107 protein-coding genes, 2 tRNA genes and 1 pseudogene (2 of these 110 only partly in view) are annotated in these 111854 nt (G+C 63.9%); 40 read left to right on the forward strand and 70 right to left on the reverse strand.

The genetic code is table 11. The annotated features are described in order from the left end of the window. Window positions 1–603 carry the beginning of a magnesium transporter gene (gene mgtE, locus ABGN05_RS26440; protein ID WP_367957027.1) on the reverse strand. The gene continues 816 nt to the left of window position 1, outside the view, so 603 of the gene's 1419 nt are visible here — the first part of the coding sequence; the start codon lies at window positions 601–603; the stop codon falls past the left edge of the window. 336 nt (window positions 604–939) lie between these two features. Here mgtE and ABGN05_RS26445 point away from each other — a divergent pair, with 336 nt between their 5' ends. Beyond that, window positions 940–1449: a cell wall hydrolase gene (locus ABGN05_RS26445; protein ID WP_367957028.1), complete on the forward strand. Its 510-nt coding sequence runs from the start codon at window positions 940–942 to the stop codon at window positions 1447–1449. A gap of 71 nt (window positions 1450–1520) precedes the next feature. Here ABGN05_RS26445 and ABGN05_RS26450 read toward each other — a convergent pair whose 3' ends face one another. The 3 genes from ABGN05_RS26450 to ABGN05_RS26460 all read right to left on the reverse strand — a co-directional run bounded on the left by ABGN05_RS26450 (window position 1521) and on the right by ABGN05_RS26460 (window position 6215). Beyond that, the gene (locus tag ABGN05_RS26450; RefSeq protein ID WP_367957029.1) at window positions 1521–1730 is read right to left on the reverse strand and encodes a hypothetical protein; all 210 of its coding nucleotides are present in this window, start codon (window positions 1728–1730) and stop codon (window positions 1521–1523) included. Between the two features lie 266 nt (window positions 1731–1996). Further along, on the reverse strand, window positions 1997–5731 hold the full coding sequence (locus ABGN05_RS26455) for a reprolysin-like metallopeptidase (protein ID WP_367957030.1): 3735 nt from the start codon (window positions 5729–5731) through the stop codon (window positions 1997–1999). A 399-nt stretch (window positions 5732–6130) separates the two neighbouring features. After that, a tRNA-Leu gene (locus ABGN05_RS26460) sits at window positions 6131–6215 on the reverse strand. A 174-nt stretch (window positions 6216–6389) separates the two neighbouring features. Here ABGN05_RS26460 and lipB point away from each other — a divergent pair. Continuing rightward, window positions 6390–7136 (forward strand): lipoyl(octanoyl) transferase LipB, encoded by a 747-nt coding sequence (lipB, locus tag ABGN05_RS26465; RefSeq protein WP_367957031.1) that lies wholly within the window; start codon window positions 6390–6392, stop codon window positions 7134–7136. Beyond that, complete coding sequence (gene ggt / locus ABGN05_RS26470) at window positions 7133–8899, forward strand: gamma-glutamyltransferase (protein WP_367957032.1); 1767 nt, start codon at window positions 7133–7135, stop codon at window positions 8897–8899. Before lipB ends, ggt begins: the two co-directional genes overlap by 4 nt. Before the next feature lie 225 nt (window positions 8900–9124). Here ggt and ABGN05_RS26475 read toward each other — a convergent pair whose 3' ends face one another. The 27 genes from ABGN05_RS26475 to ABGN05_RS26605 form a co-directional block, all read right to left on the reverse strand. Then, window positions 9125–9808 (reverse strand): ABC transporter ATP-binding protein, encoded by a 684-nt coding sequence (locus tag ABGN05_RS26475; protein ID WP_373695989.1) that lies wholly within the window; start codon window positions 9806–9808, stop codon window positions 9125–9127. Next, window positions 9808–11094 (reverse strand): lipoprotein-releasing ABC transporter permease subunit, encoded by a 1287-nt coding sequence (locus ABGN05_RS26480; protein ID WP_373695990.1) that lies wholly within the window; start codon window positions 11092–11094, stop codon window positions 9808–9810. The genes ABGN05_RS26475 and ABGN05_RS26480 overlap by 1 nt, the downstream gene beginning before the upstream one ends. Further along, the gene (proS, locus tag ABGN05_RS26485; protein ID WP_367957035.1) at window positions 11091–12416 is read right to left on the reverse strand and encodes a proline--tRNA ligase; all 1326 of its coding nucleotides are present in this window, start codon (window positions 12414–12416) and stop codon (window positions 11091–11093) included. The genes ABGN05_RS26480 and proS overlap by 4 nt, the downstream gene beginning before the upstream one ends. Before the next feature lie 446 nt (window positions 12417–12862). Continuing rightward, on the reverse strand, window positions 12863–13132 hold the full coding sequence (locus ABGN05_RS26490; protein WP_367957036.1) for a DUF1467 family protein: 270 nt from the start codon (window positions 13130–13132) through the stop codon (window positions 12863–12865). A gap of 3 nt (window positions 13133–13135) precedes the next feature. Then, on the reverse strand, window positions 13136–13540 hold the full coding sequence (gene mce / locus ABGN05_RS26495) for a methylmalonyl-CoA epimerase (protein ID WP_367957037.1): 405 nt from the start codon (window positions 13538–13540) through the stop codon (window positions 13136–13138). A gap of 31 nt (window positions 13541–13571) precedes the next feature. Continuing rightward, on the reverse strand, window positions 13572–15245 hold the full coding sequence (locus ABGN05_RS26500; protein WP_367957038.1) for a ribonuclease J: 1674 nt from the start codon (window positions 15243–15245) through the stop codon (window positions 13572–13574). A gap of 13 nt (window positions 15246–15258) precedes the next feature. Beyond that, window positions 15259–16089 carry a biotin--[acetyl-CoA-carboxylase] ligase gene (locus tag ABGN05_RS26505; RefSeq protein WP_367957039.1) on the reverse strand — a complete coding sequence of 277 codons (831 nt, stop codon included), beginning with the start codon at window positions 16087–16089 and terminating at the stop codon, window positions 15259–15261. A gap of 4 nt (window positions 16090–16093) precedes the next feature. Beyond that, window positions 16094–17530 carry an NADH-quinone oxidoreductase subunit NuoN gene (nuoN, locus tag ABGN05_RS26510; protein WP_367957040.1) on the reverse strand — a complete coding sequence of 479 codons (1437 nt, stop codon included), beginning with the start codon at window positions 17528–17530 and terminating at the stop codon, window positions 16094–16096. Between the two features lie 11 nt (window positions 17531–17541). Further along, window positions 17542–19059, reverse strand: a complete 1518-nt coding sequence (locus ABGN05_RS26515; RefSeq protein WP_367957041.1) for an NADH-quinone oxidoreductase subunit M — start codon at window positions 19057–19059, stop codon at window positions 17542–17544. 3 nt (window positions 19060–19062) lie between these two features. Then, complete coding sequence (gene nuoL / locus ABGN05_RS26520; RefSeq protein ID WP_367957042.1) at window positions 19063–21060, reverse strand: NADH-quinone oxidoreductase subunit L; 1998 nt, start codon at window positions 21058–21060, stop codon at window positions 19063–19065. Window position 21061: 1 nt separating this feature from the next. Beyond that, window positions 21062–21370 (reverse strand): NADH-quinone oxidoreductase subunit NuoK, encoded by a 309-nt coding sequence (nuoK, locus tag ABGN05_RS26525; RefSeq protein ID WP_072604599.1) that lies wholly within the window; start codon window positions 21368–21370, stop codon window positions 21062–21064. Between the two features lie 11 nt (window positions 21371–21381). After that, entirely contained in the window at window positions 21382–22002 is a 621-nt protein-coding gene (locus ABGN05_RS26530) for an NADH-quinone oxidoreductase subunit J (RefSeq protein ID WP_367957193.1), read from the reverse strand. Between the two features lie 119 nt (window positions 22003–22121). Next, window positions 22122–22613: an NADH-quinone oxidoreductase subunit NuoI gene (gene nuoI / locus ABGN05_RS26535; RefSeq protein WP_367957043.1), complete on the reverse strand. Its 492-nt coding sequence runs from the start codon at window positions 22611–22613 to the stop codon at window positions 22122–22124. A 2-nt stretch (window positions 22614–22615) separates the two neighbouring features. Next, window positions 22616–22807, reverse strand: coding sequence for a hypothetical protein (locus ABGN05_RS26540; protein WP_367957044.1), 192 nt, complete (start codon window positions 22805–22807; stop codon window positions 22616–22618). After that, on the reverse strand, window positions 22804–23850 hold the full coding sequence (gene nuoH / locus ABGN05_RS26545; RefSeq protein ID WP_367957045.1) for an NADH-quinone oxidoreductase subunit NuoH: 1047 nt from the start codon (window positions 23848–23850) through the stop codon (window positions 22804–22806). The genes ABGN05_RS26540 and nuoH overlap by 4 nt, the downstream gene beginning before the upstream one ends. 10 nt (window positions 23851–23860) lie before the next feature. Next, window positions 23861–25942 (reverse strand): NADH-quinone oxidoreductase subunit NuoG, encoded by a 2082-nt coding sequence (nuoG, locus tag ABGN05_RS26550; RefSeq protein ID WP_367957046.1) that lies wholly within the window; start codon window positions 25940–25942, stop codon window positions 23861–23863. Continuing rightward, window positions 25942–26253: a pentapeptide repeat-containing protein gene (locus ABGN05_RS26555; protein ID WP_367957047.1), complete on the reverse strand. Its 312-nt coding sequence runs from the start codon at window positions 26251–26253 to the stop codon at window positions 25942–25944. The genes nuoG and ABGN05_RS26555 overlap by 1 nt, the downstream gene beginning before the upstream one ends. A 6-nt stretch (window positions 26254–26259) precedes the next feature. Beyond that, entirely contained in the window at window positions 26260–26997 is a 738-nt protein-coding gene (locus ABGN05_RS26560; RefSeq protein ID WP_367957048.1) for a helix-hairpin-helix domain-containing protein, read from the reverse strand. Window positions 26998–27073: 76 nt separating this feature from the next. Continuing rightward, complete coding sequence (gene nuoF / locus ABGN05_RS26565) at window positions 27074–28378, reverse strand: NADH-quinone oxidoreductase subunit NuoF (protein ID WP_367957049.1); 1305 nt, start codon at window positions 28376–28378, stop codon at window positions 27074–27076. Window positions 28379–28446: 68 nt separating this feature from the next. Beyond that, the gene (locus tag ABGN05_RS26570) at window positions 28447–29817 is read right to left on the reverse strand and encodes an NADH-quinone oxidoreductase subunit E (protein WP_367957050.1); all 1371 of its coding nucleotides are present in this window, start codon (window positions 29815–29817) and stop codon (window positions 28447–28449) included. Between the two features lie 305 nt (window positions 29818–30122). Beyond that, window positions 30123–30533: a Uma2 family endonuclease gene (locus tag ABGN05_RS26575; protein WP_367957051.1), complete on the reverse strand. Its 411-nt coding sequence runs from the start codon at window positions 30531–30533 to the stop codon at window positions 30123–30125. 53 nt (window positions 30534–30586) lie between these two features. Then, entirely contained in the window at window positions 30587–31777 is a 1191-nt protein-coding gene (locus ABGN05_RS26580; RefSeq protein ID WP_367957052.1) for an NADH-quinone oxidoreductase subunit D, read from the reverse strand. A 40-nt stretch (window positions 31778–31817) separates the two neighbouring features. After that, on the reverse strand, window positions 31818–32009 hold the full coding sequence (locus tag ABGN05_RS26585) for a hypothetical protein (protein WP_367957053.1): 192 nt from the start codon (window positions 32007–32009) through the stop codon (window positions 31818–31820). Between the two features lie 15 nt (window positions 32010–32024). Beyond that, a complete protein-coding gene (locus ABGN05_RS26590; protein ID WP_367957054.1) occupies window positions 32025–32624 on the reverse strand; it encodes an NADH-quinone oxidoreductase subunit C in 600 nt (199 codons plus the stop codon). Next, window positions 32621–32749, reverse strand: coding sequence for a hypothetical protein (locus ABGN05_RS26595; protein WP_367957055.1), 129 nt, complete (start codon window positions 32747–32749; stop codon window positions 32621–32623). Before ABGN05_RS26595 ends, ABGN05_RS26590 begins: the two co-directional genes overlap by 4 nt. Window positions 32750–32754: 5 nt before the next feature. After that, window positions 32755–33336, reverse strand: a complete 582-nt coding sequence (locus ABGN05_RS26600) for a NuoB/complex I 20 kDa subunit family protein (RefSeq protein WP_367957056.1) — start codon at window positions 33334–33336, stop codon at window positions 32755–32757. After that, window positions 33327–33692, reverse strand: coding sequence for an NADH-quinone oxidoreductase subunit A (locus ABGN05_RS26605; RefSeq protein WP_367957057.1), 366 nt, complete (start codon window positions 33690–33692; stop codon window positions 33327–33329). The genes ABGN05_RS26600 and ABGN05_RS26605 overlap by 10 nt, the downstream gene beginning before the upstream one ends. A gap of 264 nt (window positions 33693–33956) precedes the next feature. Here ABGN05_RS26605 and ABGN05_RS26610 point away from each other — a divergent pair, with 264 nt between their 5' ends. Then, a complete protein-coding gene (locus tag ABGN05_RS26610) occupies window positions 33957–35162 on the forward strand; it encodes a winged helix-turn-helix domain-containing protein (RefSeq protein WP_367957058.1) in 1206 nt (401 codons plus the stop codon). 3 nt (window positions 35163–35165) lie between these two features. Here the strand turns inward: ABGN05_RS26610 and ABGN05_RS26615 are convergent, their stop codons facing one another. Together ABGN05_RS26615 and ABGN05_RS26620 are read right to left on the reverse strand one after the other, a co-directional pair. Next, window positions 35166–35573 (reverse strand): DUF6481 family protein, encoded by a 408-nt coding sequence (locus tag ABGN05_RS26615; RefSeq protein WP_367957059.1) that lies wholly within the window; start codon window positions 35571–35573, stop codon window positions 35166–35168. 304 nt (window positions 35574–35877) lie between these two features. Further along, the gene (locus ABGN05_RS26620) at window positions 35878–36081 is read right to left on the reverse strand and encodes a hypothetical protein (RefSeq protein ID WP_367957060.1); all 204 of its coding nucleotides are present in this window, start codon (window positions 36079–36081) and stop codon (window positions 35878–35880) included. A 302-nt stretch (window positions 36082–36383) separates the two neighbouring features. On the opposite strand from ABGN05_RS26620, the gene topA reads away from it, so the two are divergent. The 6 genes from topA to rpmG all read left to right on the forward strand — a co-directional run bounded on the left by topA (window position 36384) and on the right by rpmG (window position 44050). After that, complete coding sequence (gene topA / locus ABGN05_RS26625) at window positions 36384–38999, forward strand: type I DNA topoisomerase (protein WP_367957061.1); 2616 nt, start codon at window positions 36384–36386, stop codon at window positions 38997–38999. A gap of 4 nt (window positions 39000–39003) precedes the next feature. Beyond that, window positions 39004–41328 carry a ribonuclease R gene (rnr, locus tag ABGN05_RS26630; RefSeq protein WP_367957062.1) on the forward strand — a complete coding sequence of 775 codons (2325 nt, stop codon included), beginning with the start codon at window positions 39004–39006 and terminating at the stop codon, window positions 41326–41328. After that, entirely contained in the window at window positions 41328–41762 is a 435-nt protein-coding gene (locus ABGN05_RS26635) for a DUF983 domain-containing protein (protein WP_367957194.1), read from the forward strand. The genes rnr and ABGN05_RS26635 overlap by 1 nt, the downstream gene beginning before the upstream one ends. A 32-nt stretch (window positions 41763–41794) precedes the next feature. Beyond that, window positions 41795–42535, forward strand: a complete 741-nt coding sequence (locus tag ABGN05_RS26640; protein WP_367957063.1) for an NUDIX hydrolase — start codon at window positions 41795–41797, stop codon at window positions 42533–42535. A 13-nt stretch (window positions 42536–42548) separates the two neighbouring features. After that, window positions 42549–43727: an MFS transporter gene (locus tag ABGN05_RS26645; RefSeq protein WP_367957064.1), complete on the forward strand. Its 1179-nt coding sequence runs from the start codon at window positions 42549–42551 to the stop codon at window positions 43725–43727. Window positions 43728–43882: 155 nt separating this feature from the next. Then, window positions 43883–44050 (forward strand): 50S ribosomal protein L33, encoded by a 168-nt coding sequence (gene rpmG / locus ABGN05_RS26650; protein WP_040995604.1) that lies wholly within the window; start codon window positions 43883–43885, stop codon window positions 44048–44050. A gap of 450 nt (window positions 44051–44500) precedes the next feature. On the opposite strand, the gene ABGN05_RS26655 is transcribed toward rpmG, so the two are convergent. Both ABGN05_RS26655 and ABGN05_RS26660 read right to left on the reverse strand, forming a co-directional pair. Continuing rightward, complete coding sequence (locus ABGN05_RS26655; protein ID WP_367957065.1) at window positions 44501–45871, reverse strand: PleD family two-component system response regulator; 1371 nt, start codon at window positions 45869–45871, stop codon at window positions 44501–44503. Between the two features lie 40 nt (window positions 45872–45911). Further along, complete coding sequence (locus ABGN05_RS26660) at window positions 45912–46283, reverse strand: response regulator (protein WP_367957066.1); 372 nt, start codon at window positions 46281–46283, stop codon at window positions 45912–45914. 183 nt (window positions 46284–46466) lie between these two features. On the opposite strand from ABGN05_RS26660, the gene ABGN05_RS26665 reads away from it, so the two are divergent. Beyond that, window positions 46467–46796 (forward strand): DUF3572 domain-containing protein, encoded by a 330-nt coding sequence (locus ABGN05_RS26665; RefSeq protein ID WP_367957067.1) that lies wholly within the window; start codon window positions 46467–46469, stop codon window positions 46794–46796. Window positions 46797–46809: 13 nt separating this feature from the next. On the opposite strand, the gene mfd is transcribed toward ABGN05_RS26665, so the two are convergent. Continuing rightward, on the reverse strand, window positions 46810–50313 hold the full coding sequence (gene mfd, locus ABGN05_RS26670; protein WP_367957068.1) for a transcription-repair coupling factor: 3504 nt from the start codon (window positions 50311–50313) through the stop codon (window positions 46810–46812). Between the two features lie 14 nt (window positions 50314–50327). Further along, on the reverse strand, window positions 50328–50606 hold the full coding sequence (locus tag ABGN05_RS26675; protein ID WP_367957069.1) for an FAD assembly factor SdhE: 279 nt from the start codon (window positions 50604–50606) through the stop codon (window positions 50328–50330). Window positions 50607–50706: 100 nt separating this feature from the next. On the opposite strand from ABGN05_RS26675, the gene recG reads away from it, so the two are divergent. Continuing rightward, the gene (recG, locus tag ABGN05_RS26680; RefSeq protein WP_367957070.1) at window positions 50707–52815 is read left to right on the forward strand and encodes an ATP-dependent DNA helicase RecG; all 2109 of its coding nucleotides are present in this window, start codon (window positions 50707–50709) and stop codon (window positions 52813–52815) included. A 10-nt stretch (window positions 52816–52825) separates the two neighbouring features. Here the strand turns inward: recG and ABGN05_RS26685 are convergent, their stop codons facing one another. The 4 genes from ABGN05_RS26685 to ABGN05_RS26700 all read right to left on the reverse strand — a co-directional run bounded on the left by ABGN05_RS26685 (window position 52826) and on the right by ABGN05_RS26700 (window position 57815). After that, entirely contained in the window at window positions 52826–53506 is a 681-nt protein-coding gene (locus ABGN05_RS26685) for a DUF502 domain-containing protein (RefSeq protein ID WP_367957071.1), read from the reverse strand. A gap of 126 nt (window positions 53507–53632) precedes the next feature. Further along, window positions 53633–55456, reverse strand: a complete 1824-nt coding sequence (glmS, locus tag ABGN05_RS26690; protein WP_367957072.1) for a glutamine--fructose-6-phosphate transaminase (isomerizing) — start codon at window positions 55454–55456, stop codon at window positions 53633–53635. 137 nt (window positions 55457–55593) lie between these two features. Next, entirely contained in the window at window positions 55594–56958 is a 1365-nt protein-coding gene (gene glmU / locus ABGN05_RS26695; protein WP_367957073.1) for a bifunctional UDP-N-acetylglucosamine diphosphorylase/glucosamine-1-phosphate N-acetyltransferase GlmU, read from the reverse strand. A 113-nt stretch (window positions 56959–57071) separates the two neighbouring features. Next, entirely contained in the window at window positions 57072–57815 is a 744-nt protein-coding gene (locus ABGN05_RS26700; protein WP_367957074.1) for a cytochrome c biogenesis CcdA family protein, read from the reverse strand. 313 nt (window positions 57816–58128) lie between these two features. On the opposite strand from ABGN05_RS26700, the gene ABGN05_RS26705 reads away from it, so the two are divergent. Both ABGN05_RS26705 and ABGN05_RS26710 read left to right on the forward strand, forming a co-directional pair. Next, window positions 58129–58671, forward strand: a complete 543-nt coding sequence (locus ABGN05_RS26705; protein ID WP_367957075.1) for a DUF2937 family protein — start codon at window positions 58129–58131, stop codon at window positions 58669–58671. Between the two features lie 220 nt (window positions 58672–58891). Then, a tRNA-Lys gene (locus ABGN05_RS26710) sits at window positions 58892–58967 on the forward strand. A 1134-nt stretch (window positions 58968–60101) separates the two neighbouring features. Here the strand turns inward: ABGN05_RS26710 and ABGN05_RS26715 are convergent. Next, complete coding sequence (locus tag ABGN05_RS26715; RefSeq protein WP_367957076.1) at window positions 60102–60293, reverse strand: hypothetical protein; 192 nt, start codon at window positions 60291–60293, stop codon at window positions 60102–60104. A gap of 927 nt (window positions 60294–61220) precedes the next feature. On the opposite strand from ABGN05_RS26715, the gene ABGN05_RS26720 reads away from it, so the two are divergent. From ABGN05_RS26720 to ABGN05_RS26735, 4 genes are all read left to right on the forward strand, one after another. Next, window positions 61221–62963 carry an adenylate/guanylate cyclase domain-containing protein gene (locus ABGN05_RS26720; protein ID WP_367957077.1) on the forward strand — a complete coding sequence of 581 codons (1743 nt, stop codon included), beginning with the start codon at window positions 61221–61223 and terminating at the stop codon, window positions 62961–62963. Between the two features lie 576 nt (window positions 62964–63539). Beyond that, window positions 63540–63890 carry a hypothetical protein gene (locus ABGN05_RS26725; RefSeq protein ID WP_367957078.1) on the forward strand — a complete coding sequence of 117 codons (351 nt, stop codon included), beginning with the start codon at window positions 63540–63542 and terminating at the stop codon, window positions 63888–63890. 484 nt (window positions 63891–64374) lie between these two features. Further along, window positions 64375–64719: a hypothetical protein gene (locus ABGN05_RS26730; RefSeq protein ID WP_367957079.1), complete on the forward strand. Its 345-nt coding sequence runs from the start codon at window positions 64375–64377 to the stop codon at window positions 64717–64719. A 286-nt stretch (window positions 64720–65005) separates the two neighbouring features. Continuing rightward, a complete protein-coding gene (locus ABGN05_RS26735) occupies window positions 65006–66427 on the forward strand; it encodes a cytochrome P450 (RefSeq protein ID WP_367957080.1) in 1422 nt (473 codons plus the stop codon). Window positions 66428–66442: 15 nt separating this feature from the next. Here the strand turns inward: ABGN05_RS26735 and ABGN05_RS26740 are convergent, their stop codons facing one another. Then, on the reverse strand, window positions 66443–67264 hold the full coding sequence (locus ABGN05_RS26740; RefSeq protein ID WP_367957081.1) for a lysophospholipid acyltransferase family protein: 822 nt from the start codon (window positions 67262–67264) through the stop codon (window positions 66443–66445). A 216-nt stretch (window positions 67265–67480) separates the two neighbouring features. Here ABGN05_RS26740 and ABGN05_RS26745 point away from each other — a divergent pair, with 216 nt between their 5' ends. From ABGN05_RS26745 to ABGN05_RS26795, 11 genes are all read left to right on the forward strand, one after another. Then, window positions 67481–67705 carry a DUF6074 family protein gene (locus tag ABGN05_RS26745; protein WP_367957082.1) on the forward strand — a complete coding sequence of 75 codons (225 nt, stop codon included), beginning with the start codon at window positions 67481–67483 and terminating at the stop codon, window positions 67703–67705. Between the two features lie 200 nt (window positions 67706–67905). Further along, a complete protein-coding gene (moaA, locus tag ABGN05_RS26750; protein WP_367957195.1) occupies window positions 67906–68895 on the forward strand; it encodes a GTP 3',8-cyclase MoaA in 990 nt (329 codons plus the stop codon). A gap of 2 nt (window positions 68896–68897) precedes the next feature. Then, window positions 68898–69371, forward strand: a complete 474-nt coding sequence (locus ABGN05_RS26755) for a hypothetical protein (RefSeq protein ID WP_367957083.1) — start codon at window positions 68898–68900, stop codon at window positions 69369–69371. A gap of 105 nt (window positions 69372–69476) precedes the next feature. Next, the gene (locus ABGN05_RS26760) at window positions 69477–70397 is read left to right on the forward strand and encodes a DMT family transporter (RefSeq protein ID WP_367957084.1); all 921 of its coding nucleotides are present in this window, start codon (window positions 69477–69479) and stop codon (window positions 70395–70397) included. Further along, complete coding sequence (locus ABGN05_RS26765; protein ID WP_367957085.1) at window positions 70397–71605, forward strand: multidrug effflux MFS transporter; 1209 nt, start codon at window positions 70397–70399, stop codon at window positions 71603–71605. Before ABGN05_RS26760 ends, ABGN05_RS26765 begins: the two co-directional genes overlap by 1 nt. Next, entirely contained in the window at window positions 71606–72112 is a 507-nt protein-coding gene (mobB, locus tag ABGN05_RS26770) for a molybdopterin-guanine dinucleotide biosynthesis protein B (RefSeq protein WP_367957086.1), read from the forward strand. It begins immediately after the preceding gene. A 160-nt stretch (window positions 72113–72272) separates the two neighbouring features. Then, complete coding sequence (locus ABGN05_RS26775) at window positions 72273–73064, forward strand: ABC transporter substrate-binding protein (RefSeq protein WP_367957196.1); 792 nt, start codon at window positions 72273–72275, stop codon at window positions 73062–73064. An 80-nt stretch (window positions 73065–73144) separates the two neighbouring features. Beyond that, window positions 73145–73858, forward strand: a complete 714-nt coding sequence (locus ABGN05_RS26780; protein ID WP_367957087.1) for an ABC transporter permease — start codon at window positions 73145–73147, stop codon at window positions 73856–73858. Beyond that, window positions 73855–74685, forward strand: a complete 831-nt coding sequence (locus tag ABGN05_RS26785) for an ABC transporter permease (protein WP_367957088.1) — start codon at window positions 73855–73857, stop codon at window positions 74683–74685. Before ABGN05_RS26780 ends, ABGN05_RS26785 begins: the two co-directional genes overlap by 4 nt. 113 nt (window positions 74686–74798) lie before the next feature. Beyond that, window positions 74799–75668, forward strand: coding sequence for an NAD(P)-dependent oxidoreductase (locus tag ABGN05_RS26790; RefSeq protein ID WP_367957089.1), 870 nt, complete (start codon window positions 74799–74801; stop codon window positions 75666–75668). Between the two features lie 10 nt (window positions 75669–75678). Then, window positions 75679–76377 carry a DNA alkylation repair protein gene (locus tag ABGN05_RS26795; RefSeq protein WP_367957090.1) on the forward strand — a complete coding sequence of 233 codons (699 nt, stop codon included), beginning with the start codon at window positions 75679–75681 and terminating at the stop codon, window positions 76375–76377. Window positions 76378–76393: 16 nt separating this feature from the next. Here the strand turns inward: ABGN05_RS26795 and ABGN05_RS26800 are convergent, their stop codons facing one another. The 4 genes from ABGN05_RS26800 to ABGN05_RS26815 form a co-directional block, all read right to left on the reverse strand. Further along, window positions 76394–76852 carry a DUF302 domain-containing protein gene (locus ABGN05_RS26800; protein ID WP_367957091.1) on the reverse strand — a complete coding sequence of 153 codons (459 nt, stop codon included), beginning with the start codon at window positions 76850–76852 and terminating at the stop codon, window positions 76394–76396. Window positions 76853–76875: 23 nt separating this feature from the next. Next, the gene (locus ABGN05_RS26805; RefSeq protein WP_367957092.1) at window positions 76876–77367 is read right to left on the reverse strand and encodes an Lrp/AsnC family transcriptional regulator; all 492 of its coding nucleotides are present in this window, start codon (window positions 77365–77367) and stop codon (window positions 76876–76878) included. Window positions 77368–77478: 111 nt separating this feature from the next. Next, a complete protein-coding gene (locus ABGN05_RS26810) occupies window positions 77479–78138 on the reverse strand; it encodes a uracil-DNA glycosylase family protein (protein WP_367957093.1) in 660 nt (219 codons plus the stop codon). Beyond that, window positions 78101–78712 (reverse strand): glutathione S-transferase, encoded by a 612-nt coding sequence (locus tag ABGN05_RS26815; RefSeq protein ID WP_367957094.1) that lies wholly within the window; start codon window positions 78710–78712, stop codon window positions 78101–78103. Before ABGN05_RS26815 ends, ABGN05_RS26810 begins: the two co-directional genes overlap by 38 nt. A 166-nt stretch (window positions 78713–78878) precedes the next feature. Here ABGN05_RS26815 and ABGN05_RS26820 point away from each other — a divergent pair, with 166 nt between their 5' ends. Beyond that, window positions 78879–80393, forward strand: coding sequence for a sensor histidine kinase (locus tag ABGN05_RS26820; RefSeq protein ID WP_367957095.1), 1515 nt, complete (start codon window positions 78879–78881; stop codon window positions 80391–80393). Between the two features lie 14 nt (window positions 80394–80407). Here the strand turns inward: ABGN05_RS26820 and ABGN05_RS26825 are convergent, their stop codons facing one another. After that, window positions 80408–81400, reverse strand: coding sequence for a nicotinate-nucleotide--dimethylbenzimidazole phosphoribosyltransferase (locus ABGN05_RS26825; protein WP_367957096.1), 993 nt, complete (start codon window positions 81398–81400; stop codon window positions 80408–80410). A gap of 150 nt (window positions 81401–81550) precedes the next feature. Between ABGN05_RS26825 and ABGN05_RS26830 the strand changes: the two genes are divergently transcribed. Both ABGN05_RS26830 and ABGN05_RS26835 read left to right on the forward strand, forming a co-directional pair. Further along, complete coding sequence (locus tag ABGN05_RS26830) at window positions 81551–81787, forward strand: DUF1289 domain-containing protein (protein WP_367957097.1); 237 nt, start codon at window positions 81551–81553, stop codon at window positions 81785–81787. Next, on the forward strand, window positions 81787–82488 hold the full coding sequence (locus tag ABGN05_RS26835; protein ID WP_367957098.1) for a TIGR02281 family clan AA aspartic protease: 702 nt from the start codon (window positions 81787–81789) through the stop codon (window positions 82486–82488). Before ABGN05_RS26830 ends, ABGN05_RS26835 begins: the two co-directional genes overlap by 1 nt. Window positions 82489–82518: 30 nt before the next feature. On the opposite strand, the gene ABGN05_RS26840 is transcribed toward ABGN05_RS26835, so the two are convergent. The 3 genes from ABGN05_RS26840 to dusA all read right to left on the reverse strand — a co-directional run bounded on the left by ABGN05_RS26840 (window position 82519) and on the right by dusA (window position 86509). After that, on the reverse strand, window positions 82519–83337 hold the full coding sequence (locus tag ABGN05_RS26840) for a sulfite exporter TauE/SafE family protein (protein ID WP_367957197.1): 819 nt from the start codon (window positions 83335–83337) through the stop codon (window positions 82519–82521). 131 nt (window positions 83338–83468) lie between these two features. Next, the gene (locus ABGN05_RS26845) at window positions 83469–85370 is read right to left on the reverse strand and encodes a methyl-accepting chemotaxis protein (RefSeq protein WP_367957099.1); all 1902 of its coding nucleotides are present in this window, start codon (window positions 85368–85370) and stop codon (window positions 83469–83471) included. Between the two features lie 116 nt (window positions 85371–85486). Then, complete coding sequence (gene dusA, locus ABGN05_RS26850) at window positions 85487–86509, reverse strand: tRNA dihydrouridine(20/20a) synthase DusA (protein WP_367957100.1); 1023 nt, start codon at window positions 86507–86509, stop codon at window positions 85487–85489. Window positions 86510–87213: 704 nt separating this feature from the next. Here dusA and ABGN05_RS26855 point away from each other — a divergent pair. Next, entirely contained in the window at window positions 87214–87966 is a 753-nt protein-coding gene (locus tag ABGN05_RS26855; RefSeq protein ID WP_367957101.1) for a tyrosine-protein phosphatase, read from the forward strand. A gap of 35 nt (window positions 87967–88001) precedes the next feature. After that, complete coding sequence (locus ABGN05_RS26860) at window positions 88002–89120, forward strand: phosphotransferase family protein (protein ID WP_367957102.1); 1119 nt, start codon at window positions 88002–88004, stop codon at window positions 89118–89120. 10 nt (window positions 89121–89130) lie between these two features. Here the strand turns inward: ABGN05_RS26860 and ABGN05_RS26865 are convergent, their stop codons facing one another. The 4 genes from ABGN05_RS26865 to ABGN05_RS26880 all read right to left on the reverse strand — a co-directional run bounded on the left by ABGN05_RS26865 (window position 89131) and on the right by ABGN05_RS26880 (window position 92433). Then, entirely contained in the window at window positions 89131–89490 is a 360-nt protein-coding gene (locus ABGN05_RS26865) for a nuclear transport factor 2 family protein (RefSeq protein ID WP_367957103.1), read from the reverse strand. Between the two features lie 147 nt (window positions 89491–89637). Beyond that, window positions 89638–90444: an SDR family NAD(P)-dependent oxidoreductase gene (locus ABGN05_RS26870; RefSeq protein ID WP_367957104.1), complete on the reverse strand. Its 807-nt coding sequence runs from the start codon at window positions 90442–90444 to the stop codon at window positions 89638–89640. A gap of 326 nt (window positions 90445–90770) precedes the next feature. Continuing rightward, entirely contained in the window at window positions 90771–91193 is a 423-nt protein-coding gene (locus ABGN05_RS26875) for a DoxX family protein (RefSeq protein ID WP_367957105.1), read from the reverse strand. A 103-nt stretch (window positions 91194–91296) separates the two neighbouring features. Continuing rightward, window positions 91297–92433 (reverse strand): DJ-1/PfpI family protein, encoded by a 1137-nt coding sequence (locus tag ABGN05_RS26880; protein ID WP_367957106.1) that lies wholly within the window; start codon window positions 92431–92433, stop codon window positions 91297–91299. 122 nt (window positions 92434–92555) lie between these two features. Here ABGN05_RS26880 and ABGN05_RS26885 point away from each other — a divergent pair, with 122 nt between their 5' ends. Further along, entirely contained in the window at window positions 92556–93527 is a 972-nt protein-coding gene (locus ABGN05_RS26885) for a GlxA family transcriptional regulator (RefSeq protein ID WP_367957107.1), read from the forward strand. 138 nt (window positions 93528–93665) lie between these two features. On the opposite strand, the gene ABGN05_RS26890 is transcribed toward ABGN05_RS26885, so the two are convergent. The 10 genes from ABGN05_RS26890 to ABGN05_RS26935 all read right to left on the reverse strand — a co-directional run bounded on the left by ABGN05_RS26890 (window position 93666) and on the right by ABGN05_RS26935 (window position 103159). Continuing rightward, complete coding sequence (locus tag ABGN05_RS26890) at window positions 93666–94319, reverse strand: glutathione S-transferase family protein (protein WP_367957198.1); 654 nt, start codon at window positions 94317–94319, stop codon at window positions 93666–93668. 98 nt (window positions 94320–94417) lie between these two features. Beyond that, on the reverse strand, window positions 94418–94909 hold the full coding sequence (locus tag ABGN05_RS26895; RefSeq protein ID WP_367957108.1) for a VOC family protein: 492 nt from the start codon (window positions 94907–94909) through the stop codon (window positions 94418–94420). 189 nt (window positions 94910–95098) lie between these two features. After that, window positions 95099–96364 carry an RNA polymerase sigma factor gene (locus tag ABGN05_RS26900; protein WP_367957109.1) on the reverse strand — a complete coding sequence of 422 codons (1266 nt, stop codon included), beginning with the start codon at window positions 96362–96364 and terminating at the stop codon, window positions 95099–95101. Then, the gene (locus ABGN05_RS26905; RefSeq protein WP_367957110.1) at window positions 96348–96725 is read right to left on the reverse strand and encodes a YciI family protein; all 378 of its coding nucleotides are present in this window, start codon (window positions 96723–96725) and stop codon (window positions 96348–96350) included. The genes ABGN05_RS26900 and ABGN05_RS26905 overlap by 17 nt, the downstream gene beginning before the upstream one ends. A gap of 122 nt (window positions 96726–96847) precedes the next feature. Next, window positions 96848–97633: a pyrroline-5-carboxylate reductase gene (locus ABGN05_RS26910; protein ID WP_367957111.1), complete on the reverse strand. Its 786-nt coding sequence runs from the start codon at window positions 97631–97633 to the stop codon at window positions 96848–96850. Window positions 97634–98159: 526 nt separating this feature from the next. Beyond that, entirely contained in the window at window positions 98160–99980 is a 1821-nt protein-coding gene (locus ABGN05_RS26915; protein ID WP_367957112.1) for an FAD-binding oxidoreductase, read from the reverse strand. A gap of 1 nt (window position 99981) precedes the next feature. Continuing rightward, a complete protein-coding gene (locus tag ABGN05_RS26920; RefSeq protein WP_367957113.1) occupies window positions 99982–101247 on the reverse strand; it encodes a flavin-dependent oxidoreductase in 1266 nt (421 codons plus the stop codon). A gap of 216 nt (window positions 101248–101463) precedes the next feature. Then, window positions 101464–101889, reverse strand: a complete 426-nt coding sequence (locus ABGN05_RS26925; protein WP_367957114.1) for an SRPBCC family protein — start codon at window positions 101887–101889, stop codon at window positions 101464–101466. A 49-nt stretch (window positions 101890–101938) separates the two neighbouring features. Next, a complete protein-coding gene (locus ABGN05_RS26930; protein WP_367957115.1) occupies window positions 101939–102382 on the reverse strand; it encodes an SRPBCC family protein in 444 nt (147 codons plus the stop codon). A gap of 162 nt (window positions 102383–102544) precedes the next feature. Next, window positions 102545–103159 (reverse strand): TetR/AcrR family transcriptional regulator, encoded by a 615-nt coding sequence (locus tag ABGN05_RS26935; RefSeq protein ID WP_367957116.1) that lies wholly within the window; start codon window positions 103157–103159, stop codon window positions 102545–102547. A gap of 131 nt (window positions 103160–103290) precedes the next feature. On the opposite strand from ABGN05_RS26935, the gene ABGN05_RS26940 reads away from it, so the two are divergent. Next, on the forward strand, window positions 103291–104199 hold the full coding sequence (locus ABGN05_RS26940) for an SDR family oxidoreductase (RefSeq protein ID WP_367957117.1): 909 nt from the start codon (window positions 103291–103293) through the stop codon (window positions 104197–104199). On the opposite strand, the gene ABGN05_RS26945 is transcribed toward ABGN05_RS26940, so the two are convergent. Next, on the reverse strand, window positions 104196–104699 hold the full coding sequence (locus ABGN05_RS26945; RefSeq protein ID WP_367957118.1) for a winged helix-turn-helix transcriptional regulator: 504 nt from the start codon (window positions 104697–104699) through the stop codon (window positions 104196–104198). The genes ABGN05_RS26940 and ABGN05_RS26945 overlap by 4 nt on opposite strands. A gap of 87 nt (window positions 104700–104786) precedes the next feature. Between ABGN05_RS26945 and ABGN05_RS26950 the strand changes: the two genes are divergently transcribed. The 4 genes and pseudogenes from ABGN05_RS26950 to ABGN05_RS26965 all read left to right on the forward strand — a co-directional run bounded on the left by ABGN05_RS26950 (window position 104787) and on the right by ABGN05_RS26965 (window position 106665). Continuing rightward, a complete protein-coding gene (locus ABGN05_RS26950; protein ID WP_367957119.1) occupies window positions 104787–105428 on the forward strand; it encodes a dihydrofolate reductase family protein in 642 nt (213 codons plus the stop codon). Between the two features lie 17 nt (window positions 105429–105445). Next, on the forward strand, window positions 105446–105769 hold the full coding sequence (locus tag ABGN05_RS26955; RefSeq protein WP_367957121.1) for a YciI family protein: 324 nt from the start codon (window positions 105446–105448) through the stop codon (window positions 105767–105769). Window positions 105770–105798: 29 nt separating this feature from the next. Next, window positions 105799–106324: pseudogene (locus ABGN05_RS26960) on the forward strand (dihydrofolate reductase family protein). Between the two features lie 98 nt (window positions 106325–106422). After that, the gene (locus ABGN05_RS26965; protein ID WP_367957122.1) at window positions 106423–106665 is read left to right on the forward strand and encodes a hypothetical protein; all 243 of its coding nucleotides are present in this window, start codon (window positions 106423–106425) and stop codon (window positions 106663–106665) included. Here ABGN05_RS26965 and ABGN05_RS26970 read toward each other — a convergent pair. The 4 genes from ABGN05_RS26970 to ABGN05_RS26985 all read right to left on the reverse strand — a co-directional run. Further along, window positions 106644–109844 (reverse strand): efflux RND transporter permease subunit, encoded by a 3201-nt coding sequence (locus tag ABGN05_RS26970; protein WP_367957123.1) that lies wholly within the window; start codon window positions 109842–109844, stop codon window positions 106644–106646. The two genes, ABGN05_RS26965 and ABGN05_RS26970, sit on opposite strands and share 22 nt — an antisense overlap. Continuing rightward, window positions 109841–110800, reverse strand: a complete 960-nt coding sequence (locus tag ABGN05_RS26975) for an efflux RND transporter periplasmic adaptor subunit (RefSeq protein WP_367957125.1) — start codon at window positions 110798–110800, stop codon at window positions 109841–109843. The genes ABGN05_RS26970 and ABGN05_RS26975 overlap by 4 nt, the downstream gene beginning before the upstream one ends. Window positions 110801–110817: 17 nt before the next feature. Further along, window positions 110818–111018 (reverse strand): YgaP family membrane protein, encoded by a 201-nt coding sequence (locus ABGN05_RS26980; protein ID WP_367957126.1) that lies wholly within the window; start codon window positions 111016–111018, stop codon window positions 110818–110820. A gap of 115 nt (window positions 111019–111133) precedes the next feature. Continuing rightward, on the reverse strand, window positions 111134–111854 hold the 3' portion of the coding sequence (locus ABGN05_RS26985; RefSeq protein WP_367957128.1) for an NAD(P)/FAD-dependent oxidoreductase. The gene runs 587 nt beyond the window's last position; the window shows 721 of its 1308 coding nt (coding positions 588–1308); its start codon lies off the right edge, out of view; it ends in the stop codon at window positions 111134–111136.

Below are 111854 nucleotides of genomic sequence, written 5' to 3' on the forward strand. Positions count from 1 at the left end.
GGTCGGGTCGATGACGAAGATCTGGTAAAAATTCTCCGGGAGGTTCTGGTCCTCGCGCATGTAGTCGATCGTCTGGCCGACCGTCCAGAACGGCGGCACGGCGACGAACTCCGTCTGCATGCGCCGTCCGGCGGTCTCTTCGGGATAATCGAGCGAGCGACGCAACCGGATGCGTTCGGTGAAGGGCAGCTGCGCCAGGATCTCTTCCTGGTCGGCCTCGTCGAGATCCTCGAGAATGTAGACCGCGTCGTCCGAATCGAGTTCCTGGACCGCCTGCGCGATCTGCGCATTGGGCATCGCATCGACGATCTCCATGCGGATCGCCTCGTCGACCTCGGTCAGCGCGCTAAAATCGAAGTCGGCGCCCATGAGATCGACCAGCGCCCTGCGCTGATCAGGCATCAGTGCCTCGAGAAGGTCACCGAGTTCGGATTGGTGGAGGTCCGACACATCACGCTTGAGCGTGACGGTGTCGCGGTCTGCGATGGCCGCGCCGATATGTGCCAGGAAGGAGGCGCGGATGACGCCTTCCTCGTTGTAGATGTCGGCGCCTTCCCGCTGCGCTTCCTCGCCGGCGGTCGCGTCTTCCCCAACCTCCGCCAAATCGCAACTCCCCGATGCCTGCTGGATCGTAAAATGTGCCCCGGTCTAGCGCGCCCGGCGCCCGAACTCAAAGCCTAATGGCGCTGGCCGGAAGGAGGCTCGCCCCTCCCGCTTCCCGCGGCGCGACCTCACCCGTCGAATGGTGCGTGAGACCATCGTACAAACGGCAATTCTGCCCCAGCGGCAGCTCCCTGTTGCCCCGGTTCCGCCGCAGAAACTCCCGCGGAACGCCGCGCGAGCGTCTCTCCGCTTCCCATTTCTCGATGTCTTAAGCGCCGCGCCGCGCATGGGCGGCACGACCATCCGAAACGACAGAAACAGGAAATGGTTCCTCAATTGCAGAAAATACTCGCGTGCCGAGCTTCCCGCCGTTCCCACTCCCTCATCCGTGCAGCGCTTGCCCTACCGCTCTTCACCGCCACCGCGCAGACTGCACAAGCTCAACCCATCATTGGCGAAGCGGAAAAGAAATGCCTCGCGACCGCAATCTACTTCGAGGCGCGGAGCGAGCCAAAGGCCGGCCAGACCGCGGTCGCCCAGGTCATCCTCAACCGGGTGGAGGCACAGACCTACCCTGATACGATCTGCGGGGTCGTGTACCAGAACAAGGAGAAGCGGAACGCCTGCCAGTTTTCCTTCGCCTGCGACGGAAAACCCGACCTGCCGCGCGATACCCAGGCATGGAAGCGTGCCCAGGAGGTCGGTTCGAACGTGCTGGAGGGTCGCGACCTTCTCACAGGGATCGAAGCGGCCACGCACTATCACGCCGACTACGTCAGCCCTTATTGGGCGCCCAAGATGCGCCGTCTTTCCAAGGTCGGAAGGCACATATTTTATCAGGCCTGATTTCCTTCCGACGCGGGCTTCCCCCCGCCCGCGGCGCGGACCGCAGGCTCACCGCGACACTGGTTTAGGGATCAGCTCTCGGCCTTGAAGTTGCGGGCTTCCTTCTCCGCCTCGGCACTGTTCATGCCGTGCTTGCGGATCAGTTCCTTCGCCTGGTTCTGGGAGACGTCGGTCGTCTCCGCCAGGCGCAGCGCGTCGCGTTCTACCTCGGAAGCGGGCAGCTTCCGCATCTCGTCCGCCCGGATCTCTCGATCGACTTTCTCGGGATCTTGGCCGGCCATCGCTTCGGTCTCCTGTGTCTCTGCGGGCACAACCGTGTAGCTGGCGCGCGGTTCCCGAAGCGGAGCCGAACCCGATCAGGATCGGCTACACATATCCGAGCAGCCAAAGAATGATGATGATCGGAAGCGGAATTCCGATCAACCAAAGCAGACCACCTCTGAGCATCGAAGTCTCTCCTGGCGCCAGTGCGCACAGGGGAACTCAGCGCGGGGATTTTGGTTCCCCAGGTGGGCGGTCGACGGTGCCGACTTTGGATGCGCACACGTCAGCGCAACAGAGGCGACTGCGGCTGCGATGTGCCGAACGCAGTGTATGTATAGTCCAGATGCGCCCAATTTCCATCGATCAATGAGCGCAGCCGTACATAGACCGTGCCCCCGTCCGGCAGGTTGGACACCGTTTGCGAGGTGCCGGTCCCCTGGTTGCCGCTGTATATGTTCGAGGAGCCCTTACCGGTCGACCCGACCTGGAGTTCGTACTCGGTAGCGCCGGTGCCAGCGGTCCACTTGAACGTGGCGGAGGAACCGACGCCGGAGCCCGGCATCGGAGTGGTCAGCTCCGCCCTGTTGCCGCCTTCGCCCTCGTAGACATTGTACTCTGGAAACGCAAAGCCCCAGGTGTCGATGGAATACAACGTCACGAATATAGGCCCGACCGAAGGCAATCCCGTGACGGTTTGGCTTGTCTTTTGGAGGTAGCCGCCATCGTAGACGTCAGATGAGCCCTGTCCGGCAGAGCCAACCGAAAGGGAATAGAACGGGTGGCCTTCAGGCGCCCACTCGAACGTCGCTGAGGATCCGAGAGTTGAGCCGGGCCGAGGCGAAACAATGGTCCCGGTAGGCACCCGGAGATATCTGTAGTCGACGTATTGCCAGGATCCGCCTATCAGCGACCACAGTCGCACGTATATGTCGGGCTCGCTTGTCAAGGGTATGCCAGAGACAGTCCTCGATGTATTCTTGCCTTGACTCGCCTCGTAGAGATCGTAGGAGCCGAAGCCCTTGGAACCGACATAAAGCCAATAAGCGGTCACTGCAGAACCAGGAGTCCACTGAAACGTCGTGGTAGAACCAAGTTTTGAACCTGGTACAGGAAAAACCATTACGGCTTTGGGACTTCCGCTTGCATAGGTGTAGTCCCTATAATACCAGAATCCATCATATCTCGACCAGAGCCTTACATAGATTTGGCCGTTGTCGGATGGCAGCCCGTGAACGGTCAACGACGTTATCACGCTTTGTGTTGGTGAACGATAGATGTCGTAGGAACCAGCACCGGTGGTGCCAACGTAGAGCATGTAGCCACTGACATCCTTGCCCTTACTCCAAGCGAATGTGGCCGACGTCCCCAGCTGTGAACCTGTATCCGGGGATGTAATCTCCGCCAGATAGTCCTCTACGGTCTTGTAGGTATAGTCGTTGTACTGCCAACGTGCATTGAGGAGCGACCATAGGCGAACGTAGATTGTGCCTTTGGTTGGAAGACCAGTCACGGTTTTCGATGTGTTGGTGTCCTGACTGCCTTGATAGATGTCCAAAGAACCCGCACCGGTCGAACCCACGTAAAGCCAGTAACCGGTGACACCCGAACCCTCGCTCCAAGTGAAGGTCGCCGTCGAGCCGATCGTCGAGCCCGCCTGTGGTGTCTTCATGACGGCTTTGGCGCCGCCGCCGGCCTTATAGACGTAGTCGTTGTATTGCCAGCCGGCCGAAAACCTCGACCAGAGTCTCACGTAGATCGTTCCACCGGACGGCAAGGCCGACACGAAACCCGATGTCTTGGTACCTTGGTCCGCCTGGAAAATGTTGGAGGAACCAGAGCCTGTGGAGCCGACAAAGAGCCAGTACTGTATGACGCCAGAACCGGTCGTCCACTCAAACGTCTCCGAGGAATTGAGCGTAGCCCCAGGTGTCGGAGACGTCATCACGGCCTTGGGACTTCCGCTCTGATACGAGTAGTCCTCGTACTGCCAGGCACCGGCAATCAACGACCACAGCCGCACATGGATCGTTCCCGCGGATGGCAGTCCAGTCACCGTTCGGGAGTTTCCGAGGCCCTGATTTGCTTGATATATGTTGGATGAACCGACACCCGTTGAGCCGACGAAAAGCCAGTACAGCTTGACGCCACTGCCGGTCGTCCACTGGAACGTCGCCGCTGAACCGAGCGTGGAACCCGGCACCGGAGCCGTCATGACGGCCTTGGTGCCGCCGCCTGCCTTGTAGGTGTAGTCGTTGAACTGCCAGGCTCCGGCAATCAGAGAGTAGAGCCGAACATAGATCGTACCGGTGGCCGGAAGGTTCGTCACGGCACGGGTCGTGCTGGTTCCGTTGCTCGCGGACAGGATGTTCCAGGATCCGACACCGGTCGAACCGACTGAAAGCCAGAAGGAGGTTACACCCGTCCCGGTGGTCCACTGGAATGTTGCGGAGGAACCGAGAGTTGAACCCGGAGTCGGAGACGACATGACGGCCTTGGTGGCGCTGCCGGCCTTGTAGGTGTAGTCGTTGTATTGCCAGGCTCCGGCGATCATCGACCATAAGCGCACATATACGGTACCGCTGGCGGGAAGGTTTGACACCGTCCGAGACGTGCTGGTGCCCTGACCAGCCTGGTAAATGTTGTACGAGCCTACGCCGGTGGAGCCGACATAGAGCCAGTACTGCGTTACGCCTGTGCCGGTCGTCCACACGAACGTCGCCGTGGAACCGAGAGTCGTGCCCGGCCCCGGCTTAGGCGATATGAGGACCGCTTTGGCCGGCGTCTTGTCCGCTCTGAACGCGGCGACCGTGCTTTTTCTTTCACGATGCACGCGCGCCACGTTGTGCGTAGTCACGGTGCCGGTCACGTGCCCGTTGTAGGTGACGTCGGGATTGGAGAAGTTGCCGATTCGCGTGCAGTAGCCGCAGGGCGCGCCGTAGGACTGGATCGTCCGGAACAGATTCTGCGGATGGATGTACCCGTAGCCGTAATTGTAGGGCGGGTTGGATCCGCTGTTGGCGACATCGTGCAGCGCTCCGAAATTGTGGCCGAGTTCGTGCGAGAACGTATGGCTATTGACGCATGTATGCGTCGTTACGGAGAAAGCATAGGCGGCGCTCGAGTTGACCCAGGCAAGGCCGCAATACTCGGTGTGATTGACGAACAGCGCCACCAGATCGGCACCCAGGGTTTCGCGCTGTGCATGGACAGAGGCCATGCCTCCGGCGCCGTCAGTCAGATTGTAGAGCAGGTCGTGATAGGTCTTGCCCGCCTCGCTATAGCCGGCCACCTGCATGGTGCCGACCAGCCGCAGACTGACCTCTGCATTGCTGGCGATGTAGGCCGCGTTGGCGAGGTCCACGCCGAGCTGAATCGTGTTCTTGATGTTGGCGTTGGCGGCAAGTGCTTCGGCCGTATAGGCGCCCAGAATGTCGATCTGCACCGTGGCTGCGGTACCGCCGAGATCGCCGGCCCGATTGCGGGAATCCCGCGGCGAGACCGGCAGCGGCCCGGGCGGATGATCCGGGGGGAAAGCCTTTGGGTCGATTTTAGTCAGGGCGTGCAGACGCCCTCCAAGCGGGGTCAGGCTGTACTGGACGAACCCGTCATAGATGACACCGGTGATCTGGCCGTCCCGCACGACGAGCACCGTCTGCCCGCCCTCCCCGCTTCCCTGTCCGATCCATGTAAAATCGTCCTCGGCGCGTTCGATCCGGTGTGTGAGACCAAGCACCAGCGTGCCCTCGGCCAATGGCACAGCGACAGTATCGCCGCGAAGTGCCGCGGGCTCGGCATCGACGTATTTGAGGTCGGTCTGTGTGGCATCACTGCTGATAGCAGCCGCGCGGCTCTCCTGATCGGCCGTCAGCGCCGGTACAGCCTCCCCGCCAGCATAGGAAAAGAGCCGGTTTTCCTGCGCCCGCGAGCGATCCACGAAAAACAGAATGCAGCAGACGCTCATCAGGATGATGGCAAGGAACTCCGCCGGCGCGACGCCGCGACTACGATCGATTTCCATTACATCCCCCCACCTCAGCCCCGGATCGAACCCTGCCGCCCACAAAAAGCCTCCCACAAGGCATGCGGGATAGAGCGAATCAAAGCATATCAGCGCTCTGCGCTTCCAGTGATCTGCCTATTCGCCCCTAATCGTTGCGATTGCTAAAGTCCTCAAGGAAGTAGACCAGATCAACTCGAACGGAACAAGCCGGTAATTTCATCGGCTGCACGAACATGCCACGCCGTTGCAGATGCGGTGCGGACGGATGGTACAGAACTACGTGATGAGATCGCTACGACGACAGGATCACGGATTCCGCCGCAACTCCCCGAACCATCCGGAACGATCGGCAGAGGGTCGCCGCGAACCGGCGCGAGGAGATGGGGAATCCGCGACGAGGGGGTCCGATAAATGGGATGGTGCGGTCGAGAAGACTCGAACTTCCACGGGTTGCCCCACAGCGACCTCAACGCTGCGCGTCTACCAATTCCGCCACGACCGCACGTGGTAGGAGCCGGAGCTTGCCGGCCCGGCGCACTTAGCAAATCGCCTATCGGGAAACAAGAGCAGCCTTCGCAATAAACGGTATGATCTCGATCCGAATGGCAAGGTGTCCGCGAGCCGGCTGGACCTTGCCTCCCTTTGCCGCCATATGTGGTCCGGAAGGACGTTTCACATGCTTCAGCGCAACCATCTCGGCTTCGATTTCCGGCCCCTGCCCGGCAGCGCGCCGGTGGAGTGGCGGGTGGAGGAGGGGCTGACCGGATACGCCGAGGCGCTGGCCTTCATGGAGGCGCGCGCGGCGGCGATCCGGGCGGGCAGCGCGGGCGAGCTGGTCTGGCTCGTCGAGCATCCGCCGCTCTATACGGCCGGCACCAGCGCCAAGCCAAGCGACCTCATCCAGCCCGACCGTTTTCCCGTCCACCAGGCGGGCCGCGGCGGCGAATACACCTATCACGGCCCCGGACAGCGGGTGGCCTACGTGATGCTCGACCTGAAGCGCCGGCGCGAGGACGTGCGCGTCTTCGTCGGCGCGCTCGAGGAATGGATCATCCGCACGCTCTCCCGCTTCAACGTCAGGGGCGAACGGCGCGAGGACCGGGTCGGCGTATGGGTGGTCCGGCCCGACCGGCCGCCGCTCGCCCCCGGCATCCCCGCCGAGGACAAGATCGCTGCGATCGGCATCCGGCTGCGCAAGTGGGTGAGCTTCCACGGCATCGCCGTCAACGTCGAACCGGATCTGTCGCACTTCTCCGGCATCGTTCCCTGCGGCATCTCCGGTTACGGCGTCACCAGCCTCGTTGATCTCGGCCTGCCGGTCACGATGGGCGACGTGGATGTCGCCCTGAAGCAGGGTTTCGAGGAAGTGTTCGGCGCGGCATCGTCCGCAAGGGTCACCAGCCAGAAGAGCGAACAACGATGAAGCAGGTTCTCGCAACGCTCGCCGCCGTGTCGGCCGCAGCCGTCCTGACGTTCTCGCAACCGGCCTTTTCGCAGCAGACGACCGACGCGTTGGCGCCTGAGGCCGCGACCGGGCAGCAGGCGAAGTCGGCCGTCCGCGCCAGGGAATTCATGGTGGTCGCGGCCAATCCGCTGGCGGCGGAAGCGGGCCTTTCCGTGTTGCGCGACGGCGGCAGCGCGGCGGACGCGCTGGTGGTCGTCCAGACCGTGCTCGGGCTCGTCGAACCGCAATCGTCGGGCATCGGCGGCGGGGCGTTTCTCGTCTGGTACGATGCAGCGACGGGCAAGGTGACCACGATCGACGGACGCGAAACCGCGCCGATGGCCGCCACACCCGAACTCTTCATCGGCGACGACGGAAAGCCGATGGAGTTTTTCGAGGCAGTCGTGGGCGGGCGCTCCGTGGGCGCGCCGGGCGTCGTGCGCCTGATGCAGAAGATCCATGAACGGCATGGGAAAAAGGACTGGGCCCAACTGTTCGAACCGGCGGCGCGCATGGCCGAGGCCGGGTTCACCGTCTCGCCGCGCCTGGCCGCGCTCATCGATGAGGACGCGCCGCTGCTTGCCGCGCAGCCGTCCACGCGCTCCTATTTCTTCGACGGTTCGGGAACGCCTCTCCAGCAGGGCTCGGCGCTCCTCAACCCCGCCTATGCCGAGACACTGCGCACGATCGGCGCCGAAGGCGCGGATGCCTTCTACAAGAGGCCGATCGCCGAGGCGATCGTCTCGGCGGTTCAGGGCCATCCCAACAATCCCGGCAAGCTGTCGCTTGAGGACCTTGCGAACTACGAGGCCAAGGAGCGCGAGGCGGTCTGCGCGCCCTATCGTGGTCTCGACGTCTGCGGCATGGGACCGCCCTCCTCCGGTGCGCTCGCCATCGGCCAGATCCTCGGCATCCTGTCGGAATTCGACCTCGAAGGCCTCGGTCCCGAGGATCCGCAAAGCTGGCGGCTCATCGGCGACGCGACCCGACTGGCCTTCGCCGATCGCGGTCGCTACGTGGCCGACCGCGATTTCGTCGACGTGCCGAAGGGACTGCTGAACCCGGACTACCTGAAATCGCGCGCGGCGCTGCTCAAGCGTCCGGATGGCCTTTCCGCCGAAGCGGCGAAAGCCGGGGATCCGCCATGGGACAAGGCCGAACTGCGCCTCGACGGCGTCTCACTCGAAGTCCCGTCCACTTCGCACTTCGTCATCGTCGATGCCGATGGCAACGTCGCGTCCATGACCAGCTCGATCGAAAACGGCTTCGGGGCGCGCCTGATGACGCGGGGCTTCCTGCTCAACAACCAGCTCACCGATTTCTCCTTCGCGCCACAGGAGAACGGGGAAGCGGTGGCCAACCGCGTGGAGCCCGGTAAACGCCCGCGTTCCTCCATGTCGCCGACCATCGTGCTGCGCGACGGTAAGCCTCTATTTGCGCTGGGCTCGCCGGGTGGCAGCAACATCATTCCATACGTCGCCCAGTCGCTCGTCGGACTGATCGACTGGAAGATGGACATCAGCGAAGCGTTTGCGATGCCCCATTTCTCCAACCGGTTCGGGCGCTACGACCTCGAAGCCGGCACCGCCGCGGCGGAACTTGCCGACGATCTTCAGGCGCTGGGATACGAGGTGCGGACCACCGACATGAATTCCGGCCTGCACGGAGTCGCCTTCCTGGCCGACGGGACGCTGGAGGGCGGTGCCGATCCGCGCCGAGAGGGCGTGGCCGTCGGAGATTGAACGGCGCCGTCAGTAGGCGCCAATCCACATGGCCATGGTGATGATGAAGAGGCTCACAGACACGAGCGAGGCGACGTCCTGGACGATGTCAGTCATGTTCGTTCTCCCGGTTTCGCTTATGTCCCTATAATGTTCTCTTTCCGTTCTTATTTGCAAGCCCAAGCGCCATCCTTCCGGACTCCTCCTGCCAAGTCCGGTTAATGAGGCGTTAAGCGCCCTGAGGGGTCAGAAGTCGACGACCTTGCCTTCCGCCAGCGTGACGCGGCGATCCATACGCGCGGCAAGATCGTGGTTGTGCGTGGCGATCAGCGCGGAAAGCCCGGAATGCCGCACCAGCGCTTCCATCGCGTCGAAGACGTATCCCGCCGTGTGCGGGTCGAGGTTGCCGGTCGGCTCGTCGGCGAGAAGGACGAGCGGCGCGTTCGCCACCGCGCGCGCGATCGCAACGCGCTGCTGTTCGCCGCCCGAAAGTTCTCCCGGGCGGTGTTCGGCCCGGTTGCCGATCTTCATGTAGTCTAGCAGCTGCATGGCCCGGTCCTGCGCTTCCTTCGGCGAAAGCCCCCGCACGAGTTGCGGAATGACGACGTTCTCGAGCGCCGAGAACTCCGGAAGGAGATGGTGAAACTGATAGACGAAGCCGACCTCGTTGCGGCGGATGGCGGTGCGGTCGTCGTCGGAGAGGCGGCCGCAGGACTTTCCGTTCACGATCACCTCGCCGGCGTCTGGTCGCTCCAGCAAGCCCGCTGTGTGCAGCAGCGTCGATTTTCCCGCTCCCGAGGGGGCGACGAGCGCCACCATCTCGCCGCGGTGCAGGGTGAAGTCCGCCCCGTCCAGAATGACGAGCGGTTTCGTCCCCTCGTGGTAGCGCCTGCTGACGCCGACCAGCGCGAGTGCCGCGTCCTCGGCCATCATTCGTACCTCAGGGCTTCCACGGGATCGAGGCGCGCCGCGCGCCATGCCGGAAACAGCGTCGCAAGGAACGACAGCACGAGCGCCATCAGGACCACGGAAACCGTCTCGCTTACTTCCATCTTTGCGGGGAGCTGACTCAGAAAATAGAGTTCCGGGTTGAACAGTGTGGTGCCGGAGAGCCAGGAGAAGAACTGGCGGATCGATTCGACGTTGAGGCACACCACGATGCCGAGGAGGACTCCGGCAAGCGTTCCCACCACACCGATCGCAGCACCCGTCATGACGAAGATGCGCATGACGGATCCGCGCGTCGCGCCCATCGTCCGCAGAATGGCGATGTCGCGGCCCTTGTCCTTTACCAGCATGAAGAGACCGGAAATGATGTTGAGCGCGGCGACGAGAACGATCAGCGTCAGGATCATGAACATCACGTTGCGCTCCACCTCGAGCGCGGAGAAGAACGTGTGGTTCCGCTGGCGCCAGTCGACCATGAAGAACGGCCGTTGCGCGGCCGTCTCGATCAGCGGCTTGATGTCGTCGATGGCATCCGGATCGTCGACGAAGATCTCGATCGACTGTGCCGCGCCTTCCGAATTGAAGTAGAGCTGCGCTTCGGGCAGCGCCATGAAGATGATCGAGGCGTCGTATTCGGACATGCCGACCTGGAAGATGGCAGTGACCGGATAGGCCTTCTGGCGGGCGGTCATGCCGAAAGGCGTGACGTCTCCTTCAGGTGACGTCAGCGTGACACGGTCGCCAAGCGCCAGCCCGAGCGTCTCGGCCATGCGCACGCCGACCGCGACGCCCTCTCCTGCCTCGAAGCCGTCGAGCGTGCCTTGCCGGATGTTGTCGGCGACCAGTTCGACCTTGTTCAGGTCTTCCTCGCGGATGCCGCGCACCAACGCGCCGGTGCCGCCTCCGACGTTGCCGGAAGCAAGCACCTGTCCCTCGACCAGGGGAATGGCATAGCGCACGCCTCCGACGCCATTCAGCCGCGCGGCAACCTCGGCATAATCGTCGAGCGGCCGGTCCATCGGCTGCAGGATCAGGTGCCCGTTCACGCCCAGGATGCGGGTCAGCAGTTCGGCCCGGAAGCCGTTCATCACCGCCATGACGATGATCAGCGTCGCGACGCCGAGCATGATGCCGACGAAGGAAATCGACGCGATCACGGAAATGAACGCTTCCTTGCGGCGCGAGCGCAGGTAGCGCCATGCCACCATCCGCTCGAAAACGGAGAAGGGGCCGGCCCCGCGCGGCGTTGCTGCGGCTTGCGCCATCAGCAGACGCCGAGCTTCGTGGCGGCCTCGGCGATCGCGACCGTCTCGCGTTCGCCGCTCCTGCGGTTCTTGATCTCGATCTCGCCGGCGGCCACGCCGCGCGGGCCGACGATCACCTGCCAGGGAAGGCCGATAAGGTCCGCGGTGGCGAACTTGCCGCCGGCGCGCTGGTCGGTGTCGTCGTAGAGCACGTCCTTGCCCGCCGCCGAGAGTTGCGCGTAGAGTTCCTCGCAGACGCGGTCGCATTCGGCGTCGCCCGGCTTCATGTTGATCAGCGCGAGGTCGAAAGGCGCCACGCTCTCGGGCCAGACGATGCCGTTCTCGTCATGGAATGCCTCGATGATCGCCGCAATAAGCCGGCTCGGACCGATGCCGTAGGAGCCCATCGACACGATGTGCTCCTTGCCGTCCGGCCCGGTCACGCTGGCGCCCATGGGCTTGGAATACTTCTGGCCGAAGTGGAAGATGTGGCCGACCTCGATGCCGCGCGCCGACAGACGGTCACCCTCCGCGATTCCGGACCAGACGTCCTCCTCGTGCATCTCGTCGGTCGCCGCGTAAGGGGTAGTCCACGCCTTCACGATGCCGCCGATTTCGGTGTCGTCGCCGAAGTTCGTATCTGCGCCCGGAACCGGCAGGGAGAGGAAGTCCCGGTGACAGTAGACCTGGCTCTCGCCCGTCTCGGCAAGGATGATGAACTCGTGGCTGAGGTCGCCGCCGATGGGTCCCGTATCGGCCCGCATCGGGATCGCCTGTAGGCCCATGCGGGTGAAGGTGCGAAGGTACGACACGAACATCCGGTTGTAAGCGGCCTTGGCGCCCTCGAAATCGAGATCGAAGGAATAGGCGTCCTTCATCAGGAACTCGCGCGAGCGCATCACGCCGAAGCGCGGCCGCACCTCGTCGCGGAACTTCCACTGAATGTGGTAGAGATTGAGCGGCAGATCCTTGTAGGATCGCACGTAGCTGCGGAAGATGTCGGTCACCATCTCCTCGTTCGTGGGGCCGTAGAGCATGTCGCGCTCGTGCCGGTCCTGAAGCCGCAGCATCTCTGGGCCGTAGGCGTCGTAGCGGCCGCTTTCGCGCCAGAGTTCGGCCGACTGGATCGTCGGCATCATGATTTCCAGCGCCCCGGCCCTGTCCTGCTCTTCGCGGATGATGCGGCAGACCTTGTCGAGCACCCGTTTGCCGAGCGGCAGCCAGGAGAAGCTGCCCGCCGCCTGCTGCCTCACCATGCCCGCCCGTAGCATGAGGCGGTGCGACACGATTTCCGCCTCGCGGGGATTTTCTTTCAGGATAGGCAGGAAATAGCGCGACAGCCGCATGAAGGTTTCCGTCGAAAGGGATGAAGAGACCGCAGAATCGATGGGTCCGGCGCCGGTCTCATTGCACGCGCTTCATAGCTATTTCGTGGCATGTTGGGAACCCGATCCGCCGGCTGGGAGCAACATAGTTCAGTGGTATAACATTAAACATTGGCTGCCTTATCATTGTGCAGTGCAGCACATCATTGAAGCTCGCGAAGCAAAAAAACCCGTGACAATTCAGTGACCCTTGGTCTAGTGTTCGGCCATAAACGAGAGGACGGAAGAGCAATCCGTTTTCCCTACGCGGTCAAAGTCTTGGGAGGATGCGATCTAGGCGCGGTCACTCGCTGCCGCCGGACACCGGAAACGGATCGGACGCGTTACAATTGCAAGGCTTCGGCCTTGCATTTTTTTTGTGCAATCAATCCATTGCGGCCGGGAATTCAGCCAGCGCGAGAAGCCGCTCAGTTGAAGTCCGGCACGAAGCGGGGGATGTCGTCGAAGCTCCATCCGAGCTGGTTCGTCACGTACCAGAGCAGCCCGCTGATGATGAGCGTTACGACCGTCGTGCGCAGCATGGCGCGCCGTACATGCGGCCCACGCGGCGCGCTGGAGGTGGTGCCGAGCGTCACGTCATCCTCGTCGTCCTGCGTGCGCAGGCCGAACGGCAGGGTCGCGAAAAGCACGAGCCACCAGATGATGAAGAAGAGCGCGAGATAGGAGATCCAGGTCACGAATCAGACCTGTTCCAGTTCGACCAGCGTTCCGGCAAAATCCTTCGGATGCAGGAAAAGCACCGGCTTGCCGTGCGCGCCGGTCTTCGGCTCGCCGTCGCCGAGCACGCGGGCGCCCGATGACTTCAGGCGGTCGCGGGCCTCGATGATGTCGTCTACCTCGTAGCAGACGTGATGCATGCCGCCGCCCGGGTTCTTGGCGAGGAAGGCGGCGATGGGCGATCCCTCCCCGAGCGGTTCGAGAAGCTCCACCTTGGTGTTGCCGAGCTCGATGAAGACCACCGTGACGCCATGTTCCGCCAGCGCTTGGGGATCGGTCACCGTCGCGCCGAGCGTGTCGCGATAGATGGCGCTCGCCGCGGCAAGGTCTGGGACGGCGATGGCGACATGGTTGAGACGGCCGAGCATACTTCTTCCTCCGAGACGGCGGCGCTGTTCCTCAGCGCGTGACGAAGACCGTGACGATGGGCTTCTTGCCCCAGGCCTGGTTCGCCGCGTTGCGCACCGAGCGACGCACCGCTTCCAGTACAAGGTCCAGATCCTTTCGCCTGGCGCGCGGTATGCTTTCAATCGCGCCGATCGCCGCATCAAGCATCAGATCCTCGAAATCCTCGCCGTTGCGGTCGACTTGCGGGAGACCGATGGCGACCAGGTCGGGGTCGCCCGCCATTTCGTATTTCTCGTCGAGGACGACGTTCACCGCGACATGGCCGACATAGGAGAGCTTGCGCCTGTCGCGCACGCCGACCGCGTCCTCGCCGCCGACGATCAGTCCGTCCTTGAAGATACGGCCGTACGGCACCTGGTCGACGACGCCCGCCTCGCCCGGCGCCAGCTTCACCACGTCGCCGTTGCGGGCCTGCACCACCTGCGGAATGCCGGACATGGCCCCCAGCGACCCCTGTGCGACGAGATGCGCCGCCTCGCCGTGCACCGGCACCAGGACCTGCGGCCGCACCCATTCGTACATCTTCTTCAGTTCGCTGCGCCTGGGATGGCCCGACACGTGGACCAGCGCCTCGCCGTCCTCGATGATGCGGATGCCCTGTTCGATCAGCCCGTTCTTGATCTCCAGGATCGCCTTCTCGTTGCCGGGGATGGTGCGCGAGGAAAATACGACCGTGTCGCCCGCCGAGAGCGCGAGGTTCTTCATCTCGTCGCGGGCGAGCTTGGCCAGCGCGGCGCGCGGCTCGCCCTGGCTGCCGGTGCACAGGACGACGACGTTCTCGCGCGGGATGAAGCCGTATTCCTCCTCCGAGATGAACGGCGGCAGGCCTTCCAGGTAGCCGAGCTCGGTGGCGACGTCGATCACGCGTTTCAGCGATCGGCCGAGCACGAGGACCTGCCGGCCGGCATCGCGCGCGGCTTCCACCACCGAGCGAATACGGCCGACGTTCGAAGAGAACGTAGTGATGGCGACCCGGCCCGGGGCGGCTTCGATCACCTGGCGCAGGCCCTGCCCCACCGCCTGCTCCGAGGGCGATTCGCCCTCGCGCATGGCGTTGGTCGAATCGCAGATCAGCGCGATCACCCCGGCAGTACCGAGAGCCCGGAAGCGGGCCTCGTCCGTCATGGGACCGATCTCGGGCTCGGGATCGATCTTCCAGTCGCCGGTGTGGATGATGGTTCCGAGCGGAGTCGTCATCGCCAGCGACACCGGTTCGGGGATCGAATGCGAGACCGCCACGGCCTCGATGTCGAAAGGGCCGACGGAGAAGCGGTCTCCGGCCCTGTAGATTTCGACCGGGATCTTCGGTTTCAGGCCGGGCTCGGACGCCCGCTTGGCTTCCAGCAGTCCGGCCGCGAACGGCGTCATCCAGACCGGCACGCCAAGTAGCGGCCACAGTTCGAGCAATGCGCCGTAGTGGTCCTCGTGCGCATGCGTGATGACTATCCCGCGAAGGTTCTTCTTTTCCTCGACGATGAAGCGGATGTCCGGCAGCACGAGATCGACGCCCGGCAGGTCGGGACCCGGAAAGGTCACGCCGCAGTCGACGATGATCCACTGCCGCGCGTCCGGTCGGCCGAAGCCATAGAGCGCAAGGTTCATCCCGATCTCGCCCACGCCTCCCAGCGGCGCGAAGACCAGTTCCTCGCCGTTGCTCTTAGCCATGCCTTTACCTCGCCTAGACCGCGGTAGCCGAAGCGACCGCGCCGAAATGCACGTCGCCCGCCGCGATTCGCCTTGTGCCGCCGTGTATGTCACGCACGACGAACCGGCAATCCTCGTCGATCGTTTCGAATATGCCGCGGACCACCTCTCCTTCGACCCTCACCGCCACTTCCGAGCCGAGGCCGGCGGCACGCGTCAGCCATGCCCGGCGGATCGCGTCCAGTCCCCTGCCCCCGTTCCACGACCGTTCCGCCTGCATCCATGCGTCGGAGAGAGCCAGGAACAGGGTCTCGGCCGTGGCGTCCGAGCCGAGCGCGGAAAGCGACGTGGCGGGATAGGGAACGTCCGACGGATGAGCGACGACGTTGACGCCGATGCCGATCGCGACGGCGAAGCGGCGCTCCGAAAGCATGGCCGATTCCAAAAGGATGCCGGCGAGCTTCGATCCGTCGGCGAGCACGTCGTTCGGCCACTTCAGCTGGAAACGCATCCCCGAAAGGCGGTTCTCACCGGCGTCGGCACCGATCCGCACCGCCGCTTCCGGCGCGACGGCCTTCAGGGCGTCCGAGAGCGCCAGGCCGGCGACGAAGCCGAGGGTCGCCGCCAGCGAAAGAGGGCAACAGTCGACCAGGAGAAGGGTCGCGGCAAGATTGCCCGAGGGTGTCTCCCAGGCGCGGCCGCGGCGGCCGCGGCCGCTTTCCTGCCTGCGCGACACCACCCAAAGCCGTCCCGGATCGCCCGCCCTTGCCTGCTCCAGGGCATGGGCGTTGGTCGAACCGATCGTCTCGAAGGCTTCCAGTCGGTATCCGTCCTGCCGTGCGGTGGGCGCGAGCGCAAATGCCATCGGCTCAGAAGAACGTTCTGGACGCGGCTTCCGCCATCGTTCCGATCGGTCCGCCGATCAGCACGTAGAAGAGGACGAAGGCACCAGATGCGCCGAGCACCAGCCGCAGTTCGCCCGCCATCGGCTGGAAACCGCCGACCGGCTCGTCGAACCACATGATCTTGATGATGCGCAGGTAGTAGTAGGCGCCGACCACGGATGCCAGCACGCCGATCACCGCCAGAGCGTAGAGCCCGGCATCGATCGCCGCCAGGAACACATACCACTTCGCCCAGAAACCGGCGAGCGGCGGAATGCCGGCGAGCGAGAACATCAGGATGGTCAGGATCGTGGCCATCATCGGATTGGTGCTGGAGAGCCCCGCCAGGCTATCGATCTGTTCCACATTGCCTTCCTTACGGCGCATGGCGAGGATGAAGGCGAAGGTGCCGAGCGTCATGACCAGGTAGATCAGCATGTAGATCGCGATGCCGCGGACACCGGCCGACGAATTCGCCGCCAGGCCCACCAACGCGAAGCCCATATGGCCAATCGAGGAATAGGCCATCAGGCGCTTGATGTTGCGCTGGCCGATCGCCGCGAATGCGCCGAGCAGCATGGACGCGATCGAGATGAAGACAATGATCTGCTGCCAATCGAAGGCGACGGGCTCGAAAGCACCCATGGTCACCCGCACGATCAGCGCCATGGCCGCCATCTTCGGCGCGGCAGCGAAGAAGGCCGTGACCGGTGTCGGCGCGCCTTCATAGACGTCCGGCGTCCACATGTGAAACGGCACGGCCGATATCTTGAACGACAGGCCCGCCAGAACGAAGACCAGACCGAACACCAGCCCGAGCTGCCGCTCGCCGGTCGAAAGCGCCAGCGTGATGGCGTCGAAGCCAGTGTTGCCCGTGTAGCCGTAGACCAGCGAGATGCCGTAGAGCAGCATGCCGGAAGACAACGCGCCGAGCACGAAGTACTTGAGACCCGCTTCGGTGGACCGCACCGAATCGCGGTTGATCGCGGCGATCACGTAGGCCGCCAGCGACTGGAGCTCCAGGCCGAGATAGAGCGTGATCATGTCGTTGGCCGAGACCATCAAGAGCATGCCGAGCGTCGACAGCATGATGAGGACCGGAAACTCGAACTTGTCGAAGCGCTCCGCCTTGGCGAAGCCGACCGACATGACCAGCGTTACGATCGAGCCGCCGAGCGTCAGGAACTTCATGAAGCGCGAGAACGGATCGTTGACGAAGGCGCCATCAAAGCCTTCGCCGTGCTCGCCGAAGAACAGCATCCACGCCCCGGCGCCGATCAGAATCGCGACCGCGAGCCCGGTAACCAGCGTGTTCGAGCGCTCGTCGCCGAAGACGCCGATCATCAGAAGCGCCATCGCGCCGATCGCCAGGATCAGCTCCGGTGCGGCGAGCGTCAGGCTCATGGAAAGGTCAGGCGTCATTTCTGGGACCCTTACTGCGCCAGAGCAGCCGCTGCGGTCGCCCGCCCGGCTTCGATCGAGGCTGTCACTTGGCCGACGAGCGCATCCACGGAAGCCGCGGTCGCATCGAGGATGGGCGCCGGATAGACGCCGAAGAAGATGGTCAGCGCCACCAACGGGTAGATCACCGCCTTTTCGCGCGTCGACAGGTCCAGCAGCCCCTTGAGGCTGTCCTTCGTCAGGGCTCCGAAGACTACCCTGCGGTAGAGCCACAGCGCGTAGGCCGCCGACAGGACGACGCCGGTGGTGGCGAAGAAGGCCACCCAGGTGTTCGCCTGGAAGGCGCCCATCAGCGTCAGAAACTCGCCGACGAACCCGCTCGTACCCGGCAGGCCCACATTGGCCATGGTGAAGATCAGGAAGACCACCGCGTATTTCGGCATGTTGTTCACGAGCCCGCCATAGGCGGCGATCTCACGTGTATGCATGCGGTCGTAGATGACGCCGACGCAGAGGAACAGCGCGCCGGAGACAAGACCGTGCGAGAGCATCTGGAAGATCGCGCCCTGGATGCCGATCTCGTTCATGGTGAAGATGCCCATGGTCACGAAGCCCATGTGCGCGACCGACGAATAGGCGATCAGCTTCTTGATATCCTCCTGCATCAGCGCCACGAGCGAAGTGTAGATGATCGCCACGACGGAGAGCGCGAAGACCAACGGCGCGAAGTCGGCGGAAGCGAGCGGGAACATCGGCAGCGAGAAGCGCAGGAAGCCGTAGCCGCCCATCTTCAGGAGGATGCCGGCCAGGATCACCGAGCCCGCGGTCGGCGCCTCCACGTGCGCGTCCGGCAGCCAGGTATGGACCGGCCACATCGGCATCTTCACCGCGAAGGAGGCGAAGAAGGCGAGCCACAGCCAGGTCTGCATGTTGGCCGGGAAGTCATGCGCCAGAAGCGTCGGGATGTCGGTCGTGCCGGCCTGCCAGAACATGGCCATGATGGCCAGCATCATCAGCACCGATCCCAGCAGCGTGTAGAGGAAAAACTTGAAGCTCGCATAGACGCGCCGCTTGCCGCCCCACACGCCGATGATGATGAACATCGGGATGAGGCCGGCCTCGAAGAAGACGTAGAACAGCACGATGTCGAGCGCCGTGAAGACGCCGATCATCAGCGTCTCGAGGATCAGGAAGGCGATCATGTATTCCTTGACGCGCTTCTCCACCGATACCCAGGAGGCCAGGATGCAGAGCGGCATCAGGAAGGTCGTCAGGATGACGAACAGCATGGAGATGCCGTCGACGCCCATGTGGTAGGAGATGCCGGAGTCCAGCCACTCCATCTTCTCGACGAGCTGGAAACCCGGGTTCGAATAGTCGAACGCCGCCCAGACGAACAGCGACAGGACGAAGGTGAACGCGGTGGTGAACAGCGCGACGTTGCGGATGTTGCGCCGCGCGGCCTGTCCCTCGTCCTTGATCAGCAGGATCAGGAACGCGCCGACCAGAGGCAGGAAGGTGACCGTGGAAAGGATTGGCCATTCACTCATGGTCTAGAACGAGCTCCCGAGCATCATCCATGTCACGAGCGCTGCCACGCCGATGAGCATTGCGAATGCGTAGTGGTATAGATAGCCGCTCTGCAGCTTGACGACACGGGCAGTCACGTCGGTGACGCGCGCCGAGACGCCATCGGGGCCGAAGCCGTCGATGATCTTGCCGTCGCCGGTCTTCCAGAGGAATCGGCCGACCCGCATCGCCGGGCGAACGAAGAGGAAGTCGTACAGTTCGTCGAAGTACCACTTGTTCAGGAGGAAGGCGTAGAGGCCGCGATGCTGCGCGGCCAGCCGCTTCGGCGTCTCCGGAGAGCGGATGTAGAACTGATACGCGGTGGCGAACCCCAGGAGCATTGCGACGAAGGGCGCGAGCTTCACCCACAGAGGCACGTAGTGGAAGTCGTGCAGGACGTGGTTCTCGGGGAGCGTGAACAGCGCGGCGCGCCAGAACTCCGCATAGGCCTCGCCGATGAAGAAGTCGTGGAAGATCACGCCGGCGAAAAGCGCCCCGGCGGCGAGGATGAACAGCGGCACGAGCATCACCATCGGCGATTCATGCACGTGGTGCATCACGTCGGCGGTGGCACGAGGCTTGCCATGGAAGGTCATGAAGATCAGCCGCCAGGAATAGAAGCTGGTGAACATGGCCGCCACGACGAGGAGCGTAAAGGCGAAGGGCGCGGCCGCGCTGTGGGCGGCGAAGGATCCCTCGATAATGGCGTCCTTGGAGAAGAAGCCGGCCGTGCCGATGATCGTCGCCGGGATGCCGACGCCGGTCAGCGCCAGCGTGCCGATGATCATCATCCAGTAGGTGTAGGGGATGAGCTTCCGAAGGCCGCCCATGCGCCGCATGTCCTGCTCGTCCGAGACGGAGTGGATGACCGAGCCCGACCCGAGGAACAGCAGCGCCTTGAAGAACGCATGCGTGAACAGGTGGAAGATGGCTGCCGAATAGAAGCCGAGGCCAATCGCCACGAACATGTAGCCGAGCTGCGAACAGGTCGAATAGGCGATGACGCGTTTGATGTCGTTCTGCACCAGGCCGACGGTAGCCGCGAAAAAGGCGGTGAAGGCGCCGATCACGGTGACGAAGAGCAGTGCCGTGTGCGACAGTTCGAAGATCGGCGAAAGGCGCGCGACCATGAAGACGCCGGCCGTCACCATGGTGGCGGCATGGATGAGCGCGGAGACCGGTGTCGGGCCTTCCATGGCGTCGGGCAGCCAGGTGTGCAGCGGAACCTGCGCCGACTTGCCCATGGCGCCCATGAAGAGCAGCAGGCAAACGACCGTAAGTGCCGCGTGACGATCGAGTTCATAGCCGAGGAAGTTCAGCACCGCCGCGCCATGCTCGGCCGCCTCCGCCCCGCCTTCGACGGGGATGAAGGACGTGGTGTTGGCGAAGATGGTGCTGAAATTGATCGAACCGAACAGCACGAAGACGCCGAATATACCCAGCGCGAAGCCGAAGTCGCCGACGCGGTTGACGACGAAGGCCTTGATCGCGGCGGCGTTGGCGGAGGGCTTCTTGTACCAGAACCCGATCAGCAGATAGGACGCCAGGCCCACGCCTTCCCAACCGAAGAACATCTGGACGAGGTTGTCCGACGTCACCAGCATCAGCATGGCGAAGGTGAAGAGCGACAGGTAGGCGAAGAAGCGCGGCCGATGCGGGTCGTGGTGCATGTAGCCGATCGAATAGATGTGAACGAGGGCGGAAACGGTGTTCACGACAACCAGCATGACCACAGTCAGCGTATCGATGCGGAACGCCCATTCCACGTCCAGCGCGCCCGCCTGGATGAAGCGCAGCACCGGCAGGGTAAAGGCCTCGCCCTCGCCCAGCCCGTAGGAGATGAAGGCGATCCAGGACAGGACCGCCGCGACCACGAGGAAGCCGGACGTGATGTATTCGCACGCCTTGGCCCCGAGCGAACTGCCGAACAGTCCCGCGATCAGGAAGCCGAGAAGCGGAAGGAAGACGATGGCGTGGTACATCTCAGCCCTTCATCATGTTGACGTCTTCGACGTCGATCGAGCCGCGGTTGCGGAAGAAGACGACGAGGATCGCGAGCCCGATCGCGGCTTCGGCGGCCGCGACCGTCAGCACGAAGAGCGCGAAGACCTGGCCCACCATGTCGCCGAGCTCGGCGGAGAAGGCGACGAAGTTGATGTTCACCGCGAGCAGGATGAGTTCGACCGACATCAGGATGATGATGATGTTCTTCCTGTTGAGGAAGATCCCGAATACGCCGAGCGTGAACAGGATCGCCGAGACTGTAAGGAAATGCGCGATACCGACTTCCATGAGTTTTCCTGTCAGATTCCCTTGCCCGTCTCGACTTCCACCACCTCGATGGCGGTTTCCGGAGTGCGGGCGACCTGGGCTGAGATCGATTGACGCTTGACGCCTTCCTTGTGGCGCAGCGTCAGCACGATGGCACCAACCATGGCCACCAGCAGGATCATCCCCGCTATCTGGAAGAAGAAGATGTAGTCCGTGTAGAGGAGATCCCCGAGAGCGGCCGTGTTCGATCGCACCGCCAGGGACGGGATCGGGCGCGTGATCTCGCCTGCGAGTTCCGGCGTCAGCGTATAGCCGCCGATCACGATGATCAGTTCCGCTGCCAGGATGAGGCCGACCAGGCCGCCGATCGGCGCATATTGCTGCGCGCCCTGCTTCAGTTCGGCGAAATCGACGTCGAGCATCATGACGACGAACAGGAACAGCACCGCCACGGCGCCGACATAAACGACGAGCAGAATCATCGCTAGGAACTCGGCTCCCGTCAGGAGGAAAAGGCCTGCGGCGTTGAAGAAGGTCAGGATCAGATACAGCACGGAATGGACGGGATTGCGCGAGGCAATCACCATGAAGGCGCTCGCGACCGCTATGAAGGCGAACACGTAGAAGAAGATCGCCCCTAGTCCTGTCAGCAGCATGGGTTCCCCCGGTTATTCGGCGCCGCTTTCGCGTTGCCTGGATGCGGCCTGGCCCCCAAGGCCGAAACCGCGTTGTCCTTAGACGAGCATGCCGCGCTCGTCCATCGTAGGAAGGATCACTTGTAGGGCGAATCCAGAGCGATGTTTCGTGCGATTTCGCGCTCCCAGCGATCCCCGTTCGCCAGCAGCCTGTCCTTGTCGTAGTAGAGTTCCTCGCGGGTTTCCGTCGAGAACTCGAAGTTCGGTCCCTCGACGATGGCATCGACCGGGCAGGCTTCCTGGCAGAAGCCGCAATAGATGCACTTCACCATGTCGATGTCATATCGCACCGTGCGCCGCGTTCCGTCGTTGCGGCGCGGCCCTGCCTCGATGGTGATCGCCTGCGCGGGGCAGATCGCCTCGCACAGCTTGCAGGCGATGCAGCGTTCCTCGCCGTTCGGATAGCGCCGCAGCGCGTGCTCGCCCCGGAAGCGCGGGCTCTGCGGGTTCTTCTCGTGAGGGTAATTGATGGTGTATTTCGGCGCGAAGAACTGCCGCATGGACAGCACGACGGCGCCGAAGAACTCCTTCAGCAGCAGCGACTTCGCGGCTTGGGCCAACGCCGACATTGTCAATCTCCAGCAAAGAGCGGGCCGACAAACCAGCCCACGAGCGGCAGGAGCACGAACTGGCTCAAGCCGGTGATTTGAAGGACGCGCTTGGTCTCGGGCAGGTCCACGCGGGACGCCAGCATGCGTAGCAGCACATAGTCCGCCGCCGCGATGACCAGCCCGACGAGAGCGCCGATCATAGCAGCACTCATGCCACCAGCCCCGTGAACTTCAGGAAGGCGGCGGTGATGACGACCATGGCGAGCGAGATCGGGAGGAAGACCTTCCAGCCAAGCCGCATCAGCTGGTCGTAGCGGAAGCGCGGTACGAAGGCCTTTACCAGCGCGATCATGAAGAACACGAAGCAGACCTTCAGGATGAACCAGATCGCCCCCGGCACCCAGGTGAAGGGTGCGAAGTCGAAGGGCGGCAGCCATCCTCCCAGGAAAAGTATGGTGGTGAGCGCACACATCAAGACGATCGCGACATATTCGCCCAGGAAGAACAGCAGGAACGGCGTCGAGGAGTACTCGATCATGTGACCGGCGACGAGTTCCGATTCGGCCTCGACGAGATCGAAGGGCGGCCGGTTCGTCTCGGCTAGCGCCGAGATGAAGAAGATGATGAACATCGGGAACAGAGGCAGCCAGTGCCAGTCGAGGAAGGTGTTCGGCAGTCCCATCATCGTGCCCACGCCATCGACCTGGGACAGCACGATCGCCGACAGGTTCAGCGAACCGACGCACAGGAGCACGGTAATGATCACGAAGCCGATCGAGACCTCGTAGGAAACCATTTGGGCCGCCGACCGCAGGGCGCCGAGGAACGGGTATTTCGAGTTGGATGCCCAACCGCCCATGATGACGCCGTAGACCTCCAGCGAGGCGACGGCGAAGACGAAGAGAATGCCGACATTGATGTCGGCGATTGCCCAGCCGGGTCCGATCGGGATGACGGCCCACGCCGTCATCGCGAGCACGGCCGTCACCAGCGGCGCCAGCAGGAAGACGCCCTTGTTGGCGCCCGAAGGGATGACCGGCTCCTTGAAGACGAACTTCAGGAGGTCCGCAAAAGCCTGGAAGAGCCCCCACGGGCCGACGACGTTGGGCCCGCGCCTCCGCTGGACCGCGGCCCAGATCTTGCGATCCGCGTAGAGGATATAGGCGACGAAAATCAGCAGCGCGACAAGCAGGACCACCGACTTCAGGAGGATGATCAGCGCCGGCAGGACGTAGATATCGAAGAAAGCTTCCATCGGCCCTGCCCTATTCCGCCGCCTGCCTGAACCCGCCCCGCGCGAGCGCCGAGCACTCGGCCATGACGGCCGAGGCGCGCGCGATGGGATTGGTCAGATAGAAATCCCCGACCGCGGACACGAACGGGCCCTTCTCGGGCTGCCCGCCGCTGCCGGCAATTTTCGCGATGTCGGCCGGATCGCCCGCCGCGATCGCGTCGATTTCGGCGAAATGCGGGTGGTCCGCATAGAGCTTGGCGCGCAGTTGGGCCAGCGAATCGAACGGCAGCTTCTTGCCGAGCACGTCCGACAGCGCCCTCAGGATCGCCCAATCCTCCCTCGCCTCGCCCGGTGCGAAGCCGGCGCGCGTCGTCATCTGTACGCGGCCTTCGGTGTTGACGTAGGTACCGGATTTCTCCGTGTAGGTGGCGCCAGGCAGAATGACGTCGGCGCGATGCGCGCCGGCATCGCCATGGCTGCCGATGTAGATGGTGAAGGCGTCGCCGAAATTGCCCATGTCGATCTCGTCCGCGCCGAGCAGGAAGAGAATGTCGAGCGCGCCCATCATCTGGACAACCGATTTGCCGCCCTCGCCCGGCACGAAGCCGAGATCGAGGCCGCCGACCCGCGAAGCCGCCGTGTGAAGCACCGCGAACCCGTTCCAGCCTTCAGAAACCGCCCCGACGTCGCCCGCGATCTTGGCCGCGAGCCCGAGGATCGCCGCGCCATCGCCACGCATCAGCGCTCCCTGTCCGACGATGATCATCGGGCGCTCGGCTTTCTTCAGCACGGAGATAAACGCGATGTTGTCCTCCGAGAGGCCCTTCAGCGTCTCGGCGCCGGCGCCCAGCATCTCGTAGTCGTAACGCAGATCGCCAACCTCGCCGATCACGCCGATCGGGAAATTGCCGGCCCGCCACCGCTTGCGGATGCGTGCGTTGAGAACCGAAGCCTCGAAGCGCGGATTGGCGCCGATGATCAGAAGCGCATCGGCGCTCTCGATGCCGTCGATGGTGGGATTGAACAGATAGCTCGAGCGGCCGAGCGCGGGATCGAGCGCCGCCCCGTCCTGCCGGCAGTCCATGTTCTTCGACCCCAGCGCCGCCATCAGGAGCTTCAGGGCGTACATCTCCTCGACGGAAGCGAGGTCGCCCGCGATGGCGCCGATCCGCTCCGGCGAGGCTGCCGCGACCCGGTCGCGGACCGCCGCGAATGCTTCGCTCCAGGAGGCGGGAACCAGCCGACCGTCACGCCGCACATAGGGCCGGTCCAGCCGCTGCGAGCGCAGGCCGTCCCAGATAAAGCGCGTCTTGTCGGAGATCCACTCTTCGTTCACGGCGTCGTTGACTCGCGGCAGGATGCGCATGACCTCGCGGCCGCGCGTGTCGACCCGGATCGCCGAGCCGACCGCGTCCATGACATCGATGGATTCGGTTTTGGTCAGTTCCCACGGACGCGCCTGGAAGGCGTAGGGCTTGGACGTCAGCGCACCGACGGGGCACAGATCGATGACGTTTCCCTGGAGCTCGGAGGTCATCGCCTGTTCGAGATAGGTCGTGATCTCGGCGTCCTCGCCCCGCCCGATTAGTCCGAGCTCGGAGATTCCCGCTACTTCGGTGGTGAACCTCACGCAGCGCGTGCAGTGGATGCAGCGCGTCATGATCGTCTTGACGAGCGGGCCGATGTACTTGTCTTCCACCGCGCGCTTGTTCTCGTGATAGCGCGAGCTATCCACGCCGAAGGCCATCGCCTGGTCCTGCAGGTCGCACTCGCCGCCCTGGTCGCAGATCGGACAATCGAGCGGATGGTTGATCAGCAGAAACTCCATCACGCCTTCGCGGGCCTTCTTGACCATCGGCGTGTTGGTGAAGATTTCAGGCAGTTCGCCATTTGGGCCAGGCCGCATGTCGCGAACGCCCATGGCGCAGGAAGCTGCGGGCTTGGGCGGCCCGCCCTTCACCTCGACGAGGCACATGCGACAGTTGCCGGCGATCGACAGCCGCTCGTGAAAGCAGAACCGCGGAATCTCAGCACCCGCCTCTTCAGCCGCCTGCAGCAGCGTGAAGTGGTCGGGTACCTCGATTTCCTTGCCGTCGACCTTGAGTTTAGCCATTATTCGCCCCCGGCGGATTGCGCCGCTTCGTATGCTTTCAGGAGTTCGGTGACAAGGACGCCGTCGATCCGCATCCCGGCAATGCAGGACTCCGTCACCTCGACGTCCGCCATCCTCGTGTTTCTAAAGACCGCACCCGAGAGATCGACATCTTCAAAGACCGATCCGCGAGCATTGACGTTGCTGACGAGCAGCATGGAGAGGTCCGCGTTCGATACCTTCGCGCGCGCCATGGCAACATCGTCGAACAACGAGCCGGAAAGATCGGCTCCAACAACATCCAGCGATTCGGTACGCCCCTCGATCCGCATACGTGGTCAGGCCTTGCCAGCCAGCCGGGCCGCCTGCTTCAACCATTCGTCCCGCACGATGCGGCCCCGGAAGCCGAGTTCCTCGTCGAGCCAGCGAATCTCGGCCCCGGTGAACTCCGCGATCTGCCCGTAGGTCCAAATGCCGAGGCCGTTTAATACCTTCTCGAGCTTGGGGCCGACACCCGCGATCGCCTTGAGATCGTCTGCTACGTCGGGCTTTTCCATCGCGGCAGGCTTCACCAGCGCCTCGCTTGCGGCCGCGACTTCCGCCACGGCCTGACCGGCTTCCTCGGAGGCGCGTAACGGCACGATCGTATCGACCATCGACGACCCGATCTCCGTCGCCGCCTTCATTCCCGCGTCGAGCATATCGCCGGCGACCACTCCCGTATCGGCGGCGATGGTGTCCATTGCGGCCCTGGTGCGCTTGGCCGCCGATTTCGGCGCCTTGTAGGCCGGTACCTCGGAATCCGCGTCGGAGAGCGGATAGGTCGCTCCGGACATCTTCTCGGCCAGTTGCAGCGAATTCGACACCGCGCTCAGCCAGAAGCCGAAGGCCTGTCCCGCCATGCCGGCGCCCAGCGCCATGAAGGCGGCCGGAGCCGCGAACATGCCGGCGGACGCGGCGTCGCCGCCGAAGCCCTTCGGCAGCATCGCCTCCATGTCCTGGCTGATTTTCTTCAGACTGGCTTCCATGGTCCTTGCGTCCGGCATCAGTCCATCAGGCACGAAAAACTTCGACATCGTCATGTCTCCCTTTCGTTGCTTGCTGCCTCGCCCGCCGTCTCCCCGTCACTCCGGCCGTTCGGCCTGTTCTCGCCTACTCCGCCGCGACCAGCACCGGTTCGGCACGGTGCGCGTTGCGGCTGAACTCATCGATGCGGCGCTCGATCTCCGGACGGAAGTGCCGGACCAGGCCCTGGATCGGCCATGCCGCCGCGTCGCCGAGCGCGCAGATCGTGTGGCCTTCCACCTGCTTCGTCACGTCGAGCAGCATGTCGATCTCGCGCTTCTGCGCCTCGCCGCGCACGAGCCGCTCCATGACGCGCCACATCCAGCCTGTGCCCTCGCGACAGGGCGTGCACTGGCCGCAGCTCTCGTGCTTGTAGAAATAGGACAACCTGGCAATCGCCTTCACGATATCGGTCGACTTGTCCATGACGATGACAGCCGCCGTGCCGAGACCGGATTTCAGGTCGCGCAGCGAATCGAAATCCATGGGCGTGTCCATGATCTGCTCGGCCGGCACCAGCGGCACGGACGCGCCGCCCGGAATGACGGCGAGCAGATTGTCCCAGCCGCCGCGAATACCGCCGCAGTGACGGTCGATCAGTTCGCGGAACGGGATCGACATCGCTTCCTCGACGGTGCACGGGTTGTTGACGTGCCCGGATATGCAGAACAGCTTGGTACCGACGTTGTTCTGCCGCCCGAACGAGGAGAACCATGCCGCACCGCGCCGCAGGATGGTCGGAGCGACCGCGATCGACTCGACGTTGTTGACCGTGGTCGGGCAGCCGTAGAGGCCGACATTCGCCGGGAACGGCGGCTTCAGGCGCGGTTGGCCCTTCTTGCCCTCAAGGCTCTCGAGCAGCGCCGTCTCCTCGCCGCAAATGTAGGCGCCGGCGCCGTGGTGAACGTATATGTCGAAATCATAGCCGTTCTTGTTGCCCTTGCCGATCAGGTTGGCCTCGTAGGCCTCGTCGATGGCGCGTTGCAGCGCGTCGCGCTCGCGGATGAATTCGCCGCGCACGTAGATATAGGCCGCTACCGCGCCCATCGCGCACCCGGCGATCAGGCAGCCTTCGACCAGCGTGTGCGGGTCGTGGCGCAGGATGTCGCGGTCCTTGCAGGTGCCGGGCTCCGATTCGTCGGCGTTCACCACAAGATAGCTCGGCCGGCCGTCGGACTGTTTTGGCATGAACGACCATTTGAGGCCGGTCGGAAAGCCCGCGCCGCCGCGGCCGCGCAGCCCCGACGCCTTCATCTCGCTGACGATCCAGTCGCGTCCCTTGGCGATCAGCCCGGCCGTATCATCCCAGTGACCGCGGGCCATCGCGCCCCGCAGCGACTTGTCGAAGCGGCCGTAGATGTTGTTGAAGATGCGGTCTTTGTCCTGAAGCATCGATCAGTTCCGATTCACGTCCCTCGACCAAGGTCGGCCGCGCGTTTCTACGCTGGCGGCGGCCTTCCTCATCTCGGTTTCTTTCCGAACACGCGGATGTACTCAGCCTCGCCGCCATCCGCGAGCGCCTTAGCCTGCCTGACCCAGTCCTCGCGCTCGATCCTGCCGCGGAACCGCAGATAGCCGTCGACCCATCCCCGCTCTTCCGGCGTCCAGGCGGCGATCTGGGTGAAAGTGAATATCCCGAGCGAATGCAGCGTCCGCTCGATCTTGGGACCGACGCCGGAGATCATCTGCAGCTCGTCGGGCGCGGCGGGTCGCTCCATTCCGATCGGCCGGTTCTTGTCGAGGAGCGACGGCTTTTCCGGCTCCTGCGGCTTTCCCTTGCCTTTCGCGGTGCGCGCAAGGGCTACGGTTGAATTGACCTCGCCCACATCGTCGTCGGCCGGCGCGGACTGACCGCCCAGGCTGCTGGCAGTTCTGGCGATCGATAGTGTCGGACCCTCGTTCGGGCTCGTGGGTGCGCCTTCCACCTGTTCGGAGGTCGGCGCGTCGCCCTTCGACGGCTCTCTCGCCGAACGCTGCTTCCTCGTGTCCTCTACGATCGGCTCGGCGGCGTTTGCCGCGGCCTTGTCTTCGTTAGGCGCGGACGCGCTCTCGGCCTTCTCGACTGCCGGACTCACCTTGGTAGGAGACGGCGACTTGATCGCGGGATTCGTTTCGGGAGCAGCGGTCTTCGGCCGGCCGGCTCTCGACGGGCCGACGGCCCCGCCCTCCGCGGGTGCGGCCTTGGCGGAGGGCTGCGGCCGCGAGGCCTTCAGCACGCCCTTTTCGTCCTTGAGCGTGGTGAACCCCGACGCGGGCGCCGAATAGTACCGGTCCGTCTGAGGCCCCGTGCGCACGCTGTCGCCGCGGCCGGCCTCGAACTCGTCGATGATCTCAGCCAGGCGCTGCGGCGTCAGGTCCTCGTAAGTGTCCTTGAAGATCATCACCATCGGCGCGTTAACGCAGGCGCCGAGGCATTCCACCTCTTCCCACGACAGGGTTCCGTCCGCATTGAGGTGGAACTGCTCTGCATGGATCTTCGACCGGCAGATGTCCATCAGCGCTTCGGAGCCGCGCAGCATGCAGGGCGTCGTGCCGCAGACCTGGACATGCGCCCGCGTTCCCACCGGCTTCAGCTGGAACTGCGTATAGAAGGTCGCCACTTCCAGCGCACGGATATAGGGCATGCCCAGCATGTCGGCGACGTGCTCGATGGCGGCTTTCGTGACCCAGCCTTCCTGCTCCTGGGCAAGCATAAGGAGCGGGATGACGGCGGACTGTTCGCGGCCCTGGGGATACTTCCCGATCCAAGTTTTCGCCTCTGCCGTCTTCACCTCGTCAAAGGCGAAGGCGGCTGGCTGAACGGCTGGCTCTGCGAGACGGCGGACGGACATGGCGACCCATGTTTTTGCTGCTTATGTTGCGCTGCGTTCTAACACACGCTCGTCAAAAGGCCAGTGCTTCGACGCCGCATTTTGGGGCGCAAAGCGCGATGAATGCGCACGCTCCGATCCCCTGCGCGCCTGCGAGAATGTCAGGCGGAGACGCCGTTCAGGCGTTCAGCAACTGCTCCACGTCGATCGATAGAAGCCCGGAGGATCGAACAGGGCGACGCCGGACGACAGTATGCTTGTTTCAATCGCTCCGTTTTCCTCCTTCCGGCTCATCCGGACGACGAGTTTCCCGTAGAAATCGATGATCAGATAGTGACGGATGCTGGGATGCGGGAATACTCCGCCACTTTCGTCCCCGTGTCGCTGCGTCCGCTAGACGGGGAAACGACTTCGACCACAAGCACCGGCTCGTCGAGCACCATGGCTTCCGGATCGATCGCGCTGCATTGTATGGAGGCGTCAGGCTGGCGGGAATTGTGTTCGTCGATGACGACCGACATGCCGTCGCCCTTCACGAAGCAGGCGAGCCCGGCATCCCTGACCGCGTTTCGCAACGTCTCCCATGCGTGCATCTTCATGTCGACATGGCGCGATCGCTCCGGCGACATGGCCACCACTTCGCCGTCCACGAGTTCGTACCTGCCGGCGTCCTGCGAGGCGGCCCATTCGAGGAATGCCGCCATCTCCATTCGTTTCGGCATGGTCAAAGCTGTCATGACCAAAGTCTACCACGCCGGACCCGAACCGGCGAATCGATCGAAACGCGTGGCTATCGGTCCACTTCGCCGAACACGATGTCGAGCGAGCCGAGCACGGCCGACACATCGGCCAGCATGTGGCCGCGGCACATGAAGTCCATCGCCTGCAGGTGCGCGAAGCCCGGCGCGCGCAGCTTGGCGCGATACGGTTTGTTGGTGCCGTCGGCCACGAGATAGACACCGAACTCGCCCTTCGGCGCTTCCACGGCCGCGTAGACCTCGCCCTCGGGCACGCGATATCCCTCGGTATAGAGTTTGAAGTGATGGATCAGCGATTCCATCGAGCGCTTCATCGCGGCGCGCTTGGGCGGCACGATCTTGCCGTCCTGGTTCGACACCGGGCCGACCTTGTCCTTGCCGAGGAGCCGTTCCACGCACTGGCGCATGATCTTGGCCGACTGTCGCATCTCCTCCATGCGGATGAGATAGCGGTCGTAGCAGTCGCCGTTCTTGCCGATCGGGATCTCGAACTTCATCTCGTCATAGCACTCGTAGGGCTGCGACTTGCGCAGGTCCCAGCGGGCGCCCGAGCCGCGAACCATCACGCCCGAGAAGCCCCAGTCCCATGCGTCCTGGAGGCTCACCACGCCGATGTCGACGTTGCGCTGCTTGAAGATGCGATTGCCGGTCAGGAGTTCGTCAAGATTGTCGAGCGTCTGGTGGAAGGGATCGATCCACTTGCCGATGTCCTCCACCAGCTTTTCCGGCAGGTCCTGGTGGACCCCGCCCGGACGGAAATAGGCCGCATGCATGCGCGATCCCGAGGCGCGCTCGTAGAAGACCATCAGCTTCTCGCGCTCCTCGAAGCCCCACAGCGGCGGCGTCAGCGCACCGACGTCCATCGCCTGCGTCGTGACGTTGAGGAGATGCGAGAGGATACGGCCGATTTCGGAATAGAGCACACGCACGAGCTGGCCGCGCTTGGGCACATCGATGTCGAGCAGGCGCTCGACCGCGAGGCACCAGGCGTGCTCCTGGTTCATGGGCGCGACGTAGTCGAGGCGGTCGAAATAGGGCAGCGCCTGGAGGTAGGTCTTCTGTTCGATCAGTTTCTCGGTGCCGCGGTGCAGGAGGCCGATATGCGGATCGACGCGCGCCACCACCTCGCCATCGAGTTCCAGCACCAGGCGCAGCACGCCGTGCGCGGCCGGATGCTGCGGCCCGAAATTGATGTTGAAGTTGCGCACATTGTGCTCGGTCATTTTTCCATTTCCCGAACCGCGATGGCCGCCACGGCGGACATCAGCCGATACCCTGCCCCAGAAGGGCCCCGCCGCCGAACAGCCAGAAAGCGAGTGCCGCCACGATCAGCACCACCAGCACCTTGCCCACCGTGTCGTTCACGACCGGGCGCCCGCGAAGCTTCGACACCACGTACCAGACCGCGGCAACGGCGAGAACCGCGACGAGAACGATGAAGAGCAGCCTGGCCATGCCCGGTCGCCAACGCTACTTCGCCTTCTCGTCCCCCGGCAGCACGTAGTCCGTGCCTTCCCAGGGGCTGAGGAAATCGAAGTTGCGGAATTCCTGCTTCAGTTCGACCGGTTCGTACACCACGCGCTTGACCTCGTCGTCGTAGCGGACCTCGACGAAACCGGTCAGAGGGAAGTCCTTGCGCAGCGGATGGCCCTCGAAGCCGTAGTCGGTGAGGATGCGGCGCAGTTCCGGATGTCCGCTGAACAGAATGCCGTAGAGATCGTAGGCCTCGCGCTCGAACCAGTCGGCGCCCGGAAAGACAGGCGTGGCGGACGGGACCGGCGTATCCTCGTCGGTCGCAACCTTGACCCGGATTCGCAGGTTCTGGCGCGGCGACAAGAGGTGATAAACGACTTCGAACCGCTTCTCGCGGTCGGGATAGTCGACGCCGCAGATGTCGATGATCGAGATGAACTGGCACTGCACGTCACGCTTGAGGAAGGACAGCACCTCGACGATGTCGCCGGCGGCGACCGTCAGCGTCAGTTCGCCGAATGCGACGACGGAACTCTCGACGTCGACGTGGAGCCGTTCGCCGATATAGCTGGCGAGATCGTTCAGCGCTTCACTCATTTTTCGATCTTCTTCAACCGCTGGTCAATCAATACCAGTCGCTCCGCCGGCGCCTCGTAAAGCGCCCTGTTCTCTGCCCGCGACTCGCGCAGCAAGCGAACAGTCATGTCATCCGGCTCGGCCATCGCGCCTACCTCTCGATCGTGCCTGTGCGGCGGATCTTCTTCTGCAGCAGCAGGATGCCGTAAAGCAGCGCCTCCGCGGTGGGCGGACAGCCCGGCACGTAGATGTCTACCGGTACGATGCGGTCGCAGCCGCGCACCACCGAATAGGAGTAGTGATAGTAGCCGCCGCCATTTGCGCAGGAGCCCATCGAGATCACGTAACGCGGGTCGGGCATCTGGTCGTAGACCTTGCGCAGCGCCGGCGCCATCTTGTTGGTCAGCGTGCCGGCCACGATCATGACATCCGACTGGCGCGGCGAGGCGCGCGGCGCGATGCCGAAGCGCTCTGCGTCGTAGCGCGGCATGGAAATGTGCATCATCTCCACCGCGCAGCAGGCCAAGCCGAACGTCATCCACATCAGCGAGCCGGTGCGCGCCCACGTGATCAGTGCCTCCGAAGAGGTGACGAGAAAGCCCTTGTCGGCGAGTTCCGAATTGATTTCGCCGTAGAATCGGTCGTCAGAGCCGATCGGCTTTCCGGTGCCGGGGTCGATGATGCCCTTCGGCTTCGGCGCGACGAGGGTCTGGGAACTATCGTTCAATCCCATTCCAGCGCTCCTTTTTTCCACTCATATATGAAGCCGATCGTCAGCACGCCAAGGAAGATCATCATCGACCAAAAGCCGAGCCATCCGATCGCGCCGAACGACACCGCCCAGGGGAAGAGGAACGCCACTTCCAGATCGAAGATGATGAAAAGGATGGAGACAAGATAGAAGCGTACGTCGAACTTCATGCGCGCGTCGTCGAAGGCGTTGAAGCCGCATTCGTAGGCGGACAGCTTCTCCGGGTCGGGATTGCTGACCGCGACGACGAAGGGAGCCGCGATGAGCGCGATGCCGATGACCAGCGCCACGGCCATGAAGATCACGATGGGTAGATACGAAACCAGGAGTTCGTTCATGCCTGAGCCTTCCAGGGCCGCCGCGCCGGGGAAACCTTTGATCCCTCGATACGTCCATGGGTTCGGTCTGGACCGTGCCCGCGGATGCCCGTGTTGCAACGCGGGAGGGTTAGCGCAGCCCGGTTTGCTACGCAAGACAAAGGTTGGCCTCGGTACCCTCGCCCGGCCCTGTCAGCATGGTTCGTGGCGACGCGCCTTTCGGGTTGACGCGACGCCCGGTCGTCTCCCAAACCGGTCGAGCCTCGCAGCACCGCAGGATCACGCATGACGAAGGAAAAACTCTCGCTCGCGGCAGCCCGGCGCGTAGCCCTCGCCGCGCAGGGTTTCCAGCGTGAAAAACCGGAGGGGCCGGTGAGTTACCGGCACCTCAAGTCCGTGCTGAAACACACGGGCCTGTTCCAGATCGATTCCGTCAGCGCGGTGGTGCGCGCGCACTACATGCCCGCCTTTTCGCGCATCGGCGCCTATTCCATGCCAATCCTCGACGATGCAGCCTCGCGTTCTCCCCGCCGGCTGTTCGAATACTGGGCGCACGAAACCTCCTACCTGCCGGTCGAGACCTGGCCGCTCGTCCAGTGGCGCATGGCGAACGCCCGCGACAATCGCGGCATCTACGGACGGCTGGCCGAGTTCGGACGCGAAAAGGCAGACTACGTCGAGGAGATCTTCCGCCGGGTGGAGGTGGAGGGGCCGATTGCTGCTTCGAAGATAGAGGGGCAGAAGGGCGAAGGCGGCTGGTGGGGATGGAGCGACGCCAAGCATGCGTTCGAGTGGCTCTTCTGGGCGGGGCGGATCACCACCGCCAGCCGGCGCGGCTTCGAGCGGCTCTACGACCTGCCAGAACGGGTGATCCCACGCCCCGTGTTCGACCAGCCCACGCCCGAACCTCGCGACGCAATCCGCGAACTCCTGCGGATCTCGGCCCGCGCTCTCGGCGTTGCGACCGCAGCCGATCTGCGCGACTATTTCCGCCTGTCGCCAGCCGAGGCGGACGAACGTATCGCGGAACTGGTCGAGACGGGGGAACTGCAGCCCGTGCGGGTCGAGGGCTGGAGCCAGAAGGCCTTCCTCTTCCAGGACGCGCGTCTGCCGCGCCGGATCGAGGCGCAGACACTTCTCGCCCCATTCGATCCGCTCGTGTGGGAACGCGGCAGGACCGAACGCCTGTTCGGGTTCCGATACAGGATCGAGATCTACACGCCGGCCCACAAGCGCGTGCACGGCTACTACGTCCTGCCCTTCCTTCTCGACGAGGCCCTGGTGGCGCGTCTCGACGTCAAGGCGGACCGGCCAGCCGGAATCCTCCGAGTCCAATCCGCGTTCGCCGAACCGCGCGCGCCGGCGCACACAGCGGAGGCGGTCGGGGTCGAACTGAGACGGATGTCGGAGTGGCTTGGCCTGAGCGGGATCGAGGTCGGTCCCGCGGGTGACCTCGCCCCGGCGCTGGCCGGGGCGATGGATCGAGGCTGAAGATCAGCCGATCTTGCGACCGCGTGCCTTGCGCGCCGCATAGCGGGCGTCGCGCTTGGCCTTGCGGGCGGCTTCCTCCGCGATCTCCAGAGCGGCCCGCTCCGCTTCCTCGGCGGCAAGAACTTCCGCCTGACGACGTTCTTCTTCCTCGCGCGCCTGGCGCTCGGCTTCCTTCTTTGCTTCCAGTTCGGCCTTTTCGCGGGCTTCCTTGGCGAGCTTGGCCTGACGACGGGCCTCGCGCTCCTTCTCGCGCTCGGCACGCGCCTCGGCGATCGCCTTGCGTTCCGCCAGGCGGGCCTGCATGGCGGGATCGTTCTCGTCGGGGCGGTTCTTGAATTTTTCGAGCAGCGCGGCCTTCGCCGCCATGGCGTCTTGACGCCGGTCTATGAAATTATCCCTGTAGTTCTTCAAGTCGTACCTTCTGGTTTCATCAGCACTTTGAGTGGCTCCGCATACATGATGCGGGTTTCGAAGCGGTTCAAGACGACACGGGCCGTGGAAGAACCGCTACCGCAGGCCAGTCAAAATGCGAGACGGCGGCCTGTCTCGCTCCATTGGGAGCGGCGACTCGTGCCGGATATGTCTGATGACTCGCCCGTGCGATACACGCGATCTATTATCGCGAAGGGTATCGGTCAAGACCTTGGACCAATCCTTGACTCCGAATCTGCCGCAGCGGAATGGCGCGAATTCCGGCAGGCCGCGAAAACAGTGATCAATTCGCCCTGGTGCGTCGCTTGCCCGCAGCACTTCGCGACTTCTCGCCCCGCACGATGTCGCCAGCCTCCTGTGACGCCATCTCGATGAGGTAGGCGAGCATGTCGCAGCGTTGTGCCTCGGCCATGGCTCGAAGCTGGCCCAGCATGGTGTGCATGTAGTCAAGCGTCGCCAGGCGGTTGCCGCGATCGTCCTCGGTCATCGGCATCTTTCCTTGGTCGGGAGCCGGACTCGCCATGCAGCGATGCCGACGCAGTTCACTTGGTCGCGCATGCGTGTGCTCGCCGTCACCGCCTGGTTCGAGGTAGAGCACACACTTATCTTAGGTTGCTTTTTATTTCAATTGCAACCTATTGGTCATCCCGCCCCTGTCCTGTCCTAATTCGGGCACCGGGACTTGACCACACGCCAAAGGCCAGCCATGTGACGGGCGAATCTTATCATCGGCGGCGTACTCGGACAGGATCCGGCACAACCGGCGCCACAGGGAAATCCGCATCCGTCATGGACGTCGTCGTCGTCGAATCCCCCGCGAAAGCGAAGACCATCAACAAGTATCTCGGCCGGAACTACAAGGTTCTGGCCTCCTTCGGGCATGTCCGCGACCTTCCGTCGAAGGACGGATCGGTGCGGCCCGACGAGGATTTTTCCATGTCCTGGGAGGTTGACGGCCCCTCCTCCAAGCGCCTCAGCGACATCACCAAAGCGGTGCGGGACGCCGACGGGCTCATCCTCGCCACCGATCCGGATCGCGAAGGCGAAGCGATCTCCTGGCACGTGCTCGAGGTGCTGCGACAGAAGAAGGTGCTCAAGGACAAGCCCGTGCGCCGTGTCGTGTTCAATGCGATCACCAAGCAGTCGGTGCTCGACGCGATGGCCAATCCGCGCGACATCGACGGCCCGCTGGTCGATGCCTATCTCGCCCGCCGCGCGCTCGACTACCTCGTCGGATTCACTCTCTCTCCAGTCCTGTGGCGCAAGCTGCCAGGCGCCCGCTCCGCGGGACGCGTCCAGTCCGTGGCGCTCCGCCTCGTCTGCGACCGCGAAGCGGAGATCGAGCGCTTCATTCGGGAAGAATACTGGCAGATCGCTGCCTTCCTTCAGACGCCCAGGAGCGACGACTTCGAGGCCCGACTGACCGAATACGAGGGCAGGAAGCTCCAGAAGCTCGACGTCAAGAGCCAGGAGCAGGCCGATTCCATAAAGACCATGCTCGAGGGCGCGAGCTTCAAGGCGTTGTCGGTCGAGGCCAAGCCGACGAAGCGCAACCCCGGACCGCCCTTCACCACCTCGACGCTGCAGCAGGCCGCCTCGTCGCGGCTCGGCTTCTCCGCCTCGCGCACCATGCAGGTGGCGCAGCGTCTCTACGAAGGCATCGACATCGGCGGCGAGACGGCCGGTCTCATTACCTATATGCGGACCGACGGCGTCCAGATGGCGCCGGAAGCGCTGACGGGCGCGCGCGAGACGATCGGCAAGGAGTTCGGCGATCGCTACCTGCCCGAAAAGCCGCGCCAGTATACTGCCAAGGCCAAGAACGCGCAGGAGGCTCACGAGGCCATCCGGCCGACGGACTTCTCACGTCTGCCATCCGACATGCGCCAGTATCTCGACGCGGATCAGGCGAAGCTCTACGACCTGATCTGGAAGCGCGCCATTGCGAGCCAGATGCAGCCGGCCGAGATCGAACGTACCACGGTCGAGATCGAGGCAGCCAACGGACAGAAGAAGGCCGGCCTGCGCGCGGTCGGCTCCGTCGTCAAATTCGACGGCTTCATTGCCGCCTATACCGACCAGAAGGAAGAGGACGCCGAGGACGAGGAGAGCCGCCGGCTGCCGGAAATCCGTTCCGGCGAGAGCCTGAAACGCGAGAAGATCGACGCGACCAGGCACTCGACCGAGCCGCCGCCGCGCTATTCCGAAGCCTCATTGATCAAGCGGATGGAGGAGCTCGGTATCGGCCGCCCCTCGACCTACGCCGCGACGCTCAAGACGCTGGAGGACCGCGAATACGTCAGGATCGACAAGCGCAGGCTGATCCCGGAGGCGAAGGGCCGCCTGGTGACGGCATTCCTCGAGAGCTTCTTCGAGCGCTACGTCGAGTATGATTTCACCGCATCGCTCGAGGAAAAGCTCGACGAGATTTCCGACGGAAAACTCGCCTGGAAGGATGTCCTGCGCGACTTCTGGAAGGAATTCTCCGCCTCGGTCGACGACATCAAGGAACTGCGCGTCGGCGACGTGCTGGAGGCGCTGAACCAGGAACTCGCGCCGCTGGTGTTCCCGGCCCGCGAGGACGGAACCGATCCGCGCTCCTGCCCGAAATGCGGCTCCGGCCAACTCTCGTTGAAACTCGGCCGCTACGGCGCCTTCGTCGGCTGCTCGAACTATCCCGAGTGCGGCTACACGCGCCAGCTCGGCGACGCCAACGACAATGGCGAGACGGCCGCCGAAACCGCCGACCGTGAACTGGGCGCCGATCCTCACACGGGCGAGGCGATCACGCTCAAGAACGGGCGTTTCGGCCCCTACGTCCAGCGCGGCGAAGGCAAGGATGCCAAGCGCTCCAGCCTGCCCAAAGGCTGGGCGCCGGAGACCATCGATCATGAAAAGGCCATGGCGCTTCTGTCGCTGCCGCGCGACGTCGGAAAGCATCCGGAGTCTGGAAAGATGATTTCCGCCGGCATCGGCCGCTACGGTCCCTTCCTGCTGCACGACGGTGCTTATGCGAACCTCGACAGCGTGGAGGACGTTTTCTCCGTCGGCATCAATCGCGCCGTTTCCACGATCGCCGAAAAGGCTGCGTCGAGGGGCGCCGGACGCCGCGGCGGAACGCCTGCAGCCCTCAAGGAGTTGGGCGAGCATCCGGACGGCGGCGGCAAGATCACCGTGCGCGAAGGCCGCTATGGCCCCTACGTCAACCACGGCAAGGTCAACGCGACGCTGCCCAAGGGCAAGGAGCCGCTTTCGGTCACCGTCGAGGAGGCACTGGCGCTGATCGCCGAGAAGGCGGGCAAGTCAGGCGGCACGAAGGCTCCCGCGAAGAAGGCGGCGACCAAGAAGACCACGGCGAAGAAGCCGGCAAAGAAGACGGCGACCGCTTCGAAGAAGAAAGACTGACGGATTGGCCAGACGCATCCCAGGCAGCAGGTCGAAGCGCAGTCCCGGCGCCTCGGCGGAGGGTGCGGGAGGCGAAAAGCGCGACTTCCGGCCTTCCCGCGAGGACATCCTCAAATTCGTTGCCGAAAACCCCGACCGTGCCTCCAAGCGTGAGATCGCGAGGGCGTTCTCATTGCGCGGCGACGACCGCATCTGGCTGAAGGCTATCCTGCGCGATCTGCAGTCCGAAGGCATTCTCGAAAAGCGCTCCAGGAAGCTGCACAAGGCGGGCGCCCTGCCGCACGTCACCGTCCTCGACGTCTTCGGACGCGACGAGGATGGCGGCCTGCTGGCGCGCCCGTCGGAGGAACGCGAGGGCTTCGAGAGCGAGATCGTCTCCATCAGCCCTTCCATGCCCGGCAAGGGACCGACACCCGGTGTCGGCGATCGCGTTCTTGCCCGCATCTTTCCGGCAGAAGAGGCGCACGGCGCAGACTACACCGGGCAGATCATCAAGGTATTCGAGAAGCGCCGGGAGACCGCGCTGGGCGTCATCAGGCGTTTCCCGGACGGCAGCCACCGGGCGGAGCCCGTCGAGCGGCGCCAGCCCGAGATGCTGGTCGAGGGCGAATTCCTCAACGGCGCCGAACCGGGCGACCTGGTCGAGCTCGACCCCATGCGCCCGACCCGCTACGGCCTGCCGCGCGGCAAGGTCACTACGATCATCGGCTCGCTGACGAGCGAGAAGGCGGTCTCCATGATCGCCATTCATGCCCACGACATCCCGCACGTCTTTCCGCGCGACGTGGTCGAGGAAGCCGAACAGGCCACGCCCGCCTCTATGGACGGCCGCGAGGACTGGCGCGCCGTTCCCCTCGTCACGATCGATCCGGCCGACGCCAAGGATCATGACGACGCCGTTCACGCCATTGCAGACGAAGACGGTAAGAATCCCGGCGGCGTCATCGTCACCGTCGCCATCGCCGATGTTGCCGCCTACGTTCGGCCGGGCTCGGCGCTCGACCGCGAGGCGCTGAAGCGCGGCAACTCGGTCTACTTTCCCGACCGCGTCGTGCCGATGCTCCCCGAGCGCATCTCCAACGACCTGTGCTCGCTTCGCGAAGGTCAGGACCGCCCTGCCCTAGCCGTGCGCATGACCTTCGCCGCGGACGGACGCAAGCTGCGCCACTCCTTCCACCGCATCATGATGAAATCGGCCGCCCGCCTCGCCTACCCGCAGGCGCAAGCCGCGATCGACGGCGCGCCGGACGAGAAGACCGGCCCGATCCTCGAAGGAACGCTGAAGCCGCTTTGGGACGCTTATGCAGTGCTTTCGCGCGGCCGCAAGGATCGCGGACCTTTGGAACTCGACCTGCCGGAACGCAAGATCCAGCTGAAGCCGGATGGAACTGTGGATCGCGTCGTCGTGCCGGAGCGTCTCGACGCGCACCGGCTGATCGAGGAGTTCATGATCCAGGCGAACGTCTCGGCTGCGGAGACGCTGGAGGCCAGGAAGCAGCCGCTGATCTACCGCATCCACGACGCGCCGTCGCTCGCCAAGCAGGAATCGCTCCGCGAGTTCCTGCAGACCGTCGACCTGTCGCTTGCCCGGGGGGCGCAGCTTCGTCCCTCGCAGTTTAACGCAATCCTTGCAAAGGTCAGGGGCGAGGAGAACGAACTCCTGATCAACGAGGTCGTCCTGCGCTCGCAGAGCCAGGCGGAGTATGCGCCGGGTAACATCGGCCATTTCGGACTCAACCTGCGACGCTACGCGCATTTCACCTCGCCCATCCGGCGCTATGCCGATCTCGTCGTGCATCGCGCACTGATCGCCGCGCTCGGGCTCGGCAAGGACGGGCTGACGCCGGGCGAGGAAGCGCGGCTGGAGGACACTTCGGCACTGATCTCGGCGTCGGAGCGGCGGGCCATGGCGGCCGAGCGCGACACCGTCGACCGGCTGATCGCCGACCATCTCGCCTCGCGCAAGGGCGAGGAGTTCGAGGGGCGCATCGGTGGCGTGACGAAGGCCGGGCTCTTTGTCAGATTGCCGCAGTTCGGCGCCGATGGCTTCATACCCGTGTCATCGCTCGGCAATGATTACTATATCTATGACGAAGCGGCGCATTCGCTGGTCGGAGAAAGAGGCGGAAAAGGCTATCGCCTCGGCGACGCGGTGGAAGTGCGGCTGGCGGAGATCGCTCCGCTGGCGGGATCGATGCGATTCGAGATGTTGAGCGAGCCGCGGCCCTTGCCGCCGGCCACCCGGTCCTTCCACAAGGCGAAGCGGCGGGACCGGCGGCTTTCGTCGCAGACGCCGAGGCGGGCAGGCGCCCGCCCAAGGAGAAAATGATGGAACGACAGGCATTCGGCGCAGAGAACCACTCGGACCGCCCCGCCCGTAGCGCGTGGCAGGCCATGAAGCGCGGCTTTCTCGGACGCTGTCCGAACTGCGGCAAAGGCAGGCTGTTCGCGTCTTTCGCCAGGACGAAAGAAAAGTGCGAAACTTGCGGCGAGGCGTTCCACCACCACCGCGCGGACGATCTTCCGGCCTATCTGGTGATCTTCATCGTCGGCCATATCGTCGTCGGCGCGTTCATGGGCGCGGAGGCGGTCACGCAGCTTTCAATGTGGCAGCATCTGGCGATCTGGGTGCCGGTGACGATCATCTCAGCCATCGCCCTTCTGCAGCCGGTCAAAGGTGCAGTGGTAGGCCTGCAATGGGCCTTCCATATGCATGGTTTCGGCGGCCATCCGGACGAACTCGAAACGCATCCCGAGGCGTGAGGCAGGCGGCCGTGTCGGAGGAGAAGTCGGTCATGGACGGCATGTCCCGCGCCGAGGTCGACAAGGCCGAATCGAAGGATTTCGCGCTCGGCGGCAAGCCCATGCGGCCGCGCGACGCCGCCACGCTCATCCTGCTCGACCGTTCGGGCGACGAGGTGCAGGTGCTGCTCGGACGCCGCCATCGCCGGCATGCCTTCATGCCTGGGCGCTTCGTGTTTCCGGGCGGCCGTACCGACCCGCATGACAGCCGGGTCAAGACCGTCTCGCCGCTGCCGCCGGAAGAGGAACTGCGCATCGCCGGCCACCACGCCCGCGCCTCGCGTGCCCGCGCCCGGGCGATCGCGCTTTCCGCCATCCGCGAGACCTACGAGGAGGCCGGGCTCCTGATCGGCGAGCGGGTTCCCTTCACCTCGACCCGGCCGGGCTGGCAGGGCTTCGTCGAGCATGGGGTCAGCCCCTCGCTCGAACGCCTGCGCTTCGTCGCACGCGCCATCACGCCGCCCGGACGCGTGCGCCGCTTCGACACGCGCTTCCTCGCGGCCTGGCGGGACGACGTCGCCGTCGCCCTGCCGGAAGGCGGACCCACCAACGAACTCGAGGAACTGTGCTGGCTGCCGATCGAGGAAGCCAAGGCGCTCGAGATCCCGGCAATCACGCGCACGGTCCTGGAGGAACTCCAGAAGCGGCTTGCGGACGATCCCGGGCTGCGGCCCGGAGCCCCTGCCCCGTTCTACCGCATGCTCCGCAACCGCTTCATGCGCGATACGATCTGACCCTCGCACCATCATGACGCGCGTTGTTCCATCACACGAGGGTGCGGCGCCGGACAGGGTGCGCTGGCTGTCGCTTGCCGCCGCGATCGCCTCGATCACGGCCGTCGGCGTCGCCATCGGGCTTGGCATCCCGCTGCTCAGCATCCTGCTGGAAGCGCGCGGTCATTCGGCCACCGCGATCGGTTTCAACACCGCCGTCGCCGGAATCGCTTCGATCGCGATGGCGCCTTTCGCCATCCCCATCGCGGTGCGGTTCGGCGTGATCCGCACCATGGTCTTTTCGATAGTCGCCGGCGCGCTCTCATTTGCCGGCTTCTATTTCGCCGCCGAGTACTGGATGTGGCTGCCGCTGCGTGCCGTCATGCACGCCGCGATGACGGTGCTCTTCATCCTCTCGGAGTTCTGGATCAGCGCCTCGGCCCCGCCGCACAAGCGCGGCCTCGTGCTCGGCATCTATGCCACGGTGCTGTCGCTCGGCTTCGCCTTCGGTCCATGGCTCTTCGCGCAGATCGGCAGCGAGGGTTTCGCCCCCTTCGGAGCAGGCGTCGTCATCATCGCTCTCGCCGCCCTGCCGGTCATGATCGCGCGGCGAGAGAGCCCCGAAATCTCCGGTCACGGATCGAGCGCGAGCTTCGGGCGCTACGTCTTTCTGGTCCCGACGGCGACCGCCGCCGTGCTGGTCTTCGGAGCGGTCGAGACCGGCGGCTTCGCGCTCTTTCCCGTCTACGGCAACAGGATCGGCTACGGCGAGGCGGACTCCGCCCTGCTTCTGACGGCCATCGGGCTCGGCAACGTGCTCCTCCAGGTGCCGCTCGGGATGATCAGCGATCGCGTTCGCGACAGGCGCACGATCCTGGCGGCGTGCGCCCTCATCGGTCTCGCCGGCATGATCATCCTGCCGATGGTCGCGGCGAACTGGTATCTCATGGCAGCCGTCCTCTTCGTCTGGGGCGGCGTCGTAGCCGGGCTCTACACGATTGGCCTCGCCCATCTCGGCTCGCGCCTCAGCGGTCGCGACCTCGCCTCGGCGAACGCCGCCTTCGTGTTCTGCTATGGCGTTGGGATGATCGCGGGGCCGCAGGTGATCGGCGCCGGCATGGACATCTTCGGGCCGCACGGTTTCGCGTGGTCGCTCGGCCTGTTCTTCGCGGCCTATCTGGTGCTGGCGCTCTCCAGGATGGTCGGGCGGTAGGACCGCCGAACCGGAAGCGATCGGAACGCCGCCGCCCTTGACTTTCGCCTGCGCTCGTTTATGTCTCCGCGAACTTTCCGCGGACGGTCGAGCCGTCGCGCGCCTCGTGGCGTGAGATCGGAAACCTCAACACTCTGGACGGACGGATACCTGCCATGGCCAAAGCCGCGAACATCAAGATCAAGCTCCTCTCGACCGCCGACACCGGCTTCTTCTACGTGACGAGCAAGAACAGCCGCACCAAGACCGACAAGCTGTCGTTCCGCAAGTACGACCCGATTGCGAAGAAGCACGTCGAGTTCAAGGAAACCAAGATCAAGTAGTCGGCTGGGTTTTCCCGCCGTCGAAGCAGCGCCGCCTCCGGGCGGCGTTTTTCGTTTCGCGACCCTGTCGCGTCGATCGCAACGGCCATCGCCCCGCAACGAAGATCCGCAGCCCCTTCACGGCGCTAAGGATGCAGCTTCACGTTCCTGATGAAGAACAATAAAGGGGGCCGGTCGGCATTCTGACAGCGGTACGAGGAGGCCACTGAGTGTCAGCGCCGACCGGCCAACCCCACGGAACCCAGGAGATGCGGCGGACCTGAGCATCATGGGGTATTCGAACATTGTCTGTGCAGCCGGAACCCCGGCGGCTTTGATCGTTCGATTATTCTCCGCAGACACTCGCGCAAGATTTGGCGGAAATCAACAGATTATTAATCATGTAGCCCGGTCGGCTCACGTTAACGTAAACAAATGTGCCGTGACGGCACATGCCGGGCGGCGGAGGCTTCAGGCGGCCCGTGCCACGACTCGGTTGCGGCCGCCGTTCTTGGCTTCGTAGAGCGCGTCGTCCGCCCTCTTCATCAGGGTCTCGACGCTGTCGCCCGCACGGTTCAGGGTGGCGACGCCGACACTCACCGTCACCGGCACCCCCTCGCCCGCCCCGACCTCGAACACTGCCCGCTCGATTTCCGAACGAACGCGTTCGGCCACCTTCTCGGCGATCGCTCCGTCGGTGTCGGGCATGACGACCACGAACTCCTCGCCGCCGAAGCGGCAGGCAAGATCGATCCCGCGCACGTTTTTGCGCAGCCTGCGGGCAAATTCGCGCAGAACCGCGTCGCCGCCGTCGTGTCCGAAGGTGTCGTTGATCGCCTTGAAGCGGTCGAGATCGGTGATCATCACCGACAGCGGTCTGCGCCGCGACATGGCGCGGTCGAAAAGGGTCTGGAGATGGCTGTCGAGGTAGCGTCGGTTGTGGAGCCCGGTCAGCCCGTCGGTGACGGCCATCTCGATCGTCTGAGTTACTGACGCCCGCAGATGGTCGTTGTAGCGCTTGCGCTTGACCTGCGTCCTCAGCCTCGCGACGAGCTCCTGCTCGTCGACGGGCCGCACGATGTAGTCGTTGACGCCCAGTTCCAGTGCCCGCACGATCCGCTCGTCCTCGCCCATCTCGGCGATCAGGATGATCGGCAGGAAACGGGTGCGGTCGAGCGAGCGCAACTGCGAACACAGGCGCAGCGGATCGAATTCGGCGAAGCCCGTCGAGATCACGACGCAGTCGTAGGGATTTTCCGCTGCCTGGAAGAGGCCGACCTGCGGGTCGTCGGCAAGATCGACGTCCGCCGTCCCCGAGAGTTTCGTCCTGATGGCCGCCGAGGACGACGGCTTCTCGTCGATCAGCAGCACGCGCGGAGAACCCTCGTTCGTGGTCGTGCGCGCGGCGAGCAGTTCCTCGATACCGATGTTGCGGGTGGTGGAGGCGCGCAGCCTCAGTTCGTCCGACAGCATCTTCAGACGCACCAGGCTCTTCACCCGCGTCATGAGCTGCAGGTCGTTCACCGGCTTGGTCAGGAAGTCGTCGGCCCCGACCTCAAGCCCCCGGATGCGGTCCGACACCTGGTCGAGCGCGGTCACCATCACAACCGGAATGTGCGACGTGGCCGGATCGTCCTTCAGGCGCCGGCAGACCTCGAACCCGTCCATCTCTGGCATCATGATGTCGAGCAGGACGACATCCACCTTGCCGTTCTCGCAGGCTTCCAGCGCATCCGCCCCGCTCGCGGCGGTCAACACCTCGAAATACTCCGCCAGCAACCGGGCTTCGAGCAGCCGCAGGTTGGCGGGAACGTCGTCGACGACGAGGATACGCGCTGTCATGGCGTCTTTCCGGCGGAGCGAGAATGCGGACGCCCGGCCATCAGGCGTCGCCCAGGTAGGATTTGATCGTCTCGATGAACTTGCCCACCGAGATCGGCTTCGAGATATAGGCCTCGCAGCCGCCCTGGCGGATGCGCTCCTCGTCGCCCTTCATGGCGAAGGCGGTGACGGCGATGACGGGAATCTTGTGGAGGTCGTCGTCCTCCTTGAGCCATTTGGTGACTTCCAGCCCCGAAACCTCCGGAAGCTGGATGTCCATCAGGATCAGGTCGGGCCGATGGGCGCGTGCGAGATCGAGCGCCTCGAGGCCGTTCCTCGTGCGCACCGTCTCGTATCCGCTCGCCTCGATCAGGTCGCGGAAGAGCTTCATGTTGAGCTCGTTGTCCTCGACGATCATCACCTTCTTGGCCATACGATGCCCCACCCGGCACGATTCTTCAGTCCGCGCCAATGCTCGTCACGGCGGAACATGATTCGGCTTTCGCGGCAAGCTAGCGCGATTTGATTGACGAAACGCAAATCCCGGCCGAAAGCTACTGACGCGGCAAGCGTTTCGCCGTTGCCGCGGCGCGCCGAACCGGGCTATGGCCATCCGATGAAGGATGTTTCGCGACCACCGAACAGGTCAGCCCGCGCGCCGAAACCGGGTCCCGACGCCGAGGCGCTGGCCGTCGGCGCCCTCTCCTTCATCGCTTCCGACCCCGTCCTCATGCCGCGCTTCCTCGCCATGTCCGGCATCGAGGCCAGCGACATCCGCCGCGCCGCCGCTGAACCCGGCTTCCTCGCCGGCGTGCTCAACTTCCTTCTCGCGCACGAACCGAGCCTGATGGCATTCTGCGATGCCACCGGCGCCGATCCCGGTCAGGTCGGCCGCGCGGCGCAGATGCTGCCAGGCGGCGACGAAAACTTCGACCGCTCGACCTGAGCTACGACCCGCTTCAGGCTGCGTCGGCCTTTTCGGCGAGCCGAGCCAGCTGCGTCATCACCACGGCCGCGCCCGCCAGCCGCTTTTCGGGCTTGGGCCAGTCGCGGATGAACACGATGCTCTGGTCCGGCCTTATCTTTGCCAGCGAACCCTGTTCGGCGATCATCTTCACCAGACCCGTGGGGTCGGCGAAAGTCTTGTCGCGGAACTGGATGACCACGCCCTTCGGCCCCGCATCGAGCTTCTCGACGTTGGCCTTGCGGCAGAGTGCCTTGATGAAGACGATCTTCAGCAGGTGCTGCACCTCTTCGGGCAGCGGCCCGAAGCGGTCGATCAGTTCGGCGCCGAAGGAATCGATCTCCGCTGGCGTCTCCAGTTCCGCCAGTCGGCGGTAAAGCGCAAGGCGGAGTTGCAGGTCGGAAACGTAGTTCTCCGGGATCATGACCGCCGTTCCGACCGTGATCTGCGGCGACCAGGAGCCATCGGCGACTTCGCCCGTGCCGCGGATTTCGGCCACCGCTTCTTCCAGCATCTGCTGGTACAGCTCGAAGCCGACCTCCTTGATGTGGCCCGACTGCTCCTCGCCGAGCAGGTTTCCGGCGCCGCGGATGTCGAGGTCGTGGCTGGCGAGCTGGAAACCGGCGCCGAGCGTGTCGAGCGACTGGAGCACCTTAAGCCGGCGTTCGGCGGTCTGGGTCAGCGTGCGGTTGGCGGGCAGCGTGAACAGCGCGTAGGCGCGCGCCTTGGAACGGCCGACGCGCCCGCGCAGCTGGTAGAGCTGCGCCAGGCCAAACATGTCGGCGCGGTGCACGATCAGCGTGTTGGCGGTCGGAATGTCGAGGCCGGATTCCACGATGGTCGTCGACAGAAGCACGTCGTACTTGCCGTCGTAGAAGGCGTTCATGATGTCGTCGAGTTCCCCCGGCGCGATCTGCCCGTGCGCCACGGCGACCTTCAGCTCCGGCACCGATTCGCGCAGAAAATCGTGCACTTCGGCGAGATCGCTGATGCGCGGGACGACGTAGAAGCACTGGCCGCCGCGATAGCGCTCGCGCAGCAGCGTCTCGCGGATGACCAGCGGGTCGAAGGGCGATATGAAGGTGCGCACCGCCATGCGGTCGACTGGCGCGGTGGTGATCAGCGACAGTTCGCGCACGCCGGTCAGCGCGAGCTGCAGCGTGCGCGGGATCGGTGTGGCCGAAAGCGTCAGCACGTGAACGTCGCTCTTCAGGTCCTTCAGCCGCTCCTTGTGCTTGACCCCGAAATGCTGCTCCTCGTCGATGATCAGCAGTCCGAGGCTCTTGAAGCTGATCGCCGCGCCAAGCAGCGCGTGGGTGCCGACGACGATGTCCACGGTTCCGTCCGAAATGCCCTTCTTCGTCTCGGCCAGCTCCTTCGCGCCGACGAGCCGCGAGGCCTGCCGCACCCGGATCGGCAGGCCGGAAAAGCGCTGCGAGAACGTCTTGAAGTGCTGGCGCGCGAGGAGCGTCGTCGGCACGACCACGGCCACCTGGAGCCCTTCCATCGCGGCGAGGAAGGCGGCGCGCAGCGCCACCTCGGTCTTGCCGAAGCCGACGTCGCCGCAGATCAGCCGGTCCATCGGGCGTCCGGCGCCGAGGTCGTCAATGACAGAATCGATGGCGGTCTGCTGGTCCTCGGTCTCCTCGTAGGGGAACCGCGCGGCGAACTCGCCGTAGAGCCCCTCCGGCGGCACCAGAACCGGCGCGCCGCGCATCTGCCGTTCCGCCGCGATGCGGATCAGGTCACCCGCCATCTCCAGAAGGCGCTTCTTGAGCTTGGCCTTGCGTGACTGCCAGGCGCCACCGCCGAGCCGGTCGAGCGGCGTGTCGGCCGCGTCCGAACCGTAGCGCGACAACAGTTCGATGTTCTCGACCGGCAGGAACAGTCGCCCGTCGCCGGCATAGTGGATCTCCAGGCAGTCGTGTGGCGCGCCCGCCGCCTCGATGTTCTTCAGGCCGATGAAGCGTCCGATGCCGTGATCGGCATGGACGACGATGTCGCCCGCCGCGAGCGAGGAGAGTTCAGAGATGAAATCGGCGGCGCGCTTGCGCTTGGAACGCCTGACCAGTCGGTCGCCCAGAATGTCCTGCTCGCCGAGCAGCACCATCCGGGCTGTCTCGAAGCCCGTCTCGACCGGTAGGACCGCGACGCCGGCCTCGCCCGCCGGCAGCTTCTCAAGTTCCGAAAGGGTTTCCACCCGCGTCATGTTGCCGAGGCCGTGTTCGGCAAGAATCTGGCCGAGGCGGTCGAGCGAACCCTCGCTCCAGGCGGCGATCAGGACCTTGCGTCCCGCCGCGCGCTCGGCGGCGACATATCTTACGGCATGGTCGAAGACGTTGGCATTAGGATCGGCGCGCTCTGCGGCGAAGCTCCGCCCTGCCCGGGACTTCGCGTTCAGGATCACCCGGCTACCGGCCGGCGGCGCCTCGAAGGGCGACAGGTCGCAGACCAGCCGCTCTCCCGCTTCCGACACGATGCTTTCGGGAGTCAGGTAGAGACGATCGGGCGGGGTTGGATTGTAGGGTGTGGCGTCCCCCAGGCCCTTCCCCTCGGCCTGCCGCTTCCGCGCCTCGTAGTGGTCGAGGATCAGCGCATGGCGCTCCGACAGCGACTCGTGCGCCAGATTGTCGAAGACCAGCGGGCCTTCCGGCACGTAGTCGAAGATCGTTTCCAGCCGGTCATGAAAGAAGGGCAGCCAGTGCTCCATGCCGGCGAAGCGGCGGCCCTCGCTGATGGCGGCGTAAAGCGCGTCGTCGCGCGAGGGTGCACCGAAGGCCTCGATGTAGTTGCGGCGAAACCGGCTGATCGTGTCGGGTGTCAGCGCCACCTCGCTCGCCGGCTGCAGCGACATCTCCTTGCGCTGGCCGGTCGTTCGCTGGGTCGCGGCGTCGAAGGCGCGGATCGATTCCAGCGTGTCGCCGAAGAAGTCGAGCCTGAGCGGCTCCGGCCAGCCCGGCGCGTGGAGATCGAGGATACCGCCGCGCACCGCGAAGTCGCCGACGTCGCGTACGGTGCCGACGCGATCGAAGCCGTTGGTCTCCAGCCGGTCGATCAGCGCCTTCATGTCGACCTGGTTGCCGGACCGCACCGAGAAGGATTGCGCGGCTAGCACCGCGGCCGGCGGCACGCGCTGCAGGACCGCGTTGACCGTGGTGATGACCACCGCCCGGTGCGGCTTTTCCCTGAGCGCGATCATTGCCGAAAGGGCGTCCAGCCGCCGCGCGGCCGCGTCTGCGCCCGGCGACACGCGGTCGTAGGGCAGGCAGTCCCAGGCGGGAAGTTCCAGCACGGGCAGTCCTGGCGCGGCGAAGGCCAGCGCCTCGATGATGGCCGGAATCCGCTGACCGTCGCGGGCGACGAACAGCACCGGCCGGTCGCCCGCCGCCTCCGCGGCGATCCGCGCCAGCACGAAGGCCTCGAAGCCGTCGGCGACGCCGCCGATCGTCACGGCCCCGGTGCGGCCAGGCTTCAGGCCGAGAGAATCGATCAGGTTCATTTTTTCAGTTGTCGTCAGAAGGGCATGACCTGGCGAAACGCCTGGATCCTGCGGAAGAGCGGATGATCGTACTGCTCGGGAACCGGCGCCTCGCCGGTCATCCATTTCAGGAGGTCGGCGTCGAGCTGGTCGAGCAAATCCTCATATTGGTCGAGTTCGCTGGAACTCAAGGTGTCGATGCGCGCATCGGCGAAGGTGCCGAGTAGGAGGTCCACCTCGCGCATGCCGCGATGCCAGGACCGATAGAGCGCCTTCTTGCGCCTGATCTCCAACCCGCCGCTGCTTCTGCTCATGCCGCTATCGCTCATCCGCCCTGTCGGTGAGCGCATATATAGTGGATCGCGGCGGGAGTCAGCCTTGCATCGGGCAGCCGAGCACATAAGGTCGCTGCCAATGCGCCCCTCCCTCCTCGATCCCCTCTATGCGCCCGCCACTTCGCTGGAGGGCGTCGGCCCGAAGGTTCTCGCCCTCCTGGAAAAAATCGTGCCTGCCGACATCGCCGAGCGCGACCTACGCGTCGGCGACCTGCTCTTCGTGCTGCCGCACTCGCTGATCGATCGGCGCAGCCGGCCCGAGATCGCCGGCGCCGCGCAGGGTGCGATCGTTACGCTGGAGGTCACCATCGACCGCCACCAGCCGCCGCCGCGCGGCAAGGGCAACCAGCCGTACCGCGTCTTCGCCTTCGACGAGACGGGCGAGATCGCGCTGACCTTCTTCCATGCCAAGGGCACATGGCTTGAAAAGGCGCTGCCGGTCGGCGAGCGGTTCCTCGTCAGTGGCCGCATGGAATGGTTCAACGGCCGCCCGTCGATGGTCCACCCCGACCACATGGTCCCGGCTGACAAGGCCGGGGACCTGCCGCTCGTGGAACCGGTCTATCCGCTGACGGCAGGCCTCTCCCCGCGCGTGTTGCGGCGCATCCTCGCCCAGGCGCTCGGGCGCATGCCCGCGCTGCCGGAGTGGCTCGACGGGGAACTGATGCGGCGGCACTCGTTTCCCGGCTTCCCGGACGCGCTGATACGGCTGCACGAGCCAGTCGACGCGCTCGACGTCTCGCTGGACAATCCCGCCCGCCGCCGGCTTGCCTATGACGAGTTGCTGGCGGGACAGGTTTCGCTGGCGCTGGTGCGGTCGCGCATCCGGCGGCTTTCCGGCCGGCCGCTGATTGGCGACGGATCGCTCGTCGCGCGCATCCGCGCCGCCCTGCCGTACAATCTCACGGGATCCCAGGAGAAGGCGGTCGCCGAGATCGAGGCTGATCTCTCCCGCCCGGATCGCATGCTGCGGCTGCTGCAGGGCGACGTCGGCGCCGGCAAGACGGTCGTGGCGCTGCTTGCCATGGCGCGCGCGGCGGAAGCCGGCGGCCAGTCCGCGCTGATGGCGCCGACCGAGATTCTCGCACGCCAGCATCTCGCTACCATCGCGCCCCTTGCGGAAAAGGCGGGTCTGACGGTGCGCATTCTCACCGGCCGCGAAAAGGGCCGCGAACGCGCCGACGTGCTTGCCGGCCTCGCCGACGGGTCGATCCACTTCGTTGTCGGAACCCACGCCCTGTTCCAGGAGAGCGTCTCCTACCGCAACCTGGTGCTCGCGATCGTCGACGAGCAGCATCGCTTCGGCGTCCACCAGCGCCTCTCCATCACCGCCAAGGGCGATGCGCCCGACATGCTGGTCATGACCGCTACGCCGATCCCGCGCACGCTGGTGCTCACCGCCTTCGGCGACATGGACGTCTCGCGCCTGACCGAGAAGCCGGCGGGCCGGCGACCGATCCAGACGGTGACGCTGCCCACCGAACGCCTCGGCGAACTCATCGCCCGCATCGGCCGCGCCGTCGAGGAAGGCCAGAAGATCTACTGGATCTGCCCGCTTGTGGAGGAATCCGAAGAGGTCAAGCTGATGTCTGCCGAGGACCGGGCGAAATCCCTCAGGCAGCATTTCGGCCCGCTGGTCGGCCTGGTGCACGGACGGATGAAAGGCGCGGAGAAGGACGACGCCATGCGCGCGTTCAAGGCCGGCGAGACGCGCGTTCTGGTGGCAACGACGGTGATCGAAGTCGGCGTCGACGTGCCGGACGCCACGATCATGGTCATCGAGCATGCGGAGCGCTTCGGCCTTGCACAGCTTCACCAGTTGCGCGGGCGGGTCGGGCGCGGCGACAAGGCGTCCACCTGCGTGCTCCTCTACGAGGGACCGCTCGGCGAGACGGCAAAGCGGCGGCTGTCGGTCATGCGGGAGACAGAGGACGGGTTCGTCATCTCCGAGGAGGACCTGAAGCTGCGTGGCGAAGGCGAACTCCTGGGCACTCGGCAGTCGGGGACGCCCGGCTTTCTCGTCGCCCGTCTTGAGGCGCATGGCGATCTCCTGGAGATCGCGCGCGACGACGCGCGGCTGCTGCTGGACCGCGATCCGGAACTCGCCTCCGAACGCGGCAAGGCGCTGCGGCTGCTGCTTTATCTCTTCGGCCGCGACGAAGCGGTGCGGCTCCTGCGGGCGGGCTGAGCGCTGCCGGCTACTCCGCCGCCGAGAGAGGCGGCGCGACCCTGGGGCCGGCCTCCCGCGCAAGCTCCTCGGTCTTCTTCTGGTACTCAGGGGTCACCAGGCCGGCCGAAATCACCAGCTTGGCCGCCTCCTCCACCGTCATCGAGAGTTCGATCAGTTCCGCGCGCGGCACATACATGAGGAAACCGGTGGTCGGGTTGGGCGTGGAGGGCAGGAACACCGCGATCGAATCCTCGATGTGCTCGCCGATCCTGGAATTCACCTCCGACTGCCGCTCGCTTGAGATGAAGACGATCGCCCAGGCGCCGCGCCGCGGATACTCGATCAGGCCGACCTTCTTGAAGACGTCGGACTTGTTCGACAGCACCGTCTCGAAGATCTGCTTCAGGGCCCGGTAGATGCTGCGCACCAGAGGCATCCGGTCAAGCAGGTACTCGCCATAGGAGACGATCGTACGACCGATGAAGTTGGCGGTCAGGAACCCGACCAGCGTGATCAGGACGATGGCGACGATCAGCCCGAATCCGGGCACCGCGAACGGCAGGTAATTGTCGGGATTGTAGCGCCCCGGTATGTAGGGTTTCACCCAGGAATCCACCCAGCCGATGAACGACCAGGCGATATAGGCGGTAATGGCGAGCGGCGCCGTGACGACGAAGCCGGTCAGGAAATAATTCCTGATTCGCGTCATGCCACGGTGCTTCGGCTGTTCTGACATAGAGATCAATTCCGGATCGGGACCCTCAGGATAGATAGCCCATCCGGTCGAAATTATGAAACGTCAGAAATAATCCGGGGGTTCCTCACCGCCGAGGCATCATTCGACCGTCACCGACTTGGCGAGGTTCCTCGGCTGGTCGACGTCGGTGCCCATGAAGACGGCCGTATGGTAGGCCAGCATCTGCACCGGCAAGGCGTAGACGATCGGCGCGATGATCTCGGGCATGTCCGGCAGTATGATGGTCTCGAACGTCTCGATCCCGGCGCGCCGCGAGCCCTCCCGGTCGGTAATCAGGATGATCTTCCCGCCGCGCGCGGCGACTTCCTGCATGTTCGACACCGTCTTGTCGAACACGCGATCATGCGGCGCGATGACGATCACGGGCATGTCGCGGTCAATCAGCGCGATCGGGCCGTGCTTCAGTTCGCCTGCCGCATAGCCTTCGGCGTGGATGTAGGAGATTTCCTTGAGCTTCAGCGCGCCCTCAACGGCCATCGGATAGCTCGTACCTCGTCCCAGATAGAGGACGTGCTTGTACTGCGACAGCTTGCGCCCCACGCGGTCGATCTGTTCCTCGAGCTTCAGCGCCTGGGTGGCGTAGCGTGGCGCCTCCGACAGTTCGCGGACGAGCTGCTTTTCTTCCTGTGGTGAAATCTTTCCGCGCTCGCTGGCGGCGCGCACCGCGAGCGACGCGAGCACCGAGAGCTGGCAGGTGAAGGCCTTGGTCGAGGCCACGCCGATTTCGGGTCCGGCGAGCGTGGGGAAGACGCAGTCGGATTCGCGCGCAATCGTGGATTCCTGCACGTTGACGATTGCGCCGATCGGGATTCCTTCGGCCCGGCAGTAACGCAGCGAAGCCAGCGTGTCCGCCGTCTCGCCCGACTGCGAGACGAAGAAGGCCGCGCTCGCCTTCGGCATCGGCATTTCGCGGTAGCGGAACTCCGAGGCGACATCGATGTCGACGGGAAGGCGGGCGTAGCGCTCGAACCAGTATTTCGACACCAGGCCCGCGAGATAGGCGGTTCCGCAAGCAGAGATCGCGATCCGGTCCAGCTTGGCGAAATCGAACGGCAACGGCTCGCGCTTGGCCTTGCCCTCGGCGAAGTCGAGGTAATGCGAGAGCGTGTGGGAGATCACTTCCGGCTGCTCGTGGATCTCCTTTTCCATGAAATGCCGGTGGTTGCCCTTGTCGACCATGAAGCTCGTGCCGATCGACTTCTGGCGGCGGCGTTCCACCGGATCGCCGTTCATGTCGTAGATCTGCATGCCGGCGCGGCGCACCACCGCCCAGTCGCCGTCTTCCAGGTAAGTGATGGCGTTGGTGAAGGGCGAAAGCGCGATCGCATCCGAGCCGAGATACATCTCGCCATGGCCGTGGCCGACGGCCAGCGGCGGGCCGTTGCGCGCACCGATGATCAGGTCCTCGTCGCCGCGGAACAGGATGGCGAGCGCGAAGGCGCCCTCCAGGCGCTTGAGCGCATTGAAGGCGGCCTTTTCCGGCGTCTCGCCGCGATCGAGTTCGCGCGACACGAGATGGGCCACCACCTCGGTGTCGGTCTGCGAGGTGAACTTGTAACCTTCCGCCAACAGTTCGTCCCTGAGGTCGGAAAAATTCTCGATGATGCCGTTGTGGACGACAGCCACATCCTTGCCGAAATGCGGGTGCGCGTTGGTCTCGTTGGGAACGCCGTGGGTCGCCCACCGGGTGTGTCCGATGCCGATCATGCCGTCGAGCGGCTCGTCGCGAAGCCGCCGTTCCAGGTTGATCAGCTTGCCTTCGGCGCGCCGGCGGGCGAGATGCCCGTGCTCGATGGTCGCCACGCCGGCGGAATCGTAGCCGCGGTATTCGAGGCGTTTCAGGGCGTCGACGATGAGGGGGGCCACGGGCGTCGAGCCCACGATTCCAACGATGCCACACATGATGCGCCCGAGACCCCGCAAATTGACCTGCCGATCGACGACGGCGATGATGTAGGCTTGAGCCTAGCCGAACGGTACTAAAAATTCTTTTCAGCGCATGACAGCGTTCGCCGTACCGGCAGCACCGGCTCGCACGGCTACTTCCGCGACGCCCGCTTCTCCTTCTCGGCCTTGTATCGGGCGCGCAGTTCCGGCGCCCTGCCTTCCTTCGTCACCTGCTTCGCCCGCCCGAAGGCCAGCGCGTCGTCGGGAACGTCGAAGGTGACGACGCTGCCGGAGGCGACGTAGGCCCGGTCGCCGATCCGCACCGGCGCAACCAGGGAGGAGTTGGAACCGACGAAGGCTTCCGCGCCGATCACGGTGCGGTCCTTGGTGTAGCCGTTGTAGTTGCAGGTGATGGTGCCCGCGCCGATGTTGGCGTTGGCGCCCACCGTGGCGTCGCCGATGTAGGTCAGGTGATTGATCTTGGCGCCGGCTTGCACGTCGGCCTCCTTGACTTCGCAGAAGTTCCCGACCTTGGCCGTCTCGGCGAGCCGCGCGCCCGGCCGCAGCCGCGCGAACGGGCCGACCTCGCAGCCTTCGCCGATCACGGCCCCTTCGATATGGCAGAAGGCACGGATACGCGCATTGGCCGCCACCTTCACCTTCGGCCCGAAGAAGACGTTCGGTTCGATCAGCGTATCGGCGCCCACTTCGGTGTCGTGCGAAAAGTGCACCGTCTCGGGCGCGACGAGGCTGACACCGTCGAGCATCATCCGGCGCCGGCGCCGCGCCTGCCAGATCGCTTCGGCCTCGGCGAGTTCGGCGCGGTTGTTGATGCCAAGAACATTGTCGAACGGCGCCTCAGTCGCCGCGACCCGCAGCCCCATCGCGCGGGCGATCTCGACGATGTCGGTCAGGTAGAACTCGCCCTTGGCGTTGTCGTTGCCGACCGCGTCGAGCAGCGCAAGCGCGATCCGCCCGTCGATGGCCATCAGGCCGCCATTGCAGAAATTGATCTTGCGTTCCTCGTCAGTGCAGTCGCGCTCCTCGCGTATCGCGACCAGTTCGCCGTCGCGCTCGATGAGGCGGCCATAGCCGGTGGGGTTCTCTGTCCGAAATCCCATGACCGCGACCGAGGCCCCCTCGGCCAGCTTGGCACGGGCGGCGTCCAGCTCCGCGCCCTCGATCAGCGGCGCGTCGCCGAACATGACAAGCAGATCGTCATGGCCGCGCGCGATCGCCTCGCGGGCGGCGAGCACGGCGTGCGCGGTGCCGAGCCGCTCAGCCTGCAGGAAGACGTCGGCATTGTCGATGCGCTGGCGCACCGTCCTCGCCACCGCGTCCGCGCCGTGGCCGACGACGACCGCCAGTGCGCCGCTGCCCGCCGCCGTCGCGGCATCGAGCACGTGGCACACCATCGGCAGGCCGGCGACCGTATGCAGCACCTTGGGCAGAGCGCTCTTCATGCGCGTGCCCTCGCCCGCGGCCAGAATGATGGAGAGACAGCTGCGTTCGCTCATATGAGGAATCATCCGGTTGCCGAAAAAAAGCCGGACCGTCTCTATCACCGCTGCGGGGGCAATCCAATCTGCCTCGCTTGCCGTGGAAACGTGGCGAGCGGCGGCGCCATGCCTCAGCCCAGGTTGCCGAGTGCCGGAAAAGTCTCCAGCAGCCAGTAGGAGGCGCGCTGGATGCCGCCGGTGAGGAAGAGAACGCCAGCCACGACGAGCAGCCCGCCCATGATCTTTTCCACGCGGCCGAGATGGACTCGGAAACGGCCGAGGAAGCGCATGAAGGCGCCCGAAAACAGTGCCGCGACGAGGAACGGTATGCCGAGGCCGAGCGAATAGGCAAAGAGCAGCGCAGCCCCCTCGCCCACCGTCTCGCGCCCGCCCGCCAGCGTCAGGATCGGTCCGAGCACGGGGCCGATGCACGGTGTCCAGCCGAAGGCGAAGGCGAGCCCCATGACGTAGGCGGCCATGGCGCTCGCCGGCTTGCCGCCCGACTGGAACCGCGCCTCGCGCGACAGGAGCGGAATGCGTATTACCCCGAGAAAGTTCAGGCCCATGACGATGATCAGGATGCCGGCGGCGATCCCCAGTTCATGCTGCCACGCGCGCAGCAGGGCGCCGATCGTCGACGCTCCCGCCCCCAGCGCCACGAAGACGGTCGAGAAACCGAGCACGAAGGCGAGCGAGGCGGACAGCAGCGCCGCGCGCGTCCCGCTTGCCTCCTGCTTCGCCTCGCCGCGGAACTCGTCGACCGAAACGCCGGCCATGTAGCAGAGATAGGGCGGCACGAGCGGCAGGACGCAGGGCGACAGGAAGGACAGGGCCCCAGCCCCGACCGCGCTCACATATCCGACATCGACCGCCATTGCGCCTTCGTCCCGCTTCCGAGGCGACGCTATAGAACGGACGACAACGTCGGGCCAGTCACCGTTGCGTGGGCAAATTGTCCCTTCTTGCCCGGAATTCCCCGCCTTGGCGTTGCAACGCTCGCATATCACGCAGAAAATCGAAGCGTCGGAACGGCCGGCCGTCGATGGAGTTGTTTCCGACACGGAGGCGGATCAATGGCGAAGCTTCGTCGACTGGTACCCGTAATGACCGTCGGCGCCCTGCATTCAGGGCGATCCGCGCCGCAGATGGATGGCCCGGCCAGTTCGCTTGGCCGGAGATAGGTCGAAAATGGGTGCCGTCTCGCAAAACCTCGTCTTCGCCGGCTCGATCCTCGGGGCCGTATGCGCGTCGCAGCTTCCCGAGTTCGCGCAGCAGTATCGCCAGCGCATCGGTGGCGCGGTGGAAGAACTGACGCGCACCGTGGAGGGCTTCGATCGGGATGCGTCGGCCAGCGGGCTGTCGCGGCAGCAAGCCCTGGAGCGGCACGACCGGGCGTCCGATACGCTGTTCCGCACGAGAGGCCAAAGCGCCAGACGGTCGATAGAACGCCTGGATCGCCTCTCGCGGCAGCGCGGCGATTTCGTCGAAAGCCCGCCGCTCCTGCAACCGCTGGTCCTTACCAGAGGCGACGGCGAACTTCTCGAAGGGACCTGGCGCGAGTTCCAGCCGGCCGTGCCGGTGACGCTGGCCGGCCTCGGCTGGGGCCTGCTCGGCTTCGTCTTCACCTCGCTGATGCTCTTTGCGACGGGCAGGATGGGCCGCGCCTCCTGGCGAAGCGCCCGGCATTTTCGCGCACGGAGACGCAACACCGTCGACGAAACTGCCAGCTGACGCTTCAGCGCCGACGCGACCACCCCTTGCGGCATTCCCGTGCGAACCGCCACGGGCGCGGATCGATGATCCCGTTGCCTGCGCCCATCCTGCCGTCCCGTTGGCTACAGCGTTTCGCACCGGCTTTCCGGGGGCCAGGCCGATCGGGATTTGCGGTTGACCGGCGAAGCCTTGCTCCCTATGTTCCGCCGCACTTTCCGGGGCGGCCGCCGCCCGTCGGGAGCGCGTAGCTCAGCCGGTAGAGCAACTGACTTTTAATCAGTAGGTCCAGGGTTCGAGCCCCTGCGCGCTCACCAATAAAATCAAAGACTTAGCTAAAATTGAGCCTTCACTAGGCTTTGTCAGTGAGCAGATAGTACGCGAACCACCGGAAAATCGCGGCGCTTTCGTGCGCGGCAGTCGGTAAGGTCACTTGCTCAATTGACTCGCGTTCCTCCAGATTCAGGCGCCTAATGGCTAGGCAACGGAGGAGATGGCGAAATTCTCGAAACCTGGCGACGGATGACGCGCGCCAAGTCGAAAGAAAGGACCATTCACCAAAAAGGAAAACGAGAATGGACCACCTTCGCTACTCGATCATCCTTGGCATCCTGGCTGTCTCGATGGCGGGCGGGGTAGCCAAGGCCGAAGTCAAGCGCGGCGATCCCGGAGCAACATGCACCTCGAGTACAGAGACTATAAAGGGAGAGAAAGCCAGCTGCGAGAGTTGCACGGCTACCAAGTGCGATACCACAGGAGGCCAGGTTTCCAACTGCCGGAAGGAAACGACGAAGACCTGCACGATAAACGGGCGTGTCGTCACACCCGGTGGTGGGAAGTTCGACAATGTCGCTCCACGCGGCAACACGCTCTACCGAAAAGCAAACTAAAGGGTCCCGATCGCGGGATGCAGGTTGCTCTCTCAGCGTCGTGATCTGCATGTCCCGACGGAGTGGAAGGGTGGCGGAATTCACGACCAGCTCCGCGACAGCTAAACGTGCCACAAGATTTCGGGTAAATCCGAGAGTGTGATGGGCCTAGCGGGTCAGGCAATCGCTGCCGCTGTGGGACGCGGAGCAAAAGCCGAAGGGAACGCACTGGTCGACATGCGACCGGCTGGAAAGCGAATGCGCGGCACTTGACGACCGGATCGCATCCGAGCTTTGCGGGCTTTTGGCTCGTTTCGGCGGGGCTGGCCGAGGTTGAGGTTGAGCTCCGGAAGCGCGAAGCCTTCGGCGCGTTGTAGTCGGCCGACTGCATGCAGCCCTCAACAGTGATCTTCCGGACGATACATTTCCATGATGGATCAGTCTGCGGACCCTGCGACGACGATTCCGCACATCACCGGAATCGCGACGCCATTTCGCCCGAAGCACACGTAGATGTCGGGAGACAGTGGCGATTGTTGCGGCCAAATCTGAATAAGCATCGCCAACGAGCCACGCGCTCGACTACTCCGCGCTTGCGAGTTGTTGTAGATCGTCCTCGCCTGTTCCCTCCTGGGCAACGGCGGTCGTCGGGACGGATCCTCCAACCCAAGCGACGACACTGACCAAAGCGTCGTTGAAGGGATCGGTCTGGCTGCGGGCGATCCGCTCAAAATCAAATTCTTCTTCAGGCGTTGCAAGGAATTTTTGTCCCACCAAGCGGACGTTCTGGCGTGCGGGTGGTATCGGATGTGGTGCGGAAATTCGCTCCCACTCCTGCAGGTCCCCAGTGCTTTCCATGCTGCGAAGCGGTTTGCTGAGAATGGGGCCCCTATTCAGCTCGGCGCTTGCACTGCTCCTTCGTTTGGTTCGGCACTGTTCCCGCCGGGTCCGGACTTCGGTACGAGGAGAAGCGGTCACTTCTGTCTGAAGTCGAGCCATTCTGATAGAATGATTCCGACAATCCCCGCCGCGGGTAGCCATGAACCCGTCGCATCCATCACCACGTGCGGCGGCTACAGCCTGCGCCAGCCGAACGCGGACATCTGGCGAGCGCGGCGCAAACTGTGGCTGACATGGTGACTCTCGAACGACCGCACCTGCGCTGGTTGTAAGCGATGTGGCTACAAGAACTGCGGGCAATAGTTTGGCGATAGTCATGGCACAGTACGGCTTCACGGCTCAGCGACTGAGTCGGACGCGTCCCTTCAGCTGTCTACATTGAGGTTGCTGCGTCCGTAATGGCCGACGGCGCTTCGGGTTCCGAGTGACGCATCCAGCTCGCATCGACCGATGCATGGTGAAGCGGCAGTATAAACTGATGCTGTTTTGCCGGAGGTTCGGCAACATCCCGCTGGCCGAAGCCGAGGAGCGCTACCACGCGATGCTGGAAGAACCAGCCATGGCCGCGTGACTCGGAAGAACGGCCTCCGGCAAATTCGGGGCGGTTCAATGCGTCGACTTATCACGGACGTGCAGCCTCAACGCGGGCGCCTGAGCAGCGGTGTCATGAGGTAAGTGTAGCCTTTCGCCTTACAGCTCTTGGCGCGGTTGCAGTCGCTCGCGTGCTGCTGTTCGCGAGGGCTAATGTATTCTGCTGTGCCTATGGTATCTTGCGGGGAACTGGGCTTCCGAGAGGCTTCTTTGGAACGGCGGCTTGCAGCAATTCTATCGGCTGACGTGGTTGGCTATTCGTCGCTAATGGAGCGTGACGAGTCCGGAACCTTCGAGCGTTTGATCGCAATCCGCAACGAGTTGGTCGAACCAAACATCACTCGAAGGCGCGGTCGGATCTTCAAGCTGATGGGCGACGGCATCCTCGCAGAATTCTCCAGCGTCTTGGATGCTGTGGAGTGTGCGGCTTCGCTTCAGGGAGCGATGGCGGACCGCAACCAGAAGGTGGGAGCCAACGAGCGGATAGAATTCCGGATCGGTTTGAATCTGGGTGAAGTCATTGTCGATGGCGACGATCGCTACGGCGAGGGCGTCAACTTGGCCGCGAGACTACAGGAACTGGCCGACCCCGGTGGCATCTGCGCTTCGGAAAAAATAGCTCGCGAGATCGAAAAGCTCGTCGCCTTTCCCATAAGACCCCTTGGTACCCGTCGCCTTAAAAACATCGTCGGGGCGGTGCCGGTCTATAGTATCGTCTGGGACCAGGATGCACGCTCCGACCCCGACCATAGGCAGCACGACCTTCCGAACAAACCATCGATCGCCGTGCTTCCCTTCACCAATATGAGCGGTGATCCCGAGCAGGAGTATTTCGCCGATGGGCTCGTAGAGGACATCATCACAGGATTGTCGAAGATTCCCAGTCTTTTCGTCATCGCTCGGAATTCCAGCTTCGCTTACAAAGGAAGACCGGTGGACATAAGACAGATCTCGAAGGAACTCGGCGTCCGCTACGTGATGGAGGGAAGCGTTCGACGCGCCGGAGACAGGCTCCGGATTACCGGGCAGCTGATCGAGGGCGAAGCCGCCACCCATGTCTGGGCTGATAAGTTCGAGGGAGCGATTGAGGACATTTTCGACCTGCAGGACCGACTGACCGAGAGTATCATAGGAGCGCTCGAGCCGACACTTCGGCGCGCTGAGATCGAACGCGCACGCGGGAAAAGGCCGGGCAGTCTCGATGCCTACGACATCTATTTGCGCGCGCTCCCGCATGTGCACGCCAATACGCCGGGAGACAACGACTGCGCGTTGCGCCTATTGCGCGAAGCCTTGAGCTTGGATCCGGACTTCGCTTCGGCGCATGGCTATGCCGCCTGGGGTTATGAACAGCGCTTCTTGCGTCGAGGCTTCAACGCCGAAGACCGGACTGCGGCGCTCAGACACGCCAACATTGCATTGGCTCTGGGTCTCGACGATCCGTTGCCGTTGTCTCTCGGAGCATTCGTGCAGGCGACGATCACACGAGACCATGATCGAGCCATCTCGGCGCTGGAACGGGCCCTGACGCTGAACCCCAACTCGGCGCTCGCTTATGGGTTCAGCGCAATGGTGCATATGTTCAGCGAAAACTATGAAAGAGCGTGCGATCACGCTTCCAAGGCACTCCGCCTCAGTCCATTTGATCCGATGAACTATCACTCCTATCTCGCCTTGGCCTGGGTGCACTTCTTTCGCCAAGAATATGCCGACGCTGCGAAGTTCTCGAACTTAGGTATCCAAGTAAACCCCGCTTTCAGCATCCTTCACGCCACGCTAGTCGCTAGTTGGGCCAGCCACGACCGCATGGACCTGGCGCGAGCGGCGGCTGCAAGGCTACTCGATTTGGAGGCCAACTGGACGATCGCAGCTTTCGTTCGAATGGAAGTGGTGCGACCAAGACTTATGGAGCAATTCGAAGCGGCAATGCGCAAGGCGGGGCTTCCCGAGTAGGCAAGTCCTGACGCCACATCAACATTCGCTGGAGGTCGGGAGCGATGTATGAAGGTGCCACCCGCGGATGCAGCCTGGCCCTAAGACGCATCGACCGCCGCACTTGGCCCTGCCGTTGTTCAGGCTACCACCTTATATCCCGAGCCGCGCCGCAAGACTCGACCCTCTCACACACGATATGCCGATTCTACGGCGAAGAAGCGCTTTGGCCTAGGTGTACATACTAAAACCGTAGCCGCAGCGGCGTCTTTGTGCGGGGGGCAATTTGCCGAGAAGAAGTGCTGGACGGACCGGCGCGGCATCGTCTGCTTCAAACCCGAAGCGCCACAGCGCATCAACCGCCAGAGGCCGGACATGAAATTCAGCAGCCGTTTGAAGGCCGACGTCAAAGATTCGAATCCCGTCGGGTGCGCGAGTAGCGGAGCGCGCCCGCGGGGGTGCTGGTTTTTGTGAGCCGAAATCAAGTTTCGCTAACATCGTGCAACGACTTGTGTGGGGAACAGGGACGGGGGCGCCGAGTTGAGCGTCCGTTGGGACATGAGCCTCCAGGCTCCATAACAATCAGGAGAATAACCAATGTCCAAAAAATTCACTCTCGCCCTCGTGGTCGCTGCGGCAATTTCCGGCAGCGCTTTCGCCCAGAGCAACAACGCTGGCGGTGGCAACAACAGCCAGTCGGAAGGTCTCGTGAACGTCACGCTTGGTGACGTAGTCCTGCAGGAGATCGCATCTGATCTGAACGTCAACGTCTCTGAGATCCCGGTGACGGTGCAGGTGCCGGTCGGAGTAGCAGCGAACGTATGCGGCGTCGCCGCGAACGTCCTTGCGTCTGACAAGAAGGACGAAGGCGGCGCAGTCTGCGATGCCACCTCCTCTTCTGAAGCTCTGACTCAGGTCGTTCAGCGGCAGATGAACGACCAGGGATAACCACCTGCAGGTTCCGGCGGCATTGCCGCCGGAACCCTTCTGGGGTGGCCTTATCGCTCGTGCAACTGGCTATTCCAGCAACTCAGAACCCAAATCTCTCGCTAGACAGATCGGCACCTTCTCTCTCCTTCATGAGCGCGCACAGGAGATCCCTACCTTTGGGCAGGATTCGTTGTCGCCATCTGTTCACGCGGTTGGCCGCCCGCCTCCACCTCCTGTTTCAGTTCCCAGATCGCCGGCCACGCCAACGAGCCGCGCCTTCTTCTGACCAGTCTTCGCACGCCGCTTACTTCGACCGTCCACTGTTCCAGTCATTCTGATCGATCGCGGCGTAGAGTGCCTTCCCATCCCCGGCTCGAAACGCGAAAGGGGATTGGATGCCTGACCCTTTTTGCCACGAATGCTGCCCCGTTAATGATTTTTTCGCACGACCAATCCCATTGTCATCACACGCGCCAATCGAAACGGGCGCGGAACCGGGGACATGATGGGCATGAAGCGACTGTCGAAGGGAACGGCCTGCCTGTTGATGGCAACGATTGCCGGGTGCACGAGCCTTCCCGCCGATTATGCCGCCACGCTGCCCACGAGCGACCCGAAGTGGCAGACGCCGGAGTGCGAGAAGGCCCGCGTGAGGGCCGCGGAATACAAGGACAAGAACCTCAACGTTGGGGTCGCACTACTCCTCGGTCCATATGGGCTCGCGATGGCGGCCGCCACCAAGGAGAATTCCGAAAAGCAGCGAAGGCGCCTCGCCCGCAACGTGCACATGGAATGCTCGAGCCAGCCGTTGCCGCGGAACCTGCAGAACGACGCGTCTAACGCCTGACGGCGGAAGTCACCTATTCATCATCGCCTCAAGCGGCTACACCCCTTCGACGGACCGGCAGACCCAGACGGTCTTCGCGCAGCCCATCCCCGCGCTTTTCTTGACGCCCCCGCCAAACCTGCCTAATCCCAATTATTGGACTGCCACCGAACCCTGAGGGCAAGGCAGTTCCGCGGGGGCGTACAAACATGACGAAGAAGGCGGCTGCCATGTCGTTGACGATCCGGATCATCCGGTCGCCACTGCCCGGGCAGCACCCGCACCGGTTTCTGCGCGGGGCGGACGGATGACCGGAAGCTCCGAGACGGTCCGCAAGCCTTACGTCCTCTACGGCCATCAGACCTGGCGCTGGTACGCACAGTACCTGCGGGATCCCATTTCCTGCTATCTGGACGCGCGCGAGATCTACGGGCCGGTCGGTGGCCTGGGCAACCCGCTGCCGTTCTGGAAGGGCGGCCGGCAGCACGTCATGGCCTTCGGCGCGGTGCCCAACCGCATTGTCTTCGGGCAGCCGGACCTCTTCCGGCCCGGCGGACAGGTGCTGAGGGGGCCGCGAGGTTCCGCGCAGCGGCGCATGCGAAAGAGTATCTTCGCCATGCATGGCGATGAGCATAACCGGCATCGCCGCGTCATGCAGCCGCCGCTGTCCAGGCTCGCCGTCGCCTCCTATGCGCCCGCGATCGCCGGCCTGATCGATCAGGTCCTCGACCGGTGGGAAGTGGGGAAACCCATCGACGCCTATCACGAGATGCTGACGCTCTCGAACTGGATCGCCGCGCACCTCCTGTTCGGCGAAGCCGATTTCGAACGGTCTCTGGCCATCTGCATGCTGATCCGGGACTGGATCACGCTCGACGTCGAGGTTCGCACCCTCAAGCTGCGGCCGTCGCTTCCCGGTGCTCTCGTCCGACGACTGCTGCGTCACGCCGAGACGCTGGAAGCCGCTGTGCGGCAGCTGATCGAGGAAAGGCGCAGTGCCGGAGCGCCCGGCAAGGACCTTCTGTCCCAGCTTATCGGAGCGCATGGCGACAAGGACTTCGCCATGAGTGACGACGAGTTGGTCGCGCATTCGGTCATCCTCCACGGCGCGTCATTCCTCACCACGGCGAGCACGCTTGCCTGGGCGATGTATCTCCTCGCCCAGAACCCGGCGGTCGCCGCCGCGCTCGACCGGGAGGTGGCGTCGAAACTCACGGCATGGCCGCCCGCAACCGGCGAGATCGACGCCATGCCGCTGCTCGACGGCGTATTGCGCGAGACGTTGCGCCTGCTGCCGCCAGTGCATCACACGCTGCGCACGGTCGCCGCCCCGACCGATGCGCTCGGACTGCAGCTCAGGCGCGACGACCGCGTCATCATGAGTGCCTTCATGAGCCATCGGGAGCCGACGGTCTTCCCGGAGCCGGATGTCTTCGATCCGGCCCGCTGGATGCGCGACCGACCCGGCCCCTATGACTACATTCCCTTCAGCGCCGGCCCCAGGCTCTGCCTCGGGTATGCCTTCGCCACGCTGGAGATGAAGATGATCCTCGCGCGCATCGTCCAGCGCCACCGCGTCGCGCTCGTGCCGCATTCGAAGATCGACGTCATCTACCGCCTGACGCTCTGCCCGAGCGCCGGAGTGCCGATGACGGTGGAGCCGCGCGACGGGGCCTTTTCGGCGGCGCCGGTGAGTGGCAACATCCTCAAGCTCGTCCGGCACGGCTGAAACGGCCCGCCGCGATCACGCGTTGGCCAGAGCCTCGGTCCTGGCGCGCAGATAAGCGATCGCCGCGTCGTTGCTCGGCAAGGCGGCGAGCTCGTCGGCGCCGATTAACGGTCCGGCCGTGATGCGCAGGACCCGGCCGCGCGTCCGGTACATCTCCGAAAACAGGAAGAGGTTCTGCAGCTTCGGGGAGATCGAGCCGAGGAACAGGAACGGCCACGTGTTGCGGCCATGGATGTGAATCGGCATGACGGCCGCTCCCGTGCGGCGAGCGAGCGCGGCGATATGCGGGCTCCATTCGGGATCGCGCGGCCGGCGCTCCGCCCAGTCGAAACGGGCCACCGCGCCGGCCGGGAACACCACCAGCGAGCCGCCGTCCGACAGCAGCCGGTAGGCTTCGCGCCAGCCGCGCAGGTTGCGCCTGCGCCTGGAGCGCTTCCGCTCCGGATCGACCGTGATCAGACGCTCGCGAAACTCCGGCACGTCTCCCAGCACGTAGAATGCCATCAACCGGCTGTCGGGCCGCGTTGGGGTGACGAGCGTATCCAATAGGAAACCATCGACCAGCCCGTGCGGATGATTGGCGACGAAGAGCAGCGGCCCTTCCGCCGGCACGCGGGACAGCGGTTCTCCATCGGTCTCCACCCGCATGTCCAGGCGGTCGAGGAAGTGGCGGGAAAGCGCCGTGGACGTGAACGCGGCAGAGCCCGCATAGATCGCGTTGAAGCGCTCGAAGCCGAGTAGTCGGTCGAATTGCCGCCCCAGCCAGCCTGATACCGCCGCGGGCAGCCGCTTACTCTTCACCCGCAGACGGATCGGCCCGGCGGTGCGGTCCTGCATCTTCGACGTATCCCGACTTCTGTACCGAGCCTAGCGATACCATGACTGCGATACAATTACCGCCCGCGCCGGTGGTCCAGGTGCCCGTCTGCCGGTTCCGGGCCGGATATACTGTGGAAACACCCGCCTCAAGCCTCGGGCAAGGCCTGATCCGTTTGATGGCATACTACCCTAATGTAACCTTCCGAAGCACGGGGTGAGTCGGGGCTTGGGCACATGGGCAGCGTCCTTCCACTTCACGAGCGCGCGGAGTTGATTTCCAGGGTGGCGAGGGCTTTGTCGCGAAAACGAAGACCGGAAGCCGTCGAATATTGGCACCGCATGGCCAAGCGGCTCCTGAGGCTCCAGATCGCGCTCGGCGCGGAGCGGAAGGCAGCCGAAGAAGACCTCCGCCTCCTCCTGCGCGCCATCATCCGCGCGTCAATGCCGGAAAAGTCCTGAAGCACTTTCCCCGATCGGCCCGGCGCCACTCCGGATGTGTGCAGCGGCGCAGCCGCAGCCGCGGCGATGGTTATATTGCTTCGGATACAGCGAATCGCCTGACCATGACTTGACGACCGGCCATCCGGGCACGACATTCAGGTCCGGAGACCGCCTTCGGGCGTCCAGGGAAGGAAGCGATGGATTTCGGCGCAAGCACGATGATCGACCCGTTCGGGCGGTCGATCGACTATCTGAGAGTGTCGGTCACGGACCGGTGCGACTTCCGCTGCACCTATTGCATGGCCGAGGACATGACCTTCCTGCCCAAGCGGGACCTGCTCTCGCTGGAGGAACTCGATCGGCTCTGCACCACCTTCGTCGAGAAGGGCGTCCGGAAGCTGCGGCTGACCGGCGGCGAGCCGCTGGTGCGCAAGAACATCATGCACCTTGTCCGCCAGCTGTCACGCCATCTCGAAAGCGGCGCATTACGCGAACTCACTCTCACCACCAACGGTTCGCAACTCGCCCGCTTCGCAGGCGAACTTACAGCGTGCGGCGTGAAGCGGATCAACGTCTCGCTGGATACGCTCGATCCCGTGAAGTTCCGCACGATCACCCGCTGGGGCGATCTCGCGCGCGTCATGCAGGGCCTCGACGCCGCGCAGGCCGCGGGTATTGCCGTCAAGATCAACGCCGTGGCACTCAAGGGCTTCAACGACGCCGAGATGCCAGACCTGATGCGCTGGGCGCACGGGCGCGGCATGGACCTGACCGTCATCGAGACCATGCCGATGGGCGAGATCGACGCCGACCGTACCGACCAGTACCTGCCGTTGTCTCTGCTGCGCGCGAACCTGGAGCGGCAGTTCACCCTAACCGACACTCCCTACAAGACCGGGGGCCCTGCCCGTTACGTCGAGGTCGCCGAGACCGGCGGCCGGCTCGGCTTCATCACGCCGATGACGCACAATTTCTGCGAGAGCTGCAACCGTGTGCGGCTTACCTGTACGGGCACGCTCTACATGTGCCTCGGCCAGGAGGATGCCGCCGACCTGCGCGCGCCGTTGCGAGCTTCGGAAGGCAACGAACTCCTCTCGCGCGCCATCGACGAGGCGATCGGGCGCAAGCCGAAGGGGCACGACTTCGTCATCGACCGGCGCACGAACCGGCCGTCGGTGTCCCGGCACATGAGCGTGACCGGAGGATGATCATGGCCCTCGCCCGCAGATTCGTCATTCTTGCGTCCGTGGCGCTCGCGGCTGCCCCCGCGCTCGCCGACACCCTGACCTACCGCAACGCGCGCTTCGGGACCTCGCTTTCCTTCCCCGCCGAGGTTTTTTCGGACCAGATGGAGGCGCCCGCAAACGGCGACGGGATGACGTGGCTGTCGGCCGATGGCGCCAGCCTTGCCGTCTACGCCTCCAACAATGCGTTGAACCTCTCTCCTACGGAATTCGCCGATCAGGCGAGCCAGGGCCAGGGCGAATTCGAGGTGACTTACCGCCGGGTCGCGGACGACTGGGTGGTCCTCTCGGGCTACGAGGAGGGAAAGATCTTCTACTATCGCTTCGAGTTCGGCGCCGACTCCGTCATCCACGCGATGCTGCTCAAATACCCGCCCACGCTGCGGGACAAATACGATCCGCTGACCGGCAAGCTGGGTTCAAGCCTCGAAGGACCCTGACTATCCCATCGAGGCGCTTTCCTTGCGCCTCTTCTGGCCCACTCATTGACGGTTGCGAAATCAACGCCCGGTGCTACATGCCGTGACAAACGGATTGAAGCACCCTTGGCCCTCTCTCCCAATCTGCGCGGCGCGCTCTTCATGGCGGTCTCCATGGCGGGGTTCACCATGAACGACGTCCTGACGAAGGTCGTCAGCGATTCCATGAACATGGCGCAGATCATGCTCATCCGTGGGGTGTTCGCGACCGTCCTGATTGGTGTTCTCGCGTGGCACAGGGGGGCTTTCCGGGTCCCGCGCCACATGCTCGACCGCTGGATGGTCCTTCGCGCTGTCGGCGAGGTGGTCGCGACGCTCTGCTTCCTGACCGCACTCGCGCATCTTCCGATCGCCAACGTCTCCGCCATCCTCCAGGCGCTGCCGCTCGGCGTGACCATGGGAGCGGCGCTGTTGTTTTCCGAGCCGGTCGGCTGGAGGCGCTGGCTGGCGATCGGCGTCGGCTTTGCCGGGGTCCTCGTGATCGTGCGGCCGGGACTGGAAGGCTTCAGCGTCTATTCCCTGTTTGCGCTGGGCTGCGTCCTTGCCTGCGTTGTGCGCGACCTCGCCACCAAGCGCATCGACGCCGAAGTGCCTTCGCTGTTCGTCTCGACCGTGACAGCCTGCGCCGTCTCGATCACTGGAGCCGCGCTCGTGGTGCCCTATGGCGGCTGGACGCCGGTGGAACTCGCGGATGCCGGTCTTCTCTTCGGCGCCGCCGTGCTCCTGCTCTTCGGCTACCAGTTCATCATCCTGTCGATGCGCACGGGCGACATCTCCTACATTGCGCCATTCCGCTACACCGGCCTGCTTTGGGCCATCCTGCTCGGGTATCTCGTATTCGGAGACGTGCCCGACGCGGCGATGAGCGTCGGCGCTACGATCATCATCGGTTCGGGCCTCTACGCGCTCTACCGTGAACAGATTGTCGGGCGCACGAGGCCTGCGGCCGCGAGCACCAGCCCGGCAATGGCGCCGGACGGCCTGTGATGGACGCAACGCCTCCGGCCATCCGTTCGCCGCACATCCTCACCCTGGTCATCGCCACCTCCACCGGGGCGCTGGCGATGAACGTGTTTCTACCGTCGCTGCCCGCGATCGCGCGCCATTTCTCGGCCGACTACGCGATCGTGCAACTGATGGTCTCTCTCTATCTGGCCTCGACCGCCGTACTGCAGCTGTTCATCGGCCCGGCGTCCGACCGGCTTGGCCGCAGGCCGGTCATGCTGGGTTGCTTTGCCGTGTTCCTGGCGAGCACGGCCGTGGCGATCTTCGCGTCCACCATCGAATTTCTTCTCGTGTGCCGCGTGCTGCAGGGCTTTTCTGCCGCCGGAATGGTTTTGTCGCGCGCCGTCATCCGCGATACGGTCGGAACCGGCGAGGCGGCGAGCCGCATCGGCTACGTGACCATGGGAATGGCGCTCGTGCCGATGATCGCACCCATCATCGGCGGCTTCCTGGACGAGATATACGGCTGGGAGTCCACCTTCGTGTTGACGCTCGCCCTCGGTCTCGTGGCAACGGCCATCGTCTATTACGACTTGAACGAGACGAACCATTTCCCCTCGTCCAGCCTGTCGGCCCAGTTCAGTGCCTATCCCGAGCTCCTGAAGTCGCGCCGCTTCTGGTCATACACGCTGACCGCCGGTTTCACCTCCGGCGCGTTTTTCGCGTTCCTTGGCGGTGGACCTTTCGTATCGAGCGAGATCCTCGGCCTGGCTCCCTCCGGCTATGGCCTCTATTTCGCGCTGATTTCGATCGGCTATATGATAGGCAATTACATGACCGGTCGCTACTCCGGGCGCGTCGGTATCAACATCATGATGCTTTCGGGCAACGTCCTCGCCTCAGTGGGCGGCTTGGCATCCATCGTCCTGTTCTGGCTGGGTTACTACCATCCGTTCTCGCTGTTTGGCCCGGCCATGCTCGTCGGCGTGGGGAACGGACTTACCTTGCCCAACGCGGTCGCCGGTATCGTGAGCGTGCGCCCGCGTCTCGCAGGATCTGCCTCGGGTCTGGGTGGCGCCATGCAGATTGGCGCCGGAGCGGCGCTTTCAGTGGTCTCGGGCGCATTCCTCACCGTGGAAAGCGGGCCCTATCCGCTTCTCTGGGTCATGCTGCTCTCCTCCATCGCGGCCGGCTGCATGGCACTCTATGGCATGTACGTCGACCGCGTGTCGGGTCCTCTGGGTCGATAGATGAAACGGCGCGTCTTCGGCATCACGGGCTGGAAGAACTCGGGCAAGACGACGCTCACCGAACGGCTCGTCGCCGAGTTCCAGGCGCGGGGCTATTCTGTCGCGACGGTCAAGCATGCCCACCACAACTTCGACATCGACGTTCCGGGCACGGACTCCTTCCGCCACCGCGCCGCCGGAGCACGCGAGGTCGCGATCGTCTCGGGCCGCCGCTGGGCCCTGATCCACGAACTGCGCGGCGAACGGGAGCCCTCGCTGGATGAGGTGCTCGCCCGTCTCTCCCCCTGCGACATCGTCCTCGTCGAAGGATACAAGCGGGACGGTCATCCCAAGATCGAGACCCGCCGCATCGAGGCGAAGGACCGGCGTCCGCTTTCGCCGGCAAGCCCGAATGTCATGGCCGTCGCATCGGACCACGCGCTGCCAGAGGAGCAACTGCCGGTCTTCGACCTGAACGATATCGCGGCAATTGCCGACTTCATCGCCGATGCGCTCAACCTCGCTTGAGGTAACGTTGCATCAGCATGCCGTTTTCCGCTTTGCGATTGCTTTTCTGCGACAAACAATGGGAATATCGCCGCCAAGGCCCGGCACCGCGCCGCGGCCAAAAAGACGCGGCGCCCCGCGCGGCAGCCGCGAGAGTGGGAAAAGAACAATGAGGAACACCATGCGTATCCACAACCGACTGGCGCTCGCCGTCTCGGCGGCCGCCCTCGTCCTGTCCATCGGCGCAGCCAGCGCCCAGGACAAGATGCAGCTCAAGATCGGCACCGAAGGCGCCTACCCGCCCTTCAACAACTTGACATCCGACGGCAAGCTCGAAGGCTTCGACATCGACATCGCCCGGGCGCTCTGCGAGCAGATGAACGCTGAATGCGAGTTCGTCACACAGGAATGGGACGGCATCATCCCCGCGCTCCAGGCCGGCAAGTTCGACGCCATCATCGCCTCGATGTCGATCACGCCGGAACGCATGGAGAAGGTCGACTTCACCAACAAGTACTACAACACCCCGCCGGCCATTGCCGCGCCGAAAGACACTGACATCGCAGGCGTGACCAAGGAAGACCTCGGCGGAAAGACGATCGGGGTGCAGGGTTCGACCACCCACTTCAACTATTCCGAACAGACCTATACCGACAGCGAGGTCCGCGCCTATCCGACTGCGCAGGAATACCAGCTCGATCTCGCCAACGGCCGCCTCGACGCCGTCAACGACGACGTGTCGGTACTCCAGGAGTGGCTGGACAGCCCCGAAGGCGAGTGCTGCAAGCTGGTCGGCACCGTGACGCCGGTCGCCGAAATCCACGGTCCGGGAGCCGGTATCGCGGTCCGCAAGGGCGAGACCGAGCTGGTCGAGAAGTTCAACGCCGCGATCGACGCCATCCGCGCCAGCGGGAAGTACAAGGAAATCAACGACAAGTACTTCGACTTCGACGTCTACGGCGGCGACTCCTGAGTTCCGCCGACTGATCGGCGGCGGTCTCGGCCGCTGCCGCATCTCTTCCGGCACTGGGCAAGGGGGACTGGGACGGGCGGATGCAGAGCGTTTGGACGCTGCTCAGCTGGGGGCCGGAAGGGTGGCTGGACGACATCGCCTTCGGCGTATTCGTCACCGTCTCGCTGGCGCTCGCAACACTTCCCCTCGGCCTGGCATTCGGCTTCATGGTCGCGCTCGCGAAGCAGTCCGAAGAGCGTTCCCTGCGGTTGGCCGGGAACATATACACCACCATCTTCCGCGGCCTGCCCGAACTCCTGACCCTGTTCGTCGTCTTCTACGGCGCCCAGATCGCGGTGCAGCAGGTCGTGCGCCTCTTCAGCCCTACTGCCTTCGTGGAGATCAACAGCTTCGTCGCCGGCATGATCGCGCTCGGCGTCGTCTTCTCCTCCTATGCCAGCGAGGTGTTCCTGTCGGCCTTCCGCGCCATCCCGCGCGGCCAGTACGAGGGCGGCTATTCCATCGGCCTGTCGAACTGGCAGACGATGCGGCTCGTCGTCCTACCGCAGCTTATCCGCATCGCGCTGCCCGGGCTCTCCAACCTCTGGCTGATCCTGCTCAAGGACACGGCACTCGTCTCAGCCATCGGGCTTTCCGACATCCTGCGCCAGAGCGGCGTCGCGGCGCGCGTGACCAAGGAGGCCTTCCTCTTTTTCGGCTTCGCCTGTCTGATCTATCTGGCGCTGGCCATCATCTCCTCCTTTGGCATCCACGCCATCGAACGCAGCGTCGGCAAGGGAGGAGTGCAGCGGTGACGGAAGCCGCCGCGAGCAGCGCCGAGGTCGTCAAGCCGCCGCCGCCGGCCAGGGTCTGGACGCGCCAGCGCATCCTCGGCACTGCCGTCATGGGTTTTTGGGTTCTCTGCGGAATAGGGCTCGTCGCATACCTCGTCTCGGCCTGGGATCCCGAACTCTACGCAAAATACGCCCCCTACTATCTGTCGGGGCTCCTTGTGACACTGCAACTGGTCGGCACATCGGTCGTGCTCGGCGCCCTGCTGTCGATCCCGATCGCCTATGGCCGCGATTCCAGGAACCCCGTCGTTGCCTCGCTCGCCTACGGCTACGTCTATTTCTTCCGCGGCACGCCGCTGCTCGCGCAGACCTTCCTCGTCTACTACGGCCTCGGCTCGTTCCGGCCGGAACTCGAGGCGGTAGGGCTGTGGACCTTCTTCCGCGAGGCCTGGTACTGCGCCGTCTTCGCCTTCACCCTCAACACCGCCGCCTACCAGGCTGAAATCCTGCGCGGCGCGGTCGGAAGCATTTCGCACGGCCAGTGGGAAGCGAGCGCCGCACTCGGCCTGTCGAAATTCCGCACCGTCCAGAAGATCATCCTGCCGCAGGCTCTGATCGTCGCCTTGCGACCCTACGGCAACGAGATCATCCTGATGATCAAGGGCTCGGCCATCGTCGCCATCATCACCGTCTACGATCTGATGGGCGAGACGCGGCGGGCCTATTCGCGCACCTTTGACTTCCAGACCTATCTCTGGGCCGCGATCATCTATCTCGCCATCGTGGAGACGCTGCGCAACGCCGTCGACTGGATCGAGCGCCGCATCACGATACACCTGAAGCGGTGAACGGCGTTCGGGCCATCGAGCGTGGGCGGGTCTAGGATCCGATCCTCCCTTGACCTTCCCGCCCCTTCGCATAGACCTTCTCCCATCATTCGGATGAGACGGGAGGCGTGACGATGGCGAAGGTGGCATTTCTGGGCCTGGGGGTGATGGGCTACCCCATGGCCGGGCACCTGAAGAACAAGGGCGGTCACGACGTCACCGTCTACAACCGCACGGGCGCCAAGGCGCAAAAGTGGGTGACCGAACATGGCGGCGCCTTCGCATCAACGCCGGGCGAAGCGGCGCGCGACAAGGACTTCGTCTTCTGCTGTGTCGGCAATGACGATGATCTTCGTTCGGTGACGCTCGCGGACGGCGGCGCGTTCGGCGCGATGAAGCCGGGCGCGATCTTCATCGACAATACCACCGCCTCGGCCGAAGTTGCCCGGGAACTCGATACCGCGGCGCAAGCCGGAGGATTCGGCTTCATCGACGCGCCGGTCTCAGGCGGCCAGGCGGGCGCGGAGAACGGCGTGCTCACCGTCATGTGCGGCGGCGACCAAGCGACCTTCGACAAGGCTAAGCCGGTGATCGAGGCCTATGCCCGCATGGTCGGCCTGATGGGGCCGGCCGGCAGCGGCCAGCTCACCAAGATGGTCAACCAGATCTGCATCGCCGGCCTCGTCCAGGGGCTCGCCGAAGGCATCCACTTCGGCACGGCGGCCGGGCTCGACATCGAGAAGGTCATCGAGGTGATCTCCAAGGGCGCGGCCGGCTCGTGGCAGATGGAGAACCGCCACAAGACCATGATGGCCGGCAAGTACGATTTCGGATTCGCTGTCGACTGGATGCGAAAGGATCTCGGTATCTGCCTCGCCGAGGCCAACCGCAACGGCGCCAGACTGCCGGTAACGGCGCTGGTCGACCAGTTCTACAAGGACGTGCAGGCGATGGGCGGCAAGCGCTGGGACACCTCCTCGCTGCTGGCTCGGCTCCAGAAGTAGCCTGGCGTCCGTGCCAGCCCCCTCGCCCGACTGGACCGCGGGTCAGGTGATCGATCATCTGCGCGCGACCGGTTCGGAGGAGAACCGCGCGGGCATGGCGCACTACGGCATCGTCACCGACAAGGCCTTCGGCGTCGGCAATTCCGAGCTTCGCCCGCTCGCGCGACGGATCGGCCGCGATCACGAACGCGCGAAGGAGTTGTGGGACAGCGGCTCGCGCGAGGCGCGACTGCTGGCCTGCTTCACCGAGGAGAAGAAGAACGTCGATGCCGCCCAGGCGCGGCGCTGGGCCGGTGACTTCAATTCCTGGGAGATCGTCGACACGGCCGCCGACCTCTTCTCCGAGGCAGGTCTGCTCCACCTGATCCCGGAATTTGCCGCCGACGAGCGCGAATTCGTCCGTCGCACCGCCTTTGCGATGATGGCCTGGAGCGCCGTGCATCTCAAGAAGGAGCCGGATGCCACCTTCACCGGTTGGCTACCGCTCATCGAGAAGCATTCCACCGATCCGAGAAACTTCGTGAAGAAGGCCGTCAACTGGGCGCTGCGCCAGATCGGAAAACGCTCTATGGCACTCCACTCCCCGGCATTGGCGCTGTCCCGAGAGCTTTCCGAAAGCGAGGACAGGACGGCACGCTGGATCGGGAAGGATGCGGTCAAGGAGCTTTCCGCCGAAAAGACCCTCGAGCGTTTGGCGCGCAGGCACTAAGGCACGCCCACTGCGGCTAGAACCCTTCCGCGGCTTCCTCGACTATCCCGGTCAGGAGATCGTTCACCTCGTCGCGGGGGCCGCCCGGCGGCAGTTTCCTGAACCCCACCGTCACCTTGCCCGGCGCGGCGGCAGCCTCGTAGACGAACACGACATAGGGGCAATAGGCTATGTCGCCGATCTCGGCCTCCATGACCTTGCGCGACAGTACCGCCGAGCAGAAGGCAAAGAACTCGGCGTCCGAATAGAGATCCTTCGTCGCGCCGACGTCGGTTGCAGTCCGCTGCAACATCTCGCCGACATGGCCGCGGTAGTCGATGACGTAGCCCCGGTTGACGATGGCGTTCTCGATCGCCGCCGCGACGTCATCGTAAGCGTTCGTGGTCTCGACCGTGACCACATCGTCGCCGGCTGCGAACGCTGCGCCGCAGAGGAGCGACAGCGCCGCGACCAGTCCCGTCAGAACCCGCTTCATGTCGATCCTCCCTGCTCGGCCGCTCACGCGGCGCTGGAATTCGTCTCCTTGTCCAGAACCATGTAATCGAGCGGCATCTCGGTCGTATACTTGATCTGCTCCATGGCGAAAGCCGACGAGACGTCGCGGATCTCGATCTTGGCGATCAGCTTCTTGTAGAAGGCGTCGTAGGCGGCGATGTCGGGAACGACCACCCGGATCAGATAGTCCACGTCTCCGCTCATCCGGTAGAACTCCACGACCTCCGGGAATTCCTGGATCACTTCCGAAAACCGCTTCAGCCATTCGTGGCTGTGCGCGTTCGTGCGGATCGAGACGAAGACGTTGACGCGCGTATTGATCTTCTGCGGATTTAGGATCGCCACGCGCCGCTGGATGACGCCCTCCTCTTCCAGCTTCTGGATCCGCCGCCAGCACGGCGTGGTCGAAAGCCCCACCTTCTTGGCAACGTCGGCCACGGCGAGGGTGGAGTCCTCCTGAAGGAGGCGCAGGATCTTCTTGTCGAGGCGGTCCATCGAATCCGGCTCCAGGAAAAACTTCCCCGAATCTAGCCCCTTCCGTAGCAGCCACAAGAAAATTTTTCTTTCCGCTGTCCATCGTTGGCGCCTCCGCTGCTATTTTTCCGGCTACAGGCGCATCCGTATTTCGCTGCGCAGCACCGGAAGCAGTTCCGCCTCGAACCACGGGTTCTTCTTCAGCCACCCGGTATTGCGCCAGGATGGATGCGGCAGAGGCAGGTGCCGCGGGTGCCCGGCGCTTTCGAAGATCGAACGCCAGTTCGCCACTGTCGCCGCCAGCGACTTCTCACGCCGATCTCCGAGATGCCAGGCCTGCGCATACTGGCCGATGGCCAGGACCAGCGTCACCTGCGGCATCGCCGTGATCAGCGTCCGGCGCCATGCGGGAGCACACTCGCGGCGCGGCGGCAGGTCGCTCCCCGTGGCGTCATAGCCCGGGAAGCATAAGCCCATCGGCACGATCGCGAAGAGCGAAGGATCATAGAATTCCTCGCGCGTCACGCCGAGCCAGTCGCGCAGGCGGTCGCCCGAGCGGTCGTTGAACGGGAGCCCGGTCTCGTGCACCCGCAATCCCGGCGCTTGCCCCGCGATCAGGATCCTCGCGGTGTCGGACGGCACGACGACTGGCCGCGGTTCATGCGGCAGCGGCGCGCCGACCGGCTCGTCGCGGCAGATCCGGCACGCGCGGATTTGCGCGACGAGATCGTCGAGGCCGTCGCTCAACGTTCGGTCAGGCTCTGGCGCTGGGGCGCGCCGACAATGCGCCATACCAGCGGCGGACGTTGCCGAATTCCTCCGGCAGTTCGATGCGCGCCGGCTTCATGAAGTCCATCGCGATCAGTCCGGTGATGTCGGCGATCGAGTATCCGTCTCCGGCCGCGAATTCCCGCTCCGCCAGTTCCCGGTCCAGGATGCGCAGGAAATCGAGCGCGCGCGGCTTGTTGGCTTCGCCCCATTCCGCCACCTGCGGGACTTCCCATTCCTTCATCGCGGGATGCATGTGCCGGAACGCCTGCGCGACGCACATGAGGAGGTTCAGCTCCATGCGGCGCTGCCACATCTCGACCTTCGCCCGGCCCAGCGCGCCCCGGCCGAAAAGCGCGGGTTCGGGATGAAGCTCCTCGAAATAGCGGCAGATGGCGACGGATTCCGTCAGGATCGTTCCGTCGTCCAGTTCGAGGACCGGCAGTCTTTGCAGGGGATTGCGACCGGTTACCTCCGGGCCGCGATGCCCCATCGCACCCATGTCCACAGGCTCGAGCGGCACATCGATGCCCTTCTCGGCCAGAAAAACGCGTACCCGGCGCGGATTGGGCGCCTTGCCTCCGTCGAACAGTTTCAACCGATCTCTCCCATTCCAGCACCGATCGATGCGATCGTGTCCTCTCCTACATGAACATGCCCGCTCACCGCCACCGGTCCCGAGGCTCGGGGACGGCGGCAGAAGGGTCTCTTAACCATTCGAAAGTAATTTCACCGGGAACAATCGAATGGTTCTGCCGGCTTGAATGGCCCCCACACGCTCGAACACAGCGGACAAGAACATCGTGGACCGCACGAAGGCGCGTCGCAACGCCGACGTCGCGCGAACCGTGCGGGAAACGCGCGACCGCCTGTCGCAACAGCCGGGAAACCCGGCCTTCGATCGCGAGATGATCAAGCTGCACGCCGGCGCCCTGACCGGCAGTGCCATCGTGCTCCCCCTTCTCGCCGTCGTCGTGGCCCTCGCCGGCCTCTTCGTCGGCATGGGGGCGATCGTCGTCCTGTGGGCAGCCACAACAGTGGCGGCGTACGCGGGGCTTGCCTGGTATGCGCAGGGTATCAGCCGCACGGAAGCCAGCGAGATCGACGTTTCGGAAGTCAGACTCTGGTTCCTCGTAGCGCATGCCGTCACGGGGCTATGCTGGGTCTGGTTCTCCGGCATGGGATGCAGCGACTGCCAGATCGGCCAGTTCCCGATCATCAAGGCCGCCATCCTCCTTCTTGCGATCGCCGCCACCGCGATCCTCGCCTATGCACTGCGAGGCGCCATGGAGGCGACCTTCGCCATGCCGGTGGCAGCCTATGTCATCCTCGGTGTTCATTTGTGGCTGCCGGTTGAAGCGGTCATGGCCGCATTGCTGGCGGCTTCCCTGCCCTTCTTCAGCTATGTCTCCAGCCACCTGCACCGCTCCGCCGTCATGCTCCTGTCGTTCCGGACCGAAAAGGACGGGCTGATCGCGGAACTGGAGACGGCGAACGCGATCTCGGACGAGGCGCGCCGCCGCGCCGAGGAAGCCAATCTCGCCAAGTCGCGCTTTCTCGCCTCGATGAGCCACGAGTTGCGCACGCCGCTCAACGCCATCCTCGGCTTCTCGGAAGTCATGGCAAAGGAAGTGCTGGGACCGCTGCCGAACCCGACCTACCGCGACTACGCCCGAGACATCCATGATTCCGGCGAGCACCTGCTCGACCTCATCAACGAGATCCTCGACATCTCCCGGATCGAGGCGGGCCGCTATCAGTTGCACGAAGAGCCGCTCCAAATCGTCGAAACGGTGGAGGACTGCTGCCACCTCATAGAACTGAAGGCCCGCAACAAGGACCTGCGCATCGTGCAGCAGTTCGAACAGGACCTGCCGCCGCTCAGGGCCGACGAGCGTGCGGTGCGCCAGATCACGCTGAACCTGCTCTCCAACGCGGTGAAATTCGCTCCGACGGGCGGGGAGGTTCGCGTGCGGGTGGGATGGACCGCCGGCGGTGGCCAGTACATCTCGGTGAAGGATAACGGTCCCGGCATACCGGCTGACGAAATACCCGTGGTGCTCTCTGCATTCGGGCAGGGATCGATCGCAATCAAGAGTGCCGAACAGGGGACGGGCCTCGGCCTTCCGATCGTCCAGGGTCTGCTCGACATGCACGGCGGAAGACTGGAGCTGAATTCCAAGCTACGCGAGGGGACGGAGGCGATCGCCATATTCCCCGCCGAGCGCGTTCTTCTCGCGGCGCAGACCGAGCCGCTCCGCCGCAAGGCGGCGGGTTGACCTGCTGAAACCGTTCAGACGCTGCCCGGCAACGGTTGCATGCCCGAAAGGCAGAGGGCGGCCGATTTGAGGAAGCCGACCGCCAGCGCGGCACCCGCGCCGGCTTCAAGATCCAGATCGACGGACAGCACCGGTCGCAGACCGATACGTTCGGCCGCTTTCCGGTGCGCCGGGTCGGCCGGCGCCGTCGCCAGCCGGCAGTGATCGACCGAGCGCGGGTTGGCGGCGTGGAGCGCCGCCGCCGCCGCGGTCGCCGTCAGGCCGTCGAGGATGACGGGTATCTTCTGCGCGCGTGCCGCGAGGATTGCGCCAACGATCGCAGCGCTTTCCCGCCCACCGAGCCGCCGAAGCGCTTCGAAGGGATCGGACAGCCGTCCGGCATGGGTCTTCAGCGCGCGGTTGACCGCTGATAGCTGCCGACCGGCCACCAGTTCGTCGGCCTCCGCGGGAATCCAGTCCCGCACATCCCCGCCGAAGAGCGCTGCCAGCACCGCTGCCGACGAAGTCGAACCGCCGACGCCGATCGAGCCGATGCAAAGCAGATCCATGCCGCCTGCCGTGGCTTCCATGCCGAAGGCCATCGTGGCGGCTGCGCCGCGTTCGTCCAGCGCCGGACCGGCGGTGATGTCGCCCGTCGGCAGGTCGAGCGCCAGATCGTAGACCTTCAGGCCGACGTCGTTGGAGACGCAGATCTGGTTCACGGGCGCCCCGCCCGCCGCGCAATGCTCCACCAGGGCCGCCGTCGCCGAAACCGGGCTGGCGTCGACCCCATGGCGGGCTACGCCGTGATTGGCGGCGAAGACTGCCAGTTGCGGCCGGTTGACGGCCGGCGGCATGCGTCCACCCCAGGTAGCCAGCCAGAGCGCGGTTTCGCCAAGGATGCCCAGCCTGCCGTCGGGATCGACCCGTTCGAGCCGTGTCCGGGCAGCGGTCGATATGTCGTCGCCGAAACCGGGCACGTTTGCCGCGAGCGCTCGAAAATCGTCGAAGGGTATGCCGGTCGTCATCTGGAAAACTCGCGTCGGGTGTTCGCCTGCGGCGGCAATAGCCCTTCGCCGCCCCGGGCACAACGGCGGCGGACACGGCTCAAGCCAGTGACCTCTCCCTTGCAACCGCGCCGTTTCTGCACCATGTGGAAACGTCGAAGAAGGCAGCCCATGGGCATGATCGAAACTCCCTGCATTCTCGTCTGTTCGATGGACGACAAGACCGGATATTGTTTCGGATGCGGTCGCACTCGCGGCGAGATCAGCCGCTGGATCGAGATGAGCTCCCTGGAACGCAGGGAGATCATGGATGTCCTTCCCGGGCGCCTGGAAACGGTGGTGCGCCGTCCCCGGCGCGAGACGCGGCGTGCCCGCATGGCGCGCGAGCGCGACGTGGCGGACGGCTGATGCCCATCTTCTGGATCGCCATGTCGCTCCTGGCGGGCGGGCTCGTCCTGCTGATCGCCACCAACGACGCCGGCAGCGTCTTCGGCATGGAGAGCGGCGCCTTCGCCGGCGTGCTCTATCTCGGCGTGATCGCGCTGGTCATCGGCACGGGCCTCGTCAGCCGCCGCACCTCGATGGGAAGCAACGTGAAGACCATCGCAGCCTGGCTCGTGATCCTGCTCGTGCTCGTCGGCGGCTACCAGTACCGCTACGAACTCCAGGACGTGGCGAGCCGCCTCACCGCCGGCTTCGTCCCGGGCAGCCCGGTTTCGGTCATGTCGGCCGACGGCGAGGCGACCGTCCGGCTCGAAAAACTCTCGGACGGACACTTCGGAGCGCGGGCGGAAGTCGACGGCGTGACGGTCGATTTCCTGGTCGATACCGGCGCCACCACCACCGTGCTGAGCGCCGCCGACGCCGGCCGCGTCGGCATCGACGTCGATGCCCTGAATTTCGCGATCCCGGTTTCCACCGCCAACGGCATCGCCCGCGCGGCGCGGGCAACCGTGGACGAGGTCCGCGTCGGGTCGATCAGCAGGAGCCGCCTGCCCGTGCTCGTCGCCGCGCCCGGCACGCTGTCGCAGAGCCTGCTCGGCATGAACTTCATCGGCTCGCTGTCAGGTTTCGACGTGCGCAGAGACCTGTTGATCCTGCGAGACTGACCCGCATTTCGACGCATGCCCTGCCGGTTTCTACCCGTAGAGACTGATGAAGAACCGCGCCGAGACGAACAGAAGGAAGCTACCGAAGGCGATCTCCAGATGCCGACGCTTCATGGCATGCGCGATGCGCACGCCGAATGGTGTCACCAGGATCGTGATCGGGAATATGAGGCCGACGGCGATCCAGTTGACGTAGCCGGTGGACGCCACCGGCAGGAGCGGGTCGCCCCATCCGGCCCAGACGTAGCCGATGGTTCCGGGAATGGCGATCAGCACGCCGACCCCCGACGACGTAGCGACCGCCTGATGCATCTGCCGGCCGTAGAGCGACATGAAGGTGTTGTTCATGACGCCGCCGCCGATGCCCATCAGCGCCGAGAAGAGCCCGATCAGGAAGCCGATGATCACCCGCCACGGATTGCCCGGAATTGTCCTGCCGAGGCGCCAGCTCTCGCGGTTGAAGGCGAGTCTCAGCCCGACGGCCAGCGCGATGAGGGCGAAGATCAGCCGCAGTCCCTCGCTGGAGATGTAGGCCGCGATCAGCGCCGCGACGATCACGCCGGCCGGTACCGGGACGAGGAAGCTGCGCAGAAGCTCCATGTCGACCGCCCCGCGTGCATGGTGCCCCTGGAACGACCGCAGCGACGTGGGCACGATGAGTGCCAGCGACGAACCGACCGCGACATGCATCCTCACCGCCTCGTCTATGCCGAGCGGCCCCATCGCCTGGTAGAAAACCGGCACGAGCACCGCTCCGCCGCCGATGCCGAATATGCCGGCGAGCAGGCCCGAAACGACGCCCGCCGCGGCCACGCCCGCGGCGAAACTCAGGATCTCCGTCAATGGCATTTCCGTCGGCAGCAAGACGGGTTCTCCCTCGCGCAGGACGCGCTACCGTCGGCAGTCTGGCGCCGCGGTCCGCCTGAAAGCAACACGGCCGGACAAAGCCCGGCCGTTCAGCGGCAGAGGATGAGACCCGGTCAGAACTCCTCCCAACCGTCCGGCTCGGCTGGAACGCTGACCTTCTTTGCCGCATTGCCGTCGGTCGTATAGGACATCTTGACCGCCGCGCGCCCCGGGGAAGAGGATGAGCTCGGAGCCTTTCGGTCTCCGGATATCCTGAACCGCGACAAGAGTTCGTCCAGCGCCTCGGCTTCGCGCGCAAGCTGATGGCTCGCGGCCGTGGTTTCCTCGACCATCGCGGCATTCTGCTGCGTGACCTTGTCCATCTGGTCGACGGCAGTGTTGATCTCGCCGATGCCGGAAGCCTGCTCGCGCGCGGAACTGGCGATGCCGGAGACGATCGCGTTCACCTTCGCGACCTGCTCGGCGATGCTCCCCAGCGCTTTGCCGGTCTCGCCGACGAAATCGACGCCCCTGTTGACCTGCTCGGTCGAGGTCGAGATCAGTCCCTTGATCTCCTTGGCGGCTTCGGCGGATCGCTGCGCCAGCGCCCGGACTTCCTGCGCCACCACCGCGAAGCCGCGCCCCGCATCGCCGGCGCGCGCGGCTTCGACGCCTGCGTTCAGGGCGAGCAGATTTGTCTGGAAGGCGATCTCGTCGATGACGCCGATGATCTGCGCAATTTCGCCGGACGACTTCTCGATGCCGCTCATGGCGTCGATCGCCTGTTTTACGATCTGCCCGCCGCGGTCGACCTCGCCGTTGGCGCTGAGCACCGCGGCGTTCGCCTCCTGCGCTCCGGCCGACGTCTGGTGGACGGTTTCGGTAATCTCGCCCAGCGAGGCGGCCGCCTCTTCCAGCCCGCTCGCCTGCTGCTGCGTGCGCAGCGACAGATCGTCCGCGGCGCGCGAGATCTCGCCCGAACTGTCGCGGATCGCGCCCACCGTGGAGAGGATCGCGCCGAGCGTGTCGGACAGCGTCGAGACTGTCACGTTGAAGTCGCCCCGCAATTTCTCATATGCAGGCGGGAACGGCTGGTCCAGGTTGACGGTGAAGTCACCGCGCGAGAGGCTCGCCAGCCCGTGCGCGATCGAGGATACGACCTGTGTCTGCGCCTGTTCGGATTCGGCACGCAGGGCTTCGCTGCGGGCGCGCTCCACTTCCAATGCCTCGCGCTGGTCCGCCGCTTCCAGTTCGGCCTGCCTTTCGACGACGGCCTGGTGAAACGCCCGCAACGCCTGGTTCATGCGGCCGATCTCGTCGCTGCGCTCGGTGCGCGGCGGTTCGGCCGTCAGGTCGCCCTTGGACAGACGGTCGAGCACGTCGGTTACCTCCTGCAATGGCTTCACCACCTGCCGGCGCGAAACCAGCGCGATGCCTCCGGCAATCAGCAGGCCCATGGCCAGCAGGCCTCCCATGATGCCTTCGGCGACAGATCCGGTGGCGACGGCCGCGTTCGCCTCGGCCGCGGCCACGGTTTCGATCGCCTCGAAGGCTTCGGCCATCGCGACTTCGAGCGCCTCGTACTGTTCCTTGAAGGCGGGGAACATCTCCTGTGCCCCGAAACTGGAGGCTTCCGTCTCGCTTATGATCGCCACGGCCGCTTCCTTGTATGCGCGCAGCGGTTCGGCCACCGAATCGAGCGCCGTGATGATGGCGCGATCGGTCGCGAGCCGCCTTGCGGTCGCGATGTCTTCGGAGAATGCCGTGGAATGCTCTTCGAAATCGGCCCGGATTTCCTTGCTGTCGAAGCCGATGCCGATCGTCGACGATTGCATGGCGGACACGACATCCCCCCGCAGCGCGTCATGCATCATGTCCGCGTGCATGTGGTAGCGCAGGACCTGGGCTGACTGGAGCGAATTCTCGAGCCCGTCGCTCAGGGACGTGGCAATGTAGATGCCGGTGCCGGCGGTCAGGGCACTGATCAGCCCCACAAGGGCGACTCCGCCCGTGATCTTCGTGTTGAGCGACGCCATCTGCCCCCTCGATAAACTGCCACTGAAAGAATTTCCCCGGCGTTTACCTTGCCGGACAAAACTTAACGTTGCGTTTGCCGATGGCGGGGTGCAGCGAATTGCCCCCTGTTTTCAGATCAGGCCGCCTCGGCGGCGGACCCCAAATCCACCGCGGCGAAGGCCCGGTGGAGCACGGACGCGTCCGCGCCAGGCCGCGTCGCCTCCGTCGAGAGGATCTGCCGATAGCGCCGCGCGCCGGGGCGGCCGTGGAACAGGCCGACCATGTGGCGGGTCACGTGTCCAAGGCGCCCGCCGCGCGCTATGTGACGGTCGGCATAGTTCGCCATCCGCTCGATCAGGAGGGCGTAGTCCACTGCAAGGGCCGCTTCGCCGTAGATGGCGCTGTCGACGTCCGCCAGCACGCCGGGCGTATGGTAGGCGGCACGGCCAAGCATCACGCCGTCGACATGCGCCAGATGTCGCTTCGCCTCATCCAGATCCGGTATGCCGCCATTGATGCCGACGAACCTGCCCGGATACCTCTCCTTCAGCCGGTAGACGCGGGAATAATCGAGCGGCGGGACGTCCCGGTTCTCCTTCGGGCTCAGCCCTTCCAGCCACGCCTTGCGCGCATGGACCCAGAGCGCATCCGCGCCATTGTCGAATACGCCGTCGGCCAGCGCGTCGAGTGCTAACTCGATGTCCTGCTCATCCACGCCCAGCCGGCATTTCACCGTGACCGGCACATCGACCGCCGCCTTCATCGCGGCGACGCACCCTGCAACCAGGTCGGGCGTCCTCATGAGGCATGCCCCGAAAGTTCCCGACTGCACGCGGTCGGACGGACAGCCGACGTTCAGGTTGATCTCGTCATAGCCGAGGGCGGCGCCGATCTCTGCCGCCTCGGCCAGCTTCTCCGGGTCGCTGCCGCCGAGTTGCAGCGCCACGGGATGCTCGGCGGGATCGAAACCCAGAAGCCGCTCGCGCTCGCCATGGATCACCGCATCGGCCACTACCATCTCGGTATAGAGCAGCGCGCGGCGCGTGAGCTGGCGGTGCAGGAACCGGCAATGCCGATCCGTCCAGTCCATCATCGGCGCGACGGCGATAATCGGAGCCTTGAAGTATCTAGGTTTTTGTTTGTTTTCAGGGCTTTCCACCTCGACACTCTCCTAAATTCGCCGGCTCGCATACGCCCGTTTTGTCCCAAATCCGCCGATTTCGGCGACATGCCGGTCGTATATCCTGTGTCCGATGCTGCCTCCTACACGACAGGTACCACGCTGCCGATTGACGACGGGCTGACATCAGGTTTCTTCACCGGCAGAAATGACGGCGACTATTCTTCGAAGCGGCCGTTTGAGGCGGGAACCTACACCGAATAGCGCATTTTGTCCCGTATCCGGCTCGAACCGCCGCCGGGTACGCCTCAAGCGGATTGTCGGTCTTGAAGGCATGAATGGATGCCGCGGAAGGGAACTCCTTACTCTTGATTTCTTCCAAGATGTCGCCCGGCTAACGGACTTCGTTCAGCTCGTCCCTCATTCAGGGGACTGATGAAGGGCGGGATGTCTATACGCAGAAAAGACTGGCCGTGTTCCAGGCAGGAACTCAAGGGAAGACAATGCGGGGATTGGAGGGCCGGACTGCGATCGTGACCGGGGCCGGTCAAGGCGTAGGACGCGGCATCACGGAACGCCTGCTCGCCGAAAGAGCAAATGTACTCCCCGTCGACAAGAACCCTGACACCCTGGAGACGCGCGGACGTTCACATTGGGAGCGACAGCCGTCATGACCAAGTCTGGCATGAATAGCTCGCCGCTGAAAGTTACGGACCACTCCAGAAAGGATTGCCGCTAGCAAGATGGCCGACGTCGAGTTTGTCCGCAGTCATCAACTTCCTACCGTTTCCAACCTGCGCGATTTCGGTGGTTACCCAACTTTGAATGGAGAGGTTATGCCCAGGGGGCTCCTCTATCGGTCCGCGCATCTCGGTCGCTTGGATGCCGAAGGCGTCAAGAAGCTCCAATCGCTCGGAATAAGGACGGTGATCGATCTCCGCGGCAAGGATGAGCGCACGAAGGCGCTCCCAGATCTACGAGAGAATGAAGGTCTGGAAATTGTGTCCACGCCTGTGGAGCCGGGAGCTCTGAAGTCAATGACCATGGACGATGGGCGTGAAGTGACCCCTGAACTGATGCGGGAAAACATCATAAACACCTATCGCCGGTTCGGCCGCGAGGCTTCGCTCGGCTTTGGCGCGGCCCTTGAAACAATCCTGATGAGGTCCGACAAGCCGATCTTGATTCACTGCACCGCCGGGAAAGATCGAACGGGCTTTACCGTCGCTATCATTCAGTTGCTGCTGGGCGTGCCGCGGGACAAGGTTTTCGAGGACTACGTTCTCACCAATACGCTGTGGGATCGCGCCTACGAGGGATCCTCTCGATTTCCTCCGGAAGTTATGGCGCCGGGTCTGCTCGCCGACGAGGCTTACCTTCAGGCCGCACTGGATATCATATCGCACGTGCACGGGGGCATCGCACAGTTCGCTGCTGCTGCCACTGGGATCCCGGACTACGCCGAACGCCTGCGCAGCAAGCTGCTCGCTTCGTAGTCGATCGAAACGCCTTATCTCAAGGAACCCCGTAATTGCCTATCTTCACCGGTGACGACGACTCCGCCAGCCTGACGGGCCAGTTGCAGACCTGGCTGCGTCTCAAAGACGGCTATGGCCAGAGTGTTGTCCAGCCGATCGCCCAGGCTACAGATGGGGCCGGCTGGTCCAACGAGACGTATAAGATTTCATTCAGTCGGTCACCTGACGCGCCACAGGAAACATACATCCTGCGCATTCCTCCGAAAGGAGAGTCGCTGCTGCGCGACTACGATGTGAAGCTGCAGTACGATACGATGAAAGCCTTGGAGGGCATTCAAGGCTACCCTGTCGTCAGGGGCAAATGGTTCGAGGGAGACACCTCCCATATCGGCAGGCCATTCTTCCTGATGGAGTATGCAGAGGGCACGTCTGCGGCCGACAAGCCGATCTACTACAACGCCGGCTGGGTGGCCGACGCCACTGATGAACAGCGCGCACATATGTGGACGTCGACGGTCGATACGATTGCCCGCCTCGCCCCGATCGACTGGGAAGCGCGTGGACTGGGATCATACACCTGGCCCGATAGAAACCGCAGTTGCATCGACCAGAACCTCGAACACTGGGAGCAGATCTACGACTGGGGCGCAACATTCTTCCCCGGAACACCGTTGCCAAAGGTCGTCGTCGATCTCAGAGACTGGTTGAGGGCAAACTTGCCCCGGGAAGATGCTGTCGCTTTCAACTGGGGTGACGCGCGGTTCGCCAACATGATCTTCCGCGACTTCGAGCCGGTCGCACTCTTGGATTGGGAACTCGCAATGGTGGGCGATCCGGAGATCGACATCACCTTCTTTCTGTTCGCGGATCGCCATCTCCAGCTTCTCGCCGGAAATGGCGGGCCTCTGCCAGAGCTTAAGGGTTTCCTGACTGAAGCGGACACTCTTGCCCGGTATGAGCGGCTGCGAAATGTGAAAGTGAAGAATGCCAACTTCTATTGGCTATTCAATGCGTATCGAATTTACGGGGTGCGCCAGCGTATCGCCGGGCTGTCTGTCAAGTGGAAGATACTCGACTTGCCTGCGGCTCTCAGACTGCGAGAAGTGCCGACATTGGAAAGCGACGTCCGACGCCGGATGGAGATGAAACCATCCGACATCTGGGAGACGTAGCCGGAGCGAACTAGGCCCAGTTTCCTTCGTCGATCGTGAGCGGGTTCCACACCTCTGCAATCCGCCCGTCGATGACCTTGAAGGTCTCGCTGCCACATGTCTTTTTGCCATCGGCGTAGGCACAGTTCCAGATGACGGTCACATATGTCCCGTCCGAGTGCCGGATCAGAGGCTGGAAGTCCGGCTTGGATTTGGCGTGACGATCTTTGATGCGGGTGAGCTGTTCATCGACGTTCATCGATATGGTCTTGCCTGCGTAGTGGCGTACTACCGGATTGGCGACGAGCTCGCGAATACGTTCGGTCTGGCAGGCATTCCATGCCTCGAAATAATTCTCGATTACCGCTTCGGCTTCCGCTGGCGTAGGCATCTGCTCTTCCTTCGCATGTGTACTCAGATCGCGACGAGGCATGGGATCCGTCGCCGCAAACCGACTATTTCGAAATCAATGATCTGACTGTCCCCGATCACGTGACAGACGCTGCGCACACTCTGCTGCGGCTGCGACATCGCAAGCCTATTTGGCCTTGTCGAAGCCGGGGCGCGGTACCATGGCAAGCAGGGCAGAACTCCAGCCGCCATCGACAATGATCTCCTGTCCTGAAACGTATTGTGAGAGATCGCTCGCAAAGTAGCGTACAGCGGCGGCGATATCGTCCGGCATCCCGATGCGACGCATCGGCACCACGCTCTCCCGCTTCGCCCGGACCTCGCGATTGTCGTAGATCGTCTGAGACATTGGCGTGATCACCATCGCCGGGCTGACGACGTTGCTGCGGATACCCGCCTCCCCCCACTCCAGTGCGATGTGGCGCGACAGCATCATCACGCCGGCCTTGCTCACGCTGTAGGCCCCGCTGTTCGGTTGCGGCATCGAACCCGCAATCGACGAAACATGGACTATACTGCCGCCGCCGCCGGCCATCATCTGGCGCCCAAAGACCTGCGAGCATAAAAAGAAGCCGGTGAGGTTCACCGATATCACGGCATTCCAGTCAGCGAGGCTGAGATCGCTTAGACTGCCATTCTTGACCAGAGCCGCGTTGTTCACCAGCACGTTGCAGCCGCCCAGAGCATCCGCGATCTGTTTGGCGGCAGTCTCGACGCTTTCCGGGTTCGAGATGTCACACTGGAATGCTGATGCGATTCCGCCCGAAGCCCTCAATTCTTCGGCGGCGGCATCGCCGGCGGCTGCGTTGTTGTCGATGATCGCAACCTTCGCACCTACCTCAGCCAGTCGATGCGCGATCGACTTACCGATGCCACCTCCGGCTCCCGAGACGACGCAGACCTTGTTCTCCAGACCGAATGCATCAATGTTCATCGCAACTCTCCAACTTGACGGCGTAACTCCCCGGTCGCGTGCTCACCAAAGCACACGACCGCGATCCGAACATGATGGTCTCAACCGACCCCATCTCGCCTTCTGATCGGCTGGAGGGTGCTGAGATGTCCCCTCCCCTTGGGACTTGCCCGCTGGTCGTTCGGCAGCGGCTGGCGGCACGGTTCTTGCGACGAGTCATGGAGTTTGACCGACATGGGCCCATTGCCGCACTCCGACTGAGGTGGTCCGCCCCCTGAAAAGTGATCCTTTTTGAAGGATGGCTTGGGAGCCTAAGAAGGACATTGAAATGGCGGAGACCAGCCTCCCTAAGCACGCTGCAGTCCCAGCGGGGTCCAGCGCACCCGCCAGCCGAGCGCCAGCTTCTCGCCCGGTCCGTGAACGGCCGCGAACAGAAGGCCGGCGATGAAGGTGAAGTGATCGACGAAGAAGCCGAATTCCATCTGGTTCGCCTCCCAGCGCGACGGCCCGTGAAAAGCAAACGCGAGAAACAGCACGTAGACCGCGGCGAGCGCCGCCGCTTCGGAAAAGAACGCGCCGGTGAACAGCGCCAGTGCAAGGCCGAGTTCGAACAAGGCCGCCACCCAGGCGAAGAAAAGCGGGAACGGGAAACCGATCGAGGCGATGTATTGCGCCGTCGCTTCCATGCCGGCGAACTTGAACGTGGTTGCCATCAGAAATGCACCGCCAAAGATCAGACGGGCGACGAGGATTGCGATTGTCTTTGTCATTTCATTTGGTCCTTTTTCTTTCGCCCTCCGGGGCTTCATGTCCCAAGGACGTACGACCGGGGCGTCTCCCGACAATCGGCAAGGCCTTTTTCGTTCGGACCGCTCACCGGGGATATTCGAGCTGCATGGCGACGACATTGGTGGTGGCCTCGCCGTATCGCGCCGTGATCGAATCGAGCGTCCGGTCGAGCGCCGTAGCCGGTTTCTGGTCGGAGAAGACCAAGACGTGTTTATCCGCCGACCAGTCCGTCTTGGCTACGTCCGGCAAGATATGCACACCGTTGGCCGTGACGACCGCCGAGGTGGAGGGCGCAAGGGTCGTGGCATTCGACCGGTAGGTCCGCGACCACGCGTCGGCCACTAGGGCAAGCGCAGCCTCGTCCATGCCGGGCTCAAGCGCGATACCCCAAGTATCATGGTTCCAGAACGAAGCCCTGTTGGCCAGCACTGTCGTCGCAAAGGGCCGGGTCAGCCTGAACGCGTCGCTCGCATGGCGCATATCCCAGGCCTCAACGCCGATGTCGCGCGCGACCGCCTCCGCCTTTGCACGTCCTGCAATCGCCTCTATGAGCGTCAGCATCATCGGCATGGAGGCAGTGATGCCGGTGGTTGTCACCACGCCCTTGTTGAATACGAAGCGTCGGTCCGAGACATATTCGATGCTCGGGTTGCGTTTCAGCATCTCGCCGAGATAGTACCAGTGCGTGGTCGCGCGGCGATGATCGAGCAGACCAGCCGCGCCAACTACCTTGGCCCCGGCACAGACCCCGATGATCCGCGCGCCCTTGCGGGACTGGTCCTGCAGCCAGGCCATTATCGCCGGATCGTCGTCGCGGCTCATCGCCGGAACGATGACGTAGTCGGCCCCTTCGGGATATTCAGCATCGAAGGCGGCGATAGTGGCATCCGGCTCCACCCGGAGCGCCGGATAGAGCTGCACCGGCCCCTCCTCTGTCGCGAGCAACACCACATCGGCGATATCGGCACGACGAAGGATGCCCGTCGGCAAGAGATAATCGGTTGTTTCGGTAGCGTCGTTGATCCCGACAACGGCGATCACCGGACGTCCTTCTCCTTCATGGCGGAGAGCGGCCAGCATAGCATCCGTCTCAGCTTGCGGCACCGCGGGCGCGGAGGCGGCGGCGGTTGCCGAAGGCAGGCTGAAGATCCAGCCCGCAAAGCCCGCAAGACCGAGCAGAACCACCGCAATACCTCCAAGTACGATGACACGCTTCGACATGGCTGTTTCACCCGGAAAGTTACTGGATGGGTCGCGGAATCGTCTGCGCTCCCTTCATCTTTTTCAGAATCTACCAGCCGCCGCCCATGGCAGAAATGTCAAATAGGTGCTACTTTCTGCCAATGCACCATGTCGTATTCATCGTCTATCCGGGGTTCGAACTGCTCGATGTGTCGGGACCGGCCTCGGTCTTCAACAGCGCCAATCGCGTGCTCGACCAACAGGGGAAGTCCGTATTCTACGCGGTCACGCTGGTCTCTGCCGAAGGCGGCATCATCGAAAGCAGCAGCGGCATCACCGTTGATACGCGGACAATTTCGGATCTGAAGCCGGGAGAAGCACACACGGTCCTGGTTGCCGGAGCAGAACGGGAGCCGCTCCTGGCCGCCGTCGCAGAGCCGACCCTGCGCGCAGCCCTTCCCCGACTTGCCGCCGGTGCCGTCCGCTTCGGCTCGGTCTGCTCGGGCGGTTTCCTGCTCGCCGCGCTCGGCCTGCTCGACGGTCATCGCATCGCCACCCATTGGGACTCCTGCAAACCGCTTTCCGAGAGGTTCCCGGGCGTCACGGTCGATCCGGACGCGCTCTATGTCGTTGATGGCCGGATCTGGACTTCCGCCGGAGTCACCACCGGTATCGACATGGCGTTGGCCATGATTGCGAGTGATCTCGATGCTTCCGTCGCCGGCGAGGTCGCCAAGCGACTGATCCTCTATGCGCGACGGCCGGGTTACCAGTCACAGTTCAGCCCGGTCCTGCAGGCACAGGTCAAGGGAGACAGCCCCTTCGCCGATCTGATCGGGTGGATCCTGGCAAACCTCGACGCAACGCTGGACGTCCCCGCTCTGGCCGAGCGCGCCGGGTTGAGCGAACGTACCTTCCACCGCAAGTTCGTGTCGGCAACGGGCCAGACGCCGGCCAGGTTCGTCGAGACCGCCCGGCTCGACGCGGCACGCTTGTTGCTGTCGCGCGGCCTCTCACTCAAGTCTGTTGCCTCGCAGGTCGGCCTATTTCCAACCGCACGTCTCTCGGAGGCCTTCGAACGCCGTTTCGGCGTTGCGCCAAGGCTGTTCCGGGAGATGCATCCCGAGCTTTGACCGGAGGCTCCCGTGACGGCAGCGTCGGATGGTGGACTAACGCGACTTGCAACATCGTCAGTGCAGGAGCCTTCGTCACAGACTTGACTGAACTCGACATTCACCAGCCGCCACCCTTTGCGGCAGAAGTGGCTATTGTCAGTTCGGTGCCCTGTCGGCGAAAACCGCCAATTGCGCCGCAAATGCGCGCTGGTATGCGGGCCTTGCCTCGCCGCGCGCAACATAGGTCGCAAGGTTCGGGAATTCGTCCAGCATTGGCGACGAGTATCGCAATCTCAGAAGCACCGAGATCATCAGTAGATCGCCGGCGCTGAATGCCCCGTCAAGCCAGTCAGCATCGCCCAAGCGGGCGGAAAGCTGGCTGAGGCGGGTACGGATGCGATCATCCATGATCGGCAGGCGATGTTTGTGCCAAGGATTATCGCGCTCCATGTATGAGGCGGCTTCGCGCTCGACGATTGGCGGCTCCACCGTATTGAGCGCAGCAAACATCCATGTGATCGCGCGCGCTCTGGCATTGGAATCCGCGGGCAACAGACCTGCATGATTCTCAGCGATATGCAGTATGATCGACCCGGTCTCGAACAGCGCCAGATTGCCCTCCTCATAGGTCGGGATCTGACCGAACGGATGCAGCACCAGATGTGCCGGCTCCTTCATCTCTTTGAATGAGACGAGACGCACATCATAGGGCTGACCAACTTCCTCGAATGCCCAACGGACGCGCGTATCGCGCGCCAAACCTGCGCCACGATCCGGAGAGCTCTCAAATGCGGTGATGGCGGCGGGCATCGGCCAACTGCCTTTTCGGACGCGGTCATGGTACTCGCTCTCGGAGAGGATGGTGCGCCAGAAGCGGGTCGTGGAACGATGGCGACCCGCTGCTGGATTCAAGCTGGATCCGCATTGTTGGCCGCAGCTTCCAGCGCCGCGATGTCGATCTTCTTCATCGTCATCATTACGTCGAAAGCGCGCTTGGCCTTGGCGCTTTCCGATCCCGTGGTCAGTTCGAGCAGCAGCTTTGGTGTGATCTGCCACGAGTGACCCCAGCGGTCCTTGCACCAGCCGCACATGCTTTCTGCACCGCCATTTCCGACGATCGCATTCCAATAACGATCGGTTTCTTCCTGGCTTTCCGTGATCACCATGAAGGAAACCGACTCGTTCGGCGTAAAGACCGGCCCGCCGTTCAGGCCAACGAACTTGCGACCAAGAACGGTGAATTCCACCGTCAGTTCATCGCCTTTCTTGCCACCCGGATAGTCGGACCCAGCCGTGTTCACCCGCTGGACATAGCTGTCCGGAAAGGTCGCGGCATAGAACTCGGCCGCCTTCTTCGCTTCGCCGTGGTCGTACCACAGGCAGTTCACAAGGTCGGTCATCTTCTTCCTCCTTGGTTTCCGGAAACAGATGCTTGCACGACCTCGGTCGAACCAGCCCTTGGGTGTTTGTACCTGCCAGCAAATGTGGCGGAAATGACAATATTATGGTCTTTTCCGCCAGACGCGCTGGCTGACCTACCTGATGAATTGACGCTTCAAGCCACATTCCTTCGCTCACTCCTCCCGAATTCATGAAGCGCCGTTTGCACAATCAGCATTCAGTTGATCGAGGTGCTGGCGGATATGCATGGCCTCGGCCGGCGTGTTGGCGAGCGCGATCGCGCGGCCGAAGGCATCGCGCGCCTCGCCGTTACGGCCCAATTGTTCCAGCAGGTTGCCGCGCACGCCGTGGAAGTAGAAGTACCCATCCAGCGGCTCTGCGAGCGGCGCGATCATCTCCAGCGCCGCTTCCGCACCCTGAAGCTTCCAGATCGCAACCGACCGATTGAGCGTGATCACCGGCGATGGAGCATGACGTTCGAGCGCCTGATAAAGCTCGTCAATCCCCGCCCAATCGGTTTCCTCGGGCCGTTCGGCACGTGCGTGTAGTGCGGCTATCGCCGCCTGGATCTGATAAGGCCCGGGCTGGCGGTGCCGCATGGCTTTGTCGATCATCGCCAGCGCTTCGGCGATCTGTCTGTGGTTCCACAGCGTTCGGTCCTGGTCGTCAAGCAGGATCGGGGCACCCGTTTCGTCGAAACGCGCCTTCTGGCGGGAATGCTGAAGCAGCATCAGCGCCAGCAATCCCATCATTTCCGGTTCGGCCGGAAACAGCCGCAGCATCAAACGAGCCAGGCGGGTCGCCTCGTCGCAGAGCTTCGCCCGCTCGCTTGTCGGATTGGCGTCGGTATAGCCCTCGTTGAAGATGAGATAAATCATCGCGGCAACCACCGCGAAACGTTCCGCCCGTTCGATCGGTCCAGGCGTCTCGAAGGGTATGTCAGTCTTTGCGATGCGTGCCTTTGCGCGGGTGATCCGCTGTTCCATTGCCCGGTCGGCGACGAGGAAGGCCGCCGCGATACGGGAGACCGGCAGCCCCGAGACGATCCTGAGCGCCAGCGCGATCTGTTGCGTGGCCGGCAGTTCCGGCTGGCAACAGACGAAGAGAAGCCGGAGGATATCGTCGCGATAGTCGGCCGCATCCAGCCGCTCCGCCATGTCAGGCTCGGTGTCCTCCCGGTCTGAGATCAACTCTTCGTCCGGCAGTTCCGTCAATCTCGCGTGCCGGCGCTTGTGGTCGATGGCGACATTGCGCCCGACCATGATTAGCCAGCTTGCCGCATCGCGCGGCGGGCCGTTCTTCGGCCACGACTTCAAAGCCCTCAGACAAGCCTCTTGAAAGGCCTCCTCGGCGAGGTCGAGATCGCGGAAATAGCGCAACAGCGCCGCGACAGCCTGCGGCCGCGCACCGACCAAGCGCGCCTCGATCCAGTCCGATTCAGGGGGTTGGGGCATCTTCTATTGCCTCTCCATTCGGGTAGTAGAGCGCGATAGGCCGCAACTCGTAGGCACCGCCGGGGTTTGCCTCAGCCATCTCGCGCGCGATCTGAACAGCCACCTCGTAGCTGTCCACGTTGACGACGTAGAAGCCGAGCAACTGCTCTTTCGTCTCCGCGAACGGACCGTCCGTTACGATATTTTCGGACTTGCGCAAGGTGGTCGCCGCAGTTGTCGGCATCAGCCGGACGATGGGCTCGAAATTTTTCGCCCATTTGCGATTGACCGCCTTGAGGCGTTCAATCACCTCGGCGTCTTCCTCTACGGTCCAGGAAGAGGTGATTTCCTCATTGTGATAGCAAAGGATCGTGTAGCGCATTTTGGGGTTTTCCGTTTCTAAGGACGATTTTGCGGCGCTCCTCCCGACAACGACTGCATTTTTTTGTCGTGGCGCATCGGCGAACGGGATTCTCGGCATGCCATTCGTGCATGCCGATGCGGTCACACATCGACGTTCCATGGCCCCGACACCCGCCGGTACACGTTGTCCAAGCTCCTAGCGAACATCTTGAATACGTCCTGGCTTTCCAACTCGCTGAGAACCTGCTCATTTATTCCCCCAATTGTCGCATACTCCTTCGCCAAATCCATGAACGCCGACGCGGGGGCGGCCTCCGGGGCATGGGCGAGCGCCTTGAAAAGAGTGGCAATATACTCACGCGCTGTGTCGCTCGAGACGTCATGGCTTTCTAGCCAGTCATCGATCGTGTCGAGGTATCTGAAGTACGTGGCATAGGTCGCGGTAACGACGCTAAGGGCATTAAATTCATGCTCGCTTTCCACCTCGATTGCCTTGCCTAGCTTGCCGAAAAAGGCAGCTATGTCGGGGTCGGGCGGAAAGATGATGGTTGCACCCAGCTTGTGCGCGATCATCGGCATGGGAAGGGCCTTGGTCACCCTTTCCGCAGGCGCCACCAGAGACGCGATCTCCTCCCGTGAAATCGTCGCGATAAGACTGACGACGTGGTGGTCGTTTTGGAACCGCAGAACCTGGAGCACCTCTCGCGCGACCTGTGGCCTGACCGCGAGCATCACCGTTTCGGAGCCATCAAGCACCGCCTGATTGTCCGATGCGACCTGCACGTCGGCATAACGCGCAGCAAGTTCCGCGGAAATCTCTGCGTTGCGAGGCGAAAGAAGGACGCGCCGGGCATCGTTTCCAGAAGACTTAAGCCCTGTAATCACTGCAGCAGTAAGCGCTCCGGTTCCGACAATTCCCAGCGTCATCTCGTATCCTCAATTGTCGTTCTCATGATGCGTTCGCCTCCGGTGTCGCGCCAACCGCCTCCTTGATCGCAATCTACTTCACACCATCACCGCACCGCCTGCGACGTCGAGAACGATGCCCCCTACCCAGGACGAACGGCTGGGACCAGATAGACCGGCGCGAAACCGTCATAGGTTGTGCGACCCAGCAGAACGATATCTGCTTCCCACAGCTCCTGGTGCATGATTTCGTCACCTTCCGGGCCATTGCTGAACAGACCCGTCCAGGTACCGAGGCCTGAACTCTCAATTCCGACGGGGTCCTGAACAACTCCATCGAGCGAGATCTAGCAGCTGACTACGAGCTTTCTGGTCCTTGGGTGCGATCCTCCAAGTTAGCGTTCTTGTACGAGTACAAGTTGCGGTGGTTTCTCGCATTCTGTCCAAAGGACGTACGAGCTCACGGCTACACGACACTCGACAGGAAATCTTTCTGGATTCTTCGGCGCAGGCATTCGAACTGCATCGCACCCACATTCGTGGCGGTTCACTTCTTTTTCGTGAAACCGTCGGTACTCCATCGTTCACTGCCCACCCCGTGATGGACGATGAACAGATCTTCGGGATCGTACTTCGCCTTCACGTTCGCGAGCCGTGCGTAGCTCGATCCCCAGAACGCGTCGCTCCACGCTTCTTCGAAGAAGTCGCCCTCCGCTCCGTATGATCCTATCTGGGGTACGACCTTGCGGATTTGCCCCATCGCGATTTCCACCGCCTCTGCCTGACGCCGGGCCAGAGATCGGTCGGGCTCATGGCCGGCAATCCCCGGATAGGCCGGCGGCTCCTCCGCGCCGCAAATGGCAAGCGCGAAGGCATCCGTTGCCGCAGGATTCATCGCGGTATCCTTGGCGGCGGCAATCGCCTCTTCGGGCGCGCCAGCAAGCCCCTTGTTGAAATGCAACGACGTACTCCAGTGCCGGCTCGCCGCGAACAATGCATCGACGAGACGAGTCCGTCCTGCATACTCGAGAAGCGATGACGGCAGCCAAGTGGATTGGTATGCGTGAAAAACCTGTCCCGCCTCCTGACGATTGCCCGCCCAGAAGATGTTGCCCTCCGGGGCGCCTGGGCGGTCATCACTGAGAACTAGGCCGCCGACCCCTTTCAAGAAATTCGGGTCCCAGAAGTGCCGCGCCGGCAAGGCAACGATCACCGGTTCAACGGCGAAACCGTAGCGTTCCGACTCTGACGCGAGCCAATCGAAGAACGACCGCCAAACCGACTCGGCGCGTTGCTGTTCGAGACCCTGGAACACCATTGCGATCGACAGGGTGTTGTTCGGCCGAAAGGCGACCTGTTCCCCCCAGTGGGGGTTGAATAGCGCGTCGGCATAGAACTGCATGAACCGCTCGATCAAACGCCGAAATGCTTCATCCGACCTGCAAGTGACCTCTGCGAAAACACCGCCAACGAATTCCGGCAGATCGTGGGTACGTAGAGTCAACCTCGTCACCACTCCGAAACTACCGCCTCCGCCGCCCTTGATCGCCCAGAACAGATCGGAATTCGTGCACGCATTCGCGATCCGCACGGCGCCGTCCGCGGTGACAATCTCGGCCTCCAAAAGGCTGGCGCAGGCTGTCCCGTAGCCTTTAGAGAAATTGCCGAAGCCGCCGCTCTGAACGAGCCCGGCTACGCCAACCGTCAGACAGCCGCCGCCCTGGACGTAGCGACCGGCTTTCGTGGTGACGGCATCGTAGACATGCGCCCAGATTGCGCCGGCCTCCACCGAAACCGCGGGCTGCGGCGCTTGCACGCCGTCGCATCCCGCCGCGACGAAAGCGTCGTGCACGGTTATCGCGTTCATTCGGCGCGTCCAGATCAGCAGCGAGTCCGGCGCGCTGGATGTTCCTTGATAGCTGTGACCACCACCTTTCACGACAAGGCGCAGATTGTGTTCGCGTGCGAAGTTTACGGCCGCTACGACATCATCGGTTTTCTCGGCGGCCACCGCGAACACGCTGGGCCGGGATGTCCAGCCTCCAACCCAGCCGAGGGTTTGGGTCAGCGCGGGATCGTCACCAAGAAGGTAGGGATTCCCCAGTTTATCGAAGAGCTCTTCGCAGGAGCTGGAAGGAGGTTGTCCGACAAAGGCATCGAGAGGCGACTCGACCTCGTTCAGACGATCGCCGACCCGCCGGTTCAAGCTTTGCCAGCTTTCGACCGATGGCCAATGCGTGTTGCCAGGTCGGACACGAGACTTCGGTGCTTTCGGAACTTCGGCACTCAGGGATGCTGGCAGGCCAACAAGAAACTCCGGCACGAGGGCTGCCGAGGCAGCGGACCGCAGCAACTGTCTTCGGTTCATTTCAACCTCCGCTTGCGAGCCCGCCAGAACCGAGACGCTGGTTTCTCGCGAAGCCTGCGAGCCTTGCATAGCCGCGCACGACAGCTTCGCGTTCTTCGTGCGATGCGACCGCTTCGATGTCGCTGAACCCGTCGGGAGCGCGTGCTTCGATCATGTCGATAACGCCCTCAGGGCCTCCTTGGCGGTTGGCGAGAACTATCCCCGCCGTCGCTGGGCGCCGCTCGGCGTCGTAGGCCGCCAGCGCTGCCTCGACTGAAGCTGAGGAGTTCAAATGACCTACGAGGCTCCTCGCGTCGAGGATAGCCTGGCTCGCCCCGTTGGACCCGACCGGATACATCGGATGTGCCGCGTCGCCCAGCAGCGTCACTGCTCCGAATGACCAGCGGGACAAGGGGTCACGATCGCAATTGGGATACTCATAGAAGTCGCCAGTGGCTTCAATGATGCGCGCAGGGTCAACGAAATCCAGGCTGAACCGGTCGCGGACGAAAGGCAGTACGTCGGCGAGAACGCCTGGCCGGCTCCAGTTCTCCGAACGTCGCGGCGCCGACCCGGTTTCTCCGGTCTTCGCCATCACCGCCCAGTTGGTCAGGCGCATGCCGGGCTGCCCGGATTCCGTTCCGATCGGATAGAACACGAACTTGGCGAAGTTGCCGCCGGCGATCGCCATGGTTCGGCCGTCGCGCCATTGCGGCCAGATCGTACATCCCCGCCAAAGCATCACGCCGTTCCAGATCGGCGCACCTTCATCGGGGTAGAGCCGGGCGCGAACCGCCGAATGGATACCATCTGCCCCAATCAACAGGTCACCGTGAGCGGTTTTGCACGCGCCGTCCCGATCCGACAGTTGTACAGACACTCCATCCGCTGACTGCTCGAAACCGTCCACCTGCCAGCTGGTGTGCACGGCTTCGATGCCGAGCCGCGCGACAACGGTCCGATGAATGAGGCCCAAAAGTCTGCCGCGATGGATGCTGATTTGCGGATAATCGTAGCCGGCGTAGGCACCGCGCAATTCCTGCCAAACAACCTGTCCGAGACGGTTAGCGTAGATCAGTTCATGCGTGCGGATGCCGGCCGCATCCAGATCCGCCAGCAAACCCAGTTCGGTCAAAGCCTCGACAGCATGCGGTAGCATGTTGATCCCGACGCCGAGTTCACGGACTTCCTCGGCCCGTTCGAATATCTCGACGTCGATGCCAGCCCTGTGAAGATACAAAGCCGTCGCCATGCCGCCAATGCCGCCTCCGGCGATCAGCGCTTTCATGTCGATGCTCACTTGCTTGTTTGGTTCAGTTACACGCTATCCGCGGGCATCCATGGCGAAAATGACAAAGAAGTCTGTTTTTCCGCCAGAATGAGCCGGACACGGGTATGCGTGCCCGGCTTCAGTCTCCTCGTGGTGCGGTCGCTCAAAGCGTCATTTGTTCAGGCTGGCTACGCCATGTGACCGACAGTGGCGCCCGCATCGGCCATGACCGGTTCATGCAGCAGTCCGCTGCACCTCGACGTAGCGTTTGAAGCTGTCGAGTATGGCCTGCCACCCGGCGCGCTGCTGCTCGATCGAGTTCTCGGTTTCCGGATCGAACGCAACGCTGACCCGCACGCCGTCGGCTTCGGGCATGAATTCCACTTTGGCATGACGATCGCCGAAGTCGTATTCGATCAGCCTGTGCGGCTCGATTTTCGTGTAGGTTCCGGCAAAGTCGAAACCCATGCTGCCGTCCTTGGCCTCCATCCGCGAGGAAAAGAGGCCGCCTTCGCGCAGGTCGACGGTCGCGGACGGCGTGTGCCAATCCTCGGACGGCGAGTTCCACCGGATGATGTCTTCGGGGGTGGTGTAGGCGTTCCAGACCGTCGCCACGGGCGCGGCGACGGTCGTTTCGATGGTGATCGGTTGAGTTGTCATCGGACAGGTTCCTGTGATTGAATTGCGGGCTGTCAGGAGGGAACCCGACTTACTGGTTGATCTCGGGTTCCACGAGCTTCGCGAGCTTCTGCAGGCTGTCCTGCCAGCCGAGATAGCAGGCTTCCAGCGGGATCACCTCGGGCACGCCGTCCTGCACGACGGACATCTCGGTGCCGACCGAGACGGCCTTCAGCACCACCGTGACCTTCATCTCGCCGGGAAGGTTGGGGTCGTCGAACCGATCCGTGTAGACGAGCCGTTCGCCCGGAACGAGCTCCTTGTATTCGCCGCCGAAGGAATGGCTGTTGCCGGTCGTGAAGTTGCGGAACGACATACGGTGCATGCCGCCGACCTTTGCATCCAGCTCATGGACGGTGCAGAGATAGCCGTAGGGCGGCAGCCAACTGGCCACGGCGTCGGGTTCAAGAAACGCACGATAGACCTTTTCGGGCTTGGCGGCGATGACGCGGTGCAGGCGGACAGTGTTGGGCATGATAGTTCTCCTTTCGGATCGGTGTCGTCGTCTGGTTGTCTGTTAGACGAACGGCGTTTCCCGCCGCTCTGTCTTGAAGACGAATGGGCGAACCGCTTTCCGACATCGGGCATGGATTTTTTCCGATGCCTCCCGGATGACCGCATATGCATCCGTGGCGGATCAGACGAAGCTGCCGCGCCCCTTCGCCGGAGCGATGCCATTCCCTGCCCCATCGCCGCCGAGAAGCGTCGAAACGAACCAGCCGAGCCCGTCCTCAACGAACTCCTGGACCGGAACCTTGGGGTCGAAAGCCCACCACAGCAGTGCACCCTGCCACTGAGCAGCCATCAGAAGCCCGATACTTTCCGGTACACCGGCGGTTCCTGCGAAGCACTCGTCGAGTACGGGGCAGAGGCGGGACTTCCATATTGCGCCGCGGGCTCGGAGAACGGGGTCGCGCAGGTCCTCGCGCAAAAGCAGCAGTCCCTCGGCGTATTCTTCGATCCCGCCATATTGCGCCGACAGTCCTACGAGCAGGTCGATCGCTCCGGCAGGCGTTCTCGGGATCGAGGATGCAAGGGCCTCGGTCTGCGCATCCAGCCCGTCCCAGGCGTGCAGAACGGTTTGCCTGACCAGGTTCGGCTTGTTCGCGAACCTCTGGACGAGCGTTGCTGAGGATAGTCCACACGATTCCGCAAGCGCCGCGAAGGTCAGTGCGTCTGGGCCACGCGCATGCATCACATGCAGCGCCGCGTCCAAGACATCCTCATCAGACAGCTTCTTTGGTCGTGGCATCTCGATCCTTTGTCATGACGGCCGGCCGACCCATCGCAGGGTGACCTTTGACTCTTTTTTTATAACCGAGTATTTGGTTATAAACAATATTCACTGAAGCTCTTACTGCCCGGGTCAGCCAAGGAGGCTGCATGTCACTCAAAGGAAGAGTCGCGCTCGTGGCAGGTGCAACGCGCGGCGCGGGACGGGGCATCGCCATCGAACTCGGTGCTGCAGGCGCGACGGTCTATGTAACCGGGCGCACGACCCGCACGCACCGCTCGGAGTACGATCGCCCGGAGACAATCGAGGAAACGGCGGAACAGGTGGCTGCGGCCGGCGGCGAAGGAATTGCCGTCCAGGTCGACCATCTCGTGTCCCATGAGGTTTCCGACCTCATCGCGCGGATTAGGAAAGCCCACGGACGTCTCGACATCCTCGTCAACGACGTCTGGGGCGGCGAAAAGCTATTCGAGTGGAACAAGCCGGTCTGGGAACACGATCTCGACAACGGGCTGCGGCTGCTCGATCTCGGCGTGCGAACGCATCTGATCACTGCCCACCATGCGCTGCCGCTGATGATCGAGCAACCCGGCGGACTACTGGTCGAGGTGACGGACGGAACGGCGCAGTACAACGCCGTGAACTATCGCAACAACCCGTTCTACGATCTCGCCAAGATTTCGGTGAACCGCATGGGCTGGGTGCATGCGAGGGATCTTGAAAAGCACGGCGCCACCTCCGTTTCGCTGACGCCGGGCTGGCTGCGTTCGGAAATGATGCTGGAAGCTTTCGGCGTCACCGAGGACACCTGGCGCGATGCGACCGCGCAGGTTCCTCATTTCGCCATTTCCGAAACGCCGCGCTTCGTCGGCCGCGCCGTCGCCGCGCTTGCCTCAGATCCCGACCGGGGACGCTGGAACGGACAGTCGCTGTCGAGCGGCGGTCTGGCGCAAATCTATGGATTCACCGATCTCGACGGCTCGCAACCCGACGCCTGGCGCTATCTTGTCGAGGTTCAAGACGTAGGTAAGCCGGCGGACACGACAGGATACCGCTAGAGGCGCCCGGTGACTCGGTCGGCCACCACCGCCAGATAGGCCTCGGTCAATTCCCGGATCACCGAACGTTGCGGCGGCTGGGCGCCGAGATGCAGGCTGCGCAGCTCGGCCATGAACGCCTCCCACATCTCCGGACCGCCTTCTTCAAGCAGTTGCGCGCGGATCGAGAGTTCCCGCGTCGCAGGCGTGAAGCGCCGGCCCCAGGCGCCCATCTGGGCGATGAGCGGTACGAGCTGAATCGCCGGCTCGGTGAGACTGTAGACCGTCTTCTGCTTGTGCGCCGGGTCGGCACTGGTCGACAGCAGGCCCGCTTCGGTCAGCTTCTTCAGCCGGTCGGCCAGGATGTTCGAGGCGATGCCCTCCTCGGAATTGTTGAGCAGGTCGCGATAGTGCCGCCGATTGCCGAACATGATGTCGCGGATGACGATCAGGCTCCAGCGGTCGCCGAGCATCTCGAGCGTCAGGTTGATCGGGCATCCGGACCGGATCGGCTTGTCCATGCAGGGTCTCCGTAAACTGCTTGCAATATAGGTACAGTTTTGATAGAACGCAACTGCTTGCAAATTGCATACAGAAAGGACACGGTCATGACCAAGGTTATCGTTTCGGGTTTTTCGCTTTCCGTCGACGGCTACGGCGCCGGGCCCGGCCAGAGCCTCGAAGACCCGCTCGGCAAGCGCGGCGAGGAGCTGCATACGTGGATGGTCGAGACGGCCATGTTTCACGATATGCTGGGTAAGGACGGCGGCTCGCGGGGCGTCGACAACGACTACGCAACCCGCTCAATGGAGGGGTTCGGCGCCTTCATAATGGGCCGGAACATGTTCGGTCCGATCCGCGACGACTGGCCGGATGACAAGTGGAAAGGCTGGTGGGGCGACAATCCGCCGTATCACGCCCCGACCTTCGTACTCACTCACCATCCGCGCGGCCCCGTCGAGATGGAGGGCGGCACGGTCTTTCACTTCGTGACGGACGGGATTGGGGCCGCGCTCGAACGGGCCAAAGAGGCGGCCGGGGAAAGGAACGTGAAGATCGGCGGCGGCGTCTCGACCGTCCGCCAGTATCTTCAGGCTGGACTGGTCGACGAGATGCATCTCGCCATTTCGCCCGTAGTGTTCGGCAACGGCGAGGCGCTGTTCGCAGGCATAGACCTGCCGGCTCTCGGCTTTTCCGTCACCGAACATGCCGCGACTGACGCAGCGACCCACATCGTACTCGCCAGATAGACAAAGGAGGTCGCATCATGCCGAAATTCGTCACCATCGGATACGGCGACCGGGCCGGTTACGAACGCACACCACAGCCGGTGAGGGACGCCGCGCATGCTCACGACGCCAGGCTGGTTTCGCAAGGCGCGCTGATCGGTATCGCCGGCGCGCCGGTGCAGGTGCGCAATCATCAGGCGGCCGGAATGGAAACGCGCGACGGCCCGTTCATGTCCTCTGATTTGCCGATCGCAGGTTTCGCGGTGATCGAGGCCGCCAGCCTGGAAGAGGCCATCGAGAAGGTCTCGCAGGTCCCCTGCGCCGTCGCCCACGGCGTGGTCGAAGTCTGGCCATTGAAGTAGCCGTTCATCACTGTAGAGGGAGAAAGGAAATGGCAAAGCTCATATTCGGTATGAACGTGTCGCTGGACGGCTATGTCGACCACATGAGGTTTCAGCCGGACCCCACGCTCTTTCGCCATTTCATTGGCGAGGCCGAGGGCCAGGTGGGCAGCATCTACGGTCGCAACATGTATGAGATCATGCGGTACTGGGACGAGGACCACACCGACTGGGAGCCGGAGGGCGCGGCCTTCGCGGCGGCCTGGCGGAAGCAGACGAAATGGGTCGTCTCGCGCACCCTTAATCGGCCCCAACGCAAGGCTTGTTGAGGATGACCTAGAAGGCGCGGTTCGCCAGTTGAAGACCGAGCGCGACGGGGAGATCGAGGTTGCCGGTCCGAACCTGGCGCGAAGCCTCACCGACCTCGGCCTGATCGACGAATACCGAATTTACCTTCACCCCGTCGTCCTCGGCCACGGCGCGCCCTACTTCGCCGGACCCCGGCCGCCGCTGCGACTGCTCTCGCATGAACGGATTGGCGAAAACGTGGTCAGGTTGGCCTACGTTCCCGCATGATCTCCCCCGTTCGATGGTGCCGATTGACAGCGCTGCCCGGCCACCAGCCGGCTCCCGGCGTCGAGGCGGTCCACACATTGGTCTGCGCGACCTGAGGATTGTGCCCCATCGCGCGGCGGGTTCAGGTCGCCGTTGCCTTCGACAGGCTGCTGCGGGCTCCGGATTTCCACGGTTTCGCCGGAGAAGAGCATGAAAGGCGCTTCGCGGTGACAGCGCGCCATCTCCTCGCCTATGTCCTCGCGACCATGGAGATCGCCGCCGCCGACGGCGCCGCATCGGCCGCCTTCCGCGCGAAGCGCGGCCGCCGACGTCGCCCGGCTCAGGTGCGCAGCACCCTGTAGATCGCCGGGATGACCAGCACGGTCAGGATCGTCGAGGACGCCAGGCCGAAGAGCAACGAGATCGCCAGCCCCTGGAAGATCGGGTCGGTCAGGATCACCGCCGCGCCGATCATCGCCGCCAGCGCGGTGAGCAGGATCGGCTTGAAGCGGATCGAACCCGCCTCGATCAGCACGTCGGTCAGCGGCCTCCCCTCCCCGCCGGCATGGCGGATGAAGTCGACCAGCAGGATCGAATTGCGCACGATGATGCCGGCGAGCGCGATGAAGCCGATCATCGAGGTGGCCGAGAACGGCGCGCCGAAAAGCCAGTGCCCGCCGAGAATGCCGATGAAGGTCAGCGGGATCGGCGTCAGGATGACCAGCGGCACCTTGAACGAGCCGAACTGCGCCACGACCAGGATGTAGATGCCGAGCAGCGCCACCATGAAGGCCGCGCCCATGTCCCGGAAGGTCACCCAGGTCACTTCCCACTCGCCGTCCCAAAGAAGCGTGGAGACGGTTTCGTCCTGCGGCTGGCCGTGCAGCGATACTTCCGGCTTGGGCAACCCCGTCCAGTCCTGCGCGTCGATCGCCTCCTGCACCGCGAGCATTCCATAGAGCGGCGCCTCGAAGTCGCCGGCTAGCTCGGCCGTCACCATCTCGGCGGCGCGGCCGTTGTGGCGGAAGACGGGATAGGAGGCGCGGTCCTCGCTCACCTTCACCACGTCGCCGAGTTCGACGACGCCTCGGTCGCCGGGCAGGACGTTCGCCGGGATCGGCGTCGTGAGGAAGCTCTCGTCCAGGGTCCGGTCGCCCTTCGGCCGCTCGAGCCGGATCGGAATCGGCTGCCGGCCGCCGCCGCGGTGCGAGTAGCCGACGGTTCTGCCGCCATTGAGGATGGCGATGGTGTCGAACACGTCGCCCTCCTCGACCCGGAAGAACTCCAGGTCGTCGGTGGAAATCGTGGTACGCAGCCGGCGCGGCTGCTCGCCATAGGAGTTGTCGACGTCGACGATGAAGGGCACGGAGCGGAACGCCGCCTCCACCTTCTCCGCGACCCTGCGGCGCGTCTCGCCGTCGGGGCCGTAGATCTCGGCCAGCAGTGTCGCCATGACCGGCGGCCCGGGCGGCGGCTCCACGACCTTCAGGCTCGCCCCCTCGGGCAGGTCGAGCGATGCCAGGCTCTCGCGGATGACCAGCGCGATATCGTGGCTCGAGCGGTCGCGCTCCGCCTTCGGCAGGAGGTTGATCGCGACCTCCCCCTGCTGGGGCTCGGTGCGGTAGAAGGAATGCCGCACGAGGCCGTTGAAGTTGAAGGGTGCGGCCGTGCCGGCATGGGTCTGTACCGTACGAACTTCCGGAAACTCCATCACCTTTGTCGCCACGGCCTGCGCCACGGCGTCGGTCGCCTCGACGGAAGAGCCTTCCGGCAGGTCGATCGTGACGGAGAGTTCCGACTTGTTGTCGAAGGGCAGCAGCTTGACCGTCACGTCCTTGGTATAGAACAGCGCGAGCGAACCCAGCGTGAGCACACCCACGACGAGCAGGAAAGCCCAGCTGGCGAGTTTCGACGACAGAATCGGCCCCGCCACCATTGCATAGAGGCGGCCGAGCATGCCTCCGTGCGAGTGCTCGCCATGGGAGGCCACCGGCGCCTTGCCAGCCACCTTCAACATCAGCCATGGCGTCACCATCACGGCGACGAAGAAGGAGAAGATCATCGCGGCCGAGGCGTTGGCCGGGATCGGGCTCATGTAAGGACCCATCATCCCCGACACGAAGAGCATCGGCAAGAGTGCTGCCACGACGGTGAGCGTCGCCACGATGGTCGGATTGCCGACCTCGGCCACCGCCTCGATCGCGGCCTGCTTGCGGTCGCGCCCGTCGCCCATTTCCCAGTGGCGGGCGATGTTCTCGATGACCACGATTGCGTCGTCCACCAGGATGCCGATCGAAAAGATCAGCGCGAAGAGCGAGACGCGGTTGAGCGTATAGCCCATCACGCGCGAGGCGAAGAGCGTCAGAAGGATGGTGACCGGAATGACGACGGCGACGACCAGCGCCTCGCGCCGACCGATCGACAGCCAGACAAGGAGGATGATCGACACCGTCGCCAGTCCGAGGTGATAGAGAAGCTCGTTCGCCTTCTCGTTGGCCGTCTCGCCGTAGTCGCGCGTCACCTCGACGGCGATCTCTTCCGGGATCAGCTGGCCTTCGAGGCTCTCGACCCGATGCAGTATCTCCTCCGCCACCGTGACGGCATTCGAGCCCGCACGCTTCGCCACCGCCAGCGTCACCGACGGCAGCCGCAGCAGGCCTTCTCCGTCTCGGGTCACCGTCGCGACGTAGCTCTCCTCGCCGGTGTCGGCAAAGGTGATGTCGGCCACGTCGCGGACATAGACCGGGCGGCCGTCGCGGGCCGTCAGCAGCAGATTGCCGATCTGGGAGGGCGAATTGAGCGTCTCGCCGGCGACCACCATGATCTGCTCGCCCGCGTCGCGAACCCGGCCGGCGGGAAAGGCGCGGTTGGCGCTCTCCACCTTGCCGGCGAGCTGCTGGAGCGTGATCCCGTAGAGCGCCAGGCGACGTGGATCGGGCGCGACGCGGATGCGCTCGCTGGTCTCGCCGACGAGATAGGTCAGGCCGACATCGTCGATCTTGGCGATCTCCGTGCGCAGTTCGCGCGCGATGCGGCTCAGGTCGTTGGCCGTAATGCGGCCGGCGGCTTGAGGCTTCGGTGCCAGCGTGAGCGAGACGATCGCGACGTCGTCGATGCCGCGTCCGACGATCAGCGGCTCGGGAATTCCGACCGGGATGCGATCCAGATTGGCGCGCACCTTGTCGTGCACGCGCAGCACCGCGGCGTCGGACGACGTTCCGACGACGAAGCGGGCGGTCACCAGCACGCCGTCGTCCATGCTTTGCGAATAGACGTGCTCGACGCCGTCGATGCCCTTGACGATCGTCTCCAGCGGCTCGGTGACGAGCTTCACGGCGTCTTCCGCCTTGAGCCCGTCCGCGCTCACGCGGATGTCGACCATGGGCACGGAGATCTGCGGCTCCTCCTCGCGCGGCAGCGTCATCAGCGCCACGAGCCCGAAGGCGAAGGCTGCGATCAGGAACAGCGGCGTCAGCGGCGAAACGATGAAGGCCCGCGTCAGGCCGCCCGCGATGCCGAGCGGCTTCGGTGATGATGTCATTGAATGTCCACCACGTCGCCGGCCGACAGGCCGGTCAGAATCTCGATCTGATCGCCGTCCCCCCGGAGCGGTTCCCCGAGGATGACGGCGCGTTCGACCTGCCTGCCGTCTTCGGTGACGGCGACGAAATCGATGCCTGAACGCGTGACCACGGCGCTGCGCGGGACCACGATCGCCTGCCGCTCGCCCACGGGAACCTCCACGAGCACGCGGGCATCGACGAAGACGCTGTCGAGCGCGTCGACCTCCACGTCGGCCACGACGCGGCCGTTCTCGATCTGCGGATAGATCTTGGCCATGCGGCCGACCAGTTCCTCGCCGTTGGCGCTGATGCTGATCTTCGACCCCTCGACCAGCGTGGCCGAGTGCCGCTCTGGGATGGCGAGGCGGAGAAAGAACCCGCCCCCGCCGAGCGTGGCGACCGTCTCGCCCGGCATGATCACCGCGCCGCGCGTCACCGGGACGGTCAGGATGCGGCCGGCGGCCGGCGCCAGCACGTCGCCTTCCTCGCCTTGCTGGACCACGACGGACCGTTGCGCCTGGGTGGAGGCAATCTGGTTCTGGGCAACCTCGACGTCGGTGCGCAGCTGGTCGAGGCGCTGCGCGGTGACGATGCCGCGATTGACCAGGGTTTCGCCGCGTTCGAGTTCCGTCCGCGCCTTTGTCAATTGCGCCTCCAGAGAACGAAGCTGGGCGTCGAGTGCGGCGACCTGGAAGTCGATCTTGTCGTCGCGCACCGTGGCGATGCGCTGTCCGGCCTCCACCTCGTCGCCTTCGGTGACGATCAGGTCGACCACCGTGCCACCGATGCGCGCCCTGGCTGGCACGAGATCCCGCGCTTCCACGCGGCCGTAGACCGCCTTCCATTCGGTGATGGTGGTCGGCTCGACGGTATACGGCTCGGCCAAGGCAACGCTTGCCGCCAGCACGGCCGCGACGGTCAGGAGAATGCGCATCGGTGGGACCCAGTCTTTCAGAAGGCGCAGCCCGGCTTCACGCCGAACAGCTTGAAGATCGACGCGGCCGGGCAGAACCCGGTGAAGGAGGACTGCAGGAGGTTCAGGCCGATGAAGACGGTGAACCAGACGAAGAGCGGCGATACCCATACGGTCAGCGCGACCGAGAGCAGCACCATGAAGCCGGCGAAGGCGAGGACGGAACGATCGAGAGTCATTGCGGATCTCCATTGAATGAACACATGAACACTTATGCATGTGTTTTGCGATGTTCAAGTCCCGCGCCGCCGCTTTCGGCCGCTCGCCGGCCGGTTTCGCCGGCCGGGGGAGCGCTCAGGCGGGCGCCTTGTCTTTCTCCAGATCGATCTTGACGTCCTTCAGCTTGTCGATCCCGAGCACCTGAAGCGCGAGCTTCTCGTAGAACGGCTCGGACTTTCCCGACCGGATCTTGTGCAGGAAGTACTTTTCGAACCCCACCTTGGCCGTGTGGACCCACTTGCCCGAAGCGGACCAGTTGACGTTGCGCGGCGGAATCTGCGGCTGCGCTACGAAGGCAATGCCCGAATCCCCGAAATCGGCAAGGCAGACCGCGTTCCACGTGCCCTGGGCGTCCGGCTCCTTGCCGTCGACCAGGCGGGCGATGTTTCGGGCCGTCGCCGTAACCATGGATTCGATCATGAAACCGGTCTTCGGCACGCCCACCGGCACCGGCGTCTTGCCGACCGGCGGGATCGCCACGCACACGCCGATACCGAAAACCTGCGGGAAGGCCGGATTGCGCTGGTGCGCGTCGACCACGATGAACCCGCGCGGATTGGTCAGCCCTTCGATGCCGCGCACCGCCTCCACGCCGCGGAACGCCGGCAGCATCATCATGAAGCGGTGCGGGAGTTCGTGCGTCCGCTGCACCGATCCGTCCTCGGCGATTTCCGAGACGTGCAGCGTGGCGGGCTCGACCTTGTCTACCCGGGCATTGGTGATCCACTTGATGTGATGCTGGCGAAGCTCGCTCTCGAGCAGGCCCTTGGTGTCGCCCACCCCGTCGAGCCCGAGA

Source organism: Aquibium pacificum, assembly GCF_040839445.1.
Taxonomy (GTDB): Bacteria; Pseudomonadota; Alphaproteobacteria; order Rhizobiales; family Rhizobiaceae; genus Aquibium; species Aquibium pacificus.

What these genes read in the sequence shown, in the direction of transcription:
- ABGN05_RS26450 (WP_367957029.1), bottom strand. Translation starts at nt 1,730, where the DNA reads ATGGCCGGCCAAGATCCCGAGAAAGTCGATCGAGAGATCCGGGCGGAC.
- ABGN05_RS26455 (WP_367957030.1), bottom strand. Translation starts at nt 5,731, where the DNA reads ATGGAAATCGATCGTAGTCGCGGCGTCGCGCCGGCGGAGTTCCTTGCC.
- lipB (WP_367957031.1), top strand. Translation starts at nt 6,390, where the DNA reads ATGCTTCAGCGCAACCATCTCGGCTTCGATTTCCGGCCCCTGCCCGGC.
- ggt (WP_367957032.1), top strand. Translation starts at nt 7,133, where the DNA reads ATGAAGCAGGTTCTCGCAACGCTCGCCGCCGTGTCGGCCGCAGCCGTC.
- ABGN05_RS26475 (WP_373695989.1), bottom strand. Translation starts at nt 9,808, where the DNA reads ATGGCCGAGGACGCGGCACTCGCGCTGGTCGGCGTCAGCAGGCGCTAC.
- proS (WP_367957035.1), bottom strand. Translation starts at nt 12,416, where the DNA reads ATGCGGCTGTCGCGCTATTTCCTGCCTATCCTGAAAGAAAATCCCCGC.
- mce (WP_367957037.1), bottom strand. Translation starts at nt 13,540, where the DNA reads ATGCTCGGCCGTCTCAACCATGTCGCCATCGCCGTCCCAGACCTTGCC.
- ABGN05_RS26500 (WP_367957038.1), bottom strand. Translation starts at nt 15,245, where the DNA reads ATGGCTAAGAGCAACGGCGAGGAACTGGTCTTCGCGCCGCTGGGAGGC.
- ABGN05_RS26505 (WP_367957039.1), bottom strand. Translation starts at nt 16,089, where the DNA reads ATGGCATTTGCGCTCGCGCCCACCGCACGGCAGGACGGATACCGACTG.
- nuoN (WP_367957040.1), bottom strand. Translation starts at nt 17,530, where the DNA reads ATGACGCCTGACCTTTCCATGAGCCTGACGCTCGCCGCACCGGAGCTG.
- ABGN05_RS26515 (WP_367957041.1), bottom strand. Translation starts at nt 19,059, where the DNA reads ATGAGTGAATGGCCAATCCTTTCCACGGTCACCTTCCTGCCTCTGGTC.
- nuoL (WP_367957042.1), bottom strand. Translation starts at nt 21,060, where the DNA reads ATGTACCACGCCATCGTCTTCCTTCCGCTTCTCGGCTTCCTGATCGCG.
- nuoK (WP_072604599.1), bottom strand. Translation starts at nt 21,370, where the DNA reads ATGGAAGTCGGTATCGCGCATTTCCTTACAGTCTCGGCGATCCTGTTC.
- nuoI (WP_367957043.1), bottom strand. Translation starts at nt 22,613, where the DNA reads ATGTCGGCGTTGGCCCAAGCCGCGAAGTCGCTGCTGCTGAAGGAGTTC.
- ABGN05_RS26540 (WP_367957044.1), bottom strand. Translation starts at nt 22,807, where the DNA reads ATGAGTGCTGCTATGATCGGCGCTCTCGTCGGGCTGGTCATCGCGGCG.
- nuoH (WP_367957045.1), bottom strand. Translation starts at nt 23,850, where the DNA reads ATGGAAGCTTTCTTCGATATCTACGTCCTGCCGGCGCTGATCATCCTC.
- nuoG (WP_367957046.1), bottom strand. Translation starts at nt 25,942, where the DNA reads ATGGCTAAACTCAAGGTCGACGGCAAGGAAATCGAGGTACCCGACCAC.
- ABGN05_RS26555 (WP_367957047.1), bottom strand. Translation starts at nt 26,253, where the DNA reads ATGCGGATCGAGGGGCGTACCGAATCGCTGGATGTTGTTGGAGCCGAT.
- ABGN05_RS26560 (WP_367957048.1), bottom strand. Translation starts at nt 26,997, where the DNA reads ATGTCGAAGTTTTTCGTGCCTGATGGACTGATGCCGGACGCAAGGACC.
- nuoF (WP_367957049.1), bottom strand. Translation starts at nt 28,378, where the DNA reads ATGCTTCAGGACAAAGACCGCATCTTCAACAACATCTACGGCCGCTTC.
- ABGN05_RS26570 (WP_367957050.1), bottom strand. Translation starts at nt 29,817, where the DNA reads ATGTCCGTCCGCCGTCTCGCAGAGCCAGCCGTTCAGCCAGCCGCCTTC.
- ABGN05_RS26575 (WP_367957051.1), bottom strand. Translation starts at nt 30,533, where the DNA reads ATGACAGCTTTGACCATGCCGAAACGAATGGAGATGGCGGCATTCCTC.
- ABGN05_RS26580 (WP_367957052.1), bottom strand. Translation starts at nt 31,777, where the DNA reads ATGACCGAGCACAATGTGCGCAACTTCAACATCAATTTCGGGCCGCAG.
- ABGN05_RS26585 (WP_367957053.1), bottom strand. Translation starts at nt 32,009, where the DNA reads ATGGCCAGGCTGCTCTTCATCGTTCTCGTCGCGGTTCTCGCCGTTGCC.
- ABGN05_RS26590 (WP_367957054.1), bottom strand. Translation starts at nt 32,624, where the DNA reads ATGAGTGAAGCGCTGAACGATCTCGCCAGCTATATCGGCGAACGGCTC.
- ABGN05_RS26595 (WP_367957055.1), bottom strand. Translation starts at nt 32,749, where the DNA reads ATGGCCGAGCCGGATGACATGACTGTTCGCTTGCTGCGCGAGTCGCGG.
- ABGN05_RS26600 (WP_367957056.1), bottom strand. Translation starts at nt 33,336, where the DNA reads ATGGGATTGAACGATAGTTCCCAGACCCTCGTCGCGCCGAAGCCGAAG.
- ABGN05_RS26605 (WP_367957057.1), bottom strand. Translation starts at nt 33,692, where the DNA reads ATGAACGAACTCCTGGTTTCGTATCTACCCATCGTGATCTTCATGGCC.
- ABGN05_RS26610 (WP_367957058.1), top strand. Translation starts at nt 33,957, where the DNA reads ATGACGAAGGAAAAACTCTCGCTCGCGGCAGCCCGGCGCGTAGCCCTC.
- ABGN05_RS26620 (WP_367957060.1), bottom strand. Translation starts at nt 36,081, where the DNA reads ATGACCGAGGACGATCGCGGCAACCGCCTGGCGACGCTTGACTACATG.
- topA (WP_367957061.1), top strand. Translation starts at nt 36,384, where the DNA reads ATGGACGTCGTCGTCGTCGAATCCCCCGCGAAAGCGAAGACCATCAAC.
- ABGN05_RS26635 (WP_367957194.1), top strand. Translation starts at nt 41,328, where the DNA reads ATGGAACGACAGGCATTCGGCGCAGAGAACCACTCGGACCGCCCCGCC.
- ABGN05_RS26640 (WP_367957063.1), top strand. Translation starts at nt 41,795, where the DNA reads ATGGACGGCATGTCCCGCGCCGAGGTCGACAAGGCCGAATCGAAGGAT.
- ABGN05_RS26645 (WP_367957064.1), top strand. Translation starts at nt 42,549, where the DNA reads ATGACGCGCGTTGTTCCATCACACGAGGGTGCGGCGCCGGACAGGGTG.
- rpmG (WP_040995604.1), top strand. Translation starts at nt 43,883, where the DNA reads ATGGCCAAAGCCGCGAACATCAAGATCAAGCTCCTCTCGACCGCCGAC.
- ABGN05_RS26655 (WP_367957065.1), bottom strand. Translation starts at nt 45,871, where the DNA reads ATGACAGCGCGTATCCTCGTCGTCGACGACGTTCCCGCCAACCTGCGG.
- ABGN05_RS26660 (WP_367957066.1), bottom strand. Translation starts at nt 46,283, where the DNA reads ATGGCCAAGAAGGTGATGATCGTCGAGGACAACGAGCTCAACATGAAG.
- ABGN05_RS26665 (WP_367957067.1), top strand. Translation starts at nt 46,467, where the DNA reads ATGAAGGATGTTTCGCGACCACCGAACAGGTCAGCCCGCGCGCCGAAA.
- mfd (WP_367957068.1), bottom strand. Translation starts at nt 50,313, where the DNA reads ATGAACCTGATCGATTCTCTCGGCCTGAAGCCTGGCCGCACCGGGGCC.
- ABGN05_RS26675 (WP_367957069.1), bottom strand. Translation starts at nt 50,606, where the DNA reads ATGAGCAGAAGCAGCGGCGGGTTGGAGATCAGGCGCAAGAAGGCGCTC.
- recG (WP_367957070.1), top strand. Translation starts at nt 50,707, where the DNA reads ATGCGCCCCTCCCTCCTCGATCCCCTCTATGCGCCCGCCACTTCGCTG.
- ABGN05_RS26685 (WP_367957071.1), bottom strand. Translation starts at nt 53,506, where the DNA reads ATGACGCGAATCAGGAATTATTTCCTGACCGGCTTCGTCGTCACGGCG.
- glmS (WP_367957072.1), bottom strand. Translation starts at nt 55,456, where the DNA reads ATGTGTGGCATCGTTGGAATCGTGGGCTCGACGCCCGTGGCCCCCCTC.
- glmU (WP_367957073.1), bottom strand. Translation starts at nt 56,958, where the DNA reads ATGAGCGAACGCAGCTGTCTCTCCATCATTCTGGCCGCGGGCGAGGGC.
- ABGN05_RS26700 (WP_367957074.1), bottom strand. Translation starts at nt 57,815, where the DNA reads ATGGCGGTCGATGTCGGATATGTGAGCGCGGTCGGGGCTGGGGCCCTG.
- ABGN05_RS26705 (WP_367957075.1), top strand. Translation starts at nt 58,129, where the DNA reads ATGGGTGCCGTCTCGCAAAACCTCGTCTTCGCCGGCTCGATCCTCGGG.
- ABGN05_RS26725 (WP_367957078.1), top strand. Translation starts at nt 63,540, where the DNA reads ATGTCCAAAAAATTCACTCTCGCCCTCGTGGTCGCTGCGGCAATTTCC.
- ABGN05_RS26730 (WP_367957079.1), top strand. Translation starts at nt 64,375, where the DNA reads ATGATGGGCATGAAGCGACTGTCGAAGGGAACGGCCTGCCTGTTGATG.
- ABGN05_RS26735 (WP_367957080.1), top strand. Translation starts at nt 65,006, where the DNA reads ATGACCGGAAGCTCCGAGACGGTCCGCAAGCCTTACGTCCTCTACGGC.
- ABGN05_RS26740 (WP_367957081.1), bottom strand. Translation starts at nt 67,264, where the DNA reads ATGCAGGACCGCACCGCCGGGCCGATCCGTCTGCGGGTGAAGAGTAAG.
- ABGN05_RS26745 (WP_367957082.1), top strand. Translation starts at nt 67,481, where the DNA reads ATGGGCAGCGTCCTTCCACTTCACGAGCGCGCGGAGTTGATTTCCAGG.
- moaA (WP_367957195.1), top strand. Translation starts at nt 67,906, where the DNA reads ATGATCGACCCGTTCGGGCGGTCGATCGACTATCTGAGAGTGTCGGTC.
- ABGN05_RS26755 (WP_367957083.1), top strand. Translation starts at nt 68,898, where the DNA reads ATGGCCCTCGCCCGCAGATTCGTCATTCTTGCGTCCGTGGCGCTCGCG.
- ABGN05_RS26765 (WP_367957085.1), top strand. Translation starts at nt 70,397, where the DNA reads ATGGACGCAACGCCTCCGGCCATCCGTTCGCCGCACATCCTCACCCTG.
- mobB (WP_367957086.1), top strand. Translation starts at nt 71,606, where the DNA reads ATGAAACGGCGCGTCTTCGGCATCACGGGCTGGAAGAACTCGGGCAAG.
- ABGN05_RS26775 (WP_367957196.1), top strand. Translation starts at nt 72,273, where the DNA reads ATGCGTATCCACAACCGACTGGCGCTCGCCGTCTCGGCGGCCGCCCTC.
- ABGN05_RS26780 (WP_367957087.1), top strand. Translation starts at nt 73,145, where the DNA reads ATGCAGAGCGTTTGGACGCTGCTCAGCTGGGGGCCGGAAGGGTGGCTG.
- ABGN05_RS26790 (WP_367957089.1), top strand. Translation starts at nt 74,799, where the DNA reads ATGGCGAAGGTGGCATTTCTGGGCCTGGGGGTGATGGGCTACCCCATG.
- ABGN05_RS26800 (WP_367957091.1), bottom strand. Translation starts at nt 76,852, where the DNA reads ATGAAGCGGGTTCTGACGGGACTGGTCGCGGCGCTGTCGCTCCTCTGC.
- ABGN05_RS26805 (WP_367957092.1), bottom strand. Translation starts at nt 77,367, where the DNA reads ATGGACCGCCTCGACAAGAAGATCCTGCGCCTCCTTCAGGAGGACTCC.
- ABGN05_RS26810 (WP_367957093.1), bottom strand. Translation starts at nt 78,138, where the DNA reads ATGGCGCATTGTCGGCGCGCCCCAGCGCCAGAGCCTGACCGAACGTTG.
- ABGN05_RS26820 (WP_367957095.1), top strand. Translation starts at nt 78,879, where the DNA reads ATGGCCCCCACACGCTCGAACACAGCGGACAAGAACATCGTGGACCGC.
- ABGN05_RS26825 (WP_367957096.1), bottom strand. Translation starts at nt 81,400, where the DNA reads ATGACGACCGGCATACCCTTCGACGATTTTCGAGCGCTCGCGGCAAAC.
- ABGN05_RS26830 (WP_367957097.1), top strand. Translation starts at nt 81,551, where the DNA reads ATGGGCATGATCGAAACTCCCTGCATTCTCGTCTGTTCGATGGACGAC.
- ABGN05_RS26835 (WP_367957098.1), top strand. Translation starts at nt 81,787, where the DNA reads ATGCCCATCTTCTGGATCGCCATGTCGCTCCTGGCGGGCGGGCTCGTC.
- ABGN05_RS26840 (WP_367957197.1), bottom strand. Translation starts at nt 83,337, where the DNA reads ATGCCATTGACGGAGATCCTGAGTTTCGCCGCGGGCGTGGCCGCGGCG.
- ABGN05_RS26845 (WP_367957099.1), bottom strand. Translation starts at nt 85,370, where the DNA reads ATGGCGTCGCTCAACACGAAGATCACGGGCGGAGTCGCCCTTGTGGGG.
- ABGN05_RS26855 (WP_367957101.1), top strand. Translation starts at nt 87,214, where the DNA reads ATGGCCGACGTCGAGTTTGTCCGCAGTCATCAACTTCCTACCGTTTCC.
- ABGN05_RS26865 (WP_367957103.1), bottom strand. Translation starts at nt 89,490, where the DNA reads ATGCCTACGCCAGCGGAAGCCGAAGCGGTAATCGAGAATTATTTCGAG.
- ABGN05_RS26870 (WP_367957104.1), bottom strand. Translation starts at nt 90,444, where the DNA reads ATGAACATTGATGCATTCGGTCTGGAGAACAAGGTCTGCGTCGTCTCG.
- ABGN05_RS26875 (WP_367957105.1), bottom strand. Translation starts at nt 91,193, where the DNA reads ATGACAAAGACAATCGCAATCCTCGTCGCCCGTCTGATCTTTGGCGGT.
- ABGN05_RS26880 (WP_367957106.1), bottom strand. Translation starts at nt 92,433, where the DNA reads ATGTCGAAGCGTGTCATCGTACTTGGAGGTATTGCGGTGGTTCTGCTC.
- ABGN05_RS26885 (WP_367957107.1), top strand. Translation starts at nt 92,556, where the DNA reads ATGCACCATGTCGTATTCATCGTCTATCCGGGGTTCGAACTGCTCGAT.
- ABGN05_RS26890 (WP_367957198.1), bottom strand. Translation starts at nt 94,319, where the DNA reads ATGCCCGCCGCCATCACCGCATTTGAGAGCTCTCCGGATCGTGGCGCA.
- ABGN05_RS26895 (WP_367957108.1), bottom strand. Translation starts at nt 94,909, where the DNA reads ATGACCGACCTTGTGAACTGCCTGTGGTACGACCACGGCGAAGCGAAG.
- ABGN05_RS26900 (WP_367957109.1), bottom strand. Translation starts at nt 96,364, where the DNA reads ATGCCCCAACCCCCTGAATCGGACTGGATCGAGGCGCGCTTGGTCGGT.
- ABGN05_RS26905 (WP_367957110.1), bottom strand. Translation starts at nt 96,725, where the DNA reads ATGCGCTACACGATCCTTTGCTATCACAATGAGGAAATCACCTCTTCC.
- ABGN05_RS26910 (WP_367957111.1), bottom strand. Translation starts at nt 97,633, where the DNA reads ATGACGCTGGGAATTGTCGGAACCGGAGCGCTTACTGCTGCAGTGATT.
- ABGN05_RS26915 (WP_367957112.1), bottom strand. Translation starts at nt 99,980, where the DNA reads ATGAACCGAAGACAGTTGCTGCGGTCCGCTGCCTCGGCAGCCCTCGTG.
- ABGN05_RS26920 (WP_367957113.1), bottom strand. Translation starts at nt 101,247, where the DNA reads ATGAAAGCGCTGATCGCCGGAGGCGGCATTGGCGGCATGGCGACGGCT.
- ABGN05_RS26925 (WP_367957114.1), bottom strand. Translation starts at nt 101,889, where the DNA reads ATGACAACTCAACCGATCACCATCGAAACGACCGTCGCCGCGCCCGTG.
- ABGN05_RS26930 (WP_367957115.1), bottom strand. Translation starts at nt 102,382, where the DNA reads ATGCCCAACACTGTCCGCCTGCACCGCGTCATCGCCGCCAAGCCCGAA.
- ABGN05_RS26935 (WP_367957116.1), bottom strand. Translation starts at nt 103,159, where the DNA reads ATGCCACGACCAAAGAAGCTGTCTGATGAGGATGTCTTGGACGCGGCG.
- ABGN05_RS26940 (WP_367957117.1), top strand. Translation starts at nt 103,291, where the DNA reads ATGTCACTCAAAGGAAGAGTCGCGCTCGTGGCAGGTGCAACGCGCGGC.
- ABGN05_RS26945 (WP_367957118.1), bottom strand. Translation starts at nt 104,699, where the DNA reads ATGGACAAGCCGATCCGGTCCGGATGCCCGATCAACCTGACGCTCGAG.
- ABGN05_RS26950 (WP_367957119.1), top strand. Translation starts at nt 104,787, where the DNA reads ATGACCAAGGTTATCGTTTCGGGTTTTTCGCTTTCCGTCGACGGCTAC.
- ABGN05_RS26955 (WP_367957121.1), top strand. Translation starts at nt 105,446, where the DNA reads ATGCCGAAATTCGTCACCATCGGATACGGCGACCGGGCCGGTTACGAA.
- ABGN05_RS26970 (WP_367957123.1), bottom strand. Translation starts at nt 109,844, where the DNA reads ATGACATCATCACCGAAGCCGCTCGGCATCGCGGGCGGCCTGACGCGG.
- ABGN05_RS26975 (WP_367957125.1), bottom strand. Translation starts at nt 110,800, where the DNA reads ATGCGCATTCTCCTGACCGTCGCGGCCGTGCTGGCGGCAAGCGTTGCC.
- ABGN05_RS26980 (WP_367957126.1), bottom strand. Translation starts at nt 111,018, where the DNA reads ATGACTCTCGATCGTTCCGTCCTCGCCTTCGCCGGCTTCATGGTGCTG.